At 55.1% G+C, this 115,343-nt stretch carries 101 protein-coding genes, 1 pseudogene, 1 riboswitch and 1 other annotated feature (2 of these 104 cut by a window edge); of the genes and pseudogenes, 39 read left to right on the top strand and 63 right to left on the bottom strand.

The annotated features are described in order from the left end of the window. From aceF to pdhR, 3 genes are all read right to left on the bottom strand, one after another. Positions 1 to 773: the beginning of a pyruvate dehydrogenase complex dihydrolipoyllysine-residue acetyltransferase gene (gene aceF, locus AC3Y5R_RS03995; RefSeq protein ID WP_489920249.1), read on the bottom strand. It extends 1,111 nt beyond the left edge of the window; only the first 773 of its 1,884 coding nucleotides appear in the window; the start codon lies at positions 771 to 773; its stop codon lies beyond the left edge, outside the window. A 14-nt stretch (positions 774 to 787) separates the two neighbouring features. Then, on the bottom strand, positions 788 to 3,451 hold the full coding sequence (aceE, locus tag AC3Y5R_RS04000; protein WP_489920250.1) for a pyruvate dehydrogenase (acetyl-transferring), homodimeric type: 2,664 nt from the start codon (positions 3,449 to 3,451) through the stop codon (positions 788 to 790). A gap of 165 nt (positions 3,452 to 3,616) precedes the next feature. Continuing rightward, entirely contained in the window at positions 3,617 to 4,381 is a 765-nt protein-coding gene (pdhR, locus tag AC3Y5R_RS04005) for a pyruvate dehydrogenase complex transcriptional repressor PdhR (RefSeq protein ID WP_489920251.1), read from the bottom strand. 503 nt (positions 4,382 to 4,884) lie between these two features. On the opposite strand from pdhR, the gene aroP reads away from it, so the two are divergent. Both aroP and AC3Y5R_RS04015 read left to right on the top strand, forming a co-directional pair. Continuing rightward, the gene (gene aroP, locus AC3Y5R_RS04010) at positions 4,885 to 6,240 is read left to right on the top strand and encodes an aromatic amino acid transporter AroP (RefSeq protein WP_158781817.1); all 1,356 of its coding nucleotides are present in this window, start codon (positions 4,885 to 4,887) and stop codon (positions 6,238 to 6,240) included. A 196-nt stretch (positions 6,241 to 6,436) separates the two neighbouring features. After that, entirely contained in the window at positions 6,437 to 6,697 is a 261-nt protein-coding gene (locus AC3Y5R_RS04015; protein WP_489920252.1) for a hypothetical protein, read from the top strand. Positions 6,698 to 6,931: 234 nt separating this feature from the next. Here the strand turns inward: AC3Y5R_RS04015 and ampE are convergent, their stop codons facing one another. Continuing rightward, complete coding sequence (ampE, locus tag AC3Y5R_RS04020) at positions 6,932 to 7,786, bottom strand: beta-lactamase regulator AmpE (RefSeq protein WP_489920253.1); 855 nt, start codon at positions 7,784 to 7,786, stop codon at positions 6,932 to 6,934. 5 nt (positions 7,787 to 7,791) lie between these two features. Beyond that, positions 7,792 to 8,358 (bottom strand): 1,6-anhydro-N-acetylmuramyl-L-alanine amidase AmpD, encoded by a 567-nt coding sequence (ampD, locus tag AC3Y5R_RS04025; protein ID WP_489920254.1) that lies wholly within the window; start codon positions 8,356 to 8,358, stop codon positions 7,792 to 7,794. Between the two features lie 184 nt (positions 8,359 to 8,542). Between ampD and AC3Y5R_RS04030 the strand changes: the two are divergent. The 5 genes and pseudogenes from AC3Y5R_RS04030 to hofC all read left to right on the top strand — a co-directional run. After that, positions 8,543 to 8,885, top strand: a pseudogene (locus AC3Y5R_RS04030) (fasciclin domain-containing protein); the annotation flags it as partial. A 58-nt stretch (positions 8,886 to 8,943) separates the two neighbouring features. Next, positions 8,944 to 9,834, top strand: coding sequence for a carboxylating nicotinate-nucleotide diphosphorylase (gene nadC / locus AC3Y5R_RS04035; RefSeq protein WP_489920255.1), 891 nt, complete (start codon positions 8,944 to 8,946; stop codon positions 9,832 to 9,834). A 210-nt stretch (positions 9,835 to 10,044) separates the two neighbouring features. Further along, the gene (ppdD, locus tag AC3Y5R_RS04040; protein ID WP_489920256.1) at positions 10,045 to 10,497 is read left to right on the top strand and encodes a prepilin peptidase-dependent pilin; all 453 of its coding nucleotides are present in this window, start codon (positions 10,045 to 10,047) and stop codon (positions 10,495 to 10,497) included. Next, a complete protein-coding gene (gspE, locus tag AC3Y5R_RS04045) occupies positions 10,497 to 11,900 on the top strand; it encodes a type II secretion system protein GspE (RefSeq protein WP_489920384.1) in 1,404 nt (467 codons plus the stop codon). The genes ppdD and gspE overlap by 1 nt, the downstream gene beginning before the upstream one ends. Continuing rightward, positions 11,893 to 13,092, top strand: a complete 1,200-nt coding sequence (gene hofC, locus AC3Y5R_RS04050; protein WP_489920257.1) for a protein transport protein HofC — start codon at positions 11,893 to 11,895, stop codon at positions 13,090 to 13,092. Before gspE ends, hofC begins: the two co-directional genes overlap by 8 nt. Positions 13,093 to 13,151: 59 nt before the next feature. Here hofC and AC3Y5R_RS04055 read toward each other — a convergent pair whose 3' ends face one another. Beyond that, positions 13,152 to 14,192, bottom strand: coding sequence for a GMP reductase (locus AC3Y5R_RS04055; protein WP_158781823.1), 1,041 nt, complete (start codon positions 14,190 to 14,192; stop codon positions 13,152 to 13,154). 245 nt (positions 14,193 to 14,437) lie between these two features. Between AC3Y5R_RS04055 and coaE the strand changes: the two genes are divergently transcribed. The 3 genes from coaE to yacG are packed head-to-tail and all read left to right on the top strand — an operon-like array spanning position 14,438 to position 16,016. Then, a complete protein-coding gene (coaE, locus tag AC3Y5R_RS04060) occupies positions 14,438 to 15,049 on the top strand; it encodes a dephospho-CoA kinase (protein WP_158781824.1) in 612 nt (203 codons plus the stop codon). A gap of 4 nt (positions 15,050 to 15,053) precedes the next feature. Then, a complete protein-coding gene (gene zapD / locus AC3Y5R_RS04065; RefSeq protein WP_489920258.1) occupies positions 15,054 to 15,797 on the top strand; it encodes a cell division protein ZapD in 744 nt (247 codons plus the stop codon). A 12-nt stretch (positions 15,798 to 15,809) separates the two neighbouring features. Further along, complete coding sequence (gene yacG, locus AC3Y5R_RS04070) at positions 15,810 to 16,016, top strand: DNA gyrase inhibitor YacG (protein ID WP_489920259.1); 207 nt, start codon at positions 15,810 to 15,812, stop codon at positions 16,014 to 16,016. A gap of 84 nt (positions 16,017 to 16,100) precedes the next feature. Here the strand turns inward: yacG and mutT are convergent, their stop codons facing one another. After that, a complete protein-coding gene (mutT, locus tag AC3Y5R_RS04075; RefSeq protein ID WP_489920260.1) occupies positions 16,101 to 16,496 on the bottom strand; it encodes an 8-oxo-dGTP diphosphatase MutT in 396 nt (131 codons plus the stop codon). Positions 16,497 to 16,703: 207 nt separating this feature from the next. On the opposite strand from mutT, the gene AC3Y5R_RS04080 reads away from it, so the two are divergent. Continuing rightward, complete coding sequence (locus tag AC3Y5R_RS04080; protein WP_489920261.1) at positions 16,704 to 17,246, top strand: prepilin peptidase; 543 nt, start codon at positions 16,704 to 16,706, stop codon at positions 17,244 to 17,246. A gap of 131 nt (positions 17,247 to 17,377) precedes the next feature. Here AC3Y5R_RS04080 and secA read toward each other — a convergent pair whose 3' ends face one another. Continuing rightward, on the bottom strand, positions 17,378 to 20,083 hold the full coding sequence (gene secA / locus AC3Y5R_RS04085; protein ID WP_489920262.1) for a preprotein translocase subunit SecA: 2,706 nt from the start codon (positions 20,081 to 20,083) through the stop codon (positions 17,378 to 17,380). A 72-nt stretch (positions 20,084 to 20,155) separates the two neighbouring features. Next, the gene (gene secM, locus AC3Y5R_RS04090) at positions 20,156 to 20,653 is read right to left on the bottom strand and encodes a secA translation cis-regulator SecM (protein WP_489920263.1); all 498 of its coding nucleotides are present in this window, start codon (positions 20,651 to 20,653) and stop codon (positions 20,156 to 20,158) included. A gap of 21 nt (positions 20,654 to 20,674) precedes the next feature. Here secM and AC3Y5R_RS04095 point away from each other — a divergent pair, with 21 nt between their 5' ends. Beyond that, positions 20,675 to 21,184: a DUF721 domain-containing protein gene (locus tag AC3Y5R_RS04095; protein WP_489920264.1), complete on the top strand. Its 510-nt coding sequence runs from the start codon at positions 20,675 to 20,677 to the stop codon at positions 21,182 to 21,184. Positions 21,185 to 21,191: 7 nt separating this feature from the next. Here the strand turns inward: AC3Y5R_RS04095 and lpxC are convergent, their stop codons facing one another. From lpxC to ilvI, 19 genes are all read right to left on the bottom strand, one after another. Next, complete coding sequence (gene lpxC / locus AC3Y5R_RS04100; protein ID WP_158781832.1) at positions 21,192 to 22,109, bottom strand: UDP-3-O-acyl-N-acetylglucosamine deacetylase; 918 nt, start codon at positions 22,107 to 22,109, stop codon at positions 21,192 to 21,194. A gap of 101 nt (positions 22,110 to 22,210) precedes the next feature. Then, positions 22,211 to 23,368 carry a cell division protein FtsZ gene (gene ftsZ, locus AC3Y5R_RS04105; RefSeq protein WP_158781833.1) on the bottom strand — a complete coding sequence of 386 codons (1,158 nt, stop codon included), beginning with the start codon at positions 23,366 to 23,368 and terminating at the stop codon, positions 22,211 to 22,213. Between the two features lie 71 nt (positions 23,369 to 23,439). Continuing rightward, the gene (ftsA, locus tag AC3Y5R_RS04110) at positions 23,440 to 24,696 is read right to left on the bottom strand and encodes a cell division protein FtsA (RefSeq protein WP_489920265.1); all 1,257 of its coding nucleotides are present in this window, start codon (positions 24,694 to 24,696) and stop codon (positions 23,440 to 23,442) included. Next, positions 24,693 to 25,532, bottom strand: coding sequence for a cell division protein FtsQ (ftsQ, locus tag AC3Y5R_RS04115; protein WP_489920266.1), 840 nt, complete (start codon positions 25,530 to 25,532; stop codon positions 24,693 to 24,695). The genes ftsA and ftsQ overlap by 4 nt, the downstream gene beginning before the upstream one ends. Before the next feature lies 1 nt (position 25,533). After that, on the bottom strand, positions 25,534 to 26,454 hold the full coding sequence (locus AC3Y5R_RS04120) for a D-alanine--D-alanine ligase (RefSeq protein ID WP_489920267.1): 921 nt from the start codon (positions 26,452 to 26,454) through the stop codon (positions 25,534 to 25,536). Continuing rightward, positions 26,447 to 27,922, bottom strand: coding sequence for a UDP-N-acetylmuramate--L-alanine ligase (murC, locus tag AC3Y5R_RS04125; protein WP_489920268.1), 1,476 nt, complete (start codon positions 27,920 to 27,922; stop codon positions 26,447 to 26,449). Before murC ends, AC3Y5R_RS04120 begins: the two co-directional genes overlap by 8 nt. Positions 27,923 to 27,993: 71 nt before the next feature. Next, complete coding sequence (murG, locus tag AC3Y5R_RS04130; protein ID WP_489920269.1) at positions 27,994 to 29,052, bottom strand: undecaprenyldiphospho-muramoylpentapeptide beta-N-acetylglucosaminyltransferase; 1,059 nt, start codon at positions 29,050 to 29,052, stop codon at positions 27,994 to 27,996. Further along, entirely contained in the window at positions 29,049 to 30,263 is a 1,215-nt protein-coding gene (gene ftsW, locus AC3Y5R_RS04135) for a cell division protein FtsW (protein WP_489920270.1), read from the bottom strand. The genes murG and ftsW overlap by 4 nt, the downstream gene beginning before the upstream one ends. Further along, positions 30,263 to 31,579, bottom strand: coding sequence for a UDP-N-acetylmuramoyl-L-alanine--D-glutamate ligase (gene murD / locus AC3Y5R_RS04140; RefSeq protein ID WP_489920271.1), 1,317 nt, complete (start codon positions 31,577 to 31,579; stop codon positions 30,263 to 30,265). Before murD ends, ftsW begins: the two co-directional genes overlap by 1 nt. Before the next feature lie 2 nt (positions 31,580 to 31,581). Then, a complete protein-coding gene (mraY, locus tag AC3Y5R_RS04145; RefSeq protein WP_489920272.1) occupies positions 31,582 to 32,664 on the bottom strand; it encodes a phospho-N-acetylmuramoyl-pentapeptide-transferase in 1,083 nt (360 codons plus the stop codon). Then, entirely contained in the window at positions 32,658 to 34,019 is a 1,362-nt protein-coding gene (murF, locus tag AC3Y5R_RS04150; protein WP_489920273.1) for a UDP-N-acetylmuramoyl-tripeptide--D-alanyl-D-alanine ligase, read from the bottom strand. The genes mraY and murF overlap by 7 nt, the downstream gene beginning before the upstream one ends. Next, the gene (gene murE, locus AC3Y5R_RS04155; protein ID WP_489920274.1) at positions 34,016 to 35,503 is read right to left on the bottom strand and encodes a UDP-N-acetylmuramoyl-L-alanyl-D-glutamate--2,6-diaminopimelate ligase; all 1,488 of its coding nucleotides are present in this window, start codon (positions 35,501 to 35,503) and stop codon (positions 34,016 to 34,018) included. Before murE ends, murF begins: the two co-directional genes overlap by 4 nt. Continuing rightward, a complete protein-coding gene (locus AC3Y5R_RS04160; RefSeq protein ID WP_158781844.1) occupies positions 35,490 to 37,259 on the bottom strand; it encodes a peptidoglycan glycosyltransferase FtsI in 1,770 nt (589 codons plus the stop codon). Before AC3Y5R_RS04160 ends, murE begins: the two co-directional genes overlap by 14 nt. Positions 37,260 to 37,267: 8 nt before the next feature. Next, positions 37,268 to 37,588: a cell division protein FtsL gene (gene ftsL, locus AC3Y5R_RS04165; RefSeq protein WP_489920275.1), complete on the bottom strand. Its 321-nt coding sequence runs from the start codon at positions 37,586 to 37,588 to the stop codon at positions 37,268 to 37,270. Continuing rightward, a complete protein-coding gene (rsmH, locus tag AC3Y5R_RS04170; protein WP_489920276.1) occupies positions 37,585 to 38,526 on the bottom strand; it encodes a 16S rRNA (cytosine(1402)-N(4))-methyltransferase RsmH in 942 nt (313 codons plus the stop codon). The genes ftsL and rsmH overlap by 4 nt, the downstream gene beginning before the upstream one ends. A 2-nt stretch (positions 38,527 to 38,528) precedes the next feature. Then, entirely contained in the window at positions 38,529 to 38,987 is a 459-nt protein-coding gene (gene mraZ / locus AC3Y5R_RS04175; RefSeq protein ID WP_158781847.1) for a division/cell wall cluster transcriptional repressor MraZ, read from the bottom strand. A 536-nt stretch (positions 38,988 to 39,523) separates the two neighbouring features. Continuing rightward, entirely contained in the window at positions 39,524 to 40,534 is a 1,011-nt protein-coding gene (gene cra / locus AC3Y5R_RS04180) for a catabolite repressor/activator (RefSeq protein ID WP_489920277.1), read from the bottom strand. Between the two features lie 194 nt (positions 40,535 to 40,728). Further along, positions 40,729 to 41,220 carry an acetolactate synthase small subunit gene (gene ilvN / locus AC3Y5R_RS04185; protein WP_489920278.1) on the bottom strand — a complete coding sequence of 164 codons (492 nt, stop codon included), beginning with the start codon at positions 41,218 to 41,220 and terminating at the stop codon, positions 40,729 to 40,731. Between the two features lie 2 nt (positions 41,221 to 41,222). Next, the gene (gene ilvI / locus AC3Y5R_RS04190) at positions 41,223 to 42,947 is read right to left on the bottom strand and encodes an acetolactate synthase 3 large subunit (protein WP_489920279.1); all 1,725 of its coding nucleotides are present in this window, start codon (positions 42,945 to 42,947) and stop codon (positions 41,223 to 41,225) included. 724 nt (positions 42,948 to 43,671) lie between these two features. Here ilvI and leuL point away from each other — a divergent pair. The 5 genes from leuL (at position 43,672) to leuD (ending at position 48,551) form a co-directional block, all read left to right on the top strand. Beyond that, positions 43,672 to 43,755, top strand: coding sequence for a leu operon leader peptide (leuL, locus tag AC3Y5R_RS04195; protein ID WP_158785248.1), 84 nt, complete (start codon positions 43,672 to 43,674; stop codon positions 43,753 to 43,755). 91 nt (positions 43,756 to 43,846) lie between these two features. Continuing rightward, positions 43,847 to 45,415 (top strand): 2-isopropylmalate synthase, encoded by a 1,569-nt coding sequence (leuA, locus tag AC3Y5R_RS04200; RefSeq protein ID WP_489920280.1) that lies wholly within the window; start codon positions 43,847 to 43,849, stop codon positions 45,413 to 45,415. After that, positions 45,415 to 46,503 (top strand): 3-isopropylmalate dehydrogenase, encoded by a 1,089-nt coding sequence (leuB, locus tag AC3Y5R_RS04205; protein WP_489920281.1) that lies wholly within the window; start codon positions 45,415 to 45,417, stop codon positions 46,501 to 46,503. Before leuA ends, leuB begins: the two co-directional genes overlap by 1 nt. Positions 46,504 to 46,505: 2 nt before the next feature. Beyond that, positions 46,506 to 47,936, top strand: a complete 1,431-nt coding sequence (gene leuC / locus AC3Y5R_RS04210; protein ID WP_489920282.1) for a 3-isopropylmalate dehydratase large subunit — start codon at positions 46,506 to 46,508, stop codon at positions 47,934 to 47,936. 9 nt (positions 47,937 to 47,945) lie between these two features. Further along, a complete protein-coding gene (gene leuD, locus AC3Y5R_RS04215; RefSeq protein WP_489920283.1) occupies positions 47,946 to 48,551 on the top strand; it encodes a 3-isopropylmalate dehydratase small subunit in 606 nt (201 codons plus the stop codon). A 341-nt stretch (positions 48,552 to 48,892) separates the two neighbouring features. Here leuD and AC3Y5R_RS04220 read toward each other — a convergent pair whose 3' ends face one another. Further along, complete coding sequence (locus AC3Y5R_RS04220; RefSeq protein WP_489920284.1) at positions 48,893 to 50,071, bottom strand: MFS transporter; 1,179 nt, start codon at positions 50,069 to 50,071, stop codon at positions 48,893 to 48,895. Between the two features lie 256 nt (positions 50,072 to 50,327). Between AC3Y5R_RS04220 and sgrR the strand changes: the two genes are divergently transcribed. The 4 genes from sgrR to thiQ all read left to right on the top strand — a co-directional run bounded on the left by sgrR (position 50,328) and on the right by thiQ (position 55,433). Continuing rightward, entirely contained in the window at positions 50,328 to 51,989 is a 1,662-nt protein-coding gene (gene sgrR, locus AC3Y5R_RS04225) for an HTH-type transcriptional regulator SgrR (protein WP_489920285.1), read from the top strand. 35 nt (positions 51,990 to 52,024) lie between these two features. Then, a riboswitch (TPP riboswitch) is annotated at positions 52,025 to 52,131 on the top strand. A 44-nt stretch (positions 52,132 to 52,175) separates the two neighbouring features. Further along, positions 52,176 to 53,162, top strand: a complete 987-nt coding sequence (gene thiB / locus AC3Y5R_RS04230) for a thiamine ABC transporter substrate binding subunit (RefSeq protein ID WP_489920286.1) — start codon at positions 52,176 to 52,178, stop codon at positions 53,160 to 53,162. Then, positions 53,138 to 54,748, top strand: a complete 1,611-nt coding sequence (gene thiP / locus AC3Y5R_RS04235) for a thiamine/thiamine pyrophosphate ABC transporter permease ThiP (RefSeq protein WP_489920287.1) — start codon at positions 53,138 to 53,140, stop codon at positions 54,746 to 54,748. The genes thiB and thiP overlap by 25 nt, the downstream gene beginning before the upstream one ends. Next, positions 54,732 to 55,433 (top strand): thiamine ABC transporter ATP-binding protein ThiQ, encoded by a 702-nt coding sequence (gene thiQ / locus AC3Y5R_RS04240; RefSeq protein ID WP_489920288.1) that lies wholly within the window; start codon positions 54,732 to 54,734, stop codon positions 55,431 to 55,433. Before thiP ends, thiQ begins: the two co-directional genes overlap by 17 nt. Here thiQ and AC3Y5R_RS04245 read toward each other — a convergent pair. Beyond that, a complete protein-coding gene (locus AC3Y5R_RS04245; protein WP_489920289.1) occupies positions 55,420 to 56,187 on the bottom strand; it encodes a DedA family protein in 768 nt (255 codons plus the stop codon). The genes thiQ and AC3Y5R_RS04245 overlap by 14 nt on opposite strands. Positions 56,188 to 56,364: 177 nt before the next feature. On the opposite strand from AC3Y5R_RS04245, the gene polB reads away from it, so the two are divergent. The 3 genes from polB to rluA all read left to right on the top strand — a co-directional run bounded on the left by polB (position 56,365) and on the right by rluA (position 62,461). Continuing rightward, positions 56,365 to 58,725, top strand: a complete 2,361-nt coding sequence (gene polB / locus AC3Y5R_RS04250; protein WP_489920290.1) for a DNA polymerase II — start codon at positions 56,365 to 56,367, stop codon at positions 58,723 to 58,725. Positions 58,726 to 58,858: 133 nt separating this feature from the next. Then, positions 58,859 to 61,765: an RNA polymerase-associated protein RapA gene (rapA, locus tag AC3Y5R_RS04255; protein ID WP_489920291.1), complete on the top strand. Its 2,907-nt coding sequence runs from the start codon at positions 58,859 to 58,861 to the stop codon at positions 61,763 to 61,765. A 42-nt stretch (positions 61,766 to 61,807) separates the two neighbouring features. Beyond that, the gene (gene rluA, locus AC3Y5R_RS04260; RefSeq protein ID WP_489920292.1) at positions 61,808 to 62,461 is read left to right on the top strand and encodes a bifunctional tRNA pseudouridine(32) synthase/23S rRNA pseudouridine(746) synthase RluA; all 654 of its coding nucleotides are present in this window, start codon (positions 61,808 to 61,810) and stop codon (positions 62,459 to 62,461) included. A 12-nt stretch (positions 62,462 to 62,473) separates the two neighbouring features. Here rluA and AC3Y5R_RS04265 read toward each other — a convergent pair whose 3' ends face one another. The 5 genes from AC3Y5R_RS04265 to djlA all read right to left on the bottom strand — a co-directional run bounded on the left by AC3Y5R_RS04265 (position 62,474) and on the right by djlA (position 67,561). Then, positions 62,474 to 63,382, bottom strand: coding sequence for a glycyl-radical enzyme activating protein (locus AC3Y5R_RS04265; protein ID WP_489920293.1), 909 nt, complete (start codon positions 63,380 to 63,382; stop codon positions 62,474 to 62,476). Positions 63,383 to 63,389: 7 nt separating this feature from the next. After that, positions 63,390 to 65,780, bottom strand: a complete 2,391-nt coding sequence (cutC, locus tag AC3Y5R_RS04270; RefSeq protein WP_489920294.1) for a choline trimethylamine-lyase — start codon at positions 65,778 to 65,780, stop codon at positions 63,390 to 63,392. Further along, entirely contained in the window at positions 65,777 to 66,106 is a 330-nt protein-coding gene (locus AC3Y5R_RS04275) for a DMT family transporter (protein WP_489920295.1), read from the bottom strand. Before AC3Y5R_RS04275 ends, cutC begins: the two co-directional genes overlap by 4 nt. After that, positions 66,103 to 66,471 carry a DMT family transporter gene (locus AC3Y5R_RS04280; RefSeq protein ID WP_489920296.1) on the bottom strand — a complete coding sequence of 123 codons (369 nt, stop codon included), beginning with the start codon at positions 66,469 to 66,471 and terminating at the stop codon, positions 66,103 to 66,105. The genes AC3Y5R_RS04275 and AC3Y5R_RS04280 overlap by 4 nt, the downstream gene beginning before the upstream one ends. A 262-nt stretch (positions 66,472 to 66,733) precedes the next feature. Then, positions 66,734 to 67,561 carry a co-chaperone DjlA gene (gene djlA, locus AC3Y5R_RS04285; RefSeq protein WP_489920297.1) on the bottom strand — a complete coding sequence of 276 codons (828 nt, stop codon included), beginning with the start codon at positions 67,559 to 67,561 and terminating at the stop codon, positions 66,734 to 66,736. Between the two features lie 192 nt (positions 67,562 to 67,753). Here djlA and lptD point away from each other — a divergent pair, with 192 nt between their 5' ends. From lptD to apaH, 6 genes are read left to right on the top strand one after another with little or no spacing between them, the layout of a single operon-like run. Further along, complete coding sequence (gene lptD / locus AC3Y5R_RS04290; RefSeq protein WP_489920298.1) at positions 67,754 to 70,156, top strand: LPS assembly protein LptD; 2,403 nt, start codon at positions 67,754 to 67,756, stop codon at positions 70,154 to 70,156. Between the two features lie 54 nt (positions 70,157 to 70,210). After that, positions 70,211 to 71,506, top strand: a complete 1,296-nt coding sequence (surA, locus tag AC3Y5R_RS04295) for a peptidylprolyl isomerase SurA (protein WP_158781869.1) — start codon at positions 70,211 to 70,213, stop codon at positions 71,504 to 71,506. Further along, positions 71,496 to 72,488 (top strand): 4-hydroxythreonine-4-phosphate dehydrogenase PdxA, encoded by a 993-nt coding sequence (pdxA, locus tag AC3Y5R_RS04300; protein ID WP_489920299.1) that lies wholly within the window; start codon positions 71,496 to 71,498, stop codon positions 72,486 to 72,488. Before surA ends, pdxA begins: the two co-directional genes overlap by 11 nt. After that, positions 72,481 to 73,302 (top strand): 16S rRNA (adenine(1518)-N(6)/adenine(1519)-N(6))-dimethyltransferase RsmA, encoded by an 822-nt coding sequence (gene rsmA / locus AC3Y5R_RS04305; RefSeq protein WP_489920300.1) that lies wholly within the window; start codon positions 72,481 to 72,483, stop codon positions 73,300 to 73,302. Before pdxA ends, rsmA begins: the two co-directional genes overlap by 8 nt. Positions 73,303 to 73,305: 3 nt before the next feature. Beyond that, entirely contained in the window at positions 73,306 to 73,683 is a 378-nt protein-coding gene (apaG, locus tag AC3Y5R_RS04310) for a Co2+/Mg2+ efflux protein ApaG (RefSeq protein WP_489920301.1), read from the top strand. Between the two features lie 54 nt (positions 73,684 to 73,737). Next, the gene (gene apaH, locus AC3Y5R_RS04315; RefSeq protein WP_489920302.1) at positions 73,738 to 74,568 is read left to right on the top strand and encodes a bis(5'-nucleosyl)-tetraphosphatase (symmetrical) ApaH; all 831 of its coding nucleotides are present in this window, start codon (positions 73,738 to 73,740) and stop codon (positions 74,566 to 74,568) included. Positions 74,569 to 74,627: 59 nt separating this feature from the next. Here the strand turns inward: apaH and folA are convergent, their stop codons facing one another. Further along, on the bottom strand, positions 74,628 to 75,113 hold the full coding sequence (folA, locus tag AC3Y5R_RS04320) for a type 3 dihydrofolate reductase (protein WP_158781874.1): 486 nt from the start codon (positions 75,111 to 75,113) through the stop codon (positions 74,628 to 74,630). 190 nt (positions 75,114 to 75,303) lie between these two features. Between folA and AC3Y5R_RS04325 the strand changes: the two genes are divergently transcribed. Continuing rightward, positions 75,304 to 75,918 carry a LysE family transporter gene (locus AC3Y5R_RS04325; RefSeq protein ID WP_158781875.1) on the top strand — a complete coding sequence of 205 codons (615 nt, stop codon included), beginning with the start codon at positions 75,304 to 75,306 and terminating at the stop codon, positions 75,916 to 75,918. A gap of 148 nt (positions 75,919 to 76,066) precedes the next feature. Here AC3Y5R_RS04325 and AC3Y5R_RS04330 read toward each other — a convergent pair whose 3' ends face one another. The 10 genes from AC3Y5R_RS04330 to ribF all read right to left on the bottom strand — a co-directional run bounded on the left by AC3Y5R_RS04330 (position 76,067) and on the right by ribF (position 89,199). Continuing rightward, complete coding sequence (locus tag AC3Y5R_RS04330) at positions 76,067 to 76,807, bottom strand: acid phosphatase (RefSeq protein WP_489920303.1); 741 nt, start codon at positions 76,805 to 76,807, stop codon at positions 76,067 to 76,069. 187 nt (positions 76,808 to 76,994) lie between these two features. Beyond that, complete coding sequence (gene carB, locus AC3Y5R_RS04335) at positions 76,995 to 80,219, bottom strand: carbamoyl-phosphate synthase large subunit (protein WP_489920304.1); 3,225 nt, start codon at positions 80,217 to 80,219, stop codon at positions 76,995 to 76,997. Between the two features lie 14 nt (positions 80,220 to 80,233). After that, positions 80,234 to 81,382 carry a glutamine-hydrolyzing carbamoyl-phosphate synthase small subunit gene (gene carA, locus AC3Y5R_RS04340; RefSeq protein WP_489920305.1) on the bottom strand — a complete coding sequence of 383 codons (1,149 nt, stop codon included), beginning with the start codon at positions 81,380 to 81,382 and terminating at the stop codon, positions 80,234 to 80,236. Positions 81,383 to 81,849: 467 nt separating this feature from the next. Further along, the gene (gene dapB / locus AC3Y5R_RS04345) at positions 81,850 to 82,671 is read right to left on the bottom strand and encodes a 4-hydroxy-tetrahydrodipicolinate reductase (RefSeq protein ID WP_489920306.1); all 822 of its coding nucleotides are present in this window, start codon (positions 82,669 to 82,671) and stop codon (positions 81,850 to 81,852) included. A gap of 212 nt (positions 82,672 to 82,883) precedes the next feature. Next, positions 82,884 to 83,078 carry a hypothetical protein gene (locus AC3Y5R_RS04350; RefSeq protein WP_489920307.1) on the bottom strand — a complete coding sequence of 65 codons (195 nt, stop codon included), beginning with the start codon at positions 83,076 to 83,078 and terminating at the stop codon, positions 82,884 to 82,886. 421 nt (positions 83,079 to 83,499) lie between these two features. Further along, positions 83,500 to 84,453: a 4-hydroxy-3-methylbut-2-enyl diphosphate reductase gene (gene ispH / locus AC3Y5R_RS04355; protein WP_489920308.1), complete on the bottom strand. Its 954-nt coding sequence runs from the start codon at positions 84,451 to 84,453 to the stop codon at positions 83,500 to 83,502. Beyond that, positions 84,434 to 84,904, bottom strand: coding sequence for an FKBP-type peptidyl-prolyl cis-trans isomerase (fkpB, locus tag AC3Y5R_RS04360; RefSeq protein ID WP_489920309.1), 471 nt, complete (start codon positions 84,902 to 84,904; stop codon positions 84,434 to 84,436). Before fkpB ends, ispH begins: the two co-directional genes overlap by 20 nt. A 9-nt stretch (positions 84,905 to 84,913) precedes the next feature. Then, positions 84,914 to 85,414 carry a signal peptidase II gene (lspA, locus tag AC3Y5R_RS04365; protein WP_199257230.1) on the bottom strand — a complete coding sequence of 167 codons (501 nt, stop codon included), beginning with the start codon at positions 85,412 to 85,414 and terminating at the stop codon, positions 84,914 to 84,916. Beyond that, positions 85,414 to 88,230 (bottom strand): isoleucine--tRNA ligase, encoded by a 2,817-nt coding sequence (ileS, locus tag AC3Y5R_RS04370; protein WP_489920310.1) that lies wholly within the window; start codon positions 88,228 to 88,230, stop codon positions 85,414 to 85,416. The genes lspA and ileS overlap by 1 nt, the downstream gene beginning before the upstream one ends. 30 nt (positions 88,231 to 88,260) lie before the next feature. After that, complete coding sequence (gene ribF, locus AC3Y5R_RS04375; protein WP_489920311.1) at positions 88,261 to 89,199, bottom strand: bifunctional riboflavin kinase/FAD synthetase; 939 nt, start codon at positions 89,197 to 89,199, stop codon at positions 88,261 to 88,263. A gap of 317 nt (positions 89,200 to 89,516) precedes the next feature. On the opposite strand from ribF, the gene rpsT reads away from it, so the two are divergent. Continuing rightward, positions 89,517 to 89,780 carry a 30S ribosomal protein S20 gene (gene rpsT, locus AC3Y5R_RS04380; protein WP_158781884.1) on the top strand — a complete coding sequence of 88 codons (264 nt, stop codon included), beginning with the start codon at positions 89,517 to 89,519 and terminating at the stop codon, positions 89,778 to 89,780. Between the two features lie 52 nt (positions 89,781 to 89,832). On the opposite strand, the gene nhaR is transcribed toward rpsT, so the two are convergent. From nhaR to AC3Y5R_RS04405, 5 genes are all read right to left on the bottom strand, one after another. Then, complete coding sequence (gene nhaR / locus AC3Y5R_RS04385) at positions 89,833 to 90,732, bottom strand: transcriptional activator NhaR (protein WP_489920312.1); 900 nt, start codon at positions 90,730 to 90,732, stop codon at positions 89,833 to 89,835. Positions 90,733 to 90,790: 58 nt separating this feature from the next. Further along, positions 90,791 to 91,951 (bottom strand): Na+/H+ antiporter NhaA, encoded by a 1,161-nt coding sequence (gene nhaA / locus AC3Y5R_RS04390; protein WP_489920313.1) that lies wholly within the window; start codon positions 91,949 to 91,951, stop codon positions 90,791 to 90,793. Between the two features lie 209 nt (positions 91,952 to 92,160). Further along, positions 92,161 to 93,288 carry a molecular chaperone DnaJ gene (gene dnaJ / locus AC3Y5R_RS04395; protein ID WP_489920314.1) on the bottom strand — a complete coding sequence of 376 codons (1,128 nt, stop codon included), beginning with the start codon at positions 93,286 to 93,288 and terminating at the stop codon, positions 92,161 to 92,163. Positions 93,289 to 93,394: 106 nt separating this feature from the next. Next, a complete protein-coding gene (gene dnaK, locus AC3Y5R_RS04400) occupies positions 93,395 to 95,311 on the bottom strand; it encodes a molecular chaperone DnaK (RefSeq protein ID WP_489920315.1) in 1,917 nt (638 codons plus the stop codon). Between the two features lie 26 nt (positions 95,312 to 95,337). Further along, complete coding sequence (locus AC3Y5R_RS04405; protein ID WP_489920316.1) at positions 95,338 to 95,529, bottom strand: hypothetical protein; 192 nt, start codon at positions 95,527 to 95,529, stop codon at positions 95,338 to 95,340. A 102-nt stretch (positions 95,530 to 95,631) separates the two neighbouring features. Between AC3Y5R_RS04405 and satP the strand changes: the two genes are divergently transcribed. Beyond that, positions 95,632 to 96,234, top strand: coding sequence for an acetate uptake transporter (satP, locus tag AC3Y5R_RS04410; protein WP_489920317.1), 603 nt, complete (start codon positions 95,632 to 95,634; stop codon positions 96,232 to 96,234). Between the two features lie 166 nt (positions 96,235 to 96,400). Here satP and AC3Y5R_RS04415 read toward each other — a convergent pair whose 3' ends face one another. The 3 genes from AC3Y5R_RS04415 to tal form a co-directional block, all read right to left on the bottom strand. Next, positions 96,401 to 97,708 carry an MFS transporter gene (locus AC3Y5R_RS04415; RefSeq protein ID WP_489920318.1) on the bottom strand — a complete coding sequence of 436 codons (1,308 nt, stop codon included), beginning with the start codon at positions 97,706 to 97,708 and terminating at the stop codon, positions 96,401 to 96,403. A 127-nt stretch (positions 97,709 to 97,835) separates the two neighbouring features. Further along, positions 97,836 to 98,423, bottom strand: a complete 588-nt coding sequence (mog, locus tag AC3Y5R_RS04420) for a molybdopterin adenylyltransferase (protein ID WP_489920319.1) — start codon at positions 98,421 to 98,423, stop codon at positions 97,836 to 97,838. Between the two features lie 141 nt (positions 98,424 to 98,564). Further along, positions 98,565 to 99,518 (bottom strand): transaldolase, encoded by a 954-nt coding sequence (tal, locus tag AC3Y5R_RS04425; protein WP_158781892.1) that lies wholly within the window; start codon positions 99,516 to 99,518, stop codon positions 98,565 to 98,567. A 215-nt stretch (positions 99,519 to 99,733) separates the two neighbouring features. On the opposite strand from tal, the gene yaaA reads away from it, so the two are divergent. From yaaA to AC3Y5R_RS04440, 3 genes are all read left to right on the top strand, one after another. Next, the gene (yaaA, locus tag AC3Y5R_RS04430; protein ID WP_489920320.1) at positions 99,734 to 100,510 is read left to right on the top strand and encodes a peroxide stress protein YaaA; all 777 of its coding nucleotides are present in this window, start codon (positions 99,734 to 99,736) and stop codon (positions 100,508 to 100,510) included. A gap of 152 nt (positions 100,511 to 100,662) precedes the next feature. Beyond that, positions 100,663 to 101,658 (top strand): type III secretion system chaperone, encoded by a 996-nt coding sequence (locus tag AC3Y5R_RS04435; RefSeq protein ID WP_489920321.1) that lies wholly within the window; start codon positions 100,663 to 100,665, stop codon positions 101,656 to 101,658. After that, positions 101,651 to 103,189, top strand: coding sequence for a hypothetical protein (locus tag AC3Y5R_RS04440; protein WP_489920322.1), 1,539 nt, complete (start codon positions 101,651 to 101,653; stop codon positions 103,187 to 103,189). Before AC3Y5R_RS04435 ends, AC3Y5R_RS04440 begins: the two co-directional genes overlap by 8 nt. A 35-nt stretch (positions 103,190 to 103,224) precedes the next feature. Here AC3Y5R_RS04440 and thrC read toward each other — a convergent pair whose 3' ends face one another. From thrC to AC3Y5R_RS04465, 5 genes are all read right to left on the bottom strand, one after another. Further along, entirely contained in the window at positions 103,225 to 104,511 is a 1,287-nt protein-coding gene (gene thrC, locus AC3Y5R_RS04445) for a threonine synthase (RefSeq protein ID WP_489920323.1), read from the bottom strand. 3 nt (positions 104,512 to 104,514) lie between these two features. Continuing rightward, a complete protein-coding gene (gene thrB, locus AC3Y5R_RS04450) occupies positions 104,515 to 105,444 on the bottom strand; it encodes a homoserine kinase (protein ID WP_489920324.1) in 930 nt (309 codons plus the stop codon). A gap of 2 nt (positions 105,445 to 105,446) precedes the next feature. Continuing rightward, the gene (gene thrA / locus AC3Y5R_RS04455) at positions 105,447 to 107,909 is read right to left on the bottom strand and encodes a bifunctional aspartate kinase/homoserine dehydrogenase I (RefSeq protein WP_489920325.1); all 2,463 of its coding nucleotides are present in this window, start codon (positions 107,907 to 107,909) and stop codon (positions 105,447 to 105,449) included. 25 nt (positions 107,910 to 107,934) lie between these two features. Continuing rightward, positions 107,935 to 108,056 (bottom strand) — a sequence feature (Thr leader region). After that, a complete protein-coding gene (thrL, locus tag AC3Y5R_RS04460) occupies positions 107,992 to 108,063 on the bottom strand; it encodes a thr operon leader peptide (RefSeq protein WP_158785251.1) in 72 nt (23 codons plus the stop codon). Its footprint overlaps the feature before it by 65 nt. Positions 108,064 to 108,256: 193 nt before the next feature. Next, positions 108,257 to 108,955, bottom strand: a complete 699-nt coding sequence (locus AC3Y5R_RS04465) for a tRNA/rRNA methyltransferase (protein ID WP_489920326.1) — start codon at positions 108,953 to 108,955, stop codon at positions 108,257 to 108,259. 603 nt (positions 108,956 to 109,558) lie between these two features. Between AC3Y5R_RS04465 and arcA the strand changes: the two genes are divergently transcribed. Continuing rightward, the gene (gene arcA, locus AC3Y5R_RS04470; RefSeq protein WP_158781900.1) at positions 109,559 to 110,275 is read left to right on the top strand and encodes a two-component system response regulator ArcA; all 717 of its coding nucleotides are present in this window, start codon (positions 109,559 to 109,561) and stop codon (positions 110,273 to 110,275) included. A 53-nt stretch (positions 110,276 to 110,328) separates the two neighbouring features. On the opposite strand, the gene creA is transcribed toward arcA, so the two are convergent. Continuing rightward, on the bottom strand, positions 110,329 to 110,802 hold the full coding sequence (gene creA / locus AC3Y5R_RS04475) for a protein CreA (RefSeq protein ID WP_489920327.1): 474 nt from the start codon (positions 110,800 to 110,802) through the stop codon (positions 110,329 to 110,331). A gap of 183 nt (positions 110,803 to 110,985) precedes the next feature. Here creA and robA point away from each other — a divergent pair, with 183 nt between their 5' ends. After that, a complete protein-coding gene (gene robA / locus AC3Y5R_RS04480; protein WP_489920328.1) occupies positions 110,986 to 111,867 on the top strand; it encodes an MDR efflux pump AcrAB transcriptional activator RobA in 882 nt (293 codons plus the stop codon). A 121-nt stretch (positions 111,868 to 111,988) separates the two neighbouring features. On the opposite strand, the gene gpmB is transcribed toward robA, so the two are convergent. After that, on the bottom strand, positions 111,989 to 112,636 hold the full coding sequence (gene gpmB / locus AC3Y5R_RS04485) for a 2,3-diphosphoglycerate-dependent phosphoglycerate mutase GpmB (RefSeq protein WP_489920329.1): 648 nt from the start codon (positions 112,634 to 112,636) through the stop codon (positions 111,989 to 111,991). A gap of 51 nt (positions 112,637 to 112,687) precedes the next feature. Here gpmB and yjjX point away from each other — a divergent pair, with 51 nt between their 5' ends. Further along, positions 112,688 to 113,233, top strand: a complete 546-nt coding sequence (gene yjjX / locus AC3Y5R_RS04490; protein ID WP_489920330.1) for an inosine/xanthosine triphosphatase — start codon at positions 112,688 to 112,690, stop codon at positions 113,231 to 113,233. On the opposite strand, the gene trpR is transcribed toward yjjX, so the two are convergent. Then, positions 113,219 to 113,548 carry a trp operon repressor gene (gene trpR, locus AC3Y5R_RS04495; protein WP_158781905.1) on the bottom strand — a complete coding sequence of 110 codons (330 nt, stop codon included), beginning with the start codon at positions 113,546 to 113,548 and terminating at the stop codon, positions 113,219 to 113,221. The genes yjjX and trpR overlap by 15 nt on opposite strands. Positions 113,549 to 113,601: 53 nt before the next feature. Beyond that, positions 113,602 to 115,343, bottom strand: partial view of a murein transglycosylase gene (sltY, locus tag AC3Y5R_RS04500; protein WP_489920385.1) — the 3' portion only. The gene runs 184 nt beyond the window's last position; only the last 1,742 of its 1,926 coding nucleotides appear in the window; the start codon falls outside the window, past its right edge — the gene reads right to left on this strand; it ends in the stop codon at positions 113,602 to 113,604.

The raw sequence follows: 115,343 nt of genomic DNA on the forward strand, positions 1-115,343 counted from the left end.
ACGGTACCGGCAAATGGCGCAGGGACTTCCATTGAGGCTTTATCGCCTTCAACGGTGATCAGAGACTGTTCGGCAGCCACTTTATCGCCCACTTTCACCATCACTTCGGTCACTTCAACTTCGTCACCGCCGATGTCCGGAACCGCAACATCTTTCGGGCCACCGGCTGCTGCCGCAGGAGCCGCCGCTTCTTCTTTTACTTCCGGTTTGGCTTCAGACGCCGCTGCGCCGGAACCTGCCGTTTCGAAGACCATGATCAGGGAACCGGTGCTGACTTTGTCGCCAGTGCCAATTTTGATCTCTTTCACGGTACCCGCGAACGGGGCAGGCACTTCCATTGAGGCTTTGTCGCCTTCAACGGTGATCAGTGACTGCTCGGCTTCCACTGTGTCGCCTACTTTGACCAGGATCTCAGTGACTTCCACTTCGTCACCGCCGATGTCCGGCACGTTCACTTCTTTGCTTTCTGCTTTGGCAGCTGCGGCTGGTTTCGCTTCTTCTTTTTTCTCTTCTGCTTTGGCAGGCGCAGGAGCGGCACCCTCAGCAGATTCGAAAATCATGATAAGCGAACCGGTTTCCACTTTGTCACCGGTAGAGATTTTGATCTCTTTCACCACGCCAGCTTCTGGCGAAGGGACTTCCATGGAGGCCTTGTCGCCCTCCACGGTGATCAGCGACTGTTCCGCTTCAATCTTGTCACCGACCTTGACCAGGATTTCGGTGACTTCCACTTCGTCTGCACCGATATCCGGTACTTTGATTTCGATAGCCATTAATCTTTTACCTCTTATGCCAGACGCGGGTTGACTTTATCGGCATCGATATTGAATTTGGTGATGGCATCCGCAACCACTTTCTTATCGATTTCACCGCGTTTAGCCAGTTCACCCAGAGCCGCAACCACCACGTAAGACGCATCCACTTCGAAGTGGTGACGCAGGTTTTCACGGCTGTCAGAACGACCGAAACCATCAGTGCCCAGTACGCGGTAATCGCTGGCTGGCATGAAGGTGCGGATCTGCTCGGCAAACAGTTTCATGTAGTCGGTTGAAGCCACGGCCGGCGCATCGCTCATGATCTGGGCAACATATGGCACACATGGTTCTTCTGTCGGATGCAGCATGTTCCAGCGTTCACAGTCCTGACCATCACGGGCCAGCTCGGTGAAGGAAGTTACGCTGAACACGTCAGAGCCAACGCCGTAGTCTTTCGCCAGGATCTGCGCTGCTTCGCGAACGTGACGCAGGATGGAACCTGAACCCAGCAGCTGCACTTTGCCTTTGCTTCCTTCCACAGTTTCCAGCTTGTAGATACCCTTACGGATACCCTCTTCCGCCCCCTGCGGCATGGCAGGCATGTGGTAGTTTTCGTTCAGCGTGGTGATGTAGTAGTAGACGTTTTCCTGCGCTTCACCGTACATACGAACCAGACCGTCATGCATGATGACTGCCACTTCGTAGGCATAAGCCGGATCGTAAGAGATACAGTTAGGAATGGTCAGCGACTGAATGTGGCTGTGACCATCTTCATGCTGCAGACCTTCGCCGTTAAGCGTGGTACGACCGGAAGTACCGCCCACCAGGAAGCCGCGAGCCTGCTGGTCGCCTGCTGCCCAGCACAGATCGCCGATACGCTGGAAACCGAACATGGAGTAGTAGATATAGAACGGGATCATTGGCAGGTTGTTGGTGCTGTAAGACGTTGCCGCCGCCAGCCATGATGCGCCTGCGCCCAGTTCATTGATCCCTTCCTGCAGGATCTGGCCTTTCTCGTCTTCTTTGTAGTAAGCAACCTGCTCGCGGTCCTGCGGGGTGTACTGCTGACCGTTCGGGCTGTAGATACCAATCTGACGGAACAGACCTTCCATACCAAAGGTACGCGCTTCATCGGCGATGATCGGCACCAGGCGATCTTTGATCGACGGGTTCTTCAGCATCACGTTGAGAGCACGCACGAAAGCGATAGTAGTGGAGATCTCTTTGTTCTGCTCGTCCAGCAGCTGACGGAAGTCTTCCAGCGCAGGCATTTCCAGCTTCTCGCTGAAGTTTGGCTGGCGGGTTGGCAGATAGCCACCCAGCTTCTCACGCTGGCCGTGCAGGTATTTATACTCTTCAGACTCTTTGTCGAAGGTGACGTACGGCAGTTTTTCGATGTTGGCATCGTCAACCGGCACGTTGAAACGGTCACGGATGTAACGCACGCCATCCATGTTCATTTTCTTCACCTGATGTGCAATGTTTTTGCCTTCCGCGGTGTCACCCATACCATAGCCTTTGATGGTATGCGCCAGAATCACCACCGGCTTGCCTTTGGTGTCCTGAGCTTTTTTCAGTGCAGCGTAGATTTTCTTCGGATCATGGCCGCCACGGTTCAGCGCCCAAATCTCGTCGTCAGTCATGTCTTTGACCAGGGCTGCGGTCTCCGGATATTTACCGAAGAAATGCTCACGCACATACGCGCCATCACGGGATTTGAAGGTCTGATAGTCACCGTCAACCGTTTCGTTCATCAGTTGGATCAGCTTGCCGCTGGTGTCTTTACGCAGCAATTCATCCCAGCGTCCACCCCAGATAACTTTGATCACTTCCCAACCGGCGCCACCGAAGATGCCATCCAGTTCGTTAATGATTTTGCCGTTACCGGTCACAGGACCGTCAAGACGCTGCAGGTTACAGTTGATGATGAAGACCAGATTATCCAGTTTTTCACGGGTCGCGATGGTGATCGCCCCTTTGGATTCCGGCTCATCCATCTCACCATCGCCCAGGAAGGCGTAAACGGTCTGCTGTGAGGTATCTTTCAGGCTACGGTGTTCCAGATATTTCAGGAATTTAGCCTGGTAGATCGCACCCAGTGGGCCCAGGCCCATGGAGACGGTCGGGAACTGCCAGAAGTCAGGCATCAGCTTAGGATGCGGGTAAGAGGAGAGACCCTTACCGTGAACTTCCTGACGGAAGTTGTTCATCTGGTCTTCGGTCAGACGGCCTTCAAGGAAAGCACGTGCGTACACGCCCGGAGAGATGTGGCCCTGGAAGTACACCAGGTCGCCACCGTCTTTTTCGCTACGCGCACGGAAGAAGTGGTTAAAGCACACTTCATAGACGGTCGCAGAAGACTGGAAGGAGGACATGTGGCCACCCAGTTCCAGATCTTTCTTCGATGCACGCAGAACGGTCATGATGGCGTTCCAGCGGATCGCGGAACGAATGCGGCGTTCCAGAGAAGTATTCCCCGGGTAATCCGGCTCATCTTCAACAGCAATAGAGTTGATGTAGTTGCTGGCCCCAGCGCCTGCAGCCACTTTCACGCCACCTTTGCGTGCTTCGCTCAATACCTGGTCGATCAGGAACTGCGCGCGCTCAACACCTTCTTCACGGATGACCGATTCGATCGCCTGTAGCCAGTCGCGAGTTTCGATCGGATCCACGTCATTGGGTAAACGTTCTGACATGGGGGGTATTCCTTATCTGTGTCTAATACGTTGAATTGTCTGGAGCCTGTCTCCCTGCACTCTGGTAAGCCAAAGCACAGGGAGACAGGCCCGTCGCTATGCCCTCAATCCTGGCATAAATCTCGCCAGCGGTGTCGGGCCGGGTTTCCGCGTTATAGTTACGCGCTATTCATTACGTTGCTGTAAACGTCGCAGGGAGCGCTCTCTACGACTCTGCTCCCGACTTCTGTCCAGCAATATTTCCTCTATAAACGCCAGGTGGCGGTGTGAGGCTTCGCGTGCCTGTTCAGGTTCGCGTGCCACAATCGCCTCAAAAATACTGGCGCGGTGACCGCTCACTTTTGCCAGCATTTCGCGGCGCGAGTAGAGCAATTCAAAATTCTGTCGAACGTTCTGTTCCAACATCGGCCCCATGGAACGGAGCAAATGCAACAGCACCACATTATGCGCCGCCTCTGTGACAGCGATCTGATACTGCATGACCGCGTTAGCCTCGGCGTCCAGATCCCCGCAATCTTGTGCAGCCTGTATCTGCACATGGCAGTGGCGAATGCGCTCGATGTCTTCATCGGTACCACGCAGCGCGGCGTAGTAAGCCGCGATCCCTTCCAGCGCGTGGCGCGTTTCCAGTAAATCAAACTGTGATTCCGGATGACCGGCAAGCAGTTCAACCAGCGGATCGCTCAGGCTCTGCCACAGGCTTTTCTGCACAAAGGTGCCACCACCCTGACGGCGCAGCAGCAGACCTTTCGCTTCCAGCCGCTGGATAGCTTCACGCAGAGAAGGACGGGAGACATCGAACTGTTTAGCCAGTTCACGTTCAGGGAGTAGCTTTTCACCCGGACGCAGCGTCCCTTCCATAATCAGGGACTCGAGCTGTCGCTCAATTGCATCGGATAGCTTTGGTTGGCGGATTTTGCTGTAGGCCATCGTCCCTTCTTCTGCCTGTTGCCGGAGTAAATTGGTAATACCAATTGCAATAAGGTGCCCGTAAAGTAACAAAGTATTCACCTGATGTCTATATGGCAACCGACTGAAATCGGACGGCGGTCTCGTTAATCTGCAACAGGTTAGTGGTTAAAAAGCGACCCTGAAGCACGCGGAATTAAATGTTAAATTTTTTAACTTTCATGAAATCCGGCAAGCGCTTAGTGCCCTGTCCCCCCCTCGCCATAAGGTAAACCTGGTCGTCTTTTCACCCGCTAAATGACAGAAACGTGAATTCTGCCCGACAGGCGGTTTTTTAAGCACTCTCCCGCACAAAAAGAGAAAGCGAGTGCAATGGGCAGCGCTTATCACTATTCTTGTCGCGAAGGTAGCATTACCCTCTAATTCTTACCTACTGCACTGTACAGAATTCAGTACATAGATGTACTAAAAGACCGACAAAGGCACGTCCTGAGTTAAAAAAATAACGAGACCATGAGGTTATTATGGAACAACAGCAGGGCGACAAGCTGAAGCGCGGACTTAAAAACCGCCATATTCAGCTCATCGCGTTAGGAGGTGCCGTCGGTACCGGCCTGTTTCTGGGGATCGCTGACACTATCAGAATGGCCGGCCCGTCTGTGCTGCTGGGCTATGCCATCGGCGGATTTATCGCCTTCCTGATCATGCGTCAGCTCGGTGAAATGGTGGTTGAAGAGCCGGTAGCCGGTTCGTTCAGCCATTTTGCCTATAAATACTGGGGCAACTTTGCTGGTTTCGCCTCGGGCTGGAACTACTGGATCCTCTATGTCCTGGTGGCAATGGCCGAGCTGACTGCCGTCGGCAAGTACATTCAGTACTGGTATCCGGAAATCCCGACATGGGTTTCTGCCGCGGTTTTCTTCCTGCTGATCAACGCTATTAACCTGACAAACGTAAAAGTTTACGGTGAGATGGAGTTCTGGTTCGCCATCATTAAAGTGGTTGCGGTGGTCGGGATGATTGTCTTCGGTGCCTGGCTGCTGTTTGGTGGCCATGCCGGTCCGGATGCGACCGTGACGAATCTCTGGGATAAAGGCGGCTTCTTCCCGAATGGCATCTCCGGCCTGGTGATGGCGATGGCGGTGATCATGTTCTCCTTCGGCGGTCTTGAGCTGGTGGGGATTACGGCAGCCGAAGCGGACAACCCGGAAAAGAGCATTCCTAAAGCCACCAATCAGGTGCTGTACCGTATCCTGATTTTCTATATTGGCTCGCTGACCATCCTGCTGTCGCTTTATCCGTGGACCAAAGTGATTGGCGGTGCCAGCCCGTTTGTGATGATTTTCCACGATCTCGGTGACAGCCTGGTGGCTAATGCGCTGAACGTGGTGATCCTGACGGCGGCCCTCTCTGTTTATAACAGCTGCGTCTACTGCAACAGCCGTATGCTGTACGGCCTGGCTAAACAGGGCAACGGCCCGAAATCGCTGCTGAAAGTGGACGCCCGTGGCGTACCTGTTGTGGCGATTGGCGTCTCTGCTGCGGCTACCGCCATCTGCGTGCTGATTAACTATCTGATGCCTGGCGAAGCCTTTGGTCTGCTGATGGCGCTGGTAGTTTCCGCGCTGGTGATCAACTGGGCGATGATCAGCCTGGCTCACCTGAAGTTCCGCCGTAAGAAAGATCAGCAAGGCGTGCAGACGCGCTTCAAAGCGCTTTTCTATCCTGCCGGTAACTGGATCTGCCTGCTGTTCCTGGTGGGCATTCTGGTGATTATGGCGATGACCCCAGGTATGGCGATCTCCGTGTGGCTGATCCCGGTCTGGCTGGTAATCCTGGCCATTGGCTACGCGATTAAGAACCGCGCTGCGAAAGCCTGATTGATTTAACCCAGTCTTAAAGGGTGCTAAGGCGCCCTTTTTTATTGTCTTTTTTTCCTGAAAATATCGCTGAAATGCATCAAATAAAATCGATTTTGATTCTAAAACCTGTAATAACCGGTGTTAATTATTGCAAAGTGTAACCAGACGGGTTACAAATCAGTCTCTTCAACAGGGAATATAAGGAAATTATAAAATGAGAGAATTGACTACACAGGAAATTGAAGTGGTTAGCGGCGCAGGCCTGTTCCGCGATCTGACTGGCTGGGGAGGACAACAGGCAGGCGGCTTTATCGGACAGGCACTTGGTAGTCTGGTGATGATTCCAGTTGTTACCACTGTGGTTTCCAACATTACTGGCTATATCGGTAAGCAAGTCGGCGGCTTTACTGGTGATGCTTTTGGATCGCTGGTTGAAGGCCTTTTCGGCGGCAACGATGAAACACCTTCAGCCTGATTTTAAGCGCTGTTAATCAAATCCTCCGGCAGTAACAAAGATAGTTTCGAGCGTCACCGGAGCTATCGGAAATAAAATCGGTGGATTTATTGGTGACAGTATCGGTGCATTAATCGGCGTTTTTTTTGGTGGCAATAGCACGGACACTGGAACCGACACGCCTTCAGAATAAATAGTCACAGCTGCTAAGTGATACATCCAATTGGCTGGATGTATCACTCATCATTGAGGGCATTACACAAGAGCACCGTAAATAGTGAGCAACGCCACCACCACCACGATCACCAGTGAAACTTTCTTCGCCAGTGAAACAGCCACGCGCGGTGTTTCCACCTTATCCGTATGTGGATCCCGCGCCAGTGAGAACTGTGCAAGACGGGTCAGCACCTGATATTGCGAAGTATGCCAATCGCCCAGCGAAGCAAACCAGGCGGGCAGCGCACGTTCACCATGACCCAACAGGGCATAAGCCACGCCAACCAGACGCACTGGTATCCAGTCGATAACGTGGAGGATTGCATCAATACCAGACTGTGAGCGCTCCAGCGGGGAGTAATGACGGGCCAGCCAGCTCTGCCAGGCTCGTAAGAATGCGTATCCCACCAGCAAAACCGGCCCCCACGGACCACCCACCACAAACCAGAACAGCGGCGCCAGATAGAAGCGAAAGTTAATCCACAGCAGAGCATTTTGCAGCTCGCAAAGATACTCGCGTTCATTACACTCCACAGGCAGGCCGTGGATCAGCGTCAGCTCTTCCGCCATCGCGGTATGGGCTTCAGTATCGTTATGGCTGGCCGCCTTAAGATAAGCATGATAATGAAGGCGCACAGACCCCGCCCCAATGCACAGCAGGCCCACACCAATCCAGAAAATCAGCAGCAAAAGCCCAAAGAATAATCCTTTCAGTGCCTGCAGACACAGCGCCACTACCATCATAGCCACCAGCGTCATCAGCACAGTCCGGAGCATTGAAAAATGCTTACGTCTGCGGAAAAAACCAGCCAGATGATGATCCAGCTGCCAGTGCTCACCCATTTTAAACAGGCGTTCCCAGCCTAATACCAACAACAAACTAAAAAGCGTCATGCCTGTTACTCCTGCTCTGGCGTGGCACCGGGCTGGCCCAGCGCACCCCGAAATCTTACCCAGTCAAATGCCGGACCAGGATCGGTCTTTCTTTCCGGCGCAATATCACTATGCCCGGTCATGTGTTCAGTAATTTGCGGATAGTGCTTAGTCAGTAAACGGGTTACCTCTTCCAGCGCCTGGTACTGCGCATCGGTATAGGGCAGCGTATCCGTCCCCTCCAGCTCGATGCCAATGGAAAAGTCGTTACAGGCTTCGCGGCCCTGATAACAGGAAACGCCCGCATGCCAAGCTCGCTGATGGAAAGGAACATACTGAACGATTTCGCCATCGCGGCGGATCAGGCAGTGAGCAGAGACCCGCAAATGAGCAATACCGGCAAAATAGGGATCGGCTTCGGGATCGAGAGTGCCGGTAAACAACGCATCAATCCATGGACCGCCAAATTTTCCCGGCGGCAGGCTGATGTTGTGGATCACCAGCAGCGTTGGCGTTTCATTATCGGGGCGCTCGTTGAAATGGGGAGAAGACACCCGTTTCACTCCGTGGATCCACCCTGCTTGCAGCTGCATGCTCTGCTCTCCTTTCATAAAGATTTCATCAGAGTAGCATGATTCTCTTTTTCGGAAAGCACATTGCATGGCCGGAAAAAATCGCCCGGAAAAATTTTTCTTTTTTTTGCATCCAGTTTGCCCCCTCATCCGTAAATAGCTTTTTGAGGCAAATTTGCCTTCCCTACTCCACAAGAAATGCATCATGAAAACGTTAGTTCGCACGGCTATCTGCGCGTCATTACTGTTCAGCGGTGTTGTCATAGCTGACTCAATGTCCGGTACGGTTATGGTTGGGGGCGCGGCGATGTTTCTCGAAAAATATTGTCTGGAATGCGGTGAACCCGAAAGATCACACAACCCTGGTGGCTGCCGTTAAAGCTGCCGGACTGGTCGATACGTTGCAAGGCAAAGGGCCATTCACCGTCTTCGCCCCGACTAATGAGGCCTTTGCCAAACTTCCGGCGGGTACGGTAGATAACCTGCTGAAGCTGGAGAATAAGACCATGCTGACCAGCGTGCTCACCTACCATGTAGTGGCTGGCAAGCCGCAGACAAACAGGCTAGCATGGTCGGACTCTCTATCCGACCTTTCGGAGTTTGATCATGACTACCCGTCGTTACGATCCGGACAGCCGTCGAACCGCGCTGCTCGACCGTATTGAGGATGATATTCCACCAAGCGTTGCTCAGGCCCTGCGTGAAGATCTGGGCGGTGAAGTAGATCCTGCCAATGATATTACCGCCAGCCTGCTGCCTGCCGATACCACTTCCCACGCGGTGGTGATCACCCGTGAAGACGGCATATTTTGCGGCAAACGTTGGGTGGAGGAAGTCTTTATCCAGCTTGGCAACAAAACACAGATCGTCTGGCATGTTGAAGATGGTGATGCGATCAAAGCCAACCAGCCGCTGTTTGAAGTCACCGGCCCCGCTGCGTTGATCCTGACTGCAGAGCGCACCGCGCTGAATTTTGTCCAGACGCTTTCAGGCGTGGCAACCGAGGTCAGCCGATATGTGGCTATTCTCGATGGTACCCGAACCCAACTGCTGGATACACGCAAAACCTTGCCGGGACTGCGTACCGCGCTGAAGTATGCCGTGCTCTGCGGCGGCGGAGCCAACCACCGCCTTGGCTTATCGGATGCTTTCCTGATTAAAGAGAACCACATCATTGCCACCGGTTCGATTCATCAGGCCGTGGAAAAAGCCTTCTGGCTACATCCGGACGTGCCGGTCGAAGTGGAAGTCGAATCTCTGGATGAGCTGGATCAGGCCATTGATGCCGGAGCCGATATCATCATGCTGGATAACTTCAGCGTGGAGCAGATGCGTGAAGCTGTTAAGCGCACCGATGGCCGCGCCCTGCTGGAAGTTTCCGGCAATGTCACTGACGAGACGCTGCGCATCTTCGCGGAAACCGGTGTCGATTACATCTCTGTTGGCGCGTTAACCAAGCATGTTCGTGCATTGGACCTCTCTATGCGTTTTCGTTAAGTTGCCCTTTTTATACCCCACGCCATCCATTAAGTGATGGCGTTTTTCTTTCTTTACCACCATCTTGCGAGCCGCTTTCAGGCGGCAATGTATGCTCATGCAACGCGCTGAAATTCTCTCCATACCGGCTCGAGAAACTGATTTTGCCTGCTGTTCAGGGATAATGGCTGGCGCTACCTTGCAGACCTCTACACCACAAGGAGGTCTGCTATGGAATACCAGCAAGGATTTACCCTGATTGAACTGATGATTGTGATTGCCATCATCGCCATCCTCAGCGCGATTGGGCTGCCCGCTTACCAGGGCTACCTGCAGAAAGCCGCTCTGACCGACATGTTGCAAACGGCTATGCCGTTCAAAACGTCCGTTGAAATCTGTGCAATTGAGCAGGGAGGAATCGGGAGCTGCAGTGAAGGTAGTCATGGCATTCCTGCCGGTAAAGGGTCCCGCTACGTCTCTGCGGTGACTGTCGAGGCCGGAGCAGTGACCCTGACCGGGCAGGAGAGCCTGAACGGTCTGAAGGTCACCATGCAGCCAGTCTGGGATGGCGCAGAAGGCCAGATGAGCTGGCAGCGCAGCTGCGCCTCCTCACAATCAGGGCTGAAAGAAGCCTGCGAAAACGTCTTCCGTTTTGCCGATCTTGCCAGCGGGAGTCACCCATGATCACTTCATCCACACGGCGCGCCGTCGAAACCATCTGCCAGCAAAATCAGGCAGTGATCCTGAGCTTTACTGCTGAGCGGTTGAATATTGCTTCTGCGACCGCCCTCCCACAGGAGATCATGGCAGCACTCCGTTTTGCGGCTCACTGCACCATTGATGTTGAATACTGGCCACCTGCGCGGCTTGAACATTTCCGCAATGAACAGGCCCAGTCTTCCGGCACCCGCCAGACCGAAGCGGCTGCGGGAAACAGCGAAACGGCGACGGAACGGATTGATCACCTGCTTTTTTTAGCGATTCAGCAACGGGCCTCGGACGTGCATATTGAGCCACAGGCAGAAGGCCTGCGCATTCGCTTTCGGGTGGATGGCGTGCTGCAAAGTGTTCCGTCCGTTTTCAGCGACAATGGCAACGCGCTACTGGCCCGCCTGAAAATTCTGGCCAGTCTGGATATCGCCGAGCGTCGGATGCCACAGGACGGGCAGTTTACGCTGACGTTAAGGGGAAAACAGGCTTCCTTTCGCCTCTCCACGCTGCAAACCGGCTTTGGCGAGAAAGCCGTTATCCGCCTGCTGCAAAACGAAACTCAGTCGGTGGCTATGGAAAATCTGGGAATGCCGCCAGCTTCCCTCCGGCGATTCCGTGAGGCACTGGCGCGACCGCAGGGGCTGATCCTGGTAACCGGCCCCACAGGGAGTGGCAAAACCTTTACCCTCTACAGCGGGCTGAGTTCGCTTAACGATCCCTGCCGCAACTTATGCAGCGTGGAAGATCCCATTGAGATCCCACTGGCTGGCGTCAATCAGACCCAGATCCACCCCAAAGCAGGGCTGGACTTTAATCGTGTCCTGCGTGCACTGCTGCGTCAGGATCCTGATGTGATCATGATTGGCGAAATCCGCGATGCCGAAACGGCAGAGATTGCCATTAAAGCGGCGCAAACGGGCCATCTGGTCCTCTCCACGCTGCATACCAATTCCACCACGGAAACGCTGACGCGGCTGGGACAGATTGGCATCCCTGGCTATTTACTGGCTTCGGCTCTGAAACTGGTGATTGCCCAACGTCTGGTTCGTCGTCTCTGCCCACACTGTCGCCAGCCTGGAGAAGCCCTGGCCCACTTCCCGAGAACTTTATGGCCCGGTACGGTCAAAACCTGGCGGGCCGTGGGATGTGAACGTTGTTACTCCGGTTATTACGGACGGCTGGCGCTCTTTGAACTACTGCCGATCACTGCTCCACTGCAAACCGCCATTGCTGCGGACTGCTCACACGAAAAACTGCTGGAGCTGACACAACGGCAGGGATTCAATTCTTTATTCGTTGAGGGACTGCACTGTGTTAATCGGGGTGATACCACGCTGGCAGAACTGAATCGCATTGTTGGAACAGAGGATGGCTGATCCGCTTCTGTTCCGCTGGCAAGCGGTCAGCGCTGACGGGCAGTTAAGGCAGGGGGCATTTTTCTGCCTTAACCGGCAGGAGGCTATGGAGCGACTGGTCGCGCAGGATTTTCTTCCCCTGCAGCTGACAGCAGGGCGGCGTTATCGTGCCAGAGACTGGAAATGGCAGGATAAGATCACCCTCTTCCGCCAGCTTGCCACGCTGCTCCGGGCGGGGATGACGCTTTCTGCCAGCCTGCAACTGGCCGGTGAAGGACACAGCGAACCGGGCTGGCAGGCCTTGCTCGGCTATATACAGCAGCGCGTGACCGGGGGGATGCCCTTTTCACAGGCACTGGCGGAGTGGCCAACTGTCTTCCCGGCGCTGTTTCCTGCTCTGATGCAGACAGGAGAGCTGACCGGACAGATGGACGAATGCTGCCGGCAGCTAGCCAGCCAACAGGAAAAGCAACGGTTGCTGCAAAAGAAGCTGGTTAAAGCTCTGCGCTACCCGCTGTTTGTACTGGCAATCGCTCTGCTGGTCAGCATCGGGATGCTGCTCTTTGTCCTGCCGGAGTTCGTTACCATTTACCAGGCTTTTGATGCTCCCCTGCCTTTGTTCACCACCGCAGTGATCTCGCTTTCCCTGAACATGCAGGAGTATGGACCGATCCTGCTGCCCGTGGGGCTTACCGCGATCTGTGGCTGGCGATGGCAAACGCGCCGTTCTCCCGACTGGCAGCGCTGGCACCAGCGGGGATTGCTGAAGCTTCCGTTAATTGGCGAGCTGTTCCGCGATGGCCAGCTGAGCAAAATATTTATAACCCTGGCGCTGACTCAGCAAGCGGGCCTAACACTGCTGCAAAGTTTAAAGGCGGTGGAAAAGACCCTGGGTCAGAGACTTTGGCAGGAAGCGATTGCCGGACTACAGCAACACATCTCCGGAGGCAATCCTCTGCATCAGGCTCTGGACGGGCATCCGCTGTTCACGCCTTTAAGTTTTCAGTTGATTAAAGTGGGGGAAGAAGCCGGATCGTTAGACAGCATGCTGTCCCGGTTGGGAGAACTTTACGAAAATGCCACGCATGAACGGGCGGATAATCTGGCTGCGGCGCTGGAACCGCTGATGATGGTAGTGACGGGGGGAATAGTCGGTACGCTGGTGATTGCCATGTATCTGCCAATCTTTAATCTGGGTGAAGCTCTGGGTTAAAAGTCCACCCCGCAGAGGGCGGGATGGGCAACGGAGACTGGCTGAGCAACTGCTGGCGCTTAGCGGTTAAACACCCTGTTTTCCTGCTCTGCCACGCGGATAAATGTGGTGCGCTTGGTCAGCTCTTTCAGCCGCTCGGCCCCAACATAGGTACAGGCTGAACGCAGGCCACCGAGAATATCGCGGGCAGTGGTGTCCACCGGGCCACGAACGGGCAGCTTAACGGTTTTACCTTCTGCTGCGCGATAGCCTGCCACGCCGCCCACGTGGCGGTTCATGGCCGACTCTGAGCTCATGCCGTAGAACAACATAAACTGCTCACCATTTTCTTCGACGATAGTGCCTTCACACTCATCGTGCGCTGCCAGCATCCCCCCCAGCATTACAAAATCAGCACCGCCGCCGAACGCTTTGGCCACGTCACCCGGTACCGAGCAGCCACCATCGCTGACAATCTGGCCGCCAAGACCATGAGCAGCATCGGCACATTCGATCACCGCAGAAAGCTGAGGATAGCCCACTCCGGTTTTAACCCTGGTGGTGCAGACGGAACCCGGGCCAATGCCTACTTTAACGATGTCCGCACCGGAGAGGATCAGCTCCTCAACCATTTCGCCAGTCACCACATTTCCGGCACAGATGGTTTTCCCCGGGCAGGCTTCACGGGCGCGCTTCAGGAAATCTACAAAATGCTCGGAGTAACCGTTAGCCACATCAATACAGATAAAATTGAGTGCCGGAGAGAGTGCCAGAATCTGCTGCATCTTGATGAAATCAGCTTCTGAGGTACCGGTAGAAACCATCACGTGCTTCAGCACGCTTTCGGGCACGCGGGATATAAACGCCTGCCACTGCGCCACATTGTAATGTTTATGAACGGCGGTAAGCACATCGAAAGAGGCCAGCGCCTCTGCCATGCTGAAGGTGCCAACGGTGTCCATATTCGCGGCAATAATCGGCACACCTGACCAGGCAACGCCGGAATGTTTGAAGGTGAACTGACGGTTCAGCTCTACCTGTGAGCGGCTTTTCAGCGTGGAACGCTTTGGCCGGATCAGAACATCTTTAAAACCTAACTTAATATCTTCTTCAATACGCATAAATCACTTCCTGGTTGATGGCGCAAATCTGACGATCGGGCGCTGCTGCCAGCTCCAGTGAAGCTATCATACGCGGTAAAAACGCGCCGACAAGACTGCGAAAACAGGTTTATTTACGCTACAATCGCATAAATTTATCCGACACTCTGTGATGTGATCTGTGCCTCATTATTCCCGCAAGCTTCGCGGCGGGCGATCGCAGCAAAGATTGATGGCACTGGTCAGTACCGTAAGAAAAGAGGCTTATGCGCTATACTGTTGCGCTGACCGGCGGGATCGGCAGCGGAAAAACGACCATTGCCAATGCCTTTGCCGCACGTGGAGTGGATATTGTCGACGCCGATATCATCGCGCGACAGGTAGTGGAACCGGGAAAACCGGCTCTGGCCGCTATCCATGATAAGTTTGGTGGGGATGTATTACAGAAAGATGGCACGCTGAACCGGGCGGCTTTACGGCAGCGCATCTTCTCCTCGCCTCTGGATAAAACCTGGCTTAATGCCCTGTTGCACCCCCTGATCCACGCAGAAACTCACCGCCAGCTGGCGCTGACTCAATCCGCATGGTGTTTATGGGTGGTACCGCTGCTGGTTGAAAATAATTTACAGCACCTGGCGAACCGGGTGCTGGTAGTGGACGTCGATCGCGACACGCAGCTGAGACGTACCATGGCCAGGGACGGGATCGGCCGCGAACAGGCTGAGCATATTCTGGCTGCACAGGCAACGCGCGAACAGCGACTTGCCGTGGCCGATGACATTATTGATAACGGCGGGTCACCAGATGATGTGGCCGCGCGAGTTGCTCTTCTGGACCAGCGTTACCGCCAGCTTGCCGGAGCAACAGACCAGGATTAACAGCATGAGCACAACCGTTTTATTTGAGTACCCTTTGAACGAAAAAATGCGCACCTGGCTGCGAATTGAATTCCTGCTCAGCCAGCTGGAGAGCAGCCGGACGATTACCGACCATCTGGGTGCTCTGACCTTTTTCCGTAATGCAGCAGAGCTGTTAGACGTTTTTGAGCGCGGCGAATTACGTACCGAAATCGCCAAGGAGCTGGATAAGCAACAGCAGAAACTGCGCTCCTGGGCCGAGGTGCCGGGTGTGGATATGGAGCTGATCAACAGCCTGCGCGACAGCCTGAAATCCCGTTCCGCCACGCTGATGGCCGCACCGCGTATGGGCCAGCTGATGCGTGAAGATCGCCTGATCGGGCTGGTTCGCCAGCGCCTGAGTATCCCAGGTGGCTGCTGCAGTTTTGATCTCCCCACATTACATATCTGGCTGCATATCGGGCAGGAAATGCGTGATGCACAGGTGACGCAATGGATGGATTCCCTCGCCCCGATCCGAGACGCGCTGACGCTGATCTTCGATCTGATCCGCCAGTCTGGCGAATTCCGCAACCACACCAGCCTGAACGGCTTTTTCCAGGATAACGCCGAAGGCGCTGAGTTGTTACGCCTGCAGCTGCTCCTTGCCGACTCGCTCTATCCGCAGGTTTCCGGCCATAAAAGCCGCTATGCCATCCGTTTTCTGCCGCTCGACAGCGAGCATGGCGAAGTGCCGGCGCGTCTCGATTTCCAACTGGCCTGCTGCTAAGGTTTTTTGCTGATGAATGATGAAGTAATGATTGTGCAATGCCCGACCTGTTCAAAAGATGTGATCTGGGATGAGCTGAGCCTCTGGCGTCCGTTCTGCAGCAAGCGCTGCCAGCTTATCGATCTGGGCGAATGGGCAAACGAAGAGAAACGGATTGCCAGCGAAGGCGAGCACTCAGAAAGCGATGACTGGAGCGAGCTGCCTAGGGATCGGGATTAATCTGCGTCTGTCCCTTGACGGAAGCTGTCGCGCTTAAGCATTTTTAATCGCCTGAGCCCGCCAGTTTCTGTGGCGGGCAATGCATTACTCTGCTTCGGCCAGCAGGCGGGCCACAATCGGTACGTTAGCCGGTGGAAACTCTTCTGCCACCAAATCCTTTTGCGCAACCCAGCGCTGAGGCTGCCCTTCCCGTCCGTAAGGCTCGCCCTGCCAGTTTTCCACGATAAAGAAATGCAGCGTCACCCGAAGCTGGCTGTCCGCATGTTCAGACTGGTCAAAAGCGACGGCGCTGGTGACTTCAATCCCGGTTTCTTCATACAGCTCGCGCTTCAGCGCCTGCTCCGGCGTTTCACCCGGTTCGATTTTCCCGCCAGGAAACTCCCACAGATCGCCCATATGCGACTGAGCGGAACGCCTGGCCAGAAAGATATTCTGGTGTTGATCGCGGATTATGCCTACCGCCACTTGCAGATGCTTCATTCATTTTTTCTCTGAGAGACTTTACACCCCGCCACTATTCCAGCGTTCGCGTCTGATAACAAGTCAGAAACAGCCTCTTACGAGCCTCCCCGCAATTTTTTTATGCAATACCCTGCAATGAAGGATAGCCAGCGACGCCTCCCACTCCCGGGGGGTATAGTCGCCCCGGAAGTCATCGCCAGGCCATTCAAAGGAGGGAAAATGTGTATGACACTGCAACATCATCAGCTGTTCGTGACCGGAGTGCTGGCAAACGTCGTAACGTTGCTGGTTGTCTGGCGCATTCCGGGCGGCATTCTTCTGCTGCTGACGCTGCTGCTGAGCTGGTTATTGCTGGGCTTGGCAGCGATCGATATCCACTCTCTGCAGCTTCCGGACCGGCTGACGCTGACGCTGCTGTGGTCAGGGTTACTGAGCAACGCAGGCGGTTTTCTACCGGTGCCGCCGCTGACTGAGGCAGTCTTCGGTGCAGTGGCAGGCTACAGCGTGCTTTTTCTGCTCTCAAAGGGATACCGACTGTTGCGGGGAAAAGAGGGGCTGGGGCTGGGTGATGCCAAACTGCTGGCCGCTCTCGGCGCGTGGCTGGGGGTTTTCTGGCTTCCGGTGCTGATGCTGATGGCTTCAGCAGTAGCGCTGATAGCGCTTGTTGCCGCCAGGTTGCTCAGCGGCCGCTCGTTGCAACAGCCATTTCCCTTTGGTCCGGCGCTGGCGCTGGCAGGCTGGGTGCTGTTTCTCTGGCAGAACGGCTGAGGACAGGCTGGCTACTGTTTCTCTGACTGAACGGCTGTCGGGCTGGCCAGGCTCTTCAACGCTATTCAGGAAAGATGGCGAAAAAAAGGGCCGGAGAGAATCTCCAGCCCCTTTAACGTCACAACCGGCTGTTATGCCAGACGGCCATGGCACTGCTTGTATTTTTTACCTGAACCACAAGGACACAGATCGTTACGACCCACTTTGCGATCGCCGGTTTGATCCGCCAGCGCAATCGCTGCTTCGGTTTCAGTATCCACATGGCTCAGCTGCTGCTGCTGCGCCAGACGCCCGGCTTCTTCACGACGATGCTCTTCCATGGCTTCCACTTCTTCCGGCATGCGCACCTGAACTTTGCTCAGGGTGCTGATCACTTCATACTTCAGTGACTCCAGCATCGCGGCGAACATGGCGAAGGATTCGCGCTTATATTCCTGTTTTGGATCTTTCTGAGCATAACCACGCAGGTGGATACCCTGACGCAGGTAATCCATCGCTGCCAGGTGCTCTTTCCACAGGCTGTCCAGCGTCTGCAGCATCACGCCTTTCTCGAAGTTACGCATCATCTCAATGCCAACCACTTCTTCTTTACGCTGATACAGCTCCTTCGCCTGCTCCATGATGCGCTCACGCAGCGTCTCTTCATGCAATTCTGGCTCTTTATCCAGCCATTCAGCAATCGGCAATGCCAGATCGAAGTCGTTGTTCAGACGCTCTTCCAGCCCCGGCACATCCCACATCTCTTCCAGAGACTGCGGGGGAATGTAGCTGTCGATGGTGGTTTTGAACACATCTTCACGGATGCTGCCGATGGTTTCAGAGACGTCCGCCACGTCCAGCAGCTCGTTACGCTGAGTGTAGATAGCGCGACGCTGGTCGTTAGCCACGTCATCATATTCCAGCAGTTGCTTACGAATATCGAAGTTACGGCTTTCCACTTTACGCTGTGCGTTGGCAATCGCTTTGGTCACCCATGGATGCTCGATAGCTTCGCCCGGCTTCATGCCCAGCTTGCGCATCATGTTGGTGACGCGGTCGGAGGCAAAGATACGCATCAGCGCATCTTCCATCGACAGGTAGAAACGGGAAGAACCGTTGTCACCCTGACGACCAGAACGGCCACGCAGCTGGTTATCGATACGACGGGATTCATGGCGCTCGGTACCAATGATGTGCAGACCGCCTGAAGCCAGTACCGCATCATGGCGAATCTGCCACGCGCTCTTAATCTCTTCAATCTGTTCCGCCGTTGGCGCTTCCAGCGAGGCAATCTCTGCCTGCCAGCTACCACCCAGCACGATATCCGTACCACGACCAGCCATGTTGGTGGCGATGGTCACAGCCGCTGGCTGACCAGCCTGTGCAACAATATCCGCTTCACGGGCGTGGAACTTGGCGTTCAGTACAGCATGCTTGATCCCGGCGCGGGTCAGCTCTTCTGACACCACTTCAGACTTCTCGATGGAGATAGTACCCACCAGCACCGGCTGGCCGTTGGCGGTGCGCTCACGGATATCTTCGATGATAGCGTCGATCTTCTCTTTCTCGGTCATGTAGACCAGATCCGGCAGATCTTTACGCACCATTGGACGGTTGGTCGGCACCACGATGGTTTCCAGCTTGTAGATCGAGCTGAATTCAAACGCTTCGGTGTCTGCTGTACCGGTCATGCCCGCCAGTTTGGCGTACAGGCGGAAGTAGTTCTGGAAGGTGATAGAGGCCAGCGTCTGGTTCTCATTCTGGATCTCCACACCCTCTTTGGCTTCCACGGCCTGATGCAGGCCGTCAGACCAGCGACGACCCTGCATGGTACGCCCGGTGTGTTCATCAACGATGATCACTTCACCGTCTTTCACGATGTAGTCAACGTCACGGGTGAACAGCACGTGGGCACGCAGTGCGGCGGTCACGTGGTGCATCATCATAATGTTGCCCGGAGAGTAAAGAGACTCACCCTCTTCCATGATGCCTTCGCTGACCATAAGCTCTTCAATGGCAACCAGACCACGCTCGGTCAGGTGGACCTGACGGGCTTTTTCATCCACGGAGAAGTGGCCTTCCCCCTGGAAGGTGTCGGAATCCTCTTTTTCCTGACGGATCAGACTCGGGATGATCTTGTTAACTTTGATATACAGCTCAGAGCTGTCTTCTGCCGGCCCGGAGATGATCAGCGGGGTACGCGCTTCATCGATCAGGATGGAGTCGACCTCATCCACCAGCGCATAGTTCAGCTTACGCTGCACGCGGTCTTCAGGGCTGAAGGCCATGTTGTCGCGCAGGTAGTCAAAACCGTATTCGTTGTTAGTTCCGTAGGTGATGTCCGCAGCGTAGGCTTCACGTTTGGCCGGAGCAGGCATGCCTGGCAAGTTGATGCCGATGGTCAGGCCGAGGAATTCAAACAGGCCACGGTTGTTTTCCGCATCACGCTGAGCCAGATAGTCATTCACGGTAACCACGTGAACGCCTTTGCCACTGAGGGCATTCAGGTAAGCTGGCAGCGTTGCGGTCAACGTTTTACCTTCACCGGTACGCATTTCCGCGATGCAGCGATCGTTCAGTACCATACCGCCGAGCAGCTGGACGTCAAAGTGACGCATGCCGAACACGCGCTTACTGGCTTCACGCACGGTCGCAAAGGCTTCCGGGATCAGATTTTCCAGCACTTCGCCCTTTTCCAGACGCGCACGGAACTCAACGGTTTTCCCTTTCAGCTCATCGTCAGACAGCTTTTCGAAATCCGGTTCCATTTTGTTGATCTGTTCAACGACTTTGCGCATACGGCGTAGCGTGCGGTCATTGCTGCTACCAAAAACTTTGGTTAATAATTTGATTAACATAGTAAATAAATTCTCTCAACCACCGCGTTCTGCGGTGAAGCATTTAATTCAGGTTTGATGGATTAACAAATATTATGCGAGAGAAGCAGGTCCGGCGCGGATGCCCTGAATCCGGGCCAGCCAAAGACCGGCCTGATATCGGGGCTGGATTGTCGCCTGGCGCTGTTCTGTCTGGCGAATAATGGCTGGCGGTTTTGCCTCGTGGGTCAGTAACCCATTGAGCGTATCCAGCAGCGCCAGCTTCTGTACTTCGAGCGGCACGGCCTGCTCGGCTGCTGGCAGACTGGCTGGCGTCAGCGTAAAGGAGAGATGGCGGATAACGGTGCGGATGGCATGCTGATGCCAGTAATCCACCGTAAAATTCGGCCTGCGGGCGCTTTCCTGCAGCAGAGCGAGGTGGTCATTGCGTACGCCGCTGCTGATATTCAGGCTTCGGGAAGAGGTTTCTGGTAAGGTTGTACGATCGCTGTCAGCATGTGGCAGGCCGAGACTCGCCGCGACCATCCCCAACAGGAGATGCGGCCAGAAATAACGTCTGCCAAATTGTCGCCAACGATTTAGAATACCCACTGTTTTCCGCCGGAGCCTGCTATGCGCGATAGTCGCCCGCAATCTATAGAAAATTTATTCGAAGCAACTGAAGGCCAGGGAATGCTGCAATCCATTCAGCATCGCGCCATTGCGCTGAACAAGCTGAACCGTGCGGTGCAGGGTGTTCTCCCGGCACAGCTGCATCCCTGGTGCCGCGTGGCGAATTTTCGCCAGGGCATTCTGGTGCTCGAAACCGCTAATGCCAGCTGGATGATGCGCTTACGCTATGAGCAATCCAGTCTGCTGTCAGCTTTACGAACGCAAATATTACCATCTTTGACGGCAATCGACATCAGGATAAATCCATCGTTAGCAGTAAAAGGTCAGGAAAGCGCGCAGGAAAGCAGCAAACAGTCAGAAGAGAAATCAGCAGGACGCCAGCTCAGTGAGCACAGTGCGGAAATATTGCGGAGTGTCGCAAGCCGAAGCCCGGAAAAACTGAAGAAGGTAATAGAACGACTGGCGTCACTGGCCGGAGAGAGTACCAGCTCAACCAGTCGTAATAAGTAGCTCTGGCTTATGCCAGAACCAGATTGGGTGCCCTGAAGGTCACCGGCAGCTCTGCTTCGTCTTCGAAGGTCGCCCATTCCCAGGCTTCCTGCTTAGCCAGAACAGCCTGCAGCAGCTTGTTGTTCAGTGCATGACCGCCTTTGAATGCGGTAAACGCACCAATGATGTTATGACCACACATAAACAGATCGCCAATAGCATCAAGCATTTTGTGACGCACGAATTCGTCTTCAAAGCGTAAACCGTCTTCGTTCAATACGCGGTAGTCATCCACCACGATTGCACAGTCAAAGCTGCCGCCGAGGCACAAGCCACGGGACTGCAGTGCTTCGATGTCACGCATAAAGCCGAACGTACGGGCACGGCTGAGCTGGCGCGCAAAGGCTTCAGCAGAGAAGTCCATGCTGTAGCGTTGTGAGCTGGCATCAATCGCCGGGTGTTTAAAGTCGATAGTGAAATCCAGCGTAAACCCGTTATGCGGTCTCAGTTCCGCCCATTTGTCGCCATCTTCAACCCGGACAGGCTGTTTGATGCGGACAAATTTCTTCGCGCAGTTCAGTTCTTCAATGCCAGCATCCATCAGCAGATAGATAAAGGGGGCAGCGCTGCCATCCATAATAGGAATTTCAGGCGCGTTCACTTCCACCACAATATTATCAATGCCAAGGCCTGCGAGGGCTGCATTCAGGTGTTCGACTGTAGAAATACGCACGTCATGCTCATTAACCAGGCAAGTGCAGAGCATGGTATCACGCACGGATTTGGCATCAGCCGGGAAATCAACCGGTGGATTCAAGTCAGTGCGGCGATAGATGACCCCGGTATTAGCCGGCGCAGGGCGTAACGTCAGTGTGACTTTCTTGCCGGTATGTAAACCGACACCCGTCGCCTGAACAATACGTTTTAATGTCCGTTGTTTGATCATCGCATTATCTCGCAAAATTACTCATCCGACCGCCAGTATATCTCATTGGCGGGCGAACACTTTAGCACAAAGAGCGGAGAATCCCAACTCTCAGGAAATTCTTAGTCCGCCTGCTTACGCAGGAAGGCCGGAATATCCAGATAATCAGGCTCTTTGTTGGTTTGCGTACCCGGATCGTTGACCACTTTCGCCGCAGGTTTCTGCTCCTGAGGCAGCGGGGCCATGCCGTGCTGCTGATAGCGATGATCCATCACAGGCTGGGTTTGCTGCTGTTTATTGGTTACCAGCGTGATTTCCGGACGTTTGTCCATGCCGATACCAGTAGCAACAACGGTTACGCGCAGCTCGTCGTTCATTTCCGGATCCAGCGAGGTACCGATAACCACGGTCGCATTGTCGGAAGCAAACGCACGGATGGTGTTACCCACAGTCTCGAACTCATCCAGACGCAGGTCGAAGCCAGCAGTGATGTTAACCAGCACGCCGCGAGCGCCAGACAGGTCGATATCTTCCAGCAGTGGACTGGAGATCGCCATTTCAGCCGCTTCTTCAGCGCGGTCTTCACCACAAGCCACGCCAGAACCCATCATCGCGTAGCCCATTTCGGACATCACGGTGCGCACGTCAGCAAAGTCGACGTTCATCAGGCCAGGACGGGTGATCAGTTCAGCGATACCCTGTACCGCGCCTTTCAGCACGTCGTTGGCTGCGCCAAACGCATCCAGCAGAGAGATACCACGGCCCAGAACTTTCAACAGCTTGTCGTTTGGAATTGTAATCAGAGAATCGACATGCTTGGAGAGTTCGGCAATCCCCTGCTCAGCGAAAGCCATGCGTTTTTTGCCTTCGAAATTGAAAGGCTTTGTCACCACAGCAACTGTCAGGATACCTAAGTCTTTTGCGACTTCAGCCACAACTGGTGCAGCGCCGGTACCCGTACCGCCACCCATGCCAGCTGCGATAAACACCATGTCTGCACCTTCCAGCGCCTGACGCAGTGCTTCACGATCTTCTTCAGCAGAGTTACGACCCACTTCCGGGTTCGCGCCAGCCCCCAGACCTTTGGTAATCCCGTTACCAATCTGGATAGTCTGGCCTACTGCCGTTTTACGTAACGCCTGGGCGTCGGTGTTAACGGCAAAGAACTCTACGCCTTCGATGCGCTCGCGCACCATGTGCTCTACGGCGTTACCGCCGCCGCCGCCGACGCCGATGACTTTAATCACCGCGTCATTGGTTAATTCCATAGGTTCAAACATAATTTCTCTCCGTTATGTGCCTGTCGCCGGGAGATCATAAATAAGCTTAGCATGATCCCCTTTTCTCAAAATTAAAACTCTTTTCTCAGCCAGCTGTTGATTCGTTTAAACCAGTTGCCCACTGAGGCTCTTTTTTCCACATCTGCCTCACCGCTGAGGTGAGACTCTTTTCCGTAGTGCAGTAAGCCAACCGCCGTTGAGTAGTATGGCTCCTGCGAGTAATCCGTTAATCCAGTAATGTTCAGCGGCTGTCCGATACGCACCTGCGTGTGGAACACACGCTGGGCGCAAGCCGCCAATCCTTCAATCTGTGCCGCGCCGCCGGTCAGGACAATACCTGCCGCCAGGTGGTGCTTAACGCCCTGGGTGCGCAGTTGCTCCTGCAATTGCAGGATTTCATCGTTCACCAGGTTCAGCAGCTCGGTATAACGGGGTTCAATCACTTCAGCCAGCGTCTGTCGCTGCAGGCTTCTTGGTGGTCGGCCGCCCACGCTCGGCACTTCAACGTTTTCGTCTTTGCCCACAATGGAGCCCAGCGCACAGCCGTGACGAACTTTAATCGCTTCCGCATCGGTTGGCGGAGTCCCGAATGCGTAAGCGATGTCGCTGGTAACCACGTTACCTGCGTAGGGAATCACTTTGGTGTGGCGCAGTGCCCCACCGGTATAGACCGCGATATCCATGGTACCGCCGCCTACGTCCACCACACAGACGCCCAGCTCACGTTCATCCTCAGTCAGCACGGCAAAGCTGGAAGCCAGACCGGCAAAAATCAGTTGGTCAACTTTCAGGCCACATCGTTCAACCGCTTTGACAATGTTTTTTGCCATATCGTTGTGGCATGTGATCAGGTGCACCTTTGCCTGCATACGGACGCCGGACAAACCGACCGGGTTCTTGATCCCTTCCTGATAGTCGATCGCATATTCTTGCGGAATAACATGGAGGATGCGGTGTTCATCACGAACACGGACGGATTTCGCGGTGTGGACCACGTTTTCCACATCTTCCTGGGTCACTTCCTCTTCGGAAATAGGAACCATCCCTATTTCGTTCTGGCAACTGATGTGTTTCCCCGATAATGCAAGGTATACCGAAGAAATCTGACAGTCTGCCATCAGCTCTGCCTGGTCAATCGCACGCTGTACGCACTTCACGACGGACTCCAGATCGTTCACGCCGCCTTTATCCATCCCGCGGGAGGGACAACTGCCCACCCCGATGATGTTGACCATGCCATCGGGCAGAATTTCCCCTACCAAAGCGGCGACCTTCGCGGTGCCGATTTCGAGTCCAACTACCAGTTTTCTGTCCGTCGCCTTGATCATTGTTGTTTAGCCTGTGCCTGATTCTGTTGCTTGTTACCGTCAGTGGTTTGAATTAATGGCGGTGCCCATCCTACTGCCGCGCCAGAGTCATATCGCAGGTCCACGTAACTGATCCGCTTGTTTTCCGTTTGTGCCTGCTGCTGCAGCGTTGGGGAGAGCTGGATGAAGCGCTTCAGCCTCTTCATATCCTCGTTGCGCCCTAACTCCAGACGCACATCATCGCTCAACACCAGCTGCCATGACCGCCGCGCGGTCATTGAGGCCGCCTTCAACTTAAACTTGCTGGCGGCCAGCAGGTCACTCATCTGGTGATACCCGGTCAGAACCTCTGACTCGCTGCCTTCCGGACCGTAAAGCATTGGCAACGCTTCTTTACCAATGTGGTTGGCCGGCACGCTGAAGGATTTTCCTTCGGCATCAACCATGTGCAGGTCATTCCAGCGAGCTACGGGCACATATTCAACCAGATGAATCTTTAATTCGTCCGGCCACTGCTTACGCACGCTCACCTGCTGGATCCACGGCAGGCGTTCAATCTGCTGCTGGATAACATCCACGTCCTGCGACATGAAGGTTCCCGGCGCGCCAAGCGACAAAATAGCCTGGCGAATATCATCATTAGTGGTGTAGTGCATCTGCCCTGTCACCACAAGCCTGGACAGCGGCAGGCGGGAAGCATCATTCATCCACTTCACCACCACTAATCCTCCAGCCAGCATTACACCCAGCACCATCAGCAGAAAGATGATGCCCGCCAGCCTGGAGCCATTACTGCGGCCGGTACGCGCTTTTTCCTGCGCCTCACGGTTTCGGACATTCAGAGCGGCCTGTGACATATCAGTCGGCCAGCTCCAGAATACGGGCGACCAGCTGCGGGAAGGTCATTCCGGCCTGCTTGCCTGCCATCGGCACCAGGCTGTGGCTGGTCATGCCTGGCGAGGTATTAACCTCCAGCAGATAAAACTCGCCATCGCCGCCCATCATCACGTCCACTCGTCCCCAGCCGCTGCAGCCCAGAGCGCGCCAGGCCTTCAGCACGATGTCGCTCAGTTCAGCTTCTTTTTCAGCAGACAATCCGCTCGGGCAGAAGTATTCAGTATCGTCAGAAAAGTATTTAGCTTCATAGTCATAGAATTCAGAAACGACCTGAATTCGTATAGACGGTAGAATGTCATTACCGATCACGCCAACGGTATATTCCGGACCGCTCAAAAAAGCCTCAATCAGCACGTCATCATCGTGACGGAAAGCCTCATCAATCGCAGCCTGAAGCGAGTCAGCCTGATTCACGCGGGTGATCCCGACGCTGGAGCCTTCATTGCTTGGCTTAACGAACAGCGGCAGCCCTAAAGCAGCAATGCGCGCCTGGGTTTCTGCGCCAAGACCCGCATCCATCTCCTTACGGGTGATAGCCACATAAGGGGAAACCGGCAAACCACAGCCTTGCCACAGGCATTTGGTGCGCAGCTTGTCCATGGTGATGGCCGATGCCATCACGCCGCTGCCGGTATAAGGGATCTGCAGGAACTCAAGCACGCCCTGCAGCGTACCATCTTCACCACCGCGACCATGCAGCGCGATAAAGGCTTTATCGAACCCCTCTTCTTTCAGACGCATTACCGGGAAATCACGAATATCCACCGCATGAGCATCAATACCGGCTTCTTTCAGCCCGGCCAGCACTGCGTTACCGGACATCAGCGAAACTTCACGCTCAGCAGAAGTGCCACCCAGCAATACCGCTACTTTCTCAGCCATGATGATCCCCTTCTTTCGTCTGCGGTTGTAACTTCTGGTCGGCTAGCTTGCGGGCGACACGCCCCACATTGCCTGCGCCCTGCACCAGGATTAAATCGTTGCCGGAAAGCGCAGGTGCCAGCATTTCCAGCACTGAATCATGGTCTGAGACCAGAATCGGGTCGACTTTGCCACGGCTGCGAATGGTGCGGCACAGCGAACGGCTGTCCGCTCCCGGAATCGGTGTTTCACCGGCCGGGTAGACATCCAGCATCACCAGCACATCCACCTGCGACAGGACGTTGGCAAAGTCGTCATACAGATCGCGGGTTCGCGTGTAGCGGTGCGGCTGGAAAATCATTACCAGCTGACGGTCAGGCCAGCCAGCGCGTGCGGCCTTAATTGTCACATCCACTTCCGTTGGATGGTGGCCGTAGTCATCAACCAGCATTGCCGTGCCCTGCACACCGTTCACTTCCTGCAGCGGATATTCGCCAAGGAAATCAAAACGGCGACCGGTACCCTGGAAGCTTTCCAACGCACTGAGGATCTCTTCATCATCAATGCCTTCTTCTGTTGCCACAGCAACCGCAGCAGCGGCGTTCAGCGCGTTGTGACGACCTGGCGCATTCAACGTAACGCGCATTAGCGGTTTGTCCTGGCGGGCCAGAGTAAAGTGCCCCTGAGCGCCATGCTGCTCATAGCTGGCAATGCGCACATCAGCGTCTTCGCTGAAGCCATAAGTGGTGATCTGACGCCCGACGCGAGGGATTAAGTCGCGGATAACGGCATCATCAACACAAAGCACCGCACGGCCATAAAACGGCAAATTGTGCAGGAAGTTAATGAACGTCTGCTTCAGGTTCTCAAAGTCGCCCTGGTATGTATCCATATGGTCAGCTTCGATGTTGGTGACAATCGCCACCATCGGCTGCAGGTGCAGGAACGAAGCATCGCTCTCATCCGCTTCCGCAATCAGGTAACGGCTGCTGCCCAGTCGGGCATGGGTGCCTGCCGCCTTAACCAGACCGCCGTTCACAAACGTTGGATCCAGGCCGCCTTCTGCATAAATGCTGGAAACCATCGCCGTGGTGGTCGTTTTACCGTGGGTACCTGCAACGGCAATGCCGTGGCGGAAACGCATCAGTTCGGCCAGCATCTCTGCACGGCGGATCACCGGGATACGCGCTTCACGAGCGGCGATAATTTCCGGGTTGTCCTGCGATACTGCGGTGGAAACCACCACCACGCTGGCATCGCTGACGTTCTCAGGGCGATGGTTAAAATAGATGGTCGCACCCAGCGCAGTCAGATGCTGGGTCACCGCGTTTGGGGCCAGATCCGAACCGCTGATTTCATAGCCTTCATTCGCCAACACTTCAGCAATACCGCCCATGCCGGCACCACCGATGCCCACAAAGTGAATGTGCCGGACGCGACGCATCTCGGGCACGATAGAACGCAGTTTTGCCAGTTGTTGTGTATTCATCTCTTCTGCCTGTCGGCGCCTTTCGGTAACCGGTTATGAGACGAATAAATTCGTCCCAGGAAATTCATTTTTTACAGTGCCGCTTTGCTGACTTCCGCTGCCACCCTTTCGGTTGCATCCGGGATAGCCACTGCACGGGCTTTCTCTGCCATGTTCAGTAATGCCGGACGATCCCATCCGGCCAGCGTATCCGCCACGACTTCCGCAGTGAACTGCGGTTGTTCGTAAATTTTTGCTGCACCTGCTTTCTCCAGTGGCAGCGCGTTCCAGTACTGCTGACGATCCTTATGCTGGAACGGAACGAAGATGGCCGGTAAACCTGCCGCCGCCACTTCGCTGACGGTGAGCGCCCCTGAGCGACAAACCACCACGTCTGCCCAGGCATAGGCCGCTGCCATATCGTCAATAAACTCTGTCACTTTGTGGCCAGTTTGGTTCACTTGCTGGTAAGCCTGATTCACACTTTCCAGCGCGCCTTTCCCTACCTGATGCCAGAGCGTAATTTTATCGCCAAGCTTCGCAGCTACTTCCGGCATGGTCTGGTTCAGCACGCGAGCGCCCTGACTGCCACCAATCACCAGCACGCGAACCGGGCCAGAACGATCCGCCATCCGCACTTCAGGCAATGGCAGCGCCAGCACATCGGTTCTCACCGGATTCCCCACCACTTCCGCATTCGGGAATGCACCGGGGAAGGCCTGCATCACTTTTTTGGCAATCTTCGCCAGCCATTTGTTGGTCAGCCCGGCAATGCCGTTCTGCTCATGCAGCACCACCGGGATGCCGCAGCTCCAGGCGGCCAGGCCACCAGGACCGGAAACATAACCGCCCATGCCCAGCACCACGTCCGGCTGATAAGCCTTCATAATCGCTCTGGCCTGGCGTACCGCAGTGAAGATACGCAGCGGGGCGGCGATCATCGCCTTAAGCCCTTTGCCGCGCAGCCCACTGATGCGGATAAAATCAATATCGATACCGTTTTTCGGGACCAGATCGGCTTCCATACGGTCCGCCGTGCCGAGCCAGCGCACCTGCCAGCCCTGCTCCATCAGATGGTGAGCTACCGCCAGCCCGGGGAACACATGTCCGCCAGTTCCGCCAGCCATCACCATCAAACGCTTGCCTTTCATCGACTACCTCGCGTAAACGCCTGGGCTTTGGCCAGTCGCGTTTCATAATCTATGCGTAACAAAAACACGATGGCGGTCGACATAATGATCAGGCTGGACCCGCCGTAACTGATCAGCGGCAGCGTCAGACCTTTGGTCGGCAGCATACCGGCTGCAGCCCCCACGTTAACCAGCGCCTGGAAGCTGAACCACACGCCGATGGAGCAGCCAAGAAAACCGGAAAAACGCTGATCAAGTTCCAGAGCGCGCCGACCAATGGACATCGCGCGAAAAGCGACGAAGAATACCATTAAGAGCGCCAAAACCACACCGATATAACCCAGTTCTTCACCAATAATGGAGAAGATAAAATCGGTATGGGCTTCCGGCAGATACTCCAGTTTCTGTACCGAATTCCCCAGCCCCTGCCCCCAGAATTCGCCACGGCCAAAAGCCATCAGTGACTGGGTTAACTGGTAACCGCTGCCGAACGGATCTTCCCAGGGATTCCAGAAGGACGTTACGCGGCGCATACGGTACGGTTCGGCGATAATCAGCAGACAAACAGCGAAAATTCCGGAGCCGATAATTGCCAGGAACTGCCATAATTTTGCCCCGGCAAGGAACAACATCGCCAGCGTGGTCACAAACAACACAACCACGGTACCCAGGTCGGGCTGCGCCAGCAGAAGAACGGCCAGCACCACCATCACGCCCATCGGCTTACAGAAGCCCCAGAAGTTGTTGCGAACCTCATCAACCTTGCGCACCAGATAGCTGGCCAGGTAGCAAAACAGGGACAGCTTCGACATCTCAGCAGGCTGAATACGCAGCGGACCAAGGGCAAGCCAGCGGGATGCACCGTTGACCGAACTGCCCACCACCAGCACAATCAGCAGCATCACTACCGTGACCAACAGCATGATGTTGCTGTAACGCTGCCAGAAGTCCATTGGCACACGCAGAGTAACCAGTGCCATGCCCAATGCCAGCGCGATATAGAACGCATCACGCTTTGCGAAATAGAAGGGGTCATCCGACAAACGCTGCCCGACCGGCATTGAGGCCGAAGTCACCATCACAAAACCTAAAATGGCCAGACCCAGCGTCAGCCACAGCAGGGTACGATCGTACAGCACCATTGAGCCGGCATCGCTTTCACGCGGTCCCATTACCCAGTCTTTCAGACGATCGGATAGCCCACCCGCAAGGCTCAGTCCTTTCAAGCGCATCAGCCCAGCTCCTTCGCCAGTTGAGTAAACGCATCGCCGCGCTGCTCAAAGTTTTTAAATTGATCGAGGCTGGCACAGGCTGGCGACAGCAACACCATGTCGCCTGACTGCACTTTCGCTGCGATTTGCACCATCGCTTCGGCCATAGTGTCCGTTTGCACGGCTTTCTCCGGGCACAGCGCGGCAAGTTCATCACCATCGCGCCCGAAACAGTAAATCCGCACGTTATCGCCCTGCAGATAGCGGGTCAGCGGGCTGAAGTCAGCCGATTTACCGTCACCGCCCAGCAGCAGCCAGAGCGTGCCTTTCACCTGTAGTCCGTTCAGCGCGGCTTCGGTGCTGCCGACGTTGGTAGCTTTAGAGTCATTGATCCAGCGCACGCCGTTATGGTCATAAGCCAGCTGGAAGCGATGATCCAGTCCGGTGAAGGTTGTCAGGGCTTTCAGGCTGGATGTCCGGGGCAAGCCGACTGCATCCGCCAGCGCCAGTGCTGCCAGCGCGTTCGTGTAGTTATGCTGACCAACCAGTGTCATCTCATCGGTGTTCAGCACTTTCTCGCCCTTCACCCGCAGCCAGATGCTGCCCTGCTGGCGGTTAAGATGATAGTCACCCACGTCAACACCAAAGCTCACACAGCGCTTGTCCGCTCCGCGAACCGGCATGGTCATTCCGTCATCGGCGTTGACCACACAGACAGTCGCATGCTCGTACACCCGCAGCTTGGCCGCACGATACTGCTGCATCCCCAGTGGATAGCGATCCATATGATCCTCAGTCACGTTGAGGATCGTGGCGGCTGCAGCTTTCAGGCTGCTGGTGGTTTCCAGCTGAAAGCTCGACAGCTCCAGCACGTAAAGCTGAGCGGGCTGATCCAGCAGCATCAGCGCTGGCAGGCCAATATTGCCGCCCACGCCAACCTGCCAGCCCGCAGCTTCAGCCATCTCACCCACTAAAGTGGTGACGGTACTTTTGCCGTTTGAGCCGGTGATCGCCACAATCGGTGCCTGCGCTTCACGGCAGAACAGTTCGATATCGCCAACAATTTCCACGCCTGCATCGGCGGCATCCATCAGGGAAGGATGCGAAAGGGCCATCCCCGGGCTGGCCACGATCAGGTCCGCTTCAAGCAGCCAGCTGTCATTCAGCGAACCGAGCCAGCGTTCCACATCTGAAGGCAGCTTGTTCAGTCCTGGCGGCACGACACGGGTATCCATCACACGTGGCGTAACGCCGCGTGCTAAAAAGAAATCAACACAGGACTGACCGGTCAGGCCCAACCCGATGATGACGACTTTTTTACCCTGATAGTCAGCCATAGTTACCGCACCTTCAGCGTTGCCAGGCCAATCAGCACCAGCATCAGTGAAATAATCCAGAAGCGCACGATGACGCGCGGCTCCGGCCAGCCTTTCAGCTCATAGTGATGATGGATCGGCGCCATGCGGAAGATGCGCTGACCGCGCAGCTTGAACGAACCAACCTGCAGGATCACCGACAGGGTCTCCACCACGAACACTCCGCCCATAATCACCAGCAGGAATTCCTGACGCAGCAGCACTGCGATAGTGCCCAGCGCGCCACCCAGAGCCAGAGAGCCAACATCACCCATAAAAACCTGAGCCGGATAGGTGTTGAACCACAGGAAGCCCAGGCCCGCGCCGACAATAGCGGTACAGACAATCACCAGCTCACCGGCGTGGCGCAGATAGGGGATATGCAGGTATTCGGCAAACTTGACGTTACCGGTAGCCCACGCCACCAGCGCAAAACCAGCCGCAACAAATACGGTCGGCATAATTGCCAGGCCATCCAGACCGTCGGTCAGGTTCACAGCGTTACCGGTCCCTACGATCACGAAGTAAGCCAGTACAACGTAGAACAGCCCCAGCTGCGGCATGATGTCTTTAAAGAACGGCACGACCAGCTCAGTGGCTGGCGTCCCTTTACCGGCGGCGTATAACGCGAAGGCAACACCCAGCGAAATCACTGACATCCAGAAATATTTCCAGCGGGCAATCAGCCCTTTGGTATCTTTGCGCACCACTTTGCGGTAGTCATCAACGAAGCCGATGATGCCAAAGCCCACCAGCACCACCAGCACGCACCAGACGTAAGGATTGGAAGGATAGGCCCACATCAGTACCGAAACGGTGATGGAGAACAGGATCATAATCCCGCCCATCGTCGGCGTGCCGCGCTTGCTGAAGTGCGACTCCGGGCCGTCGTTGCGAACGACCTGGCCAAATGACATTTCCTGCAGACGGGCGATCATCAGTGGGCCCATCCACAAAGAGATAAACAGAGCGGTCAGCAGGCTGACAATGGCACGAAACGTCAGATAGGAAAAGACGTTGAAGCCAGAATAATAAGTGACCAGATGCTCGGCCAGCCAGACTAACATGTTCCTTTCTCCTGTAAGCTCTGCACTACCTGCTCCATGGCGGCACTACGCGAGCCTTTGACTAAGACGGTAATAATTGGCTGCTGTGACAGCAGCGTTCTGAGGCGTGCTGTGGCGGCAGATTTATCGCTGAAATGCTCACCCACCCCACTGGCATCACTGATTGCCTTGCTTAAAGTTCCCACGCTGAGGACCTTATCAATCCCTGCCTGACGCGCCGACCTGCCCACCTCACGGTGACACTCTTCAGCTTCATCACCCAGTTCCGCCATGTCTCCCACCACCATCACGCGATAGCCTGGCATTTCGGCCAGCACCTGCGCAGCTGCGGTCATCGACCCCACATTGGCGTTATAGCTGTCATCCAGCAGCAATTTCCCTTCTGCCAGCAGCATCGGGAACAGACGGCCAGGCACCGCTTTCAGGCCTGACAAACCTTTCTGAATGGCGCTGAGTGGCGCATCCACAGACAGCGCCAGTGAAGCCGCTGCCAGCGCATTGGCCACGTTATGGCGACCAGGCAGCGGCAGCTGAATGTTGATGCTGCCCGCAGGAGTCATCATCACAAAGTGCGTGCCGCTGCTGGTCACCTGAATATCTGTGGCAAAGAAGTCACTGTCAGCCTGCGGCTGGGCGGAGAAACGCCAGACCGTTTTGCTGTGCAGCATGCTCTGCCAGTGCGGCCAGTCGTTGCTGTCCGCATTGAGGATCGCCGTGCCTTTGACCGGTAATCCCTGGAAAATTTCGCCTTTGGCTTTTGCCACGCCAGCCAGCGAACCAAACCCTTCCAGATGGGCCGCAGCCAGGTTGTTCACCAGCGCAGTCTCGGGGCGGGTAATGTCGGTGGTATAAGCGATTTCGCCCTGATGGTTCGCACCCAGCTCAATCACCGCGTACTGGTGTTCGGCAGTCAGGCGCAACAGCGTCAGAGGTACGCCGATATCATTGTTCAGGTTGCCTGCGGTATAGAGCGTCTCGCCACATTCCCGCAGGATGGCAGCGGTCATCTCTTTCACCGAGGTTTTTCCGGAAGAGCCGGTCAGGGCCACAACGCGCGCTGTGGATTGCAGGCGAACCCAGCCAGCCAGCTGTCCGAGCGCAATGCGGGTGTCGGCCACCACCACCTGCGGAACAGCAACAGGTAAGTGCTTACTCACCAACAACGCTGCCGAGCCGGCAGCAATCGCGTCCCCGACGAAATCATGCGCGTCAAAACGCTCGCCCTTCAGAGCAATAAACAGGCACCCGGCACTGACCTTGCGTGTGTCAGTAGTCACTTCAGCAAAAGTCAGGTCGCCACCGTAGAGCTTGCCGCCGGTCAGTTCAGCCAGAGTCTGTAACGAAAGCGCGATCATGCCACTACCCCCAGTAATCTGGCGACCGTTACACGGTCGGAGTAGTCCAGACGGCGGTTACCGACGATCTGGTAATCTTCATGGCCTTTGCCAGCGACCAGTACGATATCGCCCTCTTTCGCCTGCAAGACGGTGTTAGTGACCGCTTGCGCACGTCCCGGCATTATACGGGCGCGACCGGCATCAAGCAGCCCACTCAGCACATCTGCCACAATCGCCGCAGGATCTTCACTGCGCGGGTTGTCATCCGTAATCACCACCACGTCGGAAAACTGCTCGGCAATCGCTCCCATCAGTGGGCGCTTACCTTTATCGCGATCCCCGCCGCAACCGAAGACGCACCACAGCTGCCCTTTACAGTGCAGGCGTGCCGCCAGCAGCGCTTTTTCCAGCGCGTCGGGCGTATGAGCATAATCCACCACCACCGTTGGCTTGCCTGCTGCAGTGAACACTTCCATCCGCCCGGTGACAGGCTGCAACTGATTACCGGTCGCAATCAGCGAGGCCAGCGGGTAGCCAACAGCTAACAGTGTGCCCAGCGCCACCAGCAGGTTGCTGACGTTAAATGCTCCCATCAGACGGCTGTCAATTTCGCCATTGCCCCAGCTGGATTCGAACGTCACCTTCGCACCGTTGTCGTGATAGTCGACAGCAGTCGCCTTCAGCCAGCGCCCACGACAGCCCGGCTGTAAATTGTTTTCCATTGTCACGGCCACGGCATCCGGCAGTTTTTCCAGCCAGCGGCGTCCCACTTCGTCATCGGCATTAACGATCGCCTGACCCACCTGATGCTCAGAGAACAGCAGCCATTTCGCGGCTTCGTAGCGCGCCATGTCACCGTGATAATCAAGATGGTCGCGGCTCAGATTGGTAAACGCAGCGGCGGCAAAAGGCAGTGCTGCCACACGATGCTGCACCAGACCGTGGGAGGAAACCTCCATCGCCGCCAGCGTGGCACCCTGCTCCACCAGCGTACTCAGCATGTGCTGAACCTCTACCGCCGAGCCAGTGGTGTTTTCTGCCGGAGCCAGATGTCCGTACAGGCCATTGCCGACGGTGCCCATTACCGCACCGGTTTCACCCAGCAGCTGGGCCCATTGCGCCAGCAACTGGGTGGTGGTGGTTTTGCCGTTAGTCCCGGTCACGCCAATCAGGCGCAGCTTTTCCCCGGGTTGCTGGTAGAAACGTCCTGCCAGGGCAGACAGACGTTGAGCAAGCTGGGCCAGGTAGATCACCGGCACGCCGTGCATCTCTTTGATTTCACCATCTTCAGCTTCACCCTCTGCGTCGGCAATCACTGCCGCCACGCCCTGAGCAATAGCCTGAGGAATAAAGCGGCGTCCATCCGCCTCATGGCCTTTCACCGCCACAAACAGATCGCCGGAAGCCGCCAGACGGCTGTCCAGTATCATTTCACGAAGCATCCGTTCCGGTGCGCCAGGCACCCACGGAGCCAGTAAATCGCGCAGGTTACGATCTGTCACTCGATCCCTCACTTCTGTTCTCTGCCATCTCGTTTTTGTCGCCCGCAGGCGGCAGGCCATCAGGCTCAATGTTCATAGTGCGCAGAACACCGCCCATAATGGCGCCGAATACCGGTGCAGAAACTGCACCACCGTAATACTTGCCAGCCTGTGGATCGTTAATCACCACCACCAGCGCAAACCGGGGACGACTCGCTGGTGCCACGCCAGCGGTATATGCGATGTATTTGTTGACGTATTTGCCATCCGGCCCGACTTTTTTAGCGGTACCGGTTTTAATGGCGATGCGGTAACCCTTGATGGCCGCTTTCACGCCTCCGCCACCGGGCAGCGCCACGCTTTCCATCATGTGCATCACGGTGCGCACCAGTTCTTCAGGAAAAACGCGCTGACCCGCCACCGGCGGGTCGACTTTGGTAATGGACAGCGGGCGATAGACACCATAACTGCCTATGGTTGCGTAGACTCGCGCTAACTGTAACGGCGTTACCATCAGCCCGTAGCCGAAAGAGAAGGTGGCCCTCTCTATGTCAGACCACCGTTGTTTTTGAGGATATAAGCCACTGCTTTCTCCGACCAACCCCAAATTGGTCGCCTTTCCCAGTCCAAAACGTGAGTAAGTGTCTACTAACGCTGAGGATGGCATCGCTAACGCCAGTCTTGAAACACCGACGTTACTCGATTTCTGCAAAACCCCGGTCAGGGTCAGCTCACTGTAGCGGGCCACGTCTTTGATCTCGTGGCCGTTAATACGATAAGGAACGGTATTCAGTACGCTGTTTTCTCTCACCACGCCGCGCTGCAGAGCAGTCATCACCACCATCGGCTTCACCGTTGAACCAGGTTCGAAAATATCGGTGATAGCGCGGTTACGCATCACATCTTTCGTGGTGCCGGACAGGTTGTTCGGGTTGTAAGCCGGGCTGTTCGCCATCGCCAGCACCTCACCGGTATTCACATCCACCAACACCGCAGTGCCTGATTCCGCCTTGTTAAAGGCCACGGCGTTGTTCAGTTCACGGTAAACCAGCGCCTGTAAACGTTCATCGATACTCAGCGCCAGGTTGTGAGCCGCACGGCTGTCGACAGAGGAGATATCTTCAATCACGCGGCCATTGCGGTCTTTACGGACAGTACGTTCACCTGGTTGCCCGGTCAGCCATTTATCAAAGCTCTTCTCAACGCCTTCAATGCCCTGACCATCGATGTTGGTGAAACCAATCAGATGGGAAGTCACCTGTCCGGCAGGATAATAGCGGCGTGACTCTTCACGCAGGTTGATACCGGGAAGCTTAAGCTTTTTGATGTAGTCGCCAATGGCAGGGTTCACCTGGCGGGCCAGATACACAAAGCGCCCCTTCGGATTGGCATTCACGCGGGCTGACAGCTGATCCAGCGGGATGGAGAGCGCATCAGACAGCGCCTTCCAGCGGCTGTCCATGGTGATGCCGCCCTTATCGTTAAGTTCTTTCGGATCAGCCCAGATAGCATTAACCGGGACGCTGACCGCCAGAGGGCGTCCGGCACGATCGGTGATCATGCCGCGGGCAGTGGGAACAGCCTGCACGCGCAGGGAACGCATATCCCCTTCGCGCACCAGTTTGTCGGGGTTAATCACCTGCAGGTAGGCCATGCGGGCCAGCAATCCTCCTAAGCCCAGCAAAATGCAGACGCAAAGCAACGCAAAACGCCAGCTGACAAAGCTGGCTTGATCTTCCGGGCGTTTCAACTTCTGCGTCTTAGTTGCGGCTTTCATTCAGTCCCTTACGGTTGTACCACGATGTTTTCCTGCGATGGGTCGACATGCTGCATCTGCAGTTTTTCCGTTGCCGTCCTCTCAACCCGGCTGTGATCGCCGAGGGCATTCTCTTCCAGGATCAGGTTGCGCCACTCGATATCCAGCGCATCACGTTCCAGTACCAGCTGTTCACGCTGGGCGGTAAGCAGGCGGGTTTTATGCGCCGTGGTCACCACCAGTACCGAAGAGACCAACACGCCGACAGCAAGGATTAACGGAATTTTGCCGTGGCGTAACAGATCGCCTGCAATGACTCCCGGTAAACTGTGTCGCTCGTTGCCAATCATGACGCGGTCCTCTCAGCGATACGTAAAACAGAGCTGCGCGCCCGTGGGTTTTCAGCCACTTCAGCTTCGCCCGGCATCATCTTGCCCAGAGCCTTAAGCTGACGCCCCCCTAACTTGCTTAACTGCGCCTCGGTCATTGGCAGACCAGCCGGAACCTGCGGACCGCGGCTCTGCTCGCGCATAAAGCGCTTCACAATGCGGTCTTCCAGTGAGTGGAAGCTGATCACCGACAGACGTCCTTCCGGAGCCAGCGCGGATAACGCACCTTTCAGTGCCTGCTCAATCTCTTCCAGCTCGCTGTTCACCCAGATACGGATTGCCTGAAAACTGCGGGTCGCCGGGTGTTTAAACTTGTCCTTCACTGGCGTGGCGGCATAAATCACATCCGCCAGCTCCTTGGTGCGCGTCATGGGCTGTTCACGGTTGCGCTCAACAATGGCGCGGGCGATACGCCTGGCAAACCGCTCTTCACCAAAAGTCTTCAGCACGAAAGCGATATCGTTCTCTTCAGCCTGAAGCAGCCATTGCGAGGCCGACAATCCTTTGGTCGGGTCCATTCGCATGTCCAGCGGTCCGTCGCGCATAAATGAGAAGCCCCGCTCGGCATCATCCAGCTGCGGGGAAGAGACCCCCAAATCCAGCAGAATGCCATCAATTTTGCCGGTCAGCCCCCGCTCTTCGGCATAGTCTGCCAGCGCGGAAAAGGGGCCGTGAATAATGGTGAAACGCGGGTCAGTAATGTCGGCTGCGGCTGCAATTGCTTGCGGGTCGCGATCGATGGCATACAGGCGGCCCTTCTCTCCCAGCTGTGAGAGGATCAGGCGTGAATGCCCACCTCGTCCAAAGGTGCCATCAATATAGTTGCCGTCAGATTTGATATTGAGGCCGTTAACCGCCTCGTCCAACAGCACCGTGGTATGTCTGAAATTTTCCTGCATAGCTATAGTGACAAGTCCTGCAAACGCTCAGATAACGGCTCCTGAGTCGACTGCTCCGCGTCAATATCCTCCCTGACTTGTTGATACCAGGTCTGTTCATCCCACAGCTCAAATTTGTTGAACTGTCCAACCAGCATCACTTCTTTGGTCAGGTTCGCGTGCTGGCGCAGCGTGTTCGCCACCAGCAGACGGCCTGCATTATCCATCTGGCATTCGCTGGCATGCCCGAGTAACAAACGCTGAACACGGCGTTCTGCGGGGTTCATGCTTGATAAGCGCGCCAGCTTACGTTCAATAATTTCCCATTCGGGAAGGGTATAAAGCAGCAGGCATGGCTGGTGGAGGTCAATGGTACAAACCATTTGCCCCTGTGATTCCCCGATCAGCGTTTCGCGATAGCGCGTAGGCACGGCGAGCCGCCCCTTGCTGTCGAGATTGACTAACGTTGCCCCACGGAACATGCCAGCCTCACCCTCCAGTTACCCTCTTTCACCACTTTCCACCACAAATTCCCACCAAAGGAGTTTACGGAGCGGAGGAAAACATTGTCAAGCCGCAGCGGACGCCGATTAGGATTATTTCTTTACTGATAAAAACGCAAAGGAGTTAAAAAATCGCGGATCACTCAGGAATTTAAAAATAAACTAATGAATAGTGGCAGGAATTTCTGGAAGAATTTTACATTGCTCAAAAATATGCCAGTTTCAGGCCGCAAAAATTTCCGGAAGAACTTTGCGACGCGGGCGGCATTTTAAGGTATTTCCTAACAAAATCCCAGTCTGCACCCGTTGCACCTGTGCCAGAGCTTAAGCAGATGTGTGGATTCCTAATAAACGTGAGGCAATATATAAAGATAAGGTTAAGCTCCTTCGCCTTTACTTTTACTTACGTAATGAAGCAGAGGGTTAACGTTAACATTTTTAAACGGATGGATGAGAGAGGATCTCAGTGGGAAAAGTTTTAAAGGCAGCGCTGGACTGCCTTTTTTTGTAAAACGTTAAGTTGTCTTGCGGCTTAATCGCCCACGGCGGTATAGATTACGGCGAATTCGGGTTAATCCCGGTTTGGGTTTACGCGGCTCGTCCAGGCTGGCCAGCACCAGCTCCAACACCCGTTCCGCCACATCGCGGTGACGCTGGCCCACGGCCAGTACCGGACATTCGAGGAAATCCAGCAGCTCATGATCGCCGAAAGTGGCAATTGCCAGATCGGTTGGCAAGCGTCCTTCATGCTTCAGCGTCACGTCCATTACGCCCTGCAACAGACCGAACGAAGTGGTGAACAGCGCATCCGGCATGGGATTGGTTTCCAGCCAGGTTTCAAACAATGCTGCTGCGGCGGACCGTTCAAAACTGTTGGCGTAAATAAAATCAATTTTACGCGGATCGTCTTTCCACGCCTGGCGGAACCCCATTTCACGCAGGAAGCTGACCGACAACTCTGGCAGCGCACCGAGGAACAGGACAGACTCAACCGGCTGCTTACGCAATTCAGCCGCCAGCATCTCTGAATCGTCCTGGTCTGCTCCCACCACGCTGGTGAAGTGTTCACGATCCAGCGCGCGGTCCAGCGCAATGATCGGCAGCGGATCGTTGGCCCAGCGCTGGTAGAAAGGGTGATCCGGCGGCAGAGCGGTGGAGACGATAATCGCATCAACCTGACGCTGCAGCAGATGCTCAACGCAGCGCATCTCGTTGTCGGGCTGATCTTCAGAGCAGGCAATCAGCAGCTGATAGCCGCGCTGGCGAGCCTGGCGTTCAAGATAGTTAGCGATGCGGGTGTAGCTGGTATTCTCAAGGTCGGGAATAACCAGGCCAATAGAGCGGGTACGCCCTGCACGCAGTCCTGCAGCAACCGCGTTAGGATGGTAATTATGCTCACGCACTACCGCCATCACCTTCTCGACGGTTTTATCGCTGACACGATACTGCTTAGCTTTACCATTGATAACGTAGCTGGCCGTCGTGCGCGATACTCCGGCAAGGCGCGCAATTTCATCCAGTTTCACAATAACTCCACCTGGCACCGCAACGGCGCAAAAAATAGCCACATCGCGGCTATGGATAAGACATTTGTTACATCTAACAGCAGATTAGTTTAGCGAGCAACTGCTTTTAGTTATGCGCGGGAGCTTTCTGTCAAAAATAAAAAACCCGGCATTACGCCGGGTTAGCTTAGTACAGAGCCTGTTGACAGGCGAAATTATCGCATAATGCGATCGCCCCTGGAGACGCCAACGATACCGGAGCGGGCCACTTCAACAATTTCGGCCACGCCACGCACGGTGCTCAGGAAGGCATCCAGCTTGTCGCTGGTCCCGGCGAGCTGAACCGTATAAAGCGACGGCGTGACGTCAACGATCTGACCGCGGAAAATTTCAGCGCTGCGCTTCACCTCTTCACGGCCGTAACCGCTGGCCTGGATTTTCACCAGCATAATCTCACGCTCAACGTAAGCGCCCTGCCCCAGTTCACTGACACGCAGCACGTCCACCAGCTTATGCAACTGCTTTTCGATCTGCTCCAGCACCTTTTCATCACCCACGGTCTGAATGGTCATGCGCGAAAGCGTTGGATCGTCAGTTGGCGCGACGGTCAGGCTTTCAATGTTGTAACCGCGCTGGGAGAACAGGCCCACCACGCGCGACAATGCGCCGGATTCGTTTTCCAGCAGTACCGATAAAACACGACGCATAATTAAGTCCTCTCCGTTTTGCTCAGCCACATTTCGTCCATCCCGCCACCGCGAATCTGCATTGGGTATACGTGCTCGGTGCCATCAACGTTGACATCCACAAACACCAGCCGCCCTTTGCCCAACTCTTCCAGCGCCTGGGTCAGCTTCGGCTCCAGCTCATGAGGATGGTTGATGCCGATCCCGACATGGCCGTAAGCCTCCGCCAGACGGACGAAATCAGGCAGCGATTCCATATAGGACTGAGAATGGCGGCCGGAGTAAATCATGTCCTGCCACTGCTTCACCATACCGAGGAAACGGTTGTTGAGGCTCAGCACCAGCACTGGCAGATCATACTGCAGCGCAGTGGACAGCTCCTGAATGTTCATCTGGATACTGCCGTCGCCAGTGACGCAAACCACGGTTTCTTCCGGCAGCGCCAGCTTAACTCCCAGCGCGGCTGGCAGGCCAAAGCCCATGGTGCCGAGACCGCCTGAGTTAATCCAACGGCGCGGCTTGTCAAACTGGTAGTAGAGCGCGGCGAACATCTGATGCTGTCCCACATCGGAGGTCACATACGCCTCGCCTTTGGTCAGGCGCCAGATGGTTTCGATCACAGCCTGCGGTTTGATCTTTTCGCTGCTGCGATCGAACTCCAGACAGTGACGGGCACGCCACTGTTCGATGCTCTGCCACCAGTCGCGCAGGCTGTCATAATTCTGTTCATTTTCGCCCTGAACCATCAGCTCGATCATCTGGCTCAGCACCTGTTTCGCATCACCGACGATCGGCACATCTGCCGCCACAGTTTTCGAAATTGACGTCGGATCGATGTCAATATGCAGCACCGTCGCGTTCGGACAATACCTGGCGAGATTGTTGGTGGTCCGGTCATCAAAGCGCACGCCGACGGCAAAAATCACATCAGCATTATGCATGGTCATGTTGGCTTCATAGGTGCCGTGCATCCCCAGCATTCCGACGCTCTGCCGATGGGTGCCCGGAAACGCGCCCAGCCCCATCAGCGAGCAGGTCACCGGCAGATTCAGTTTTTCAGCAATCTGGCGCAGCTCATCGTGACACTCTGCGTTAATCACGCCGCCACCGGCATAGATCACCGGTTTTTTGGCGGCCAGCAGAGTTTGCAGCGCGCGCTTAATTTGTCCCTTATGCCCCTGCGTGGTCGGGTTATAAGAACGCATGCTGACAGATTCCGGCCAGACGTAAGGCAGCTTGTTCGCCGGGCTCATCACATCTTTCGGCAGGTCGATTACCACCGGTCCGGGACGGCCGCTGGAGGCCAGCCAGAAAGCTTTTTTCATTACCGCAGGAATATCTTCCGCCAGCCTGACCATAAAGCTGTGCTTCACCACCGGCCGGGAGATGCCGACCATGTCGCACTCCTGGAAGGCATCATAACCAATCAGCGAAGAAGGCACCTGACCGGAGAGCACGACCATCGGAATGGAATCCATGTAAGCAGTGGCAATGCCGGTAATGGCATTGGTTGCACCCGGGCCGGAGGTGACCAGCACCACGCCCACTTCACCGGTAGAACGGGAATAGCCATCTGCCATATGCACGGCACCCTGCTCATGGCGGACCAGCACGTGGTCAATACCGCCGACAGTCTGCAGTGCATCGTAGATATCCAGTACGGCCCCGCCGGGGTAGCCGAATACATGTTTAACGCCCTGATCGATCAACGATCGGACGACCATCTCGGCTCCTGACAACATCTCCATTTTTGCCTCCAGGCTTTAAGGTGCTGATTTATCTGCGAGCGCCTCCGGCAAGGACGCAGGGCGGGAGCGGGCGGATAAGGTCAAAACCTGTATTTAGTAAAGGGGTGGAAATCGTTTCCAAAATCCAGGTACAGGGCAGCGCCCCGGTATTTTTGCTTTTAGTTGAGGAAATACCATAACCGCAGAAAAGTTAGCAGGCAAACGCCATCCAGGTTACCGGGGCAGGACAGTGGATGCTAAGGCGCTACTTCCGGTGGGGACTTAACGACAAATACACTGACCAGACGGCTGAAGAAAAGCGGTTTATACTGCCGGAAAATTAATTTACAGCGCGATCGTTTTGTTATTAAAACAAAGTTAACAAGATTTGAAGCGTACCTGTTCAAACTTTGTCACTATTTTAGATTTATATTCTTAATGAATTTAATTTCTTAAAATAATTAACTGATCCCAGGGTTATTATTAGCCGGGTTAATCCATAAGTTTTACCTATGCAACACATTGATTAAAAAGGTGTTTCAGACCTGATTCTATGGGATATATTTTCTCATCCGCCGGGCAGAGATTTCTGAGAACAGCCACCGTGCCTTTTTCTTCTGCAACCTGCCCTGGCCTCAGAATAATTTCCCTTAACCGCACCGTTATAACCTTACGGCCAGGGTTGACATCCCCCCCGGCTTTCAAGTATCAATAAGGGAACAGCAAATTTACGAGGTCTGACTCAATGATTCGTACCACCCTCCTACTTGGTCTACTACTAAACGCATTCACTGTGCGCGGTAGACTTGTGGGCGGAATGAATCACTGATTCAGGCTTGCAAGCCTGGAAAACCCGCGCCATTGCGCGGGTTTTTTTATGCCCGTAGTTCTGGCAAAGCAAACACGACAAGGAATACCCGATGAGCGAACAAGTAATTATTTTCGATACCACTCTGCGTGACGGCGAACAGGCGTTACAGGCTAGTCTGAGCGTTAAAGAAAAACTGCAAATCGCACTCGCACTGGAGCGTATGGGCGTTGATGTGATGGAAGTCGGCTTCCCTATCTCCTCTCCTGGTGACTTTGAATCGGTACAAACCATTGCCCGTCAGGTTAAAAACAGCCGTGTTTGCGCCCTGGCGCGCTGCGTTGAGAAGGACATTGACGCAGCCTATGAAGCCCTGAAAGTGGCAGAGGCCTACCGTATTCATACCTTCCTGGCGACTTCGCCAATGCATATCGCTACCAAATTGCGCAGCACGCTGCCGGAAGTGATTGAGCGTGCAGTGACCATGGTGAAACGCGCCCGTAACTACACCAACGACGTTGAATTCTCCTGCGAAGATGGCGGCCGTACCCCTGTTGATGATCTGTGCCGCGTGGTGGAAGCGGCGATCAATGCCGGTGCCACCACCATCAATATCCCGGATACCGTGGGTTACACCCTGCCGGGCGAGTACAGCAACATCTTCGCTCAGCTGCGCAACCGCGTACCCAACATTGATAAAGCCATTCTGTCCGTGCATACCCATGACGATTTGGGCATGGCGACCGGTAACGTTCTGGCTGCGCTGCAGGCCGGTGCCCGACAGGTAGAAGGAACCATCAACGGTCTGGGCGAGCGTGCCGGTAACTGTGCACTGGAAGAAGTGATCATGGCGATCAAAGTCCGCAGCCAGCTGATGAACCTGCACACCAACATCAAACATAACGAAATCTACCGCACCAGCCAGATGGTCAGCCAGATTTGTAATATGCCTATCCCGGCTAACAAAGCAGTGGTCGGTACCGGTGCCTTCGCCCACTCCTCCGGTATTCATCAGGACGGCGTGCTGAAGAACCGTGAAAACTACGAAATCATGACCCCGGAGTCGATCGGCCTGAATCAGGTGCAGTTGAACCTGACCTCACGCTCCGGCCGTGCGGCAGTAAAACACCGCATGGATGAAATGGGTTATAAAGAGAATGACTACAATCTGGATGCGCTGTATGACGCTTTCCTGAAGCTGGCGGACAAAAAAGGCCAGGTGTTCGATTACGATCTGGAAGCGCTGGCGTTCATCAACAGACAGAACGAAGAGCCTGAACACTTCCGCCTGGATTACTTCAGCGTGCAGTCCGGCTCGAGCGTGATGGCAACTGCCTCCGTGAAGCTGGGCTGTGGTGAAGAAGTGAAATCCGAAGCGGCAACCGGTAACGGCCCGGTAGACGCAGTCTATCAGGCGATCAACCGCATCACCGATTTCGATGCCGAACTGGTGAAATATCAGCTGACCGCCAAAGGTCACGGCAAAGATGCGCTGGGTCAGGTGGATATCGTGGTCAACTACAACGGCCGTAAATTCCACGGCGTGGGTCTGGCAACAGATATCGTGGAATCCTCAGCCAAAGCGATGATCAATGCCCTGAACAACATCTGGCGCGCCCGTCAGGTTGAGCAGGAACTGCAGCGTAAATCTAAAGCCAAAGACCAGAAGGAAGCGGTGTAATGTCCAGGACTTATCATATTGCAGTGTTACCCGGTGACGGAATCGGCCCGGAAGTTATGGCTCAGGCCGGTAAAGTGCTCGATGCCATACGTCAGCGTTTTGGTATGCGCATCACCACCAGCGAATATGATGTCGGCGGCGTGGCCATCGACCGTCACGGCGAACCGCTGCCACCAGCAACAGTCGCAGGCTGCGAACAGGCAGATGCCATTCTGTTTGGTTCGGTAGGTGGCCCGAAATGGGAACATTTACCTCCTGCGGAGCAGCCAGAGCGAGGTGCCCTGCTGCCTTTGCGTAAACACTTTAAGCTGTTCAGCAACCTGCGACCGGCCAGCCTGCATCAGGGGCTGGAAGCCTTCTGCCCATTGCGCAGCGATATTGCGGCCCAAGGCTTTGATATCCTGGTGGTGCGTGAGCTGACCGGCGGCATCTATTTTGGTCAGCCAAAAGGTCGTGAAGGCAGCGGCCAGCACGAGCGCGCTTTCGATACTGAGGTGTATCACCGTTTTGAGATTGAGCGTATTGCCCGTATCGCCTTTGAATCAGCCCGCAAGCGCCGCAAAAAAGTCACCTCAATCGATAAAGCTAACGTGCTGCAGTCCTCGATTTTGTGGCGTCAGATTGTGAATGAAGTGGCGTCAGATTATCCGGATGTCGAACTGAGCCACATGTATATCGACAACGCCACCATGCAGCTGATCAAAGAGCCATCGCAGTTCGACGTGATGCTTTGTTCAAACCTGTTCGGCGACATTCTCTCCGACGAATGCGCGATGATCACCGGTTCGATGGGCATGCTGCCGTCTGCCAGCCTCAACGAGCAGGGCTTCGGCCTGTTTGAGCCAGCGGGTGGCTCCGCCCCGGATATCGCCGGTAAAAATATTGCCAACCCGATTGCCCAGATCCTCTCCCTCTCACTGCTGCTGCGCTACAGCCTGGACGCAGCCGAAGCTGCCGATGCCATTGAGCAGGCAGTCAGCCGCGCGCTGGCGGAAGGCTACCGCACCGGAGATTTAGCCGGTGACGGCAACGCCATCAGCACCGGGGAAATGGGCTCGATTATTGCCCGATTTATCAGCGAAACCTGATTATGAAAACATTATACGAGAAGCTGTTTGATGCCCATGTCGTGTATGAAGCGCCAAATGAAACGCCGCTGCTGTACATCGATCGCCACCTGGTGCATGAAGTGACCTCAGCGCAGGCCTTTGATGGCCTGCGGGCGCACGGACGACCGGTGCGCCAGCCGTCAAAGACCTTCGCAACAATGGATCACAACGTCTCCACCCAGACCCGTGATATTAACGCCAGCGGCGAGATGGCCCGCATCCAGATGTCGATGCTGATCAAGAACTGCGAAGAGTTTGGCGTGCGTTTGTATGACCTTAAACACCCTTTCCAGGGCATCGTACATGTGATTGGTCCTGAGCAGGGGATGTCCCTGCCGGGCATGACCATCGTCTGCGGCGACTCGCACACCTCCACCCACGGTGCTTTCGGGGCGCTGGCCTTTGGTATCGGCACCTCCGAGGTGGAACACGTGCTGGCAACGCAGACGCTGAAACAGTCCCGTGCCAAAACAATGAAGATAGAAGTGTTCGGCCAGACCGCACCGGGGATCACAGCCAAAGATATCGCGCTGGCGATTATTGGCAAAACCGGCAGCGGCGGCGGTAACGGCCATGTGGTTGAGTTTTGCGGTCCGGCTGTGGAAGCCCTGAGCATGGAAGGCCGAATGACGCTGTGTAATATGGCCATTGAACTGGGGGCGAAAGCGGGCCTGGTCGCACCGGATGACACCACCTTCAACTATGTTAAAGGCCGCCAGTTTGCCCCCGACGCTCAGGCTTGGGACGAGGCGGTGGCTTACTGGCGCACGCTGAAATCCGACAGCGGCGCGAAGTTCGACAAAGTGGTCACCCTGAATGCGGCCGATATTGCTCCACAGGTGACCTGGGGAACCAATCCGGGACAGGTGATTGCGGTGAATGACTTTATTCCCGACCCGGCCTCGTTCAGCGATCCTAACGAGCGGGCTTCAGCGGAAAAAGCACTGGCCTATATGGATCTCAAACCAGGGATCAGGCTGACCGACGTTTCGATCGATAAAGTGTTTATCGGATCCTGCACCAACTCGCGTATCGAAGATTTGCGGGCCGCTGCGGCAGTCGTTAAAGGACACAAAATCGCTGATGGGGTGCAGGCTTATGTGGTGCCAGGCTCCGGACCGGTTAAAACTCAGGCTGAAGCGGAAGGTCTGGACAAGATCTTCCTCGATGCCGGTTTCGAATGGCGCTTGCCTGGCTGCTCGATGTGCCTGGCGATGAACAATGACCGCCTTAACCCGGGCGAGCGTTGTGCCTCCACCAGCAACCGTAATTTTGAAGGTCGCCAGGGGCGCGGAGGGCGTACTCATCTGCTCAGCCCGGCCATGGCGGCAGCGGCGGCAATAGCCGGTCACTTTGCTGACATACGCGAGCAGAACAGCATGCAGCCAGTGTCCGCAGCGACCCTCAATTAAGGAGCCACCATGGCGAGGAAATTTACGCAGCATACCGGTATTGTGGTGCCAATGGATGCCGCCAACGTGGACACCGATGCCATCATCCCGAAGCAGTTTTTGCAGATGGTGACGCGCACCGGTTTTGGCCGCAACCTGTTCTATGACTGGCGTTATACCGATGCGGAAGGCCAAATCCCAAACCCGGATTTTGTGCTTAACAAACCGGCGTTCAGCGGTGCCAGCATTATGCTGACGCGCGAGAACTTTGGCTGTGGCTCTTCCCGCGAACATGCTCCCTGGGCGCTGACCGACTATGGCATTCAGGCGATTGTCGGCAGCGACTTCGCGGACATCTTTGCCAACAACTCTTTCAATAATCAGCTGTTGCTGGTGACGCTGAGCGAAGAGGAAGTGGACGAACTGTTCCGGAAAGTGGCGGATGAGCCTGGCGTGAGTTTTACGGTCGATCTGGAAAACCAGCAGGTCATCGCTGGTGAGAAGCGCTATCCGTTCAGCATCGACAGCTTCCGCCGTCACTGCCTGATTAACGGGCTGGATAGCATTGGTCTGACGCTGCAGCACGATGTGGATATCAGCGCTTACGAGCAAAAACAGCCTGCGTTTTTACGGTAACCAACGCATCTTATATTGCGAAGGCTGACATCTGGCTGAAACCAGCTTCAGCCAACTCAGCAATGTAAAGCACGGGGAACGCAGGCCAGAAAGTTCCCTTTCATCGTTAAACTATTCCGTTATGGTGCCTGCGCGGGGAACACAGGCCGCTCATAAAGACGCAAAAGGCGTCATCCGTGACTGCCCGACTCACGCCGTCCATGGCGTGAGACGCTTTATTCCCGGCCTGTGTTCCCCGCGCCACATGCTTCAGTGTCGTCTGATGAAACCCTCATCCGCTTCTTCCGACATAACCAAATCCGACATAACCAAAATCGTCTGATAAAGATTTCAGTCAGTTCTCAGACATCCTTTACTTTAGCGGACATCGCCAGCGAGACCAGCGAGAGAAGCAGCGCCGCCCAGTACACCGAAGAGTGCCCGAACGTCTCCGCCAGCGCGCCCTGCAGTACTCCCGCCAGGATCACCCCGGTCATAATACTGTTGGTGAACAACGTGGTGGCTGCTCCCGGCCGCCCCGGCATCAGATCCTGAAAATAGAGCATACCAATCCCCGCCACGATGCCGATAAACACCGCATTAAAGATCTGCAGCACCATAAGCGCCACCCGCGAGTGGAACAGCACCAGCCCAAGGTAAAACACCACGCCCGCCGCCACGGCGAACAGCATCATTTTGCGCTTACCAAACCGCTTAACGTAATGCCCTGCCAGCAGCATGGCTGGAATTTCCAGCCCGGCAGCCACGCCCATCAGCAGCCCGGCCAGACGGTCAGGCAGGCCTAACACGCTGCTGATATACAGCGGCATATCAATGATATACATGGTGTTGCAGGTCCACATCAGCAACGAGGCAATAAACAGTAGCCTGACATCTTTATTCTTCCACGCGCTGGTCTGAGTCATCACCACTTCCGGCGACTGCTCAACCCTGGGCACGGAAGGTAACGCAAACCAAATCAGCGCGATACACACCACAAACAGCCCGGCAGCAACCAGAAACATGGTGGTGAAGCCGTAATTGAGCGCCAGTGCGAAAGAGAGCGGCGGCCCGACAACCCATGCCAGAGAAAGCTGTGCACGCATCACCGAGCTGAACATCACCACTTCCCGCGCCGAGCTGTCGGCATATTCACGGGCCAGCGCAAAAATCTGCGGCATCGACACGCTGGCCAGCGCGGACAGCAGTACGCCAAAAGTGATCAGCGTCAGGTAGTGACGATTAAAGGCAAACAGCAGTGCATTCCCCACCGCCATCAGGCAGCAGAACAGGATCAGCATTCTCCGGTCGCCGCTGTTATCGGAGCGTTTGGCCAGCAACAGGCTGACCACAATGCCCGCTATCGCGTTGACGGTATAGAACAGTCCCACCCAGAACGGACGCACCACCACCTCGCGCGTCAGGAACAGGCTGAGCGTCGGTGCCTGCAGCGCACCCGCCACGCCCACCATAAAAGAGACGGCCATAAACGCGAGATAGACAGGATTAAGACGACGGCGAGGCGAAAGAAGCGATTTCATACCTGGTCCTTCAAGAAAAATGTCGTTGCACAAAGCGGACGACAAAGAGGAAGCATAGAAGAAAAAACGGCCCAATGAAAAAAGCCAGCAGGTAAAAAACCGGCTGGCTGGTGAAGTCGCACCATACTCAGATATAAATAGTTCACGATGTCAGAGCGCCATTCAGAGAATGCCTCCCGCTCTTTCATCTGTGCCTATTATTGGCCTAATATAAGGCAGGAAAAACAGACAGCTTTACCGCAAGGGTTCCCCTTTTATGTCCTCACCCCGCTTACAACAGCAGTTCATCCGGCTCTGGCAATGCTGCGAAGGGCAGTCGCAGGAGACCACCCTAAGCGAGCTGGCCATACAACTCAGCTGCTCCCGTCGCCATATGCGTAACCTGCTGAATGCTATGCAGGCTCAGGGATGGCTGGAATGGCAGGCCGAAGCTGGCAGGGGAAAACGCTCGAAGCTCAGCTTCCTCTATACCGGGCTGGCGCTGCAGCAGCAGCGCGCGGAAGACCTGCTGGAGCAGGATCGCATCGATCAGCTGGTGCAGCTGGTGGGAGATAAAAATACCGTCCGCCAGATGCTGATTTCCCATCTGGGACGGAGCTTCCGCCAGGGCAAACATATCCTGCGCGTGCTCTATTACCGATCGCTGCTCAACCTGCTGCCCGGCACCCCGCTCCGGCGTTCGGAGACGCATCTTGCCCGGCAAATCTTCAGCGGGCTGACGCGGATAAATGAGGAAAATGGGGAAATAGAAGCCGATATTGCCCACCACTGGCAACAGGTCTCGCCACTGCACTGGCGTTTTTATTTACGTCCCGCAATCCATTTCCATCATGGCCGCGAGCTGGAGATGGCCGACGTTATCGCCACGCTCGAAAGACTGAAAAACCAGCCGCTGTACGCCAACCTCCGGCAAATTGCCTCTTCCACCCCCTGGACACTGGATATCCACCTGCACCATCCCGAAAGCTGGCTGCCGTGGCTGCTGGGTAGCGTCAATACCATGATCCTGCCAGAAGAGTGGCCTTCAATGCCGGACTTCTCCCGTCAACCGGTTGGCACTGGCCCCTATGCCGTGGTGCGAAATCAGCAGACCCAGCTGCGGATCCAGGCTTTTGATGACTATTTTGGTTTCCGTGCGCTGATCGACGAGGTCAACATCTGGGTGCTGCCGGATATCAGCGAGGAACTGGTCTATTCCGGCGTCAGGCTACAGGGCGGCAACGTTGACGAAAAATCAGAAGAGAGCCGCCTGGAAGAAGGCTGTTACTTCCTGCTGTTCGACCAGCGTTCTGAACAGGGACGCAATGAACAACTGCGGCGCTGGGTGAGCATGATTTTCAATCCGATAGCCCTGCTCAGCAATGCGGGAATTGGCTATCAGCGCTACTGGTTCCCGGCCTATGGCCTGCTGCCACGCTGGCACCACCGGCGAGATATGACCGTCACTCCCAAACCTGAGGGACTGACCTCGCTGACGCTCACCTGGTACAACGATCATATTGAACATCAGGGTATCGCCAACGCGCTTGAACCCATTCTGGCGGCGAACGGTGTGAAACTGGTGACTCAGCAGGTCGACTATGAGACCTGGCACCGTGGCGAGGCAGAAAGCGATATCTGGCTGGGCAGCGCTAACTTTACCCTGCCGCTGGAGTTCTCGCTGTTCGCCCTGCTTTATGAAGTCCCGCTGGTGCACCACTGCGTGAAAATTGACTGGGAAAAAGATGCACAGCTGTGGCGTGAACAGAAGCTACCGCTGGCGGAATGGAGCAAACAGTTGATCAACACCTACAGCCTGCATCCCCTGTTCCACCACTGGCTGCTGCTGGAAGGTGAACGAAGCATGCGCGGCGTGCGGATGAACACTTTGGGCTGGTTTGACTTTAAATCTGCCTGGTTTGCCCCGCCCGAATCATGACGCTTTCGCTACCGCCGTGAAATCACTAGAATAGGCCGTTCTCAACGGGGTGCGTAACAGGTTATTAACTTCTTACGCTGAGACAGACCCGTCGAACCTGATCCGGATTATACCGGCGTAGGGATTTGAGAGTGTTTTAGCCCGCTCAGATCCTTTGCGATACCCTAACCATCAAGGAAACGCAAAGTGTTAAAGAAAGTCCTTCCTCTGCTAATTATCAGTGCATTCCCTGCTTTTGCCGCCAAACCTCAGCTTACGGTTTACACCTACGACTCCTTCTCTGCCGACTGGGGCCCCGGCCCGGCAATCAAGAAAGCCTTTGAAGCCAACTGCGGCTGCGAACTGAAGTACGTCACGCTGGAAGACGGCGTTTCGCTGCTTAATCGCGTGCGTATGGAAGGTAAAAACAGCAAGGCTGACGTGGTACTGGGGCTGGATAACAACCTGCTGGATGCCGCTGAAAAAACCAACCTGTTTGCCAAAAGCAACGTCGACACCAGCAAAACCACCGTGCCTGGCGGCTGGAAAGACAGCACATTTGTGCCTTTTGACTATGGCTGGTACGCCTTTGTTTATGACAAAACTAAGCTGCAAAATCCGCCGAAAAGCCTGAAAGAACTGGTGGAGACCGATCGCCCGCTGAAGGTGATTTATGAAGATCCCCGTACCAGCACGCCAGGCCTGGGCCTGCTGCTGTGGATGCAGAAAGTCTATGGCGATAAATCCCCGGAAGCCTGGCAGAAACTGGCGAAGAAAACGGTCACCGTGACCAAGGGCTGGAGTGAAGCCTATGGGCTGTTCCTGAAGGGCGAGAGCGACATGGTGCTCAGTTACACCACTTCTCCGGCGTATCACCTGATCGAAGAGAAGAAGTCGCAGTATGCTGCGGCCAACTTCAGCGAAGGCCACTACCTGCAGGTTGAAGTTGCCGGGCAGCTGAAATCCAGCAAACAGCCACAGCTGGCGCAGAAGTTTATGCAGTTCATGCTGGATAAACCCTTCCAGGACACCATCCCGACCGGCAACTGGATGTATCCGGTAGTGAAAAGCCAGCTGCCAGCCGGGTTTGATACCCTGACCGTTCCGGCCACCTCACTGCAATACCCCCCGCAGGAAGTGGCCAGCCATCGCAGCGAATGGATCAGTGCATGGCAACGCGCCGTCAGCCGCTGATCCTCGCGGCTTTAGTGCCCGGCGGGCTGGCAGCGATGCTGCTGGTCGCCGTGGCTCTTCTGGCTTTCTGTGCTTTGTGGTACAACGCGCCAGAGATCGACTGGAGCGCTGTCTGGCATGATGATTATCTGTGGCACGTGCTGCGCTTCTCATTCCTGCAGGCTTCTCTCTCCGCCGTACTGGCTGTGGTGCCCGCGATCCCGCTGGCCCGTGCGCTGTACCGACGCCGCTTCAGGGGAAGAGAAGCCTTGCTGAGGTTGTGCGCCATGACGCTGGTGTTGCCGGTGCTGGTGGCGGTGTTCGGTATCCTCAGCGTTTACGGCCGCACCGGCTGGCTGGCCACGCTCTGTGCCGGGCTTGGAATCGAGTACAATTTCACCCCTTACGGGCTGCAGGGCATCCTGCTGGCACATGTTTTCTTTAACCTCCCGCTGGCGTCCCGGTTACTGTTGCAGGCGCTGGAGCAAATACCCGGCGAGCAGCGCCAGCTGGCCGCTCAACTGGGCATGAAAGGCTGGTATCACTTCCGCATTGTGGAATGGCCGTGGCTGCGACGCCAAATCCTGCCAGCCGGTGCGCTGATCTTTATGCTGTGCTTCGCCAGCTTTGCCACCGTGCTGTCACTGGGCGGCGGTCCCAAAGCGACCACCATCGAACTCGCCATTTTCCAGGCGCTGAGCTTTGATTACGATCCGGGGCGAGCGGCGCTGCTGGCGCTGATTCAGATGGCGTGCTGCCTGGGGCTGGTGATGCTCAGCCAGCGCCTCAGTAAAGCCATTCCGTCCGGCACGGCCAGCGTCAGCGGTTGGCGTAATCCGCAGGACAGCCTGTCGGCAAAAACTCTGGATACTGTACTGATCTCGCTGGCCCTGCTGCTGCTAGTACCGCCACTGCTGGCGGTGATTGTGGATGGTATCAATCGCGGCTTGCCCACCGTGCTGCAACAACCGGCGCTGTGGCAGGCCACGTTCACTTCAGTCCGTATTGCGGTGGCTGCGGGTCTACTCTGTGTGATCCTGACGACCATGCTGCTATGGAGCAGCCGGGAACTCCGGCTTAAGCAGCGTGAGTTTGCCGGACAGGCGCTGGAGCTGAGCGGCATGCTGATCCTCGCCATGCCGGGCATCGTGCTGGCGACCGGCTTTTTCCTGTTACTCAACCAGACCACTGGCCTGCCGCAATCGGCAGAGGGCATCGTGATTTTCACCAATGCGCTGATGGCCGTGCCTTACGCCATGAAAGTACTGGAAAACCCGCTGCGCGACATTGCCGAACGCTATAACCGCCTGTGCCTGTCGCTGGATATCCGCGGCTGGAACCGGCTGCGACTGATTGAACTGCGGGCGCTGAAGCGACCGCTGGCTCAGGCGCTGGCTTTCGCCTGCGTGCTGTCAATTGGCGATTTCGGCGTGGTGGCGCTGTTCGGCAATGAAGACTTCCGTACGCTGCCGTTCTACCTCTACCAGCAAATTGGCTCTTACCGCAGTGAAGACGGTGCGGTAACCGCCCTGCTGCTGCTGTTGCTGTGTTTCCTGTTATTTACCCTGATTGAAAAACTGCCGGGCCGCTATGCTGACGCTGACTAACCTTACCTGGATCTATAACCACCTGCCGATGCGCTTTTCACTCAATATGCAGGTCGGGGAAAGGCTTGCCGTGCTGGGGCCAAGCGGCGCGGGGAAAAGTACCCTGCTGAGCCTGATTGCCGGTTTTCTGACGGCGGACAGCGGCAGCCTGCTGATTAACGGCGAGGAGCACAGCGAGACGCCTCCCGCCAGGCGACCGGTCTCAATGCTGTTTCAGGAGAATAATCTGTTTCCGCATCTGACGGTAGCGCAGAACATTGGCCTGGGGTTAGATCCGGGGCTGAAACTGGATCACCAGCAAAAGCAGGCGCTGCAAAGCATTGCGCAGCGTGTCGGACTGGGAGAGTACCTGACGCGCCTGCCTGGAGAACTGTCTGGTGGTCAGCGCCAGCGTGCCGCCCTCGCCCGTTGCCTGGTACGGAAACAGCCGGTACTGCTGCTGGACGAACCTTTCTCGGCGCTGGATCCGGCACTACGTCAGGAGATGCTGCAACTGGTGGATGAAGTTTGCCTGGAACGCAATATCACCCTGCTGATGGTATCGCACAGTATTGAAGACGCTGCACGCATTACGCCGCGCAGCGTGCTGATTGTTGATGGCCGGGTGTACTGGGACGGCAGCACTTCCGCGCTGCTGCAGGGCGAGGTAAGTGAAGCTGCCGTGTTGGGGATCAGTGTCCGATAAAGACCTGCCACAGTAGCTGGCGGAAGACCGGCATCATCGGGTTAAACTGAAGGGCGACAAAGCTGGCGACAGCAATCACCATCATTAACGGTGCCAGCCAGCGCAGGCGGGAAGACGGCAGATACGGCGTCGCCCAGTCGGACTGTTTTTTCGCCCGAAGCCAGCGCCAGCACAGCCAGCAGCCAAGCCACATCAGCAGCGCTACCGCCAGCAGGAGCCATTTAAACGTGCCGCTGCTGGCCTCCTTTGGCACATCAATCGCCACCCCGGCCAGGATCCCCGGCAACAGGTAGAGCGGCGGCCACAGCACGCAGCCGATAATATTCGGCGGAATAAACTTCTTCACCGGCAGCTCAAGCATCCCCGCCACCAGCGGGATCAGCGGTCGGGTTGGCCCGACAAAACGGCCGACAATGATGGTGAACATGCTGTGCTGATGTAACGCATGCTCGGTCTTATTCATCAGCGCCTGATGCTTTTTAATAAAGGACCAGCGGTGCAGCGGCCCTTTAAACTGCCAGCCGATCAGATAGGAGGCCCAGTCACCTACCAGGCAACCGACGGTACCCGCAAGCCAGGCAGGATACAGTCCGATTTGCCCGCTGCCGATCAGTGCGCCAAACGACGCCATCAGCACCGTTCCGGGCAGCAGCAATCCCACCAGCGCCAGCGACTCGAAAAAGGTAATCAACCCTACAGCCAGCAGCGACCAGGCAAGTGATTGCGTAATAAGATGTTCCAGCCAGGCTTCCATACTATCCACATTCTTTTCATCAGGATGACGGATTGTCGTGAGCCACCCTGAATCCGTCAAGCGCTGTTTTGTATGCGGATACTGTTAAGAGCGGCAACCTGACAGCGCCCGTCACTACAGACACTGTATAAATAAACATGCTATTATTGGGTATTATTACGGCAATAAGGATCACAGGTGAACGACGCACGCGCAGGCTTTCTGCTCACCCGCCACTGGCGGGATACTCCTTCAGGCACCGAAGTGGTGCTGTGGCTGGCGACTGATGCCGGTCCGCAGCGCGTGGTGGTGCCGCCACAGGAGTCGGTCGCCTTTATTCCCCAGGAGTCTCTGCCGCAGGTTAAAGCTCTGCTGAAACAGGAGCGCCATTACCGGCTGGTCCCGCTTGAGCTGAAAGACTTTCGCCAGCGTCCCGTGGCGGGTCTCTATTGCAAACAGTACCGTCAGTTGCAAAAGTTGGAGAAGCTGCTGCGCGAAAACGGCGTGATGGTCTTTGAGGCGGATATCCGCCCACCGGAACGTTTTCTGATGGAACGCTTTATCACTTCTCCGGTGTGGTTCAGCGGCCAGCCTGCCGGCCACAGTCTGATCAACGCCCGCCTCAAGCCTAATCCTGAGTACCGGCCGCCGCTGAAATGGGTATCGCTGGATATTGAAACCACCCGCCACGGCGAGCTGTACTGCATTGGGCTGGAGGGCTGCGGCCAGCGCGATGTCTATATGCTCGGCCCGGAAAATGGCGACGCCAGCGGGCTGGACTTCAATCTGGAATACGTTTCCAGTCGCCCGCAACTGCTGGAAAAACTTAACACGTGGTTTGAGCAGCACGATCCTGACGTGCTGATTGGCTGGAATGTGGTGCAGTTCGATCTGAGGATGCTGCAAAAGCATGCGGATCGCTACGGCATCCCGCTGCGTCTTGGCCGCAATCATGAGGTGCTGGAGTGGCGTGAGCATGGCTTCAAGCCCGGTGTGTTCTTCGCTCAGGCTACCGGCCGACTGATTATCGACGGCATTGAAGCGCTGAAATCCGCCTTCTGGAATTTTGACTCATTTAGTCTGGAATCGGTCTCACGAGAATTGCTGGGTGAAGGTAAGGCCATCGATAATCCGTGGGACAGAATGCAGGAGATCGACCAGCGTTTTGCAGAAAACAAACCGGCACTGGCTCTGTATAACCTGAAGGACTGCGAGCTGGTTACGCGCATTTTCCAGCACACCGAGCTGATGCCGTTCCTGCTGGAGCGGGCCACGGTCAACGGGCTGGCAGCAGATCGCCACGGCGGGTCGGTTGCCGCTTTCGGCCATCTTTATCTGCCCCGTATGCACCGCGCCGGGTTTGTCGCGCCCGGGCTGGGTGAAGTTGCCCCGGAAGCCAGCCCGGGTGGCTACGTGATGGATTCCCGCCCCGGCCTGTATGACTCCATGCTGGTGCTGGATTACAAAAGCCTCTATCCCTCCATAATTCGTACTTTCCTGATCGATCCGGTCGGGCTGGTCGAGGGCATGGCGCATCCTGATGATGCCGATTCGATCAGCGGTTTTCGCGGTGCACGCTTCTCACGAACCCGTCACTGCCTGCCGGAAATTGTCAGCCAGATCTGGCAGGGCCGTGAAGCGGCCAGGAAACAGGGTAATAAGCCGCTTTCACAGGCGCTGAAAATCATTATGAACGCCTTCTATGGCGTGCTGGGCACCAGCGCCTGCCGCTTCTTCGATCCCCGGCTCGCTTCCTCCATTACCCTGCGCGGCCACGAAATCATGCGCCAGACCAAAGAGCTTGTGGAGGCCGAAGGGTATGACGTTATCTATGGCGATACCGACTCCACCTTTGTCTGGCTGAAAACCGCACATGATGAAGAGAGCGCCGCCGTCATTGGTCGCCGTCTGGTGGAGAAGGTCAACAGCTGGTGGCGCGAGCATTTGCAGCAGGAGTACGGGCTGGAAAGCGCGCTGGAGCTGGAATATGAAACCCACTTCAGCCGTTTCCTGATGCCAACGATCCGCGGTGCGGAACAGGGCAGTAAAAAACGTTACGCCGGGCTGATCCGCGAAGGCGAAAAAGAGCGGATGGTCTTTAAAGGCCTGGAGACGGTGCGAACTGACTGGACACCGCTGGCGCAAAACTTTCAGCAGGCGCTGTATCTGAAGATTTTTAAAAACCAGCCTTATCAGGAGTTTATCCGCGAAACGGTGCGCCAACTGCTGGATGGCGAGCTGGACAGCCAGCTGACCTACGGTAAAAGATTGCGCCGTCCGCTGGACGATTATCAGCGTAATGTCCCACCCCACGTGCGAGCTGCGCGTATTGCCGATGAGCAAAATCAGAAACTGGGCCGGCCGCTGCAGTATCAGAATGGCGGGAAAATTCGCTATGTGATGGCCACTTCCGGTCCTGAACCGCTGGAGGCCCGCATCACGCCGCTTGACTACGACCATTACCTGTCGAAACAGCTTCAGCCGGTTGCTGACGGGATACTCCCCTTCCTGCAGGATGACTTTGCTACACTGGTAACAGGTCAGTTGGGGCTTTTTTGACAGGTGACGAATGCGTTGCCTTCCAGTACCATAGCGCCCTTCCTGACGATCTGAATTTTTCTGCCGGGCAGTCATTGCCGGGCGGAAGTGCTATTGCCTGCTATAACCTCTGAGAGAATCGAGCCGAATATCTATGCCTTTTACACTTGGTCAACGCTGGATCAGCGATACGGAAAGCGAACTGGGATTGGGAACCGTGGTCGCGGTAGATACGCGCATGGTGACATTGCTTTTCCCCGCCACCGGCGAAAACCGTCTTTATGCTAAAAATGATTCTCCTATAACCCGTGTGATCTTTAATCCGGGCGATACCATTACCTGCCATGAAGGCTGGCAGCTAACCGTTGCCGATGTCAGTCACGAAAATGGCCTGGTGGCTTATACGGGCACCCGTCTGGATACTGAAGAGACCGACGTGGTGATGCGTGAAGTGATGCTCGACAGCAAGCTGGTGTTCAGCAAGCCGCAGGATCGCCTGTTCGCCGGTCAGTTGGATCGTATGGATCGTTTCGCCCTGCGCTTTCGCGCCCGCAAATATCAGAGCGAGCAATATCGCCTGCCGATCAGCGGCCTGCGTGGAATGCGTACCAGCCTGATCCCGCATCAGCTGCATATCGCCCACGATGTCGGTCGTCGCCACGCTCCCCGCGTTCTGCTGGCGGATGAAGTTGGCCTCGGGAAAACTATCGAAGCCGGGATGATTCTCCACCAGCAGTTGCTGGCAGGCCGTGCCGATCGAGTGCTGATTATCGTGCCGGAAACGCTGCAGCACCAGTGGCTGGTTGAGATGCTGCGCCGCTTTAACCTGCGCTTCGCACTGTTTGATGACGACCGCTATGTGCAGGCACAGCTGGACAGCGACAACGCCTTCGAGACGGAACAGCTGGTGATCTGCTCGCTGGACTTCGTCCGTCGTAACAAACAGCGCCTGGAAATGCTGGCCGATGCATCCTGGGATCTGATGATCGTCGATGAAGCGCACCACCTTGCATGGGAAGAGGGTCAGCCAAGCCGTGAATATCAGGTGATTGAGCAGCTGGCCGAACAGATTCCCGGCGTACTGTTGCTGACCGCGACGCCGGAGCAGCTGGGAATGGAGAGCCATTTCGCCCGTCTGCGCCTGCTGGATCCGGACCGTTTCCACGACTTCGCTGCCTTTGTGGAAGAACAGCAGCATTTCCGCCCGGTAGCAGACGCGGTAGCTGGCCTGCTGGCTGATAAAGCGATTAGCGACCAGGAAATGAACCTGCTCAACGACCTGGTGGGCGAGCAGGACATTGAACCGCTGCTGCAGACCGCTAACAGCGATCGCGAAGGTAAGCTGGAAGCCCGACAGGAACTGGTCAGCATGCTGATGGACCGACACGGCACCAGCCGCGTGCTGTTCCGTAACACCCGTAACGGCGTGAAGGGCTTCCCGAAACGTGAGCTGCACCAGATCCGCCTGCCGCTGCCAACGCAGTATCAGACAGCGATCAAAGTCTCCGGTATCATGGGCGCGCGTAAAGCTGCCGATGAGCGCGCACGCGATATGCTCTATCCGGAACAGATTTATCAGGAATTTGAAGGCGACAGCGGCACCTGGTGGAACTTTGATCCGCGCGTTGAGTGGCTGATGGGCTTCCTGACCAGCCACCGCGAGCACAAGGTGCTGGTGATTTGTGCTAAAGCCGCCACGGCCCTGCAGCTGGAACAGGTGCTGCGCGAGCGCGAAGGCATCCGTGCTGCCGTATTCCATGAAGGCCTGTCGATTATTGAACGTGACCGTGCGGCGGCCTGGTTCGCCTCTGAAGAAGATGGCGCGCAGGTTCTGCTCTGCTCGGAGATCGGTTCCGAAGGCCGCAACTTCCAGTTCGCCAGCCAGATGGTGATGTTCGATCTGCCCTTTAACCCGGATCTGCTGGAGCAGCGTATTGGTCGTCTCGATCGTATCGGTCAGGCGCACGATATTCAGATCCACGTGCCGTATCTGGAGAAAACCGCCCAGTCAGTGCTGGTGCAGTGGTATCACGAAGGGCTGGATGCGTTTGAGCATACCTGTCCGACTGGTCGCGCAGTCTATGACAAAGTGTATCCGCAGCTGATCGAGTATCTGGCAGCGCCGGAAAACCCTCAGGGCCTGGACGAGTTTATCGTCGGATGCCGCAAACAGCATGATGCGCTGAAAAGCCAGCTGGAGCAGGGCCGCGATCGCCTGCTGGAACTGAACTCCAACGGCGGCGAAAAAGCCTCACAGCTTGCTGAACAAATCGGCGAACAGGATAACAACATCGAACTGGTCAATTTCGCGCTGAACCTGTTTGATATCGTCGGCATCAATCAGGAAGATCGCAGCGACAACCTGATCGTGCTGACGCCGGGCGATCATATGCTGGTGCCGGACTTCCCGGGACTGCCCGAAGATGGCTGTACGATCACCTTCGATCGCGGCCAGGCGCTGTCCCGTGAGGATGCCCAGTATGTGACCTGGGAGCATCCGATCATTCGTAACGGGCTGGATCTGATCCTCTCCGGCGATACCGGGAGCTGTGCACTTTCGCTACTGAAAAACAAAGCGCTGCCGGTGGGCACCCTGCTGGTTGAGCTGATTTATGTGGTTGAAGCACAGGCCCCTAAACACCTGCAGCTGACCCGCTTCCTGCCGCCAACGCCGGTACGTATGCTGGTTGACCGCAAGGGCACCAACCTGGCCGGTAAAGTTGAGTTTGAAAGTTTCAACCGCCAGTTGAATGCGGTTAACCGTCACACCGGCAGCAAACTGGTCAACGCAGTGCAGCAGGACGTGCATGCCATTCTGAAACTGGCGGAAGATCAGGCCGCGGAAGAAGCCCGCAAGTTGATCGATCTCGCCCGTCAGGAAGCGAATGAAAAGCTCAGCGCCGAGCTGTCACGGCTGGATGCCCTCAGCGCCGTCAATCCGAACATCCGCCAGGATGAGATTGACGCGCTGGAAAGCAACCGCGAGCAGGTGCTGGCCGCGCTGAACGATGCAGGATGGCGCCTGGATGCGCTGCGTCTGATTGTCGTCACGCATCAGTAAACATTCATGGGGCGGCTGGCCCTTACCCTGACAGGCAGGAAGATGGAACCCTATAACCCCCCGCAGGATCCCTGGCTACATATTCTGTATCAGGATGAACATATTATCGTGGTCAACAAGCCCAGCGGGCTGCTGTCCGTGCCAGGCCGTCTTGAGGATCACAAAGACAGCATCATGACACGCATCCAGCGCGACTTTCCTGCGGCGGAATCTGTACACCGGCTGGATATGGCAACCAGTGGCGTCATTGCGGTGGCACTGACCAAAGCGGCCGAGCGTGAGCTTAAACGGCAGTTCCGTGAACGCGAACCCAAAAAAACTTACGTGGCGCGCGTGTGGGGACACCCTGAGAAAGATAAAGGGATGATTGATTTACCGCTGATTTGCGACTGGCCGAACCGGCCAAAGCAAAAGGTGTGTTTTGAGACGGGCAAAGCCGCGCAGACTGAGTATGAAGTGCTGGAGTATGAAGCCGGCAACAGCGCCCGGGTGCTGCTGAAGCCGATTACCGGCCGTTCCCATCAGCTCAGAGTCCATCTGCTGGCGCTGGGCCACCCGATTCTGGGCGACAACTTCTATGCCCATGACCGCGCCCGTGCAATGGCCTCGCGCCTGCAACTCCATGCCGAAATGCTGACCATCACCCATCCGCAGTACCAGACGCCAATGACCTTCCGGCAGCCTGCGGATTTTTAGACCCGGGCTCCGTCAGCCAATGCAGTGAGACAAGGTGTTGGCCGTTAAACCGTAGTGATGCGCGGCACTGACCATCCTCTCCATTTGTGGCTTACCATGATCGGGGTGCATCTCTTCAAAACGGCAGCTCTTACCTGATAGGTAATATTTGCGATTTCCAAAGTTATGATAAGGCAGCAGATCGATCCCCTGGAAGCTGCGCTGCCCATTCACCATCGTCGCAATCAGCGCCATCATCTTGTGAGCTTGTTCCTCACCGTCATTCACTTCCGGGATAACCGGGATACGGATGCGCAGCGGTATGCCCTGCTGTAACAACTTCTTCAGATTATTCAGGATGCTGCGATTACTTACGCCGGTATAGCGTTGGTGCAGCGTTTCATCGGCCAGTTTAATATCATACAGAATCAGCTGGCTGGCTTCGCACGCCTGCCACACAGCAGACCAGGGCGCAAAACCGGACGTCTCCACAGCCGTGTGGATACCTTCCTGCCTCGCCCGCAGCAGCAGCGCCCGTGAAAACTCAGGCTGCATCGCCATTTCGCCGCCGCTGAGCGTCATACCGCCACCGGAAGTACGATAGTAAAGCTCATCGGCAGTCACCGCATGCATCACTTCCTCAACACTAAGCTTGCTGCCAATGTTACGTATTGCCGCAGCAGGACAGGCCCCATCGACAGGCCAGCCTGCGCAGAGGCTCCTGTCAGGCTGGGTGGTTTGTTTGCCCGGACAAGCCTGCCAGCACTGCACTTTTTCACAGCGTGAGCTGTCGAATAAGACCTCGGGATGCACCGCCAGGCTCTCTGGATTCGCACACCATGCGCAGGCCATCTGACACCCCTTCAGAAAGACCACGGTGCGAACACCGGGGCCATCATGCAGGGAAAAACGCTGAATATTAAACACCGTACCTTTGGTCATAGCAGCCTCAGAAATGGCCAAGCTGGGTGCGGCTGATAATTTCATCCTGAACCTCGCGGCTGAGTTCGACGAAGAAAGCGCTGTAACCTGCCACCCTGATCATCAGATTGCGAAACTGCTCCGGGTTTTCCTGGGCCTTGCGCAGTGTCTCATTGTCCACATAGCTGAACTGCATCTGGGCGTTGCCCAACATGCTGGCACTGCGCAGCAGGGTAATTAACCCTTGCTCACCTTCCATCGTATCCAGAATGCCATGCAGTAACTTGAAGTTATGCACCATGCCGATTTCCATCTCTTCAACATTGATGCGGCCAACGGAATTCACGATGGCTGTCGGACCGGCGAAGTCCGTTTGCTGAGAAGGACTGATGCCATCCGCCAGCGGCATTCCAGCCAGACGTCCGCTGGGAAGTGCGCCTGTCGCCATGCCGCAAGGCGTATTGTTAGAAATTGACAATGTGCCGTGGGTAAACGGCCCATAGAGCATTTGATACTGCCGGTGTTCATTTTCAATGAAACGGATCAGATCGCGGGCAATCAGATCAACCTCTTCAATATCATTACCGAATTTTGCCACGTTCTTACAGGCTAAATGCAGCGCCTCATGTCCCTCAAAATTATCGTTCAGTGCCTGTACCATTTCCTCCGGAGTGACCTGCTGCTGGCGGTAGACCAGCTCGCGCATCGCCATCATCGCATTGGCATAATCCGCCATGCCGGTCCAGATCAGGCCAGGGCCATTATTCACCATCGCTCCGCCGTGCATCACATCTTTGCCCTGTTCCACGCAGCCTTCCACCAGGCAGGAGATGAAGGGTTTTGGTGCCAGACGTTTGTGCAGCTTCTGCACTATCAGCGTCGCCCGGGCTGCCTGATGCACAACATGACTGAGCTGCTGTTTCACTGCGGATTCAAAAGCGTCATAAGTGGTCAGCGTATGCGGCTCACCGCTCTGCGGCCCAACCTGAGAACCACTGGCGGTCCTGCCGTTATTCAGGGCAAGTTCAATCGCACAGGTGAAGGTGGTATATCCAACGGAGGTCCACTGATAGATGCGGCCGGAACGCTGTGGCTCCACACAGCCCATCAGGCAATAATCGCGGGCATCTTCGTAATCGAATCCTTTACGCAACATCATTTTGATATGGGCATCATCGAAATGGCAGGCCGGGAAACCAATCCCCGCGCGGATCACTTCAACAATTTTACGCATAAAAGGCTGTGGTGACTGATTATGAATACGCACCGCCAGGCTGGGCTGATAGATTTTCAGCTTGCGTGAGCAGTCCATAATCAGCAGCGAAAGAGGATTGGTTGCATCGCCACCCTCACGTTTTTGCCCACCAACCACCAGGTTGACAAAAGGCTGATAGCCCGCAAAATACATCGCCGAAGAAGCACTGCAGATCCACAGGCATTCGGACATTTTGATCATCCAACAGCACAACAGCTCTTCTGCCTGCTCCAGAGTCAGGCGACCCGCAGCCAGATCCGCTTCCAGTAAAGGCCACAAGTATTGATCCACGCGGCCAAGCGAGATGCCGGTTTGATTCTCTTCAAGAATAAACAGTGACTGGGCAAACCAGATAGCCTGCAGAGCTTCGTGAAAGTTTGCCGGCGGATGTTCAGGCACGCGACGGCAGATAGCCGATAGTGCTTCCAGTTCAGCTTTGCGCTGTGCAGATGAGGTCTGCTGTGCCAGCTGCTGCGCATAGTCTGCGTAGCGGTGCGCATAGTCAGTGACGCCCTGACAGGTTTCAATAATGGCTTCGTAAAAGTACTGTTTTTCCTGATCCTCAGGACAGGTTGATGACAGGTGGTTCAGCGCCTCACGCGCCTCCTCCCGTACGCCACCCAACCCTTTTTTCAGCAAAATAATGTCGTACCCCGGACAGGTATCGCCGCCGCCATTTTGGGTTTTGATGCTTAAATCGCAAATTCCGTCATCGGTGCTCCACTCCCACAGCCCGGCATGACGAAGCTGGGTTTCGGCCATCTCATCCAGAGAACGCCCCTGCCAGAAGGGAAAAATGTCTTCACGCAGTTCACGTTTAACGTCTTCACTGATTACGTAAGGATCCTGAGCCCGCGTGGACATGCTGTCCAGCTCATCGGCTACCCAGCGCCAGGCAATTTCCGGCGAGACTTCTCCCCCACGGGCAGCTCCGGCAGGATGACTGATGATCAGTTCACCATCCTCAATTACCAGCGGTGCAATCTGACAGGCACGACGGAACGCCATAGCCCGCAACAACAAAGTCGGCATTCCAGGATAATTGCGGTAAATCTCGGTCACTGCACGGGCACGTGAGGCGGAAATAAAAGGTTTGGCCTGTAAATAACGTTCACGCAGGCTCGAAATCCTTGGCAGAAGAGAAGCATCTGAAATTGTAGTCATTTATATAATCCCATAATCACACAGCCAGCGACGATTAAAGCGATGCCGAGCATGCCGTATTTATCCATCTTCTGACGAAAGATCATTAACCCGACCAGGCTAATGAGCACAATCCCCAGTCCACACCATAATGCGTATGTCAGGCCAATGGATAACACCACCATCGCTTTTGAAAGTGAAAGGAAACAGAAGAAGTACAGGACTATTACGCCAAGCGTCATCCCCACGCGACGGAAATCATTTGTTTTTGGCAGTAAGCTGGTAGCCACGACTTCTAATACAATCGCCAAAAATAACCAAAGGAAACCCGCTAATGTAATGCTCATGATTTATTCTCCTGCGCAGAAGGGATGTCTTCCTCACTTTTTGCGAGCAAATTAATCACTAACACGCCCGAAATAATCAGCATCATGCCGCAAATACCTGCCAGGCTCAGCGCGGCACCAAACAGAAAGCGGTTAATCAGTGAAGTGGCGACAATGCCTGCGCCTGACCATAATGCATAAGCAAGGCCAATCGGAATTTTTTTCAGGGACCGTGTCAGCAGGTAATAAGAGCAGATATAGGCAGTCAGCGCTCCGACGGCAGGCAGTAAGTTTGTCATACCGCTGGATAACCCCAGCAGCGTAGTCCCGGTTATTTCCGTTATGACGGCAAACGCCAGGAACCAGGAGTATCTATCATTAGCCATATTTCCCCCAGGCAATTTAAAACATTGCATTAACATTCAACGAGAAACTATAAATATTATGCGTTATTTATTTCCCGATTAACTTTATCAGTAAGGCTGTCAATCCTTTTTAAACCAGTCAAAATTCGACGGTTGAAGATAAAGAATTTATGACTTCAGACAATAAAAATAAAAAAAGCCGCCAATAAAATATGACGGCCGTTTGATTATTGACATAAATATAAAGAGAAGGGAGAGGCTCTTCCTTCTCAGTAATCGAATGCTATTTAAACCCTTTTTCGCGCTTTATCAGGTCATAAGCGGCCTGAATTTCCTGCGCCTTCTGCTTGGCCATCTCCATCATCTGCGGTGGTAATCCTTTCGCCACCAGCTTGTCCGGATGATGTTCACTCATCAGCTTGCGGTAGGCACGTTTAATGGTGGCACCATCGTCACTGCTTTTCACGCCCAGCACGCTGCAGGCATCTTCCAGAGTCGGCCCACGCTGCCCGGGATTGAAGCCTCCCTGCGAGCCGCTACCGCCCCAGGACTGCCCACCGCCGCCAAACTGCTGGCCGCCTTCCATCATCCGCAGGAACTGATCAAACTGAGTGCGCGAAATCCCTAACTCTTCGGCAATCACGTACAGCACCTGCCTCTCGTTTGGATGCAGCGAGCCGTCGGCAAACGCGGCCTGGATCTGAATTTCCAGAAACATCCTAATCAGATCAAAGCGACCAAAGCAGGCGCTGCGTAATTCCCGCAATTTATTGCGCAGCGGATAGTCCCCCTCTTTCCCTTCACGAAACGCGCGCTGGGCTGAGGTTCTGGCTTCACCGTGCAGCTGCATGCGATCCATCAGCAGGGAAGCCATCTGTATATCCGCATCGGTCACCCGCCCTTTCGATTTGGTCAGATGGCCCATAACCTGAAAAGTGGTGCGGAAAAACAGCGTTTGTCTGGTTTGTTGATTGGTGAAATAGCCCTGTCCCTGGACCGCCCGCGCCTTATCAATCAGGTGGCCAATCAGCAGGCCAAACGCTAACCCCCAAAAGCCGGTGCCGCTTAACAAACCCAGCACAAGCCCAATTACTTTTCCCCAATAGCGCATATACTCCTCAATTCGCCATGCTGAAGGCTAAAAATTGCATTATCATACCTGTCATTTATCTCAGAGCCTAACGGCAACGCGGTCAAACCATCAGGCGTTACCCAACCATTTTCACATCTTCAATTTGAAAGATGAAGGGTATAACACTAGCGCAACGCAGTTGAGTACGTTAGTCTCTGACCGTTTGTCGGCATGATGCCAGCTATCACGGAATTTTCGATACCGCGTATGAAAAAACGATTACCTACTTTGCTGGCCACGCTTATCGGTACAGCGCTATACAGCCAGCAGGGTCTGGCCGACGACCTCGCATCGCAGTGTATGCTGGGTGTCCCAAGCTATAACCGTCCTCTGGTGCAGGGAAAAAATACTAACCAGCTGCCGGTAACGATCAACGCGGATAACGCTAAAGGCAATTATCCTGACAACGCCGTATTCACGGGCAAGGTTGACATAGAACAGGGCAACAGCCGCCTGCAGTCCGATGAAGTGCAACTGCACCAGAAGCTGCAGCCGGGCGAAACCACGCCGGTACGCACCGTCGACGCGCTGGGTAATGTGCACTATGACGACAATCAGGTCATCCTGAAAGGTCCGAAAGGCTGGTCCAACCTCAACACCAAAGACACCAACGTCTGGGATGGCAATTACCAAATGGTTGGCCGTCAGGGCCGTGGTACTGGCGATCAGATGAAGCTACGCGGGCAAAACCGCTACACCATTCTGGAAAACGGTACCTTTACCTCCTGTCTGCCTGGCGATAACAGCTGGAGCGTGGCGGGGACAGAGGTGATTGAAGACCGCGAAGAGCAGGTGGCCGAAATCTGGAACGCCCGCTTTAAAATTGGCGCAGTACCGGTGCTGTACAGCCCGTATCTGCAACTGCCCATTGGCGACCGTCGCCGCTCCGGTTTTCTGATCCCAAATGCCAAATATGGCAGTTCCAACGGGTTTGAGTTCATACTGCCCTATTACTGGAACATTGCGCCTCAGGCCGATGCCACCATCACGCCGCATTACATGAGTAATCGTGGCCTGCAGCTGCAGAACGAATTCCGCTATCTGACCAAAGCCGGTGCCGGCCTGATGGAGTTTGATTATCTGCCATCAGATGACCAGTACACCAAAGATGCCGCCGCCCGTGGTCTCACTAACGACAAAGATTCTGACCGCTGGATGTTCTTCTGGCGGCACTCCGGCGTCTACGATCAACACTGGCGTTTCAACGTCGACTACACCAAGGTCAGTGATGTTTATTACTTCACCGACCTGGATTCGCCGTATGCCAACTCCACCGATGGCTATGTGACGCAGAAATTCAGCGTGGGCTATGCCGAGAAAAACTGGGATGCAACGTTATCAACCAAGCAGTTCCAGATTTTCTCCACTCAGTCCAGTAACGATGTTTATCGCGCTGAGCCGCAGTTCGACTTCAACTACTACAAGAACGATGTCGGTCCTTTCGATACCCATCTGTACGCTCAGGCGGTGAAATTCACCAACGTTAACGAAGAGTATCCGGATGCCACCCGTCTGCACCTGGAACCGACGATTAACCTGCCGCTGGCTAACCGTTGGGGCAGCCTGAATACCGAAGCGAAATTGCTGGCCACTCATTACCAGCAGGATGATATCGACTACTGGAACGAGAACGTGGACACCAGCAAAGTTAACCAGCTGAAAAGCAGCGTTAACCGCGTCATGCCGCAGTTCAAGGTCGACGGCAAGATGGTCTTCGACCGCGATATGGACTGGTCACCGGGCTACACGCAGACGCTGGAACCACGTTTACAGTACCTCTATATCCCTTATCGCGACCAGAGTGATATCCGCGCTTACGACTCCACTCTGCTGCAAAGTGACTTTACCGGCCTGTTCCGCGATCGCACTTACAGTGGTCTGGATCGTATCGCTTCCGCCAACCAGATCACCAGCGGCGTGACCACGCGAATATTTGATAACGATCTGGTTGAACGTTTTAATGCTTCTGTGGGTCAAATCTACTCGTTTACTCCATCCCGTACCGGACTGGAGACCGCAGACACCGACGATCGCGGCAGCATTGAGTGGGCAGGTGACACTTACTGGAAGATTAGCGATCGCTGGAATGCCCGCGGTGGTGTGCAGTACGACACGAGCCTGAACGAAGTGTCGCAAGGAAGTGCGGTACTGGAATATCGTCGTGATGCAGACCGTATGGTGCAGCTGAACTACCGCTACACCAGCCCGGAATACATTCAGCAGACGCTGAGCCAGATTACCAACCCTGGCTACCAACAGGGGATCTCGCAGGTGGGTGCAACAGCCAGCTGGCCGATTGCCGATTCCTGGTCAGTGGTGGGCGCGTGGTATTACGATACCAAAGCGAAACAACCAGCCGATCAGTTGCTTGGCCTGCAGTACAGTTCCTGCTGTTATGCGATCCGTCTGGGATACGAACGTAAAATCACCAGTTGGGATACCCTTAACAGCAAAAGTAATTACGACAACAAAATCTCATTCAACATTGAGCTTCGGGGCCTGAGTCCGTCTTACAGCCTGGGCACCGGTGAAATGCTGCGTCAGGGCATCCTGCCTTATCAGCGCTCCTTCTGATGTTGTGATAAATAGTATGCAAACCCGCAGTGCGGATAGAAGAATGGAAAAAGTATGAAGAACTGGAGAATGCTGATCCTTGGTGCAGCGCTGACAGCCAGCACCGCGTTTGCAGCCCCGCAGGTAGTTGATAAAGTCGCCGCTGTGGTCAACAACGGCGTGGTATTAGAGAGTGACGTCGACGGCATGGTGCAGTCGGTGAAAAGTCAGGCTCAGGAAGCTGGCCAGCAGCTTCCTGATGATAAAACCCTGCGCCACCAGGTGGTTGAACGTCTGGTGATGGATAACATTCTGCTGCAGATGGCCAGGCAGGGCGGCATCCAGATTCAGGATGCTCAGGTCGACCAGGCGATTGCTAATATCGCCCAACAAAACAAATTGACCGTAGATCAGCTGCGTAGCCGCCTGGCTTACGACGGCATGAACTATGCTACCTATCGCGAGCAGATCCGCAAAGAGATGACGATTGCCGAAGTGCGTAACAACGAAGTGCGCCGCCGCATCACCATTCTGCCGCAGGAAGTGGATTCACTGGCGAAGCAGGTCTCTTCACAGAACAATGCTTCTACCGAACTGAACCTCAGCCACATTCTGCTGCCCCTGCCGGAAAACCCGACTCAGCAGCAGGTCGACGATCAGGAAAAACTGGCTAACCAGCTGGTCAGCGAAGCGAAAAGCGGCGGTGATTTCGGCAAACTGGCGATCACTTACTCCGCCGATCCGCAGGCGCTGAAGGGTGGCAACATGGGTTGGGGCCGTATACAGGAGCTGCCTTCCCTGTTCGCTCAGGCGCTGGTGACCGCTAAAAAAGGCGATATCATTGGCCCAATCCGTTCCGGCGTTGGCTTCCATATTCTGAAAGTTAACGATGTACGTGGTGACAACCAGAGCATTTCGGTGACTGAAGTTCATGCCCGTCACATTCTGCTGAAGCCATCGCCGGTAATGACCGACGATCAGGCGCGTCAGAAACTGGCTCAGGTTGCGGCTGATATCAACAGTGGCAAAACCACCTTTGCTCAGGCGGCGAAAGAACTCTCTCAGGATCCTGGCTCTGCGAACCAGGGCGGCGATCTGGGCTGGAGCTCTCCGGAAGTCTTTGACCCGGCCTTCCGCGATGCACTGCTGAAGCTGAAAAAAGGCCAGATGAGCAGCCCGGTTCACTCTTCCTTTGGCTGGCATCTGATTCAGCTGATGGATACCCGTCAGGTTGATAAAACAGATGCGGCGCAGAAAGAACGCGCTTACCGCCTGCTGTTCAATCGTAAGTTTGCTGAAGAAGCGCAGACCTGGATGCAGGAACAGCGTGCCTCGGCCTACGTGAAAATTCTGGATGTCAATGCTCAGTAATCTGCGCGTGGTAATCACTCCCGGCGAACCTGCCGGGATTGGTCCTGATGTCACCCTGCAACTGGCCCAGCACGACTGGCCAGTTGAACTGGTGATCTGTGCCGATCCAGCTTTGCTGCGCGAACGTGCGGCAAAGCTGGGTTTACCCCTGACGCTACGGGAATATCAGCCCGGCGTTGCCGCCCAGCCTCAGGCGGCCGGTACGCTGACGGTGCTGCCCGTAGCCACCCCGCAGCCGGTCAAAGCCGGTGAACTGTGCGTGGCGAACAGCCATTATGTGCTGGAAACGCTGGCAAGAGCCTGTGACGGTTGCCTGAACGGCGAATTTGCCGCGCTGATCACCGGCCCGGTGCATAAAGGCGTGATCAACGATGCCGGTATCCCGTTCAGCGGCCATACGGAATTCTTTGCCGATCGCGCAAGTTGTTCGCGCGTGGTGATGATGCTCGCGACAGAGGAGCTGCGTGTTGCGCTGGCAACCACGCATTTGCCGCTGAAGGATGTTTCAGCCAGCATCACCCGCGAAAGCCTGCACGAATTGATCGGCATCCTGCATGCCGACCTGAAAAGCAAATTTGGCCTCGCAACACCGCATATTTTTGTCTGCGGCCTGAATCCCCATGCGGGAGAAGGCGGCCATATGGGCCGGGAAGAGATCGATGTGATCATTCCTGCGCTGGATGAACTGCGCCAGCAAGGGATGCAGCTGACCGGTCCTCTTCCTGCGGACACGCTTTTCCAGCCAAAATATTTGCAGCATGCCGATGCGGTTCTGGCGATGTATCACGACCAGGGCCTGCCGGTGCTAAAATATCAGGGATTCGGTCGCGCGGTGAATATCACCCTCGGCCTGCCCTTTATCCGCACCTCCGTTGACCATGGCACCGCCTTAGAGCTGGCTGGCCTGGGCCACGCTGATGCGGGGAGCTTTGTTACGGCGCTTAACCTCGCCATCACCATGATCAAGAGCAGTAATGAATAATCGCGTCCATCAGGGCCACTTTGCCCGCAAACGTTTCGGACAGAACTTCCTTAACGACCAGTACATTATCGACAGCATCGTCTCCGCTATTCATCCGCAGTCCGGCGAGGCGGTCGTTGAGATCGGTCCCGGTCTGGGGGCGTTAACCGAACCGGTTGGCGAGCGTCTGGACGCCATGACGGTCATCGAACTTGACCGCGATCTGGCGGCCCGTTTGCAGACCCACCCTTTTCTGGGGCCGAAGCTGACCATTTTCCAGCAGGATGCCATGACCTTTGACTTCGCGGAATTAGCCCGAGAGAAAGGCCAGTCCTTGCGCGTATTTGGAAACCTGCCTTACAACATCTCTACCCCGTTGATGTTCCACCTTTTCAGCTATACTGATGCGATCCGCGATATGCACTTCATGTTGCAGAAAGAGGTGGTTAACCGTCTGGTTGCCGGGCCAGGCAGCAAAGCCTATGGCCGCCTGACGGTAATGGCACAGTACTACTGTCAGGTGATCCCGGTCCTGGAAGTACCGCCTGAATCCTTTACCCCGGCGCCAAAAGTGGACTCCGCCGTGGTGCGTCTGGTACCTCATGCCAACATTCCTCATTTGGTACAGGACATTCGCACCCTGAGCAGGATCACTACTGAAGCTTTTGGTAAGCGTCGCAAAACGCTGCGCAACAGCCTCGGCCACCTGTTCTCGCTGGAGGCCCTGCAGGAGATGAATATCGATCCGACTTTGCGGGCAGAAAACATCTCCGTGGCACAATACTGCCAGCTGGCTAACTGGCTGACTGCGCATCCACAGCCGCAGGAGAACTAACGTATGATTGATACGCCCCGTGTTTGTGTACAGGTGCAGAGTGCCTGGATTCCGTCACAGTCTGTTCCGGATGAAGACCGCTACGTTTTTGCATACACCATCACAATCCGCAATCTGGGGCGTACCGCCGTGCAGCTGCTGGGCCGTTACTGGCTGATCACTAACGGCAACGGCCGTGAAACAGAAGTGCAGGGAGAAGGTGTGGTCGGCGAACAGCCCCTCATCCAGCCCGGCGGCGAATTTCAGTACACCAGCGGCGCGGTGATCGAGACGCCGATGGGCACCATGCAGGGTCATTACGAAATGATCGACAGCGAGGGGAAAACCTTCCAGGTTGAGATCCCGGTGTTCAGGCTGGCTATCGCCAGCCATATCCACTAATTATCTCCAGCGGCTGGCCCTTTGCGGCCTTGCAGCTCAGCTCCGGACAGATTGATGAGTACTTATCTGATTGGCGACATTCATGGTTGCTACGATGAACTGCAGTCCCTGCTGAAGCAGGTTGATTTCGATCCTGAGCAGGATACGCTGTGGCTGACTGGCGACCTGGTCGCACGCGGCCCCGGCTCACTGGAAGTCCTGCGTTTTGTTCGCTCACTCGGCGAGGCGGTGAAGATCGTTCTGGGTAATCACGATCTGCATCTGCTGGCCGTCTTTGCGGGGATCAGCCGTAATAAACCGAAAGATCGCCTGACCACGCTGCTTGAAGCTGAAGATGCTGACGAGCTGATTAACTGGCTCCGTCGCCAGCCTTTGCTGCAGGTTGATGAAGAGAAAAAGCTGGTGATGGCCCATGCCGGGATCACGCCACAGTGGGATCTGAAAACGGCACAGGCCTGCGCCCGTGAAGTAGAAGCCGTGCTGTCCAGCGATACTTATCCTCTGTTTCTGGATGCCATGTACGGCGATATGCCCAGCAACTGGACTCCTGAACTCAGCGGCCTGGCTCGCCTACGCTTCAGTACCAATGCACTAACCAGAATGCGCTACTGCTTCCCCAACGGTCAGTTGGATATGATCTGTAAAGATACGCCGGAGTCTGCGCCACCGCCGTTAAAGCCGTGGTTCACCATTCCCGGACCGGTTTCCCGTGAATACACTATTGTATTCGGGCACTGGGCCTCGCTGGAAGGCAAAGGGACGCCGGAAGGCATTCTCGGGCTGGATACGGGGTGCTGCTGGGGAGGGTCGATGACTATGCTGCGCTGGGAAGATAAAGCGTGGTTTGTTCAGCCCTCTAACCGGGAACGGTCAGTCAAAGAGTAATAAGTGGGCAAGATAACGAACGGCACCTCAAGAGGTCAGACAGTTGAGGTACCGTTTTTTTATGCCTCGCGGCGGTCCAGGATTTCCCAGAAGCAGCTGTGGCTGTTCTTTTCATCCGCATCGCGGAATTCACTGAAGGTTGACTGCCACTCGTCAGGTTCGTAATCGGGGAAGGTCGTATCCCCTTCCACTTCCACATCAATGTGGGTCAGATACAGCCGGTCAGCACGCGGCAACAGCTGTTCATAGATGCGTCCACCGCCAATCACCATGATCTCTTCAACCTCTCCCGCAGCGCGCAGAGCATCATCAATCGAGGTCACCCAGGTCACCCCTTCAGCTTCGCCTTTCTGGCTGCTGATCACGATATTCAGACGGCCCGGTAACGGGCGACCGATCGATTCAAAAGTGCGGCGGCCCATCACGACTGGCTTGTTCAGCGTCTGGCGTTTAAACCAGGCAAGGTCGGCTGGCAGGTGCCACGGCATGGCATTTTCCATCCCAATAACGCGGTCGGCGGCCATCGCCGCAATAAGGCTTATCATCTGAAATACTCAACAGGTGTAAAATTGGCGCCATCATACGGAAAGGTGAAAGTTTCGTCGATAGCAAAGCTCCGGGAAATGCGTAAAGGTTCTTAACGCTCGTGTTTACATGTCTTTTGTCTGCACTTCACGCTAAAATAAACACAGCTTCCTGCTAAACTTCCCTATTTTAGTTGATACAGAAAATACCATGTTAGAAACCAGTTTATTCGTCGCTACCATCGCGGCCCTGGGGATGCTTTCGCCCGGACCCGACTTCTTTCTGATCATCAAAAACGCCGCTCGCTATCGCCGGAGCGCGGCCCTGATGACGGCACTTGGCGTGAACTGCGCCGTGGCTACCCATATGGCATATTGCGTGGCGGGCCTCGCGGTGGTGATCACCACCACGCCGTGGCTGTTTATGCTACTGAAATATGCCGGTGCGGCCTATCTGATCTATGTTGGCGTGCAGGCGCTACTGTCACGCGGTAACAGTAAAATGAATCTCAGCGCTGTTGAGCCAGAATCCACCTCACTGAAGAAGGCTTTCATGCAGGGATACCTGTGTAACTTGCTGAACCCGAAAGCAACGCTGTTTTTCCTGGCGATGTTTACCCAGGTGCTGAACGTCAACTCTGGTCTGGGAGAAAAAATCTGGTATGCCGGAATTATTCTTGGCCTCTCATCCCTGTGGTGGCCGATGCTGGTGTTCCTGATCCAGAGCGCCCCGGTGCGTCGCGGCCTGGCGAAAGCCCAGAAGCTGATCGACAAACTGCTCGGCGGCGTGCTGATTGCACTGGGGATCAAAGTCGCCCTCTCCTGATCCTCATGTCGCCCCTGACACAAAACCCGGGGCGGCCAGTTTGCTGGAAAACTTTATTGCAGGAAGGGAGCCATGAAAAAATGCAATATCTTCAATGAACTGATGAAAGGAAAAATCAGGCGGCCAGAAAGCCGCCTTTATCAATACGTTATGACGAGGTGGCAGGCAGCTTTTTAAACTCCTCTTTGGCTTTCTGCAGCTGCTGAGTAAAACCTTCATCGGCATGCAAGCGGGCCACAATAGCACCGCCTACAATCCGTGCCGCCGTGACATCACTCTGCCAGTGATAACCGCAGATCACCCTGCTCTGCCCCAGATCGTAACCCCGTTTGAGGATCGTATCCTGTCTGGCCGGGTTGATCTCCGCCAGCACCAGCGCGGTTGCCCAACCTATCGTGGTATGCCCGGAAGGATATGAGCCATTTTTGGAGAGGGTAGCCTCCTCATCAGAGCGGCAGGTAGGTTCATTGTAATAAGCGAAGGGCCGGATACGCATATAGTGCTGCTTTGCACTTCGGGTCGCCAGATCGCCTGCATCCTCACGCATTTTTTTTACCAGGCGATAAATTTCCGGCGTTTTTTCTTTGGTGATGGCATGCCCGAAAGCTTCTGAGAAAGCTTCTGCAACGCCGTCGCCTGCCACGTGCGCATCTTTCCACGCTTGCTTACCGCGCGGCGTATCCCGCATTAATTTAGCCGCGTCATATTGAGCTTTGTCATTGAGAAAATCGATGCTGTCGCCCGCCGGTGGGGGTGGAAGTAAGGCGAGACTGTCGAATGACTGGGATTCTTTCAGGAAGAAGACATCAGGATTGGTGGTGACATCAGGTGTGGCAAAAGCAGGCCAGACAGCCGCACAGGTCAGCGTGGCCAGTAAGATTTTTTTCATTATTCGTTCCTTATCATTATAAACAGTGCGCAAATCAGTCCGCGCTCAGCAGGTAAACTCTGTTACCAGGCTGAATGGTAAGGGATTGTTTCCATACACTCTGCCGTTAAGGTCACATATCTTTCAGCCGGATGGCCGCCGCGCCAAAAAAATCCCCGCCGGAGCGGGGATAATTTTTCAGGCTGACTTAGCCGTTAATCTGCGCATGCATTTCCTGCACCGAGATCACTTTCTCGGTTGGGTCAGCATTGAGCGACATCGCGGTAGCAAAACCGCCGTTAAGAGTGGTGTCATAGTGCACTTTGTACTGTAGCGCACTGCGGCGAATCAGTTTGGAGTCCTCAATCGCCTGACGACCTGCCGTGGTGTTAACAATATAGGCATACTCTCCGTTTTTCAGACGGTCCTGAATGTGCGGACGACCTTCATGCACCTTGTTCACCAGGCGAGGATTGATTCCCGCCTCACCCAGCACCACAGCGGTACCGTGAGTGGCATCCAGCTCAAAGCCCAGTTTCTGCAGCTTGGCTGCCAGATCCACAATGCGCTTCTTATCACCTTCACGCACTGACAGCAGCGCACGACCTGTTTTCTTCATGTTGCTCTGCGCGCCCAGCATCGCTTTAGCAAAGGCTTCTGCGAAGGTGCGGCCCACGCCCATCACTTCACCGGTAGAACGCATTTCCGGACCCAGGATGGGGTCAACGCCCTGGAACTTGTTAAACGGCAGAACGACCTCTTTCACCGAGTAATATGGCGGGATGACTTCTTCAGTCACCCCCTGTTCGGCCAGTGTTTTACCAGCCATCACGCGGGCAGCCACTTTAGCCAGCGGTACACCGGTCGCCTTGGAAACAAACGGGACGGTACGGGCAGCACGTGGGTTCACCTCAATCAGGTAAACTTCGTTATCCTTCACCGCAAACTGCACGTTCATCAGGCCGCGTACGCAGAGTTCGAAAGCCAGCTTCTCAACCTGCTGACGCATCACGTTCTGGATCTCTTTGCTCAGCGTGTAAGCTGGCAGAGAACAAGCGGAGTCACCGGAGTGAACGCCAGCCTGCTCGATGTGTTCCATGATGCCGCCAATCAGCACGCGCTCGCCGTCGCAGATTGCATCAACGTCCACTTCCACCGCGTCATCCAGGAAGCGATCCAGCAGCACCGGAGCATCGTTTGAAACGGAAACCGCAGTCTGGAAGTAACGCTTCAGGTCGATTTCATCGTAAACGATTTCCATCGCGCGGCCGCCCAGGACGTAAGACGGGCGCACCACCAGCGGATAACCGATTTTGGTTGCACGCTCAACGGCCTGATCCAGCGCGGTCACGGTGGCGTTTTCTGGCTGCTTCAGGCCCAGGCGGTCCACCGCCTGCTGGAAGCGTTCACGATCTTCCGCACGATCAATCGCATCCGGGCTGGTGCCGATAACCGGCACGCCGGCGGCTTCCAGTTCGCGGGCCAGTTTCAGCGGAGTTTGTCCGCCGTACTGAACGATCACGCCTTTAGGCTTCTCAATACGGACGATTTCCAGCACGTCTTCCAGCGTGACCGGCTCGAAGTACAGGCGGTCGGAAGTGTCATAATCAGTAGAAACCGTCTCAGGGTTACAGTTGACCATGATGGTCTCGTAACCGTCTTCGCGCAGCGCCAGAGCGGCGTGCACACAGCAGTAGTCAAATTCGATACCCTGGCCGATACGATTCGGGCCACCGCCCAGTACCATAATTTTTTCACGGTCGCTGTTCGGATTCGCTTCGCACTCTTCTTCATAGGTTGAGTACATATATGCCGTATCGGTGGAAAATTCAGCCGCACAGGTATCTACACGTTTGTAAACCGGATGCAGATTGTACTGATCACGTAGCTTACGCACTTCAGATTCGGCAACACCCGCCAGCACAGCCAGGCGCGCATCGGCGAAGCCCTTACGCTTCAGGGTACGCAGGAAGTCAGCCGTCAGGCCGTTGATACCTTCGCGGGCCACCTGCTCTTCCAGACGAACCAGCTCTTCAATCTGCACCAGGAACCAGAGGTCGATGTTAGTCAGGTTGAAGACGCCATCTACCGACATCCCTGCACGGAAGGCATCGGCTACGTACCAGATACGGTCTGAACCGGCATCTTTCAGTTCACGGCGGATGGTGGTCAGCGCTTCCGCATCGTTCAGGTCCACTTTCGGGTCAAACCCGTGAGCACCCACTTCCAGGCCGCGCAGCGCTTTCTGCATTGATTCCTGCAGGGTACGGCCAATAGCCATCACTTCACCGACAGATTTCATCTGGGTGGTCAGGCGGTCGTTAGCACCGGAAAATTTCTCGAAGTTGAAGCGAGGGATTTTCGTCACAACGTAGTCGATGGAAGGCTCGAATGACGCTGGAGTGCGGCCGCCGGTGATGTCGTTCATCAGTTCATCCAGCGTGTAGCCTACCGCCAGCTTGGCAGCGATTTTGGCAATCGGGAAACCGGTCGCTTTCGATGCCAGAGCGGAAGAGCGGGAAACACGTGGGTTCATCTCGATGATGATCAGACGGCCGTTTGCCGGGTTAACAGAGAACTGCACGTTAGACCCGCCGGTTTCCACGCCGATTTCACGCAGCACCGCCATCGAAGCGTTACGCATCACCTGATATTCTTTATCGGTCAGGGTCTGGGCTGGCGCTACGGTGATCGAGTCACCGGTGTGGATACCCATGGCGTCGAAGTTTTCGATTGAGCAGACAATGATGCAGTTGTCGTTTTTGTCACGCACCACTTCCATCTCATACTCTTTCCAGCCGATCAGAGATTCATCAATCAGCAGCTCGTTGGTTGGCGACAGGTCCAGCCCGCGCTCACAAATCTCTTCAAACTCTTCGCGGTTGTAAGCAATACCGCCGCCGGTGCCGCCCATGGTAAAGGAAGGACGGATAATGCATGGGAAGCCAACATCAGCTGCAACCGCCAGCGCTTCTTCCATATTGTGTGCGATACCAGAACGCGCGGTTTCCAGACCGATTTTCTTCATTGCCACGTCGAAACGGCGGCGATCTTCAGCCTTATCAATTGCGTCTGCGGTGGCACCGATCATGGTAACGCCGAACTCGGATAGCACGCCCTGACGTTCCAGTTCCAGCGCACAGTTCAGTGCAGTCTGGCCGCCCATGGTTGGCAGTACGGCATCCGGACGCTCTTTCTCAATGATTTTGCGCACCACTTCCCAGTGAATCGGTTCGATGTAGGTGGCATCGGCCATTTCCGGGTCGGTCATGATGGTGGCCGGGTTGGAGTTCACCAGGATAACGCGGTAACCCTCTTCGCGCAGCGCCTTACAGGCCTGGGCACCAGAGTAATCGAATTCGCAGGCCTGACCGATCACAATCGGGCCAGCACCAAGGATCAGGATACTTTTTATGTCGGTACGTTTTGGCATTTTCTCGCTCCTGATTATTTTGCGGTAGAACGGTAAGCTTCAATCAGTTCGATAAAGTGATCGAACAGCGGTGCGGCATCGTGCGGGCCTGGGCTGGCTTCAGGGTGTCCCTGGAAGCTGAACGCGGCCTTGTCGGTACGATGGATACCCTGCACCGTGTGGTCAAACAGCGAGCTGTGTGTCACCCGCAGATTCGCCGGTAAGTTGCTGTCATCGACGGCGAAACCATGGTTCTGTGCAGTGATCATCACGGTATTATTATCCAGATCTTTCACCGGGTGGTTACCGCCGTGATGGCCCAGTTTCATCTTGACGGTTTTCGCTCCGCTGGCCAGGGCAAGCAGCTGGTGACCCAGACAGATGCCGAAAACCGGCACATCAGTTTCCAGGAAGCGTTTTATAGCCGCGATAGCGTAGTCGCAAGGCTCCGGGTCACCCGGTCCGTTTGACAGGAAAATCCCGTCCGGATTCAGCTTCAGCACATCTTCCGCTGGCGTCTGCGCCGGAACGATGGTCAGGCGACAGCCGCGATCCACCAGCATACGCAGGATATTCCGCTTCACGCCGTAATCGTAAGCCACCACGTGGAAAGGCAGTTCGGCTTCGGTTTTCGGTGCGGGCAGGCCGCCATCCAGCGTCCAGCTCCCCTGCAGCCAGCTGTAAGTTTCCTCAGTGGTCACTTCTTTTGCCAGGTCCATGCCTTTCAGGCCAGGGAACGCCTGTGCTCTCTGCAGTGCCAGTGTGGCATCGGGTGCGTCACCGGAGATGATGCAGCCGTTCTGTGCCCCTTTTTCTCGCAGCAGACGAGTCAGCTTACGTGTATCGATATCGGCAATAGCGACAATATTGTGGCGCTTCAGGTAAGCCGAAAGCCCTTCTTCATTACGGAAGTTACTGGCAATCAGCGGCAGGTCGCGGATAACCAGACCCTGTGCGTGTACCTGAGAGGATTCTTCGTCAGCGGAGTTGGTGCCGACATTGCCGATATGGGGATAAGTAAGAGTAACGATCTGGCGGGAATAGGAAGGATCAGTGAGGATTTCTTGATAACCGGTCATCGAAGTGTTGAAAACAACTTCACCCACTGCCGATCCTGTTGCCCCGATGGCCCGACCGTGGAATTGGGTTCCGTCTTCCAGAACCAATAGCGCTGACTTAATCAAAACATCCTCCTGAGAATAAACAGTCACATTATTTGCATATTAATTCAGGTTAAACCCTTATATCAATGCAAAAACCGCCTGAGCTCTCGATTTTTGGCAAATTGCGCGCATTCTAATGATCGCCCCAGTTATTGTCTACCCTGCAGCCCGGTTTTTCTTACTTTTTTACTCAACTGACCGATAATTCGGATGATTTACGCTGAAAATAACAACTATCCCAGGCATTTAACCGGTTGCATGGACAATTGTGCATGAGAACAGCGAAGCGGGAGGAAAATAGTGGACCAAATGGTCAAAATTAACTTTTTAGCGGATCAAAGATGAGGATAACAACAACAAACACAAAGATGGTAATAAAAAAAACATGAAAAAATCAAAAATAACAAAATAAAAAGGGCAATAAAATTATTGCCCATTCAATCATAAAGTTAAGATTGAAATAACCACATCACGATGGTGCACAACACTTACAAATCATCGAGTTCAAGCACATTTCTCATATCGTAAAGACCAGATTTTCGAGAACCAATCCAGTCAGCAGCTTTAACTGCACCTTTTGCGAAGGTCATGCGGCTTGAAGCCTTATGGGTAATCTCCACGCGCTCGCCAATATCTGCAAACATCGCTGTATGTTCACCAACGATATCTCCTGCGCGAACGGTGGCAAAACCGATGGTTTGCGCTTTTCGCTCTCCGGTGTGACCTTCGCGGGCGTATACCGCGTGCTTGTTTAAATCCCACTCCATTGCATCAGCAATCGCTTCCCCCATGGCCAGTGCGGTGCCGGATGGGGCATCCACTTTATGCCGGTGATGGGCTTCAACAATCTCAATATCAGCATAGTCACCCATCACTTTGGCTGCCTTTTCCAGCAGCTTCAGCACCAGGTTAACGCCAACGCTGAAGTTGGCCGCGAACACGATACCAATATCTTCAGAGGCCGCTTTGATCGCCGCTTTACCCGCTTCATCAAAACCGGTGGTACCAATGACCATCGCCTTATGATGCTGGCGGCAGAAGGCCAGATACTTCAGCGTCCCTTCCGGGCGGGTGAAGTCAATCAGCACGTCAAAGTCATCCGCCACGGCGGCCAGGTTGTCGCTGACTTTAATGCCCAGTACGCCAATTCCTGCCAGCTCACCGGCGTCCACGCCGCTCAGCGAGGATCCCTCACGCGCCAGCGCGGCGCCCAGGCACACGCCTTGCGCCTCATGGGCTGCCTGAATTAACTGACGCCCCATGCGTCCCGGAGCGCCAACAATGGCAAGGCGGATCTGTGCATCTTTCATAGTGAATCCCTTGTGTCTGTGCATGCAAAGCGCAGTCAGGTTAACGACGTGTTAAACCTCGCGCCACAACAAAAAACCAGTAATAAGAATTTTATGTCAGCCGCGATGGATTATCAGTAAAACAAATTTTGTTCGCTTGCGGCAAAAAGTGAGAAAAGTGCGCCGCAACAGAACGGCGCGAAGGCGATGGCTGGTTTCAGCGGGCCTCTTTATTAAGGAGCAGAAGTTGGCTCAGGTGTGGAAGGGGTTAGCGTTTGTGAATTCATGCAGTTGAAGAGCAAAATTCCACCAACGATAACGGCCCCCGCTACAACAAGGCCAGCCAGCTTAAGACTCGCTATACTGATATCACATAAAAATCCACCGCCACCCACATTGCTGGTTTCGGATACGGTCAATGTTCTCATGTTAGTTTCCTTTTTAAACTGAGAGAAAAAACTCATTAAAAATAATTGTCAGTCTTTTTAAACCAACGAAGCAACCATAAATGGAAACAATATTCCATTCAAATTGATTATCAACACTAACAGAGTAAACCGGACAGTAAAAACGACTCAAACGCAAATCAATAAACAAGATTAATTAAATCATTATTTCAAAATAACGATTAAACCAGAATAACAAAAACACCTTTAAAAACAATAAACTGAATAAAATAAAAAAACCAGTGCACCTATCCGAAATAATCAGGTGCATTGGTAAAAACTTGTTTAATCAGACGCCACAGTAATTAACTGGTTTTCATTAAAAAAAGAGGGATTCAGTCATCTGTAACTGAATCCCTTTTTATCATGCATCCAGCTCTCTCACAGGAAGAGCATTTTGATATTAAGTGATTTCCTTAATATCAACCCGCAGCTCTTTCGGCACTTCGAAAACAATATTCTCTTCGCGGCCAATCAGCTCGATAGCCGCTTCGCCACCCAACTCGCGCAGGCGCTGGATCACTTCCTGTACCAGAATATCCGGTGCAGATGCTCCAGCCGTTACTCCCACACAGCTGACGCCCTTAATCCACTCTTCCTGAATATCTTCAGCAGAGTCGATCAGCCGCGCCAGTTTCCCGGCACGCTGAGCCAGCTCCGCCAGCCGATTGGAGTTGGAGGAGTTGCGGGACCCCACAACCAGCACCACATCGGCATCTTTCGCCAGCGTACGCACCGCTTCCTGGCGGTTAGTGGTGGCGTAGCAGATATCATCTTTACGCGGCCCGATAATTTTCGGGAAGCGCTCACGAAGGGCATCAATCACTTCATAAGTATCATCCACCGACAGCGTGGTCTGGGTCATGAAGCTCAGGTTCTGTTCATCCTTTACCTGCAGCTTATAGACATCTGCCGGTGACTCCACCAGGTACATGCCCCCTTTCGGGTTGCTGTACTGGCCCATGGTGCCTTCCACTTCCGGATGACCGGCGTGGCCGATGAGAATGGCTTCGGTGCCCTTACGGCTGGCACGAGCCACTTCCATATGCACTTTGGTCACCAGTGGGCAGGTGGCATCAAATAGCATAGTCAGATCGCGGGCACGGGCTTCTGCACGTACAGCCTGAGAAACACCGTGCGCGGAAAAAATCAGGATCGAGCCATCGGGCACTTCACTGATATCTTCAATAAAGATCGCGCCGCGCTCACGCAGGCTGTTAACAACATAACGGTTATGAACCACTTCATGACGCACGTAGATAGGCGCGCCGTACATTTCCAGCGCACGCTCCACGATGCTGATGGCACGATCGACACCGGCACAAAAGCCGCGGGGATTAGCCAACAGGATTTGCATTTGTCGCCTCCAGTACCGGATCGATCTCCAGTACTTCAACATCGAAGTGGATAATTTGTCCGGCCAGCGGATGGTTGAAATCCACGGTGATAGAATCACCGGAGATCTCACGGATCACTCCCGGCATTTCATTGCCATCCATCCCGCTGAACAACATAATCGCGCCGATCTCCGGTTCGCCCGCCAGGGTAAAATCACGACGGGAGAAATACTGGATAAGGTCCGGGCTGGTATGGCCGAAAGCCGATTCCGGCTCCAGCGAAAAGGCTTTCTTCTCGCCCACTTTCAGCCCCAGCAGCTCGGCTTCCAGTCCTTCGGACAGGCTGCCGTCGCCCAGGCTGAACAGCGCTGGCTTACCATTATTGCGCGTGGATTCCGCCGTTGAACCGTCAGCCAGTTTCAAGGTGAAATGCACCAGAACCGCGCTGTTGCGCTGTACAGAATCAGTCATGCCCTGCCCTTAACTTTTAGCTTGCTTGCTGGCAGGAGAAAGAAAACCTTCCAGCACAATCAGTGCAGCACCGATACAGATGCCGCAGTCAGCGATATTGAAAGTGGCAAAGTGCCAGTCGCCAACGTAGAAGTCGATAAAATCGACCACAAAACCGTGATAAGCCCGGTCAAACAGATTGCCCAGAGCACCACCGATAATCAGCGCATAAGCGATGTTATTCAGCTTCTTGCTGGCTTCGGTACGGTACATCATCACCAGCAGCGCCACCACGATGGCCACCGCAATCCCGGCGAAGAACCAGCGCTGCCAGCCCCCTTTATCCGCCAGGAAACTGAAGGCCGCGCCGTAGTTATGCGCATAAAAGAAGTTGAAGAAAGGCATCACCGGCATCGACTCATGCAGCGTCAGCGTATTCATGATCCACTGCTTGCTGGCGAAGTCGATGACAATCACCACCAGCACCAGCCAGATCCAGCGTAAACCGGTCGAGAAAATGGGCTTACTCATCAGGCAAACTTACGCTGTTCGCCAGCGCCCGCAATGTTGGTGACGCAGCGGCCACAGACGTCCGGGTGCTCAGCACTCTGACCAATATCAGTAGTGTAATGCCAGCAGCGTGGACATTTCTCGCCTTCTGCTTTGTGCAGGGCAATTTTCAGACCATTCAGCAATTCGCTCTGCTGCGCTTCTTCTGTGGCCAGCGCGTAATCCGCTACCTGCGCACCGGAGGTCAGCAGCACAAAGCGCAGCTCATCACCCAGGCTGGTCAGTTTTTTCGCCAGCGCCGCGTCGGCATACAGCGTCACGGTCACTTCCAGAGAACCACCCACCCGCTTGTCAGCACGAGCCTGTTCGATAACCTTGTTCACTTCGCCACGAACTTTCAGCAGCTCGGCCCAGTAGCTGTCGTTCATCGGTTCGTTATCCGCCAGACCAAACAGTCCGTCGTACCACTCTTCGGTGAAGACATACTTTTCGCGTTTGCCCGGTAGCTCGTTCCAGATCTCATCTGCAGTGAACGACATGATCGGTGCCATCCAGCGTACCAGTGCTTCCGCAATGTAATAGAGCGCGGTCTGGCAGCTGCGACGCGCCACACCATCGGCTTTAGCGGTGTACTGACGGTCTTTGATGATGTCCAGATAGAATGAACCCATCTCTACAGAACAGAACTGCATCAGACGCTGAACAACCTCATGGAAGTCATAGCTGGCGTAAGAAGCGATGATATCGTCCTGCGCGGCTTTGGCACGGCCTACCGCCCAGTGATCCAGCACCACCATATCCTCTGGCTTCACGCTGTCCGTTTCCGGGTTAAAGCCGTTCAGGTTTGCCAGCAGGAAGCGGGCGGTATTACGGATACGACGGTAAGAGTCTGCAGAGCGCTTGAGGATCTCGTCAGACACGGCCATCTCGCCGGAGTAGTCAGTAGAAGCCACCCACAGACGCAGAATGTCGCCACCCAGCTTGTTCATCACGTCCTGTGGAGAAACGGTGTTACCGATTGATTTCGACATTTTGCGGCCCTGACCATCCACGGTGAAGCCGTGAGTCAGTACCTGGCGGTAAGGCGCTTTGCCTTTCATCGCCGTTGAAATCATCAGAGAAGACATAAACCAGCCGCGATGCTGATCCGATCCTTCCAGATACATATCCGGCGTGTGGCCGCCAAATTCCGGGCGCGCATCCACTACAGAGTAGCTGGTTGATCCTGAATCGAACCAGACGTCCAGCGTGTCCGGTACCTTGACGTAATTTTCTGCGTCAGCACCCATCAGCTCTTTCGCGTCCAGATCCCACCAGGCCTGAATCCCGTCCTGCTCAACGCGCTCAGCGACTTTCTCCATCAGCTCAAGGGTATCCGGGTGCAGCTCTTCGGTCTCTTTATGCACGAACAGCGCCATCGGTACGCCCCACGTACGCTGACGTGAGATACACCAGTCAGGGCGGTTAGCCACCATGGATTCAATACGCGCCTGGCCCCAGTCCGGGATCCACTGCACGCCTTTGATCTCTTTCAGCGACTGCGCACGAAGGCCTTTCTGATCCATGCTGATAAACCACTGCGGAGTGGCACGGAAGATGATTGGTGTTTTGTGACGCCAGCAGTGGGGATAGCTGTGCAGCAGTTTTTCCACGTGCAGCAGCGCGCCTTTTTCACGCAGCAGCTCAACCATCATGTCGTTGGCTTTGAATACGTTCACACCATCCAGTGTCGGGTAAGTGCCCGGCAGGTAGCTACCGTCTGGCCCGACCGGATTAGCCACTTCAATGCCGTATTTCTGACAAATCACATAGTCATCCGGACCATGAGCTGGCGCAGTATGCACAGCACCGGTACCGGCTTCCAGCGTGACGTGCTCACCCAGAATTACTGGTGAGGTCAGTTCGAGGAACGGATGCTGGAAAGGCATCAGCTCCAGAGCTGCGCCTTTCGCCTCACCCAGTACCTGCCATTCCTTGATCCCGGCGCGCTTCATCACGCTCTCAACCAGATCTTTTGCCAGGATCAGCGCACGACCGTCGATCTGCACCAGCTGATAGTCAAATTCCGGGTGCAGAGAGATCGCACGGTTAGCTGGCATGGTCCACGGGGTGGTGGTCCAGATGACCAGAGAGATTGGGCCTTCAACGCTGTCAGCACCAAATTTGGCACGCACCGCGTCTTTGTCCACGGCGTTAAACATCACGTCGATGGAAGGGGACGTTTTGTCATAGTACTCAACTTCAGCTTCGGCCAACGCGGAACGGCAGTCCAGGCACCAATGCACCGGCTTGGCGCCTTTGTGCAGGTGACCATTGCCGATGATTTTACCCAGCGCACGGATAATATTGGCTTCCGTTTTGAAATTCATCGTCAGATACGGGCGATCCCAGTCACCCAGCACGCCCAGACGGATAAAGTCTTTTTTCTGGCCTTCAACCTGCTCCGCAGCATAGCTGCGGCAGGCTTCACGGAACTCGGCCGCGCTGACTTTCTCACCCGGCTTGCCGATCATCTGCTCGACTTTGTGCTCAATCGGCAGACCGTGGCAGTCCCAGCCCGGGACATAAGGCGAGTCGAATCCGGCCAGCCCCTTGGACTTAACAATTATGTCTTTCAGAATCTTGTTAACTGAGTGACCAATATGAATGCTGCCGTTCGCGTAAGGAGGGCCATCATGCAGGATAAAGGTTTTTTTCCCTTTTTTGGCTTCGCGGATGATGCCGTACAGATTGTCATCATACCAACGTTGCAGCATTCCCGGTTCGCGTTTGGCCAGATCGCCACGCATCGGGAACCCCGTTTCCGGCAAATTCAGGGTAGATTTATAGTCACTCATCAGATTCTCGATTCCGTATTTCGGTTCTGTTTAAACCGGTGTTTTCAGCCCAAAAAACGTTCGGGCAGTCACCACATCTTTAGCAATTTGCTCTTTAAGCGCGTCCAGTGAGGCAAAACGCTGCTCGTTACGAATTTTTTCACGGAGCACCACATCTATATGGCGACCGTACAGGTCCATTGCAACATCCAGCAGGTGAACTTCCAGCTGCTGGCGCATCCCGGCCACGGTGGGACGGGTGCCAATATTGGCCACGCCGGGCAGCGGCTTATCGCCAAGGCCATGAACTTCAACGGCATAGACCCCTTTTACCGGCGAAGCATAACGCTTCAACGGCAGATTAGCAGTGGGGAAGCCAATGGTACGGCCCAGCGCATCACCGTGTACCACCCGACCAGAAATGCTGAAGGGATGGCCCAAAAGCGTGGCCGCCAGCGGCAGATCGTCTTCTGCCAGTGCCTGTCGCACCGCAGTGCTGCTGATACGCTTGCCATCTTCACAGAAAGTCTGGGTGCTGATCACATCAAAGCCATGCTCGGCACCGGCTTTCTGTAATAGCAGGAAATCCCCCTGGCGACCAGCGCCAAAGCGGAAATCATCCCCAACAGCGAGGAATCTGACGCCAAGCTTATCGACCAGCAGGTCGGCGATAAAACTTTGCGCCGTCTGCGCAGCGAAACGTCGATCGAAGCGCACACAGAGCACCGCGCCCACACCGGCTTCACTCAGATAACGGACTTTTTCACGCAGGCGCGTCAGCCTTGGCGGGGCTTTATCGGCCGCAAACAGCTCAAGCGGCTGTGGCTCAAACAACATCACCACCACCGGCAGATTGCGCTGACGGCCTTCTTCGCACAGTCGGGTCAGCAGCGCCTGATGGCCGCGATGGACGCCATCGAAATTACCGATGGTCAGTACGCAGCCGCGATGCTGCTCCCTGAGATTATGTATGCCGCGGATAAACTTCATGGCTGGCTCAAATTTGTGGAAATCGGCGGATTATACCTTGTACAGTCGTGAAGGTTAACCCGCGAATGCGGCTTTCCGTTGTTCTTCGGGGCTTTTTCTGCCGTAAAAGGCGACTTCTTGCTTTAAGCTGCATTTATCTTCTGAATAAGCTGTATTCATCCGAACGAAGCTGGTAGAATCTTGCGCCATCGAAACGTAACCAGGTGTCGTTTTTTTAGCGACGCTTATTTGCACAAATCCATTGACAACCATGGGCCAAACGAGGCATATTCCTCGGCCTTTGAATTGTCCTCATAGAACTATTTGGGAGTTGGACCTTGGCTAATATCAAATCAGCTAAGAAACGCGCAGTAACGTCTGAGAAGCGTCGTAAGCACAACGCTAGCCGTCGTTCAATGTTGCGTACTTTTATCAAGAAAGTGTACGCGGCTATCGCTGTTGGCGATAAAGCAGCTGCACAGAATGCATTTAACGAAATGCAGCCAATTGTGGACCGTCAGGCAGCTAAAGGCCTGATCCACAAAAACAAAGCGGCACGCCATAAAGCAAACCTGGCTGCACAGATCGGCAAACTGGCTTAATCGCCACGCTGTCTGTCGCGCTCTGATTAAGAAACCGCCTCTGGCGGTTTTTTTATGTCTGCGATTTATGGAACACCTCGGTAAAATCCTTCTCGCAGATGCGCCTGACTGCCGGATGCTGGATCATTCGCTCGGCGAATATCACGTGATACTCCTCCACCACGCTCTCTATCCTTCCCAGTTCACCGATCCCTTTTTCATAGTAAACATCCCCGGCATAGCTGGATGGTGCCACAAAAATGGCATTGTTAGCCGCCCCGAAAGCCTTCATCAGCGCCGCATCATCAAACTCCCCCAGAATATCCACCGCCAGATTTTGCGTCTGGAACCAGTCAAGCAGTTTGCGCCCCAGCATTGAACGCCGCCCCGGTATCAGCAGTTTTCGCTGTTCAAGACAGGCCGGGAAAGGCAGCTCAGGCAGCGGATCGCGGCACCAGAAGCTGATGCCGCACTCACCCAGTTTGACCGAAAACAGTCCTTCCTGCTGGGTGGAGTCAATCGGGCAGTCGGAGAGGATCATATCCAGCTTTTGCTGGCTGAGCTGCTCCAGCAGCATCTCATGGGTGGATTCAAAGCAGCGCAGGTGAATACTTTCATCCACTACCACCGCCGTCTCCAGCAGCTGGCTGACTATTCGTTTAGAAAGCGCATCGGCCACGCCAACATCGAACAGCAGGCTGGCTTCCTTGCGGTAGTTAACAATATCCAGCATCTCCTGGCTGAGCAGGAACATCCTGTCGGCATAGCGAAACACCAGCTGACCCAGTTCAGAAGGCACCAGCCCTCTGCCCTGACGCTTAAATAACTTACCCTGTAACCGATCTTCCAGCGCCTTAATCTGGCCGGTGATGGTCTGCGGCGTCAGGTTGAGTACCTCAGCGGCACCCACCACAGAACCGGTTTTGCATACCTGCCAGAAGTAGTAGAGATGGTTGTAGTTGATCTGTGACACAGGCAGATTCCCGCGAGGAAGAACAAAAGCCGGTCAGCGTAAACTGACCGGCTCAGCATCAGCGAAGTTTGATTCGCAGCAGCGTATAACCCACCACGGCAGAGACGACCGAACCGGTGAGGATACCGAGCTTGGCGAGCTTCACCATTTCAATATGGGCGGCATCAAAGGCCAGCGAGGCGATAAATATCGACATGGTAAAGCCGATGCCGCAGAGCACACCGATGGCGGCAATGTCCCGCATCCGCGTGCTTTCCGGCAGCGCGGCGATCCTCAGCTTCACCGCCAGCCAGCAGATCAGCGTGATGCCCAGCGGCTTACCGACAAACAGGCCGAGAATGATGCCCAGCGGAACGGCAGAGAACAGACCGTCCAGAGAGATACCGGACAATGAAACGCCCGCATTGGCGAAGGCGAACAGCGGCAGGATCAGCCAGGTTACCCAGGGGGCTAAACTGTGGGCCAGATGAATGGCCGGAGAGTGGCCGTTCTTTTTCTCAAGAGGAATAAAGAAGCCCAGGATAACCCCAGCCAGCGTGGCATGAACGCCCGATTTAAGCACCGCGACCCACAGCACCATGCCCACCAGCATATAGACCGACAGATTACGCACGCCAAAGCGGTTCAGCAGAGCCAGCACCACTATCGCGCCAGCAGCCACGCACAGCGAGGTGACAGAGAGGTCCTGAGTATAAAAGAAGGCAATAATCAGGATCGCGCCGAGGTCATCAATCACTGCCAGCGCCATCAGGAACATCTTCAGCACAGGCGGCACCCGGCTGCCTAACAGCGCCAGGATACCCAGCGCAAAGGCGATGTCCGTGGCCGTTGGGATCGCCCAGCCGTGGATTGCCAGAGAGTCACTGTGGTTCATCATGGCAAAGATCGCGCCTGGCGCAATCATGCCGCCAATTGCCGCAATCAGCGGGAACATCGCCCGCTCACGGGTTGCGAGAGAACCCGATACCAGCTCGTGTTTAACCTCCAGTCCTATCATCAGGAAGAACAATGCCATCAGCGCATCGTTAATCCACAGCAGCAGATCTTTGCTGATGTCCAGAGAGCCGAACCGGAATTCAACCGGCATATCCAGCACGTCCTGATAAGACTGCTGAGTTCCGGCATAGTTAGCCAGAAACATGGCGACTGCCGCCGCAATAATCAGAACCACACCGCCGGTTGCTTCATTTTTTAGGAGTCGCTTAAGCGCCAGTTTCATGGAAACGTCCTGGTAAAAGAGAAAAACAAAGTGCGCATAGCATACGCACTTAGACAGCTCGTAAAAAACAGTTTATTCCCGCTTTATACTTCGCTATTTCCGAATAGTTGTATGCCCTCTCTGTCTCCGGTATTTGCACATTTTAAAAAAAAGTCCCGGACTTTCGACCGGGACTTTCTCATCGTACTTAAACGGCTTAAGCGTAAAAATTAACGGGTTAAATCGTCAAAGAATTTCTTCACGCCGTCGAAGAAGCTTTTGGAGCGCGGGCTGTTTTTCTCGCCGCTCGGGCCGCCAAAGCTCTCTTCCAGTTCACGCAGCAGAGACTTCTGCTTCTCGTTCAGGCTGACCGGGGTTTCCACCACCACGCGGCACAGCAGGTCACCCTGCGCACCACCGCGAACGGATTTAACACCCTTGCCGCGCATGCGGAACAGCTTGCCGGTCTGCGTTTCTGAAGGCACCTTCAGCTTCACGCGGCCATCGAGGGTTGGCACTTCAATTTCGCCCCCCAGTGCTGCCATAGCAAAGTTAATTGGCACTTCACAGTACAGGTTGTTCTCTTCACGCTCGAAGATTGGGTGCTTGCGCACGGAAACCTGAACATACAGATCGCCTGCTGGCGCGCCGTGCTCACCTGCTTCACCTTCGCCGGTCAGACGGATACGGTCGCCAGTGTCCACACCTGCCGGGATTTTCACGGACAGCGTTTTGGATTTTTCCACGCGGCCATGACCGTGGCAGGCATTACAAGGATCCTTGATCACAGAACCGCGTCCGTGACAGGTCGGACACGCCTGCTGCACGGTAAAGAAGCCCTGACGCATCTGCACCTGGCCCTGACCATGACAGGTCGGACAGGTTTGTGGCTGCGTACCGGATTTCGCGCCGCTGCCGTGGCAGACGTCACACTCTTCCAGCGTAGGGATACGGATCTCTTTGGTCACGCCGCGGACGGCTTCTTCAAGCGTCAGCTCCATGTTGTAGCGTAAATCGGCTCCGCGCGCGGCACGCTGCTGACGGCGGCCTCCGCCAAAGATGTCGCCGAACACGTCGCCAAAGATATCGCTGAAGTCCGCTCCGCCGCCGCCAAATCCGCCACCACCGCCCTGTTCAAAGGCTGCATGGCCGTATTGATCGTAAGCCGCACGCTTCTGAGCATCGGTCAGGATCTCATAAGCTTCCTTGACCTCTTTAAACCTGGCTTCGGATTCTTTATCACCTGGATTACGGTCAGGATGGAATTTCATCGCCAGGCGTTTATAGGCCTTTTTGATTTCACGCTCTTCCGCTGATTTGGAAACGCCTAAAATCTCGTAATAGTCTTTCTTCGCCATTCTGGTGTTCCTGCCCTTAACATGCATGCACGGGCGTGGAGAAACTCCTACGCCCGTGAGTTTAAGCAGTGGCCCTTAGCAGGCCACCGTGCCCGCTCAAGGGCGATTATTTTTTGTTGTCTTTTACTTCTTCAAATTCAGCATCAACAACATCGTCATCTTTCTTCGCAGAAGCGTCGGCTGCATCAGCTGCGCCGCCAGCAGCCTGCTGCTGCTGAGCAAACTCAATCAGCTTGCTGGAGACTTCCATCAGCGCCTGCATTTTCGCTTCGATGTCTGCTTTGTCTTCGCCTTTCAGCGCGGTGTTCAGCTCGGTCAGGGCTGCCTCGATTGGCGCCTTGTCGTCTGCTGGCAGTTTGTCACCGGCTTCATCCAGCTGCTTGCGGGTGCTGTGCGACAGATGATCGGCCTGGTTACGAACCTGCACCAGCTCTTCGAACTTACGGTCGGACTCGGCGTTAGCTTCCGCGTCACGAACCATTTTTTCGATTTCATCGTCGTTCAGACCAGAAGAAGCCTTGATGGTGATCTTCTGCTCTTTACCGCTGTTTTTATCCTTGGCAGAAACGTGCAGGATACCATCCGCATCAATGTCAAAGGTAACTTCGATCTGCGGCATGCCGCGCGGTGCGGACTGGATACCGTCGAGGTTGAACTGGCCCAGAGATTTGTTATCTGCTGCGCGTTTACGCTCACCCTGCACCACGTGAATGGTTACTGCAGACTGGTTATCTTCAGCTGTAGAGAACACCTGGCTGTGTTTGGTTGGGATAGTGGTGTTCTTGCTGATCAGCGAGGTCATCACGCCCCCCATGGTTTCGATACCCAGGGACAGTGGCGTCACGTCCAGCAGCAGAACGTCTTTCACTTCACCAGCCAGCACGCCGCCCTGAACCGCAGCACCTACGGCAACTGCTTCATCCGGGTTGACGTCTTTACGTGGCTCTTTACCGAAGAACTCAGCAACTTTCGCCTGCACCATTGGCATACGAGTCTGGCCACCCACCAGGATGACATCATTGATGTCAGACACGGACAGGCCGGCATCCTGCAGAGCGACTTTCAGCGGCTCGATAGAACGGGTCACCAGGTCTTCAACCAGGGATTCCAGTTTCGCACGGGTCACTTTAATGTTCAGGTGCTTAGGACCGGTCGCGTCTGCAGTGATGTACGGCAGGTTAACGTCGGTCTGCTGGGCAGAAGACAGTTCAATTTTCGCTTTCTCAGCGGCTTCTTTCAGGCGCTGCATCGCCAGCGGATCGTTGTGCAGATCGATGCCCTGATCTTTCTTAAATTCAGCCACGAGGTAGTTGATCATACGGCTGTCGAAGTCTTCACCACCCAGGTGGGTATCACCGTTGGTTGCCAGAACTTCGAAGGTTTTTTCGCCGTCAACTTCGTCGATTTCAATAATAGAGATATCGAAGGTACCGCCGCCCAGGTCATAAACCGCGATAGTACGGTTGCCCTGGCCTTTATCCATACCGTAAGCCAGTGCGGCTGCGGTTGGTTCGTTGATGATACGCTTCACGTCCAGACCGGCGATACGGCCAGCATCTTTAGTTGCCTGACGCTGCGCATCGTTAAAGTAGGCAGGTACGGTGATAACCGCTTCAGTTACCGGCTCGCCCAGGTAATCTTCCGCCGTTTTCTTCATTTTCTTCAGCACTTCTGCAGAAATCTGCGGCGGTGCCATTTTCTGGCCTTTCACATCGATCCAGGCGTCACCGTTGTCGGAACCGGCAATTTTGTAAGGCATGATTTTGATATCACGCTGCACTTCTTCGTCCTGGAAGCGACGGCCAATCAGGCGCTTGATCGCAAACAGGGTATTTTGTGGGTTGGTCACTGCCTGACGCTTGGCCGGCTGGCCGACCAGGGTTTCGCCATCCTGGGTATAAGCGATGATGGAAGGCGTGGTGCGATCGCCTTCCGCATTCTCCAGCACGCGAGCCTTGCCGCCGTCCATAATCGCGACACAAGAGTTAGTCGTACCCAGGTCAATACCAATAATCTTACCCATCTAAACATCTCCCACTTAAATTTATTTCAAATCAGGTTATGCACACTAAATGCGGTCTGTTTTCGCCGTTTCAACTCCCGACGCCGCGCTTTTTTTCCGGGCACATATCCTCGGATGCCAAATAAGATGGGGCCATCCCCTTCGGCATCAAGGGGGCGGATAAAAAAAATTTCGATTTTACCGCTCTCCAGATCAATGTTTCCCGCGCGTCTGCTCATTATCATGCCGCGCACGCTGAGAAAGCTGGCGGTTTTTTCCTCATTCGGGCCGGTTCTGACGTGACGTCACCATTTTCATTTTTCATATATCGCTGAGGGTTTATGCATACCAACAAGCTGGCAAATCCAGGTCCTTTGGGATTGATGGGTTTCGGGATGACCACTGTTTTACTGAATCTGCACAACGCAGGCTTTTTCCCGCTGACCGCCGTTATCATCAGTATGGGCATTTTTTTCGGCGGGTTTGCGCAGATCCTGGCTGGCCTGCTGGAGTATAAAAAAGGCAACACCTTTGGCCTGACCGCCTTTACCTCTTACGGCTGCTTCTGGCTGAGCCTGGTGGGAATTTTAGTGCTGCCGAAGATGGGCCTGGCTGAGGCGACTGATGCCAACATGCTGGGCGCATACCTGGCACTGTGGGGCGTGTTTACCCTGTTTATGTTCTTTGGCACCCTGAAGGGCAACCGTGCGCTGCAATTCGTCTTTGCCAGCCTGACAGTACTGTTTGCCCTGCTGGCTTATGGCAACATCACCGGCAATCACGCCGTGCTGATGTTTGCTGGCTATGAAGGGATTGTCTGCGGTGCCAGCGCAATTTATCTGGCGATGGCTGAAGTGATTAATGAGCAGTTGGGCCGGACCGTGCTGCCAATTGGCGAACCGGGCCGTGTAACCGCTCCTGCGGGTGAGATGAGCCAGGCGTAAAAGGCCTGGTTTAAAAATGCCTGCCGTTGCCCTGGCTGCTGGTTCCTTGCCTCTTTTTAAACAGGCAACACCAGTGTCAATGGCGCGGGGAACACAGGCCGCGAATAAAGCGTCTCGTGCCATGGACGGCACGAGTCGGGCTGTCACAGGTGACGTCTTTTTGTTGTTAGCTATAACTGTCCGCCTGCCCGTTAACATCGCGGTGAGCGAAGTCCCGCTTCAGGTAAATCCCCAGCAACAAGCCAATGACCGACAGCGCCAGCACGTAATAAGCCGGAGCCAGTGGCGTGACGGCCATAATCAGCGTGACGAAGATCGGCGTTAACCCACCAAAAATAGCGTAGGCCACATTGTAGGAGAATGAGATCCCGGTAAAACGCACTTCAGCCGGAAAAGAACGCACCATCACATAAGGCACCGCGCCTACCACGCCAACGCTCAGGCCAACCAGAGCATAACAGGCGAACAGCAGCTCCGGATGTGTGCCCACCGCCCGGTAGAAAATCCAGCTACACGCAGCCAGCAGCAGGCTGCCGAAGATAAACGTTTTACTGGCACCAAAGCGATCGGCGGCAAGACCGGCACAGATACAGCCCACAATCAGCGCGATCGTCGCCAGGCTGTTAGCCTGCAACGCCTGCGCGGTAGGAATGTTATAAACCTTTTGCAGCCAGGTTGGCGTCATCAGGATCACCACCACCACCCCAGCCGAAAGCAGCCAGGTCAGCAGCATGCAGACGGCGATCTCTTTCCTGTGGTTAACCACCACGGCCTTTAGCGGCAGCTCAGCCGCCAGCGCTTTACGCGCCTCAAGCTCGATAAAAATCGGGGTTTCCTGCAGCCAGCGGCGCAGGTACATCGCCACCAGGCCAAAGGCTCCGCCGAGCAGGAAAGGAATACGCCAGCCACCTTCAACAATACCCTGCGGGCCAAAACCTTTGTTAATCAACGTTGCCACTACCGATCCCAGCAGGATCCCGGCGGTCAGACCAGCCGTCAGCGTGCCGCAGGCAAAACCGATACGCTTCACCGGTACGTGCTCGGCCACAAACACCCAGGCTCCGGGCACTTCACCGCCCACCGCTGCGCCCTGCAACATGCGTAACAGCAGCAGCAAAATGGGTGCGGCAATACCGAGCGTGGCATAACCAGGCAGTAATCCCATCGCCAGCGTGGGCAGCGCCATCAGCAGTATGCTGAGGCTGAACATCTTCTTGCGGCCTTTGCTGTCACCAAAATGCGCCATGATGATGCCGCCCAACGGACGCGCCAGATAACCGGCGGCAAAGATCGCAAAGGTCTGCACCTGGCGCAGCCAGTCAGGGATATCAGGAGGAAAGAAGAGGTCGCCAATCACCGCTGCGAAGAAGACAAAAATAATGAAGTCGTAGAACTCCAGTGCGCCACCCAGCGCCGCCAGAGAAAGAGTCTTATAATCCTGCCGGTTTAACCGGCGCGCGCTGTCGGAAAGCATAATGATTCAGGCACATCCAGAAGTAGAGGAAAAAAGTTTAGTTATTCTCTGTAAAGCTAACCGTACTATACCGTTCATTTTCCGCTACACCAGTCGCGCTGGATTTTATGCCTGAATCAGAGAATTTTTAGCCGTTTGTTTCGCGACGGGCGCTTTTGGGGCGAAATGCTGCTACCACAGCCGCGTGAGTTTCAACATAAGGCCCATCCAGCAACTGGATACAATACGGTACACTGGCAAAAATACCGTGAACCTTCGCCTTGCCCTGCTCATCCTTAAGCCCTTCCAGCGTCTCTTTAATCGACTTTGGCTGGCCTGGCAGATTAATGATTAACGACTGTTTGCGGATCACTCCAACCTGGCGCGAAAGGATCGCAGTCGGCACAAAGTTCAGGCTGATCTGGCGCATCTGCTCGCCAAAGCCCGGTATCTCCCGATCGGCAATCGCCAGCGTGGCATCAGGGGTCACGTCACGCCGGGCCGGACCGGTTCCACCGGTGGTCAGCACCAGGTGACAGAACAGCTCGTCCACCAGCTCACAGATTGCCTGCTCAATCATCGGCTGCTCGTCCGGCACCAGGCGTTTTTCAATCTCAAAAGGGGCCGCCAGCGCCTGGGTCAGCCATGCTTCCAGCGCGGGCAACCCTTCGTCCTGGTAAATGCCATTGGCAGCGCGGTCGGAAACGGAAATTAGTCCTATGCGTAATGTATTCATGGTGTCGTCACTGTGATTCCGTCCACCGCGGGAGCGCGGATACGGGATTTAAGAGGGATCTGGGCAAAGCATAAACTATTGCAAAGCGGGATGTACAGCGAGGGGGAAAAGCGTGGCCGGTTACCCCGGCCACGTCACAACTTACAACAGATCAGCGATCATCTTGTCGAGTTTGCCCTGGTCGATGGCAAAGTTACGGATGCCCTGAGCCAGTTTATCCACCGCCATCGGATCCTGGTTGTGCTGCCACAGGAATTCAGATTCGGTCATTTTCGCCGGACGCGCTTTCACTTCGCCAGACCATGACAGCTTACGCTCCAGCGAGCCTTCGCTCTCAGCCAGCTCTTTCAGCAGGCCCGGGGAGATGGTCAGACGGTCACAGCCAGCCAGCTCGATGATTTCGCCCACGTTACGGAAGCTGGCACCCATCACCACGGTCTCGTAGCCATGCTGTTTGTAGTAAGTGTAGATTTCAGACACGGAAACCACGCCTGGATCTTCATTCGCCGCGTACTCTTTCTTGTCGGTATTGGCTTTGTACCAGTCCAGGATACGGCCCACAAATGGGGAGATCAGGTAGACACCCGCTTCAGCGCAGGCACGGGCCTGAGCAAAGGAGAACAGCAGGGTCAGGTTACAGTTGATGCCTTCTTTTTCCAGCTGCTCAGCAGCACGGATGCCCTGCCAGGTGGAAGCCAGTTTGATCAGGATGCGGTCGTTGCTGATGCCGGCATCGTTATACAGTTTGATCAGGGAACGGGCTTTATTGATGCTGCCTTCGGTGTCATAAGACAGGCGCGCATCCACTTCAGTAGAGATACGGCCAGGCACCAGCTTGAGGATTTCCAGACCGATGTTCACCGCCAGTTTGTCAGCAGCGTACTGGATCTGCTCTTCTTTTTTGCTGCTCTGATCGCGTGCCCAGGCTACCGCTTCATCAATCAGCTTGCGGTATTCAGGGATCTGCGCGGCGCTCAGGATCAGGGAAGGGTTGGTAGTGGCATCTTGTGGCTGGTACAGCTTCATCGCTGCAATGTCGCCGGTATCGGCAACAACGGTAGTGAGTTGACGCAGGGAAGTCAGTTTGTCCGTCATAGTTGTCATTCTCATCAGGTAGAGTTATCGGGTTCTTGAAAATCTCTGTCACGGATAATATCACGCACCACCTTCCATGCAAGGTAAGGTTGCCGCCAGAACACTGAGTGCTAAACCCCGTCAATGGCAGCGATTTGTCCCTTCATCGCACTTTTTTGCTACAGTACTGCCTTCCCGATTTTGCCTTCTCTGACGTATTTAATAAGGAACCTCTCATGCTGATGATTATCTCTCCGGCCAAGACGCTGGATTTCGAAAGCGAGCTGGCGACCGACCGCTTCACCCAACCGGCGCTGCTGGATGATTCCCGGAAACTGATTGAGGTGGCGCGCAAGCTGACGCCAGTGCAGATTGGCAAACTGATGAGCATCAGCGACAAGCTGGCTGACCTGAATGCCGGACGCTTCCAGAACTGGCAAACGCCCTTTTCTCCGGACAACGCCCGCCAGGCGATTCTGGCTTTTAAAGGGGATGTTTACACGGGGTTGCAGGCTGAGACCTTTAAAGAGAAAGATTTCGACTTTGCCCAGCAGCATCTGCGTATGCTTTCCGGCCTGTATGGCTTGCTGCGCCCGCTGGATCTGATGCAGCCTTATCGTCTGGAAATGGGCATAAAGCTGGAAAATCCGGCAGGTAAAGATCTCTACAGCTTCTGGGGCGATCGTCTGACCGTAGTGCTAAACGAGGCGCTGGCAGAGCAAGGTGATGATGTGTTGATCAACCTGGCTTCCGATGAATACTTTAAAGCGGTGAAGCCGAAGAAGCTGAACGGCCGCATCATCAAGCCGGTGTTCCTCGACGAGAAAAACGGCAAGTTCAAAGTGATCAGTTTCTACGCCAAAAAAGCGCGTGGGCTGATGAGCCGCTATATCATTGAGCACCGCCTGAGTAAACCCGCCCAGCTGAAAAAATTCGACGTTGACGGCTATTTCTTCGTGGCTGACGAAAGCAATGAGCATGAACTGGTCTTTAAACGCCACGAAGCCCCATAACTTCAGGTTATCCCTAAGGCGGCCCGGCCCCTTGTGCGGCTGCCTTTACCTCCCCCCAATTTACGCCAGCCATACCTTTTACTGATGCCTGGAACTGTGACACTTTTTTGAACACACAGGCCTTACCGCGTCAATTCAGCCATGAGGTAGGTATGGATCGGCATTTGCTTAAAACCATCAGCGACCGGATCTGGCAGGCGTCACATCCGCAGGTTGAAACCCGAAACTCACTGACAGAAAACGCCCTGCCTGAATCATCGCGAGCCTGGCTTCAGGCCGCCGCCAGCCAGTTTGCCGTCGATCAACCCCGGCAGGAGGAGTTTGCCCGTACGGGAGTGATCAAGCTGACTGCCCTGCATCTGGTGACGATCTGTCAGAGCGAGGTTCCAGTCCCCTTATGGCTGGTTGCCGGATGGCTGCAAAAACCTCAGGCCCTGCATCCGGAAAGCTGGCAGGAAGCCCTGCTGCGGGTGAATGATGTGGCGATGGCGATGAGTGGCATTGCGATCTCTGTTGATGAACACGGTAATACGCTACTGCTGAAGCGGCTGGCTTTCGATGCTGTGGGTGATGCTGATGCGCTGGCGGAGGTAATGAACGATGTTGACTCGCTCGCTGCCAGTCTGGTGGATTTGCTGCTGTCGCTGGGTCAGATTTCGCCAGAGCCAGAGGAACCCGTTCCGCCGCTGCCAGAGTGGATTGCCGGCTGGCAACAGCAAACCGCCAGGCAGAGCGATGCGCTGGCACAGCAGGCTTTGCAGACGGAATGGCATCATCCGCTGCTGCAACAAACGATCGGGCTGCTGGGATTGCCCACCACCCGCTATATTGAGGATGGCTGTTTTGGTTTACTGCACTTTCCTGAACGATCGATTGAAATCATCGCCTGTGCCGATCAGCGCCACCTGTCTCTCTCCACGCCGTTGAACCTGACGCTTTCCACCGAAGAACTGCTCTCCGTCAACAGCGAGCTTCAGGTGTTAACCAACTGCGCGTTCGCACTGAGTGGCGAGAAAATCTGTCTGGTTTGCCGCTGGGACACCACCGGGCTGGACGCTGAGGCTTTTGCCGGATGGCTGGCTGACTTTATGACCCTGTGCGTGGCGTTTGACCGCCGTGAACTGACTAAGGAGGAGAACCATGAGTAACTCGATCCGGCACGTTCCCGGTCAATATGAAATGACCACACCCGGCACCCGGGGCGACATTGAGAGTGGCCCGCAGCCGGATAACAGGCCGGGACGGGCAGCCAGAGCAGCAGGCAGCGCGACCCAGTTTTTTTCCGGGATGAAGGAGAGCGCAGGACGCGGTTCCCGTGCGGCCTGGGAAGGCATGAAAAGTGGCGGAAGCTACGCTCTGGGAAGTGCGAAAACAGCGGGTAATGCCACCTGGGGCGGGATGAAAACGGGCGGGAACATGGCCTGGAGCGGGGCCAAAATCGTCGGAAACGCCGGGTGGAAAGGCGCTAAAATAGCAGGGCGGACCGGCTGGAATGACACCAAAGCTTCAGCCATCAGCCTGGGAAAATTCACCGCTGCCCCGCTGCAAAATAAAGCCTGGGGCGCGCTGGGCGGCCATGCCCTGCAGCAGATGATCACCTGTGGGCTGCCAACGATGATGCGTGAAGAGGCGTTTATCGAAGCCTATAATCTGATGCTGCCCCATCTGGCGGAGAAGCATCCTGCGGCTGCGGTTGGACTGCAGGTCGCCCTTTCGCTGGCTAATATCGCCGCCCATCAGCATATCCGTGAACCGAGACTGGCCCGCGATCCGCAAAATAATGAAGTTGCCGTACGGGGACAATTTGGCCTCAGTCCCAACCAGGCCGACGTTATCCGCCGCGATAAACCTGAAGAGTGGGCACGTTTGAGCGCGCAAACCGCAACGGATTCAAGTCGGGTAACCGGACAGCAGATTGCCGCAGAATTGCTCAACGTGGGGATGTCATTAGCTGGCGCAATTTCGGGGAATTCTGGCCTGACGGCTCGCGTGCTCAGCACTCAGTTACGAAACGTCATTTACGCCGCCACACGTGAATCACTGCAGGCCACGGGCAGTATGGTTGCCTCGCAGGATGGCAAAGCCAGTTTTGGGGTCAGTGATGACAATATGAGTACCAACGGTGCATGGTATACGCTGAATACGCTGGCTATGGGCATGTTACAGGATGGTCTGATTCAGAAAGCGCTGCCGAAGGGTTACAGCGTCTCCGGGCCTGAACTGCGCGATGCCGCAGGTCAGCGCCTCAGTGGCAAAGAGCTGCACGAAATGGCAGCGATCGTTTCCTCGATCCGTGCCGCCTGTAACTCGGTAATTGAAACGGGTGATGCCTTTTTAGGGAAACACTACGACGCGAAGCAGGTGGGCGATTCGCAAAAGCTCTCCCCTTCCCTGCCGATGAAAGATTACGGCCGTCTGCTCGATCATTCGATAGCCCGCCTGAGCTGGAATAACATCGCTAACTCAACCACATTACTTTCACAGCAGGGATTCAATGCCCTGACCAAAGGCAAAGCGCCACAGCTGCTCTCCAGCCTGTTCAACAACGCCGGGACGGCAGCTGCATTCGGGCTGACTTATAAAATGGTGAATCAGATCTATCAGGCACACAGCAAGGTACGTGGCGATGTAGCAACGGCCAGTCAGGCAGCCGGGCAGCAGAGGGGAGCAAACAGTTAAAACTGGCCCCGACCGGGAAGTCAGGGCCTTCGGGTTTATTTGTGCAGCAGGAAGTCGCGCAGTTCGGCGAAATCAGCCGCCATGTTGTGCGACAACAGCGGCAGATCGGCCCGCTCGGCTAAAGCTTCCGGCAAGGGGAGTTTCTGACCCAGAATCTCTTCCACGCTCTCTTTGAACTTGGCCGGGTGCGCCGTGCCGAGGAACAGGCCAAACTCCCCTTCCTGCAGCTGATCGCGCAGCAGACGGTAAGCAATAGCCGCGTGCGGCTCGGAGATATACCCCAGATCCGCCAGCTCACGCATGGTGGCTTTGGTGGTTTCATCATCCACTGCGCCATAGCCCAGATCGGTCAGACGCCAGGTTTTGCGACGGAAGATCTCTTCCACACGCGGCCAGTTGTTCGGCTGGCTGACGTCCATGGCGTTCGACAGCGTGGCAACGGTTGCATTTGGCAGCCATTCCCCCCCGGTCAGGAAGCGCGGAACGGTGTCGTTAGCGTTGGTGGCTGCGATAAAACGCTTCACCAGCAGGCCCAGAGACTTCGCCAGCAGACCGGCCGTCAGGTCGCCAAAGTTACCGCTCGGCACGGAAATCACCAGCTGGTTACGTTTTTCCTGCGGCAGCTGGGCCACCGCTTCGAAGTAATAACAAATTTGTGCCAGCAGGCGGCTGATATTGATCGAGTTGGCAGAGTTCAGGCCGATAGCCTTTTTCAGCAGCTCATCATCAAAGGCCTGTTTCACCAGAGACTGGCAGGCATCGAAATCACCATCGATGGCGATGGTCTGAATATTGCCGCCCAGCGTACAGAACAGTTTTTCCTGCAGCGGACTGATTTTGCCCTGCGGATACAGGATCACCACACGGACGTTGTCCATGCCGTAAAAGGCGTGGGCCACCGCAGCGCCGGTATCACCGGAAGTGGCAGTCAGAATGGTGATTTTCTCATCCGCTTCGCTTACATAGGAGAGCATCTGCGCCATAAAGCGACCGCCGAAGTCCTTAAAGGCCAGAGTCGGGCCGTGGAACAGCTCCAGTGAGGCGATATCATCAGTGACTTTCGCCACCGGAGCCGGGAAGGCAAAAGCACTCTTCAGGCGCTCGTGCAGCTGGTGCGGGGCGATTTCGTCGCCAATGAAAGCCGAGAGGATCTTGCTGCTACGGCTGACGAAATCCATTTCGAGCATTTCGTCGATATCGGTCAGTTCAAATTCCGGCAGCTCAAGGGGGAAAAAAAGCCCCTGCTGTTTACCCAGACCCTGTTTCACCGCCTGTGAGAAGCTAACCTGCTCGTTGTGATCCTTAAGATTATACAGTTTCATGCGTTATCCCAGTTTACGTGCGCCTGCCGTGTCGATCCGGCAAATATGGACGAAGCCTTCATCATTCTGCAGATAGTGCTGGCGGAGCCACTCTGCCATGCGCTGCGCCGTATCCGGTTGATTACAGACGGCAAACAGCGTTGGACCAGAGCCGGAAATGCCGCAGGCCAGCGCGCCAATGTCCTGCGCGGCCTGACGGGCTTCAGCAAACCCTGGTAAAAGTTTAGTGCGGTATGGCTCAGCAATCACATCGCGCATCAGCTTCGCCGCCAGCTCAGGCTGTTGCGTGTGGCAGGCATGGATAAACCCGCCCAGATAGCGACCGTGTTTAATAATGTCTTCTTTACGGTACTGTGCTGGCAGGATTGCCCGCGCTTCAGCCGTGGAAACTTTGATCCCCGGATAGGCCATCACCCACAGCCAGTCAGCAAAGCCCGGCACTTGCTGGCTGATAATGCCGTTCTCTTCCAGCATCAGCTGGATACCGCCAAGGAAACAAGGCGCGACGTTATCGTAATGAACGCTGCCGGAAATCCGCCCTTCCAGCTCGCCCATCAGCGCCAGCAGTTCGGTGTCGTTCAGCGGCTTGCCACAGTGCTCGTTCATCGCCATCAGACCTGCCACCACGGAGCAGGCGCTGGATCCCAGCCCCGAACCAATCGGCATGTTTTTCTCCAGCGTCATCGCCACCGGCACGCGCTCCCCGATAGCTTCACAGAAGCGGTCCCAGCATTGCCAGACAATGTTTTCCTGCGGATTGGTCGGCAGCTTGCTGACGAAACTCCCCTCGTTGCGCAGGCTGAACTCGCTGGCCGCTTCCACGGTCACGCAGTCACCCAGCAGGGTACCGTCTACCGGAGACACTGCCGCACCCAGCACATCAAAGCCTACGCTGACGTTGCCAATTGAGGCAGGGGCATAAATCTTGACCATCGTTAAACTCCCAACTTCCATGACAAGGTACGCAGCAGATCGGCAAACACACCCGCAGCGGTCACATCGTTGCCCGCACCATAGCCGCGCAGAACCAACGGAATCGGCTGATAATAGCGGCTGTAGAAGGCCAGCGCATTCTCACCATTTTTTACTTTATACAGCGGAGAGTGCTCGTCCACGGCATCTATTTTCACCCGGCAATGGCCGCCCTCTTCAATCGCCCCGACAAAGCGCAGCACTTTGCCTTCCTGCGCCGCGCTGGCCACGCGGGTTGCAAAGGCGTCATCCAGCTCTGGCAGACGGGCCATAAAGGTTTCCACATCTTTAATAGCGGTGAACTCTGCTGGCAGGACATCTTCAATATCGATGTCGCTCAGCTCCAGCTGGTAACCCGCCTCACGTGCCAGAATCAGCAGCTTGCGTGCCACGTCCATGCCAGAGAGATCGTCGCGCGGGTCCGGCTCGGTAAAGCCCATTTCACGCGCCACGCGGGTCGCTTCAGACAGCGAAATACCTTCGTCCAGCTGACCAAAAATAAAGGAGAGCGAACCGGAGAGGATGCCGGAGAAGTGGATCAGCTCGTCACCGGCATTCAGCAGATTCTGCAGGTTCTCGATTACCGGCAGGCCCGCGCCCACGTTGGTATCGTACAGGAATTTACGGCGGGATTTCGCTGCGGCTGCGCGCATCTGCTGATAGTAATTCCAGGAGGAGGTATTGGCCTTTTTGTTCGGCGTCACCACGTGGAAGCCATCAGCCAGGAAATCGGCATACTGGTCGGCCACGGTCTGGCTGGAGGTACAGTCAACGATCACCGGATTCAGCAGGTGATACTCTTTCACCAGGCGGTTCAGTCGCGGCAGATTAAAGGGCTCTTTCGCTTCCTTCAGGGCTTCCTTCCAGTTTTCCAGCGCAATACCGTGCACGTTGGTCAGCAATGCTTTCGAATTGGCGATCCCGCAGACACGCAGGTCAATATGCTTATTCTTAAGCCACGCCTGCTGGCGATGCAACTGGTCGATCAACGCTGCCCCCACACCTCCCACGCCAATCACAAAAACTTCGATAACCTGGTCGGTGGCAAACAGCATCTGATGCACAACCCGCACGCCCGTAGTGGCGTCTTCGTTGCTGACCACTACGGAGATTGAGCGCTCGGACGAGCCCTGGGCAATCGCCACGATATTGATATTGGCGCGCGCCAGTGCCGAGAAGAACTTGGCAGAAATGCCGCGCAGGGTACGCATACCGTCGCCGACCACGGAGATCACCGCGAGGTTTTCCATCACGTCCAGCGGCTCCAGCAGGCCGTCTTTCAGCTCAAGGTAGAACTCATCTTCCAGCACGCGACGGGCGCGCAGCAGGTCACTCTGCGGCACACAGAAGCTGATGCTGTATTCGGAAGACGACTGGGTGATCAACACCACAGAGATTCCGCTGCGGGACATTGCCGCGAAGACACGGGCTGCCATGCCGATCATGCCCTTCATTCCCGGCCCGGAGACGTTGAACATCGCCATATTGTTGAGGTTGGTGATGCCCTTAACCGGGTTGTCATCATCGGAGCTGTCACCACCGATCAGCGTACCAGGAGCCTGTGGGTTGGCGGTGTTTTTAATCAGGCATGGGATCTGGAACTGGGCAATTGGTGTGATGGTGCGGGGATGCAGTACCTTGGCACCAAAGTAGGAAAGCTCCATCGCTTCCTGGTAAGACATTGATTTCAGCAGTCGCGCATCTGGCACCTGACGCGGGTCACAGGTATACACACCGTCGACATCAGTCCAGATTTCGCAGCAGTCAGCACGCAGGCAGGCGGCCAGTACGGCAGCGGAGTAGTCGGAGCCGTTTCGGCCCAGCACCACCAGTTCGCCTTTATCATTTCCGGCAGTGAAACCAGCCATCAGCACCACGTTTTTTGCAGGGATTTTGCTGGCAGCAATACGACGGGTGGATTCAGGAATATCTACGGTGGATTCAAGGTAGTGCCCGAGGGCCAGCAGCTTCTCAACCGGATCAATCACGCTGACGCCGTGACCCCGAGCCTGCAGCAGACCTTCCATAATCGCAATGGAGAGCTTTTCGCCGCGACAGATAATGGCCGCGTTCACGCTGTCCGGACACTGGCCAAGCAGGCTGATGCCGTGCAATACCTGCTTCAGCTGAGCGAACTCCTGATCCACCACTGCTTTCAGCCTGTCGTAATTAAAGCCCGGCTGCGCTGCGGCCAGTCCCTGCAGCAGCGAGGCAAAAATGTTCTCCGCATCGCTGACGTTGGGCTGCGCGTCCTGCCCGCTGATGGTCTTCTCGATCATCGCCACCAGATTGTTGGTGATTTTTGCCGGCGCGGACAATACGGTAGCAACCTGTCCCTGCTGCGCATTACTTTCCAATATGTCAGCCACACGCAGGAATCGTTCCGCATTGGCTACTGAGGTTCCACCGAATTTCAGCACTCGCATGTTCAAGCTCTCCTGAATTTTTGCCGAAAAAAAAGCCCGCACTGTTCAGGTGCGGGCTTATTTTTGATTCTTCCTGTATGCGTCAGCCCGCACCGTTACCTGTGGTAATGGTGGTGGTAATAATGATTGTTGTCATCAGGCTGTTTGTACGCATTTTAAATTTATCGTCTGTCTGTCTGTAAATTCTGTCGGCTTTCAGAAGTAAAGCATATGCCCCGCTAAGTCAATTTTTTTATCGCCTTGCGGCAGAACCGCTGAATAACCAGCCTGACGGGAATTTCGCAAAATGCAGATCTGATCTTTTAGCTATAGCCATAACATCAGGATCACTTGCTGAATTCGGAAATTTAATCAGATTTTTTATCTATAAGTTTTTTTTCTACGTCATGCAGCAGACGGTGCAGCATAGCAGTATCACGCTGCTCCAGCAGGCCAATACGCTGCGCCAGCCAGTCCATCAGCTTCTGGTCATCGCTGACTGCCAGGCTGTCCAGCAGGCGATCCACCCGCTGCCTTAACGCCGCCAGTTGGTGTCCGTCTGCCGGCAGTTCCTGCGAAGCAGTCACCTGACGCAGGGCCGAGAGTTGATAGCAGTAAACCATTACCGCCTGCCCCAGATTCAGCGAAGGGTAATCGGCAGCCATCGGGACACCGGTCAGCACATCAACCAGCGCCAGCTCTTCATTGGTCAGTCCGGTATCCTCGCGGCCAAACACCAGCGCGGCGCTTTTCACCCACTGCTGCTTTTCCTGCAGCAGTGCTTCAACCTGCTGTGGAGTGGCGTAGTAACGAAACTTAGCCCGGCTGCGGGCTGTGGTGGCAATACTGAAATCAATATCGGCCAGCGCAGCTGACAGCGTGTCCCAGTGGGTGACATTGTCCAGAATGTCTCCCGCACCATGGGCAACCCAGCGAGCCGCGGGTTCGAGATGGGCCAGGCTGTTGACGATACGCAACTCGTCAAAGCCCATGGTTTTCATGGCACGGGCGGTCGCACCCACGTTTTCAGGACGGGCCGGTGAAACAAGGATAAGGGGAAAGCGCATAGTCGCCTGTCTGCTGTTGAATGAAACCGTTAATGCTGACATGGGTTCAGGTTAAAAAAAAGCATGACCTTTTTAACCATTTATTAACAATATAGATAAATCATAACTTGTCATAATCAAAAACTAAGGCATTAGTTCCCTTAAATCAGAGATAAAAACATTTATCTCACTATAATCCCATTTACTTCAAAGAATTAACAAATGTTAAAATTTAGCTCTGCTATGTTCACAAATCGGGCCAGTGAACCGCAGTTAAATAATCAACTTTGTGAGCTAAGCTGGCATTCTGGGAAGAGTTTTTCATAAAAGAGTTAACGTGCTACAATTGATTTGATATAAGTCAATTAAGCCTTAATTATTGCCTGTTGCTCGTGGCTTGTGCTGTTATGTTGCTGTTAATGAGGTTAGGATATACGCCATTTTTGATCGTGCCGTGACGAGGTGGAGCCCTTATTTGACAGACTGCGCCGCCCGGTCCTTGATGGCTTTTTGACATATTCTGTACGGCTGTTGCAATGCGTATGATGACGCCCCTGTTTTTATCAGGTAGTTTAGCAGCTGTATGCCCCATATCGTTTTGTTGGCAATTTAGGTAGCGAACACATGCAGACCCCGCACATACTTATCGTTGAAGACGAATTAGTTACTCGTAATACTCTCAAAAGTATTTTTGAGGCCGAAGGCTACATGGTTTATGAAGCTACGGATGGCGCAGAAATGCACCAGATTCTGACGGAAAATGACGTCAACCTGGTGATTATGGACATCAACCTGCCAGGCAAAAATGGCCTGCTGCTGGCGCGTGAATTACGTGAACAAGCTAACGTAGCCCTGATGTTCCTGACCGGTCGCGACAATGAAGTTGATAAAATTCTGGGCCTGGAAATTGGTGCCGATGATTATATCACCAAGCCTTTCAACCCACGTGAGCTGACTATCCGCGCCCGTAACCTGCTTTCTCGCACCATGAACCTCGCTCCTCACAGCGAAGAACGCAAGCTGGTTGAAAGCTATCGCTTCAACGGCTGGGAACTGGATATCAACAGTCGCTCTCTGGTCAGCCCACAGGGCGAACAGTACAAGCTACCGCGCAGTGAATTCCGCGCCATGCTGCATTTCTGCGAAAACCCGGGCAAGATCCAGACTCGCGCCGATTTGCTGAAGAAAATGACCGGTCGCGAGCTGAAGCCGCATGACCGTACCGTAGACGTGACTATCCGCCGTATTCGTAAGCACTTCGAATCCACGCCGGATACGCCGGAAATCATCGCCACCATCCACGGCGAAGGTTACCGCTTCTGCGGCGATCTGCAGGACTAACCCGCCCTGCAGAAAGTCAGAGGGCCTTTGTTCTGGCCCTTTTTCTTTTCAGATCATTTATTCCACGGCATAATAGGCACGGCACTCAGGGCATTTTTAGGCGACCCGTCCACGACTTTATCGGAATAGCTCAGATAGATCAGCGCATTACGTTTTTGATCGTAAAACCGCACCACCTGCAGCTTTTTAAACACCAGTGAAGTACGCTTACGAAACACCACCTCGCCCTCTGATTTGCCCTGGGCAATTTTGTCGCTGAGTTCAACTGGACCGACCTGCTGACAGGAAATGGCCGCGTCTGAGGTATCTTCCGCCATACCCAGTCCCCCCTTGATGCCACCGGTTTTTGCCCGGCTGATATAACAGGTTACATTTTTTACATCAGGGTCGTCGAACGCTTCGACAATGATTTTGTGGTCTGGCCCAAACATCTTAAACACCGTATCCACAGAGCCCACCACCTCTGCCCGGGCGGAAAGGGATGTTGAAATTACAGACGTGATTATTAACAATTTTCTCATTGTCATAACGTTACCATTGCAAAAAATAGATGACATTGTAAGTTAACCTTCTTCAGGCTTTCACTCAGTTGAAGGCGATAACCGCATATCTAACGCGCACTGGTATAACACACTTGTCGAACGTGTGGCTTAAGCACGACGTGAAATTGTTTTCCGTTGCACCAATCTTGAGTAGGATGAGGACGATTTATGGATCAAGCCGGTATCATTCGCGACTTGCTAGTCTGGCTTGAAAGCCACCTTGACCAGCCGCTGTCCCTGGACAACGTGGCGACCAAGGCCGGGTATTCAAAATGGCATCTGCAGAGAATGTTTAAAGAAGTTACCGGGCATGCGATTGGCGCCTATATCCGCGCGCGTCGCCTGTCGAAAGCCGCAGTGGCGCTCCGTCTTACCAGCCGTCCGATTCTGGACATCGCCTTGCAGTATCGCTTTGACTCACAGCAGACGTTTACCCGTGCGTTTAAAAAACAGTTTAACCAGACCCCGGCGTACTATCGCCGCTCGTCAGACTGGAACTCGTTCGGGCTGCGTCCGCCAATCCGCCTGGGCGACTTCCACGTGCCGGAAGCGACCTATGTCAGCCTGCCGGAAACGGTGCTGATTGGGCAGACGCAGAGCTACACCTGCACCCTTGAACAGATCTCCAGCTACCGTGATGAGATGCGCCTGCACTTCTGGCGTCAGTTCCTGACCGAGACCGATATGGTGCCACTGGTGCTGTATGGCCTGCATCAGTCCCGCCCGAGCGTGGAAAAGGACGACGAGCAGGAGATCCTCTACACCACGGCGGTGCCGTCAGACAAGCTGTCTCAGCCGATGCAATCTACGCAAACGGTATTGCTGGAAGGGGGGGAATATGTGCAGTTCACCTACGAGGGACCGCAAAATAATCTTCAGGAATTTATCCTGCTGATTTACGGTACCTGCATGCCAACACTCAAGCTGACGCGACGTCATGGTCAGGATATCGAACGTTTCTATACCCACGGCGGTAAGAAACGTGCCGAGCCGCCAACGGATATCCGCTGCGAGTATCTGATCCCGATCCGCACTCCGGAAGAGGCATAACCCGCGTAACGTGATGGGCGGAATAAATTATTCCGCCCATGCAGAAACATCCGGCGCTATTCCGCAGATCCAACCGCAACGAATAACATTCCGACGGGGACGAATTCATTTCGTCCCGCTCCTAGCGTTGCAGTTCGTCCAGTGCGGGTTCAGCCAGATGTGACACATCCCCGGCCGTTTCCACCACCCAGCCTTCTGCCAGCCAGGCGCTCTGCTGGTGATCGACGCGGGAGATGGAACAATTGCGTAAGCGCAGCCGACGTTCGGCATGAGCAGGCAGGCCCAGCAGCGTACTGACCAGCACGCCCAGCGCCATACCGTGGCTGACAATCAGCGGACGGCTTCCGGCTGGCAGTTTGAGACAGGCATTCAGCGCATCATGCATTCTGGTGGCCATTTCCGTCATCGATTCGCCGTTGGGAATGCGGCCATTTTCCGTCCCGTCCACCAGCGTCTTCCGCCAGCTCTCTTCCTCTTCGGTCAGCGAATCCAGCGGGCGCTGTTCCAGCACGCCCATGTTCAGCTCACGCAGGCGCGGGTCAAGCTGGACATTACAGCCGCAGGCATCAGCAATGATTTCGGCAGTACGCTTAGTGCGGCCCAAATCACTGGAGATAACGTGGGTAATTCCCAGGTGCTTCACCCGTTCTCCCACCTGATGTGCCTGCTGCTCTCCTTTCTCAGTCAGCGCGCTGTCCGACTGTCCCTGAATGCGTCGCGCTGCATTCCAAAGCGTTTCCCCGTGGCGAACAAGATAGACCTGTAACATTGCTATTTTCCGTTATACTGCGACAAATTTGCGTAGAGGGTTCAAACAATTATGTACCATGTTGTCGCTGCTACCATCAATCCAGCCAAAATTAAGGCAATTTCTCTGGCGTTCAGCGATATTTTCGGAGAAGGATCCTGCCATATTGAGGGTGTCCAGGTCGACAGCGGCGTGGCACTGCAACCCCTGACAAACGCAGAAACGAGAACTGGCGCACGCCAGCGGGTGATGAATGCCCGTCAGGTTCGGCCGGAAGCGGACTTCTGGGTAGCGATTGAGGCCGGGATCGAAGAAGACACCGCCTTTGCCTGGATGGTGGTGGAAAACCATAAACTGCGTGGAGAGTCCCGTTCGGCCAGCTTTACGCTGCCTGCCATTGTCATGAAGGGCATCCATGAAGGCCGTGAACTGGGCGAAGAGATGGCGCGCCTGACCGGCATTGATAACATCAAACAAAAAGGCGGGGCCATCGGTGCATTCACCGCCGGGCACCTGACGCGCACCAGCGTTTATCATCAGGCGCTGATCCTGGCACTATGCCCCTTCCATAACGAAATTTACCAGCTGAAAGAGCACGACGACTCAGATCTTATCTGACCCGTTGAGCAGCTGTGCCTCCAGCCAGGCCTTCAGCGCTGGCGGCGCACTTTTCAGGCTGTTTGAGCCGCGCGTGATAGTGGCAATGCCCACGCCCAAATCATTTTTCAGCTCGCGCTGGCTGAGTTCGCCACGCATCAGCTCTTCAATAATCCGCAGGCGCGTGCCCAGCGCTTCGCGCTCGTCCGGCGTCATCATCAGTTGCAACAGCGGCAGATGCAGCTCGTTGCTGAAAGCACGCTGCAGCAGCGTAACAAAACGCTGCCACTCTTCGTTGTGCGGTTCCATGGTTACGGGAACGGAAGATTCGGTCATGTGTGGCCCATACTCTTAAACTAGTACAGCAGCATAGCACAGGCCACCGTGGATCAGTAGCGGCGTTGCCACTCGCTGTCGGCCAGAATCTTATCCGGTTTGTTCATGAAATAGCGGTAGTAGGCATCATAGGCCAGCACGTTCTTCACGTAGCCGCGCGTTTCCGAGAACGGGATCGTCTCGATAAAGGCCACGGCATCCAGCCGCCCTGCACTGTTCCCCAACCAGGTTCTCACCCTTGACGGACCGGCATTATAAGCCGCCGAGGAGAAGATCCGGTTCTGGCCAAACTGCTGGTAAACCGACTCCAGATACTGCGTGCCGATCTGAATATTGGTTTCAGGATCCAGCAGCTGGCTGCTGTTGCTGTAGCCCGGCAGACGGTAAACCTTCACCGTATGCTGCGCCGTGGCGGGCATCACCTGCATCAGGCCGGAAGCGCCAACCGGCGAGCGGGCTTTCGGGTTCCAGGCACTCTCCTGGCGGGCAATCGCCATGGCGTAGCTGATCGGGATCGCTTTCCCCTGACTGTAGCGGTTGAACTGATCCTGATAAGCCAGCGGGAAGCGTTCCTGCAGGCTGTTCCAAAGCTTGCCGGAGATGGTCGCCTGCACGCTCAGATCCCACCAGTTTTGCTCGTGAGCATAGCGGGCCAGCTGCTGTTGCTGGCTGCTGGTTTTGCTGCCGACCAGATAGCTCCATTCCGAGCGGGCAAGGTTGTCCATTCCCCAGTACATCAGCTCGCGCACGCGGGCGATCTCCGGCCCCTGAGTCAGGCTGCTGTCCGGCTCAGACGCTTTATCCACCTGCAGAGTATAATCGACGCCCAGACGCTGTGCGGCCACCATCGGATAGAAACCGCGCTCCTGCATCAGCTTGCGCAGAATCGTTTTGGCCTCTTCTTTCCGCCCTTCATCCATCAGCAGGTCGGCCTGCCAGTACTGCCACTCATCCTTCTGCTTGGCTTCCACCGGCAGACGCGCAATCCAGGTATTCAGGCCACGGCGATCGTTATTGCCCAGCGACATCCTTACCCGCCGCTCAATCAGCGAGGTCGAGTCGCTGCGCATCACCACGGTGTCACGCCAGCGCGCCTGTTCGGACGTGATGTCATTGCCCATCAGCCGCCAGGCCACCGCCTCGTTCAGATCCTGCTCTTCCTGCTCGCTCATCTTCTGCAGGCGAACCAGCGAAGGGATCATTGCCCTGGCGTTCTCCACATCTCCCCGCGCCACTCTGGCGAAGGCGACGGAAGTGGCCTGGCGGGTGAAATCGGTCGGCCCCACGCTACGGGCAAACGACTCGACGTTTTGTGGATTGTTTTGCAGATCCATGATCGCATTAGCCATGGTCTGGTAATCAGGCGGAAGCTGACCGGCCAGGAAATTCACCAGGTTGCTGTTTCCCTCTTTCATCGCCAGGCGAATACGTTCCAGCGTGGTAATCGGCGTTTGCTCCCCGGCCCCCTGCCAGACGCTGAACAGCTTGTCACAGGTGCCCGGCAGGGAGGTTCCACGCAACCAGATGGATTTGGCGCCGTCATAAGCCACCTGCTGCTGGCCGGTCGCCCATTTGGCGTAGTACCAGTTACAGCGGGCCGCTACCGGCTTCGGCTCTTCCGGGCTGAACACCAGCAGTCCACGCCAGTCCTGACGGCGAGCCAGCTCGTTCACAAAACGCGCTGACAGAGAGCGAACCGGCGGCAAAGTGGGGTATTTTTTAATGAAGTCGCTGACCACAAAGCCGCTTTCCTGATCCAGATCCTGAGCCAGCTGGCGGTATTCAAGGTAGGGAT

This window comes from Erwinia sp. 009765445, from assembly GCF_058137865.1.

What these genes read in the sequence shown, in the direction of transcription:
- ileS (WP_489920310.1), bottom strand. Translation starts at nt 88,230, where the DNA reads ATGAGTGACTATAAATCTACCCTGAATTTGCCGGAAACGGGGTTCCCG.
- secA (WP_489920262.1), bottom strand. Translation starts at nt 20,083, where the DNA reads ATGTTAATCAAATTATTAACCAAAGTTTTTGGTAGCAGCAATGACCGC.
- AC3Y5R_RS04325 (WP_158781875.1), top strand. Translation starts at nt 75,304, where the DNA reads ATGTTAGAAACCAGTTTATTCGTCGCTACCATCGCGGCCCTGGGGATG.
- mutT (WP_489920260.1), bottom strand. Translation starts at nt 16,496, where the DNA reads ATGAAGCATCTGCAAGTGGCGGTAGGCATAATCCGCGATCAACACCAG.
- ilvI (WP_489920279.1), bottom strand. Translation starts at nt 42,947, where the DNA reads ATGGAGATGTTGTCAGGAGCCGAGATGGTCGTCCGATCGTTGATCGAT.
- satP (WP_489920317.1), top strand. Translation starts at nt 95,632, where the DNA reads ATGCATACCAACAAGCTGGCAAATCCAGGTCCTTTGGGATTGATGGGT.
- yaaA (WP_489920320.1), top strand. Translation starts at nt 99,734, where the DNA reads ATGCTGATGATTATCTCTCCGGCCAAGACGCTGGATTTCGAAAGCGAG.
- aroP (WP_158781817.1), top strand. Translation starts at nt 4,885, where the DNA reads ATGGAACAACAGCAGGGCGACAAGCTGAAGCGCGGACTTAAAAACCGC.
- leuC (WP_489920282.1), top strand. Translation starts at nt 46,506, where the DNA reads ATGAAAACATTATACGAGAAGCTGTTTGATGCCCATGTCGTGTATGAA.
- nadC (WP_489920255.1), top strand. Translation starts at nt 8,944, where the DNA reads ATGACTACCCGTCGTTACGATCCGGACAGCCGTCGAACCGCGCTGCTC.
- thiQ (WP_489920288.1), top strand. Translation starts at nt 54,732, where the DNA reads ATGCTGACGCTGACTAACCTTACCTGGATCTATAACCACCTGCCGATG.
- creA (WP_489920327.1), bottom strand. Translation starts at nt 110,802, where the DNA reads ATGACAATGAGAAAATTGTTAATAATCACGTCTGTAATTTCAACATCC.
- leuA (WP_489920280.1), top strand. Translation starts at nt 43,847, where the DNA reads ATGAGCGAACAAGTAATTATTTTCGATACCACTCTGCGTGACGGCGAA.
- ilvN (WP_489920278.1), bottom strand. Translation starts at nt 41,220, where the DNA reads ATGCGTCGTGTTTTATCGGTACTGCTGGAAAACGAATCCGGCGCATTG.
- pdhR (WP_489920251.1), bottom strand. Translation starts at nt 4,381, where the DNA reads ATGGCCTACAGCAAAATCCGCCAACCAAAGCTATCCGATGCAATTGAG.
- ribF (WP_489920311.1), bottom strand. Translation starts at nt 89,199, where the DNA reads ATGAAGTTTATCCGCGGCATACATAATCTCAGGGAGCAGCATCGCGGC.
- apaH (WP_489920302.1), top strand. Translation starts at nt 73,738, where the DNA reads ATGAGTACTTATCTGATTGGCGACATTCATGGTTGCTACGATGAACTG.
- ppdD (WP_489920256.1), top strand. Translation starts at nt 10,045, where the DNA reads ATGGAATACCAGCAAGGATTTACCCTGATTGAACTGATGATTGTGATT.
- ftsA (WP_489920265.1), bottom strand. Translation starts at nt 24,696, where the DNA reads ATGATCAAGGCGACGGACAGAAAACTGGTAGTTGGACTCGAAATCGGC.
- AC3Y5R_RS04405 (WP_489920316.1), bottom strand. Translation starts at nt 95,529, where the DNA reads ATGAGCAGACGCGCGGGAAACATTGATCTGGAGAGCGGTAAAATCGAA.
- leuL (WP_158785248.1), top strand. Translation starts at nt 43,672, where the DNA reads ATGATTCGTACCACCCTCCTACTTGGTCTACTACTAAACGCATTCACT.
- fkpB (WP_489920309.1), bottom strand. Translation starts at nt 84,904, where the DNA reads ATGACTGATTCTGTACAGCGCAACAGCGCGGTTCTGGTGCATTTCACC.
- surA (WP_158781869.1), top strand. Translation starts at nt 70,211, where the DNA reads ATGAAGAACTGGAGAATGCTGATCCTTGGTGCAGCGCTGACAGCCAGC.
- AC3Y5R_RS04015 (WP_489920252.1), top strand. Translation starts at nt 6,437, where the DNA reads ATGAGAGAATTGACTACACAGGAAATTGAAGTGGTTAGCGGCGCAGGC.
- lpxC (WP_158781832.1), bottom strand. Translation starts at nt 22,109, where the DNA reads ATGATCAAACAACGGACATTAAAACGTATTGTTCAGGCGACGGGTGTC.
- AC3Y5R_RS04275 (WP_489920295.1), bottom strand. Translation starts at nt 66,106, where the DNA reads ATGAGCATTACATTAGCGGGTTTCCTTTGGTTATTTTTGGCGATTGTA.
- rapA (WP_489920291.1), top strand. Translation starts at nt 58,859, where the DNA reads ATGCCTTTTACACTTGGTCAACGCTGGATCAGCGATACGGAAAGCGAA.
- thiP (WP_489920287.1), top strand. Translation starts at nt 53,138, where the DNA reads ATGGCAACGCGCCGTCAGCCGCTGATCCTCGCGGCTTTAGTGCCCGGC.
- aceE (WP_489920250.1), bottom strand. Translation starts at nt 3,451, where the DNA reads ATGTCAGAACGTTTACCCAATGACGTGGATCCGATCGAAACTCGCGAC.
- yjjX (WP_489920330.1), top strand. Translation starts at nt 112,688, where the DNA reads ATGTACCATGTTGTCGCTGCTACCATCAATCCAGCCAAAATTAAGGCA.
- dnaK (WP_489920315.1), bottom strand. Translation starts at nt 95,311, where the DNA reads ATGGGTAAGATTATTGGTATTGACCTGGGTACGACTAACTCTTGTGTC.
- leuD (WP_489920283.1), top strand. Translation starts at nt 47,946, where the DNA reads ATGGCGAGGAAATTTACGCAGCATACCGGTATTGTGGTGCCAATGGAT.
- AC3Y5R_RS04435 (WP_489920321.1), top strand. Translation starts at nt 100,663, where the DNA reads ATGGATCGGCATTTGCTTAAAACCATCAGCGACCGGATCTGGCAGGCG.
- nhaA (WP_489920313.1), bottom strand. Translation starts at nt 91,951, where the DNA reads ATGAAACTGGCGCTTAAGCGACTCCTAAAAAATGAAGCAACCGGCGGT.
- AC3Y5R_RS04465 (WP_489920326.1), bottom strand. Translation starts at nt 108,955, where the DNA reads ATGCGCTTTCCCCTTATCCTTGTTTCACCGGCCCGTCCTGAAAACGTG.
- pdxA (WP_489920299.1), top strand. Translation starts at nt 71,496, where the DNA reads ATGCTCAGTAATCTGCGCGTGGTAATCACTCCCGGCGAACCTGCCGGG.
- rluA (WP_489920292.1), top strand. Translation starts at nt 61,808, where the DNA reads ATGGAACCCTATAACCCCCCGCAGGATCCCTGGCTACATATTCTGTAT.
- murD (WP_489920271.1), bottom strand. Translation starts at nt 31,579, where the DNA reads ATGGCTGACTATCAGGGTAAAAAAGTCGTCATCATCGGGTTGGGCCTG.
- murG (WP_489920269.1), bottom strand. Translation starts at nt 29,052, where the DNA reads ATGAAAGGCAAGCGTTTGATGGTGATGGCTGGCGGAACTGGCGGACAT.
- AC3Y5R_RS04330 (WP_489920303.1), bottom strand. Translation starts at nt 76,807, where the DNA reads ATGAAAAAAATCTTACTGGCCACGCTGACCTGTGCGGCTGTCTGGCCT.
- sgrR (WP_489920285.1), top strand. Translation starts at nt 50,328, where the DNA reads ATGTCCTCACCCCGCTTACAACAGCAGTTCATCCGGCTCTGGCAATGC.
- AC3Y5R_RS04350 (WP_489920307.1), bottom strand. Translation starts at nt 83,078, where the DNA reads ATGAGAACATTGACCGTATCCGAAACCAGCAATGTGGGTGGCGGTGGA.
- murC (WP_489920268.1), bottom strand. Translation starts at nt 27,922, where the DNA reads ATGAATACACAACAACTGGCAAAACTGCGTTCTATCGTGCCCGAGATG.
- dnaJ (WP_489920314.1), bottom strand. Translation starts at nt 93,288, where the DNA reads ATGGCGAAGAAAGACTATTACGAGATTTTAGGCGTTTCCAAATCAGCG.
- leuB (WP_489920281.1), top strand. Translation starts at nt 45,415, where the DNA reads ATGTCCAGGACTTATCATATTGCAGTGTTACCCGGTGACGGAATCGGC.
- folA (WP_158781874.1), bottom strand. Translation starts at nt 75,113, where the DNA reads ATGATAAGCCTTATTGCGGCGATGGCCGCCGACCGCGTTATTGGGATG.
- thrA (WP_489920325.1), bottom strand. Translation starts at nt 107,909, where the DNA reads ATGCGAGTGCTGAAATTCGGTGGAACCTCAGTAGCCAATGCGGAACGA.
- AC3Y5R_RS04160 (WP_158781844.1), bottom strand. Translation starts at nt 37,259, where the DNA reads ATGAAAGCCGCAACTAAGACGCAGAAGTTGAAACGCCCGGAAGATCAA.
- ftsQ (WP_489920266.1), bottom strand. Translation starts at nt 25,532, where the DNA reads ATGTCACAGGCCGCTCTGAATGTCCGAAACCGTGAGGCGCAGGAAAAA.
- ispH (WP_489920308.1), bottom strand. Translation starts at nt 84,453, where the DNA reads ATGCAAATCCTGTTGGCTAATCCCCGCGGCTTTTGTGCCGGTGTCGAT.
- AC3Y5R_RS04080 (WP_489920261.1), top strand. Translation starts at nt 16,704, where the DNA reads ATGACACTGCAACATCATCAGCTGTTCGTGACCGGAGTGCTGGCAAAC.
- gpmB (WP_489920329.1), bottom strand. Translation starts at nt 112,636, where the DNA reads ATGTTACAGGTCTATCTTGTTCGCCACGGGGAAACGCTTTGGAATGCA.
- AC3Y5R_RS04220 (WP_489920284.1), bottom strand. Translation starts at nt 50,071, where the DNA reads ATGAAATCGCTTCTTTCGCCTCGCCGTCGTCTTAATCCTGTCTATCTC.
- AC3Y5R_RS04280 (WP_489920296.1), bottom strand. Translation starts at nt 66,471, where the DNA reads ATGGCTAATGATAGATACTCCTGGTTCCTGGCGTTTGCCGTCATAACG.
- robA (WP_489920328.1), top strand. Translation starts at nt 110,986, where the DNA reads ATGGATCAAGCCGGTATCATTCGCGACTTGCTAGTCTGGCTTGAAAGC.
- dapB (WP_489920306.1), bottom strand. Translation starts at nt 82,671, where the DNA reads ATGAAAGATGCACAGATCCGCCTTGCCATTGTTGGCGCTCCGGGACGC.
- mraZ (WP_158781847.1), bottom strand. Translation starts at nt 38,987, where the DNA reads ATGTTCCGTGGGGCAACGTTAGTCAATCTCGACAGCAAGGGGCGGCTC.
- AC3Y5R_RS04415 (WP_489920318.1), bottom strand. Translation starts at nt 97,708, where the DNA reads ATGCTTTCCGACAGCGCGCGCCGGTTAAACCGGCAGGATTATAAGACT.
- AC3Y5R_RS04245 (WP_489920289.1), bottom strand. Translation starts at nt 56,187, where the DNA reads ATGGAAGCCTGGCTGGAACATCTTATTACGCAATCACTTGCCTGGTCG.
- rsmH (WP_489920276.1), bottom strand. Translation starts at nt 38,526, where the DNA reads ATGCAGGAAAATTTCAGACATACCACGGTGCTGTTGGACGAGGCGGTT.
- zapD (WP_489920258.1), top strand. Translation starts at nt 15,054, where the DNA reads ATGAGCACAACCGTTTTATTTGAGTACCCTTTGAACGAAAAAATGCGC.
- arcA (WP_158781900.1), top strand. Translation starts at nt 109,559, where the DNA reads ATGCAGACCCCGCACATACTTATCGTTGAAGACGAATTAGTTACTCGT.
- cutC (WP_489920294.1), bottom strand. Translation starts at nt 65,780, where the DNA reads ATGACTACAATTTCAGATGCTTCTCTTCTGCCAAGGATTTCGAGCCTG.
- AC3Y5R_RS04440 (WP_489920322.1), top strand. Translation starts at nt 101,651, where the DNA reads ATGAGTAACTCGATCCGGCACGTTCCCGGTCAATATGAAATGACCACA.
- apaG (WP_489920301.1), top strand. Translation starts at nt 73,306, where the DNA reads ATGATTGATACGCCCCGTGTTTGTGTACAGGTGCAGAGTGCCTGGATT.
- lspA (WP_199257230.1), bottom strand. Translation starts at nt 85,414, where the DNA reads ATGAGTAAGCCCATTTTCTCGACCGGTTTACGCTGGATCTGGCTGGTG.
- djlA (WP_489920297.1), bottom strand. Translation starts at nt 67,561, where the DNA reads ATGCGCTATTGGGGAAAAGTAATTGGGCTTGTGCTGGGTTTGTTAAGC.
- AC3Y5R_RS04095 (WP_489920264.1), top strand. Translation starts at nt 20,675, where the DNA reads ATGCGCGATAGTCGCCCGCAATCTATAGAAAATTTATTCGAAGCAACT.
- AC3Y5R_RS04120 (WP_489920267.1), bottom strand. Translation starts at nt 26,454, where the DNA reads ATGGCTGAGAAAGTAGCGGTATTGCTGGGTGGCACTTCTGCTGAGCGT.
- tal (WP_158781892.1), bottom strand. Translation starts at nt 99,518, where the DNA reads ATGACGGACAAACTGACTTCCCTGCGTCAACTCACTACCGTTGTTGCC.
- coaE (WP_158781824.1), top strand. Translation starts at nt 14,438, where the DNA reads ATGCGCTATACTGTTGCGCTGACCGGCGGGATCGGCAGCGGAAAAACG.
- ftsZ (WP_158781833.1), bottom strand. Translation starts at nt 23,368, where the DNA reads ATGTTTGAACCTATGGAATTAACCAATGACGCGGTGATTAAAGTCATC.
- rsmA (WP_489920300.1), top strand. Translation starts at nt 72,481, where the DNA reads ATGAATAATCGCGTCCATCAGGGCCACTTTGCCCGCAAACGTTTCGGA.
- murF (WP_489920273.1), bottom strand. Translation starts at nt 34,019, where the DNA reads ATGATCGCGCTTTCGTTACAGACTCTGGCTGAACTGACCGGCGGCAAG.
- ampD (WP_489920254.1), bottom strand. Translation starts at nt 8,358, where the DNA reads ATGCAGCTGCAAGCAGGGTGGATCCACGGAGTGAAACGGGTGTCTTCT.
- carB (WP_489920304.1), bottom strand. Translation starts at nt 80,219, where the DNA reads ATGCCAAAACGTACCGACATAAAAAGTATCCTGATCCTTGGTGCTGGC.
- thrB (WP_489920324.1), bottom strand. Translation starts at nt 105,444, where the DNA reads ATGGTCAAGATTTATGCCCCTGCCTCAATTGGCAACGTCAGCGTAGGC.
- ampE (WP_489920253.1), bottom strand. Translation starts at nt 7,786, where the DNA reads ATGACGCTTTTTAGTTTGTTGTTGGTATTAGGCTGGGAACGCCTGTTT.
- mog (WP_489920319.1), bottom strand. Translation starts at nt 98,423, where the DNA reads ATGAATACATTACGCATAGGACTAATTTCCGTTTCCGACCGCGCTGCC.
- AC3Y5R_RS04265 (WP_489920293.1), bottom strand. Translation starts at nt 63,382, where the DNA reads ATGACCAAAGGTACGGTGTTTAATATTCAGCGTTTTTCCCTGCATGAT.
- ftsW (WP_489920270.1), bottom strand. Translation starts at nt 30,263, where the DNA reads ATGCGCTTGAAAGGACTGAGCCTTGCGGGTGGGCTATCCGATCGTCTG.
- trpR (WP_158781905.1), bottom strand. Translation starts at nt 113,548, where the DNA reads ATGACCGAATCTTCCGTTCCCGTAACCATGGAACCGCACAACGAAGAG.
- thrC (WP_489920323.1), bottom strand. Translation starts at nt 104,511, where the DNA reads ATGAAACTGTATAATCTTAAGGATCACAACGAGCAGGTTAGCTTCTCA.
- AC3Y5R_RS04055 (WP_158781823.1), bottom strand. Translation starts at nt 14,192, where the DNA reads ATGCGTATTGAAGAAGATATTAAGTTAGGTTTTAAAGATGTTCTGATC.
- lptD (WP_489920298.1), top strand. Translation starts at nt 67,754, where the DNA reads ATGATGCCAGCTATCACGGAATTTTCGATACCGCGTATGAAAAAACGA.
- yacG (WP_489920259.1), top strand. Translation starts at nt 15,810, where the DNA reads ATGAATGATGAAGTAATGATTGTGCAATGCCCGACCTGTTCAAAAGAT.
- hofC (WP_489920257.1), top strand. Translation starts at nt 11,893, where the DNA reads ATGGCTGATCCGCTTCTGTTCCGCTGGCAAGCGGTCAGCGCTGACGGG.
- ftsL (WP_489920275.1), bottom strand. Translation starts at nt 37,588, where the DNA reads ATGATTGGCAACGAGCGACACAGTTTACCGGGAGTCATTGCAGGCGAT.
- mraY (WP_489920272.1), bottom strand. Translation starts at nt 32,664, where the DNA reads ATGTTAGTCTGGCTGGCCGAGCATCTGGTCACTTATTATTCTGGCTTC.